Here is a 115,343-nt window from a genome sequence, read left to right on the forward strand (position 1 = left end):
TTCCGTTATGGCTTCTGATGCCTTCTTCCCAATGCCGGATACGGTTGAAGAAGCCGCAAAAGCTGGTGTGACCGCCATTATTCAGCCAGGTGGATCGATCAAAGACCAGCTGAGCATTGATGAATGCAACAAGAACGGCATTGCCATGGTCTTCACTGGCGTCCGTCACTTCAAACACTAATCAGGTACCTGCCATGAAAATTCTCGTAATTGGAAAAGGCGGACGCGAGCATGCCTTAGCGCTTGCCGCCTCTCAATCCACCTTATGCACTGAACTGTTTGCAGCCCCTGGCAATCCGGGTATGGCAGAAATTGCCACCCTGGTGCCGATTGATGACAATCAAATGACTGAATTGGCCGACTTTGCAGCCAGTAACGACATCGATTTAACGATTGTGGGCCCGGAAAATGCGCTGGCTGATGGCATCGTTGACGAATTTGCAGCCCGGGGGCTGAAAATCTTCGGTCCAACAAAAGCAGCGGCGCAAGTCGAAGCCTCCAAAGACTTCGCCAAAGGGCTGATGAAAAAACACAACATTCCAACCGCAGGCTACCAGACCTTTACCGACTATGATGCGGCCTGTTCCTATGTCAAAGAGCATGGAGCACCAATTGTCATCAAGGAAAACGGCCTGAAAGCCGGCAAGGGAGTAACGGTTGCGATGAACGAAGCCGATGCTCTCGAGGCTTTAAAAATTGCCTTTGACATTCCTGGCAACAGCGTTGTCATTGAAGACTACCTCGAAGGCTTTGAATTCTCGTTAATTGCTTTAGTCAACGGCGAAAATGTCTATCCATTAGAGTGTGCCCAGGACCACAAACGTGTCGGTGATGGTGATACCGGTCCAAATACAGGGGGGATGGGAAGCTATTCTCCAGTGAAGAAAATCACGCCGGAACTCGTTGAAGAAACAATGGAAACCATCATGAAACCGATGGCCAAAGCCCTCGTTGAAGAAGGCTGCCCATTTACCGGTTTTCTGTATGGCGGTTTGATGGTGACGGACAAAGGACCACAAGTCATTGAATTCAATGCCCGTTTTGGTGACCCGGAAGCTGAAGTGATTCTGTGCCGTCTGGAAAGCGATTTTGTCAAAGCCATTCTGGATGTCATGGAAAACAAGGAACCAGAACTTGTCTGGACCAACAAAACCAGTCATGGTGTTGTCCTGGCCAGTGAAGGCTATCCAGCCGGAGCGACCAAAGGGGCTGCGATTGAAGGTGTGAATGAGGTCGATGGCCTGGTTTACCACATGGGAACCAAGATGGATGAAGGCAGGCTGTTAACCAACGGCGGGCGCGTGCTGATGGTCGTAACCCTTGCAGACAAACTGGAAGACGCGATGGCCAATACGTATGAAGAAGTTAAGAAGGTAAACTGCGACAAGCTGTTCTACCGTACCGATATTGGAAGAAAGGATCTTGTAGATGGCGAAAACTGATTTAGAGATTGCTCAGGAGTGTGTCCTGGAGCCGATTGATGAAATTGCAAAAAAAGCAGGGATTGACCTGGCTGCCATTGAACCTTATGGCCGCAATAAAGCCAAAGTAGACCTCAATGTTCTGGACCTGGAAGATCGCAAAGATGGCAAACTGATTCTGGTGACTGCCATCAACCCCACCAAAGCCGGTGAAGGAAAATCCACGACAACCGTTGGTCTTGGGGATGCGCTTAACCTCTTAGGCAAAAATGCGATGATGGCTCTGCGTGAACCTTCTTTGGGTCCTGTGTTCGGTCTGAAGGGCGGGGCTGCCGGCGGCGGATATGCCCAGGTTGTTCCCATGGAAGATATTAACTTGCACTTTACGGGTGATATGCATGCGATCACCACAGCCAACAACCTGCTGAGTGCCATGATCGACAACCATCTCTACCAGGGCAATGCACTCAACCTCAACCCTGAAAAAATCAGCTTTAAGCGCTGTCTGGATATGAATGACCGCACGCTGCGTCAGGTTGAAATCGGCTGTGGCGCGAAAGTCAACGGGATTGAACGTACAGATGGTTTCAATATCACAGTCGCTTCCGAAATCATGGCTGCGCTATGCCTGGCTGATGACTTGATGGATCTGAAAAAACGCTTTGGCGATATGTTGATCGGCTACAACATGGACGATGAACCTGTTTATGTGCGCGATCTGAAATGCGAAGGCGCCATGGCCATGGTCATGAAAGATGCCATCAAACCAAACCTGGTTCAGACGCTCGAACACAATCCGGTTTTGATCCATGGCGGACCATTCGCCAATATCGCGCATGGCTGCAACTCTGTCATTGCTACGAAAACTGCTCTGAAACTGGCTGACTACGTTGTAACCGAAGCTGGGTTCGGTGCGGATCTGGGTGCTGAAAAGTTTTTGGATATTAAGTGCCGCATGGCAGACCTGCACCCAAATGCGGTGGTCATCGTGGCCACCATCCGCGCGCTCAAGCAGCATGGCGGTGTTGCCTTTGAAGACCTCAAGGAAGAAAACGTGGAGGCAATGTTAGAAGGCTGTGCCAACCTGGCCAAACACATCGATACAGTAAAACAGTTTGGTCTGCCTTACATCGTTGCGATCAACCAGTTTGACAGCGATACGGAAAACGAAATCAAGGCTCTCGAAGACTGGTGCGAAGCCAATGGCCACCCACTGTCCCTTTCCCAGGTTTGGGCAAAAGGCGGTAAAGGGGCTCTCGATCTGGCCGAAAAGGTGGTTGCATTGTGTGATGAAGAAAACAACTATGCTCCACTCTATGACACTGACGCTTCCATCGAAGACAAGATCACTGCCATTGCCCAGAAAGTTTATGGTGCTAAAGATGTTGTTTTAACGGATGAAGCCAAAGAACAGGTTGAACAGTTCAAAAAGGCCGGCTGGGACAAAATGCCAATCTGCATGGCCAAAACCCAGATGTCCTTAAGTGATGATCCAAAAGTCATGGGCGCACCAAAGGACTTCACGATTACCGTTCGTGAACTGCGTCCATCCTTAGGGGCCGGCTTTATCGTGGCGCTGACCGGTAAAGTTCTGACGATGCCAGGACTTCCTAAACATCCATCCGCTCTGGATATGGATATCGACGAAAACGGCAAGATCACGGGTCTGTTCTAAGCTACAGGCTTTTGGCCAGTCACAGCCCAAATGGTCAATCCCCAGTTTGATCTTAGCTGTTTATTTCTGATTTTATCTGCCCGTTGATCGGATGGCCTTCTTGTGGCGGTCATTCAAACATGAATGAAAGCAGAAGAACATTCCTTTGTTGACCTGGACTGCTGAACTCAGAAAACGATCAAGAACGACTCAGCCATACTTTTCTACAGAAAGACCCTGATTTTTGGATCGGTCTTCTGGATTGGAAAAGTATGGCTTTTTGGCGTTGTCAGACTTTTCAGGCGGTCTGGTCTTTACTTGGCTTGGACAAAAGTCTGGAAGGGCAGGATCTGTTTTGCAGGCAAAAAAGGGATCCAGCCAGGACGGGGATCCCTTTGAAGATTCAATTTGCATTGAGTTGTATGCAGGCAAGAAGACCGGATCTAAATTGCCAGGCAGTTTGAGGTGAAATTTCTGATTGGCTGTCGAGTGAACAAAAAGACAAGGCGTAATCATCCTGGAAGGCGATCGTCCAAAAGAGTCAGAGGGAAGGACGATGTTTATTCATATAATATTGCAGTTGATGTTCGAGATCCGCAAACAGAATTCGTTCATTGATTCCAAGCAGGTCGAGCTGGTCGAGAATTTCGCGCTTATATCTGGCTGGAATGATCAGTTTCTGGCACTGGAATCCCAGTTTGTCCAGATCATCGATGACAAGAGGTGTAAATGAGTATGTATTAAATGAGTATGTATTGTCATGGGTATTTGCAGCAGGATAGGCATTCATGCCAAACAGGAAAAAGGCGCCCTCTTGGGCAATCAGTCGATTGGTAATTTTGCGGGGAATGATCGCGATGACCGGCATGGTCAGGCAATCCAGAATGTCGCCTTCGTCATGAAGAATATGCAGATCGGGGCGGTTTTTCAGCCGCATGAGCATTTCGCTTAAATTCACGTTGTGCGGCGTATATTGAAAAATGTACTCCATGACCATATTGACATGGGGATGATCAGACCATCGAGCCTCAACATCTAAAAAAACATAAATGGCGCCATCATTGTCCATTTCTTTTTCTTTAAAGCAGGCAAAGTAGAGGGCGACCAGCGGGTTGGCCGTAATATCGAGCAGCCGGGTCGGAAAGCCATAATGCTGAAGTTTGGCCAGTATATCTACACGGTCTGCCAAGTTGAATTCATCGGGTAGTTCGTTGAGAATTTCTTTGATCATTGCGGCCTCTTTTTCAAAATAGCCATTCCGATAAAGTGTCGGAATGAGGGGCCAGTCCTTATTGGCCTGACCGCGAAAAAAGGTCTGGCGGACTGCAAAACGTTCTACCGACTCATTCGAGCGCAAAACTTTCAGGTGACTGATGTAGTCAGCGACTGATCTGATTGTATCCATATCTCTTTCTTTCTCCATCTGTACAAAATGCTTTCTTTGCATGAAGCAACTGTATGAAGCAAGGATCTGACATAGCCGGAATCAAGGCAGATGGTATCCGTTTTATGCTTGAAGAAAAGCAATTTTTCATTCTGATTTTAGTTCAAAATGAAAAGAAATGACGATGAATCCAGATTTTTAAGCAAAGATGGTGTTTTTGGCTGACACAAAAAAGGGCAGATCGACGCTTTGGGCAGATAAATCTTCTTTGAGAGTCTGGATAATGAATTTTTACAGGAACCGATACAATAAGAATAACTTGGCTCAGACAAGCAGGAAGCTGCTTTCAAGACAGAAGTGCGGTTAACCCATTCAGAAAGTCAGTCTGACCTTATTTTAGAGAAGAGAGAAAAGCGGAAGTTGGAGGAACAGTATGATCTCTTATTTCATTACAGGCAGTGATGGCCAGCTGGAGCCACTGGAAAAACCAGTGAAAGGCTGCTGGATCAGCGTGGTTTCTCCAAGTCAGGCAGAAGTTGAGCGCCTGCTTGATGAGTTTAAACTGGTTCCGGAGTTTATCAATGCGTCCCTGGATGAGCAGGAAAGTTCATATATCGACCGGGATGAAGAAGCGCATCAGACTCTGGCCATCGTCGACTACCCGGAAGAGGATGATGACTCAGACTGGTCGATTGACACTTTTATTACGCTGCCAATTGGCATCATTTTTACCAGAGACTACCTGTTTACAATCTGTACCCGGGAAAACAGCACCGTTGAGCGCATGGAGCAGGGCAAAGTCAAAAACCTGGACACTCGATACCGGACGCAGTTTTTACTCAATATTCTGCTGCTCATTTCACAGGAATATCTGGCCGATTTGCGGCAGATTGAACGGATTACGGAAGCCACTGAAAAGAAATTGTATGACAAGATGCGCAATAAAGAATTAATTGATATTCTGGTGCTTTCAAAATCACTGATTTACTTTTCTACTTCCTTAAAAGCAGAACAGATCACCCTGGAAAAGATCCTGCGTTCGCGGCAGATTCCGATGTATGAAGAAGACCGGGAACTGCTGGAGGATGTCATGATTGAAATCAGGCAGGCGATTGAGATGTGCAATATCTACTCAGATCTTTCTGCCAAAATGACTGACAGCTTTTCCAATGTCATCAATAACAATATGAATATCATTATGAAAAGACTGACTGTGATCACCCTGGTGATGTCCATTCCGAATATGGTTTACGGTTTTTATGGGATGAATGTCAGCGGACTGCCCTTTCCTTTTGCATGGTTTGCCTTTTTTATCTCCATTGCCCTGGTTGTTGCAGCCTGGCTTTATTTTAAACATAATTCAGGTTTTCGCTCCTGAAAAAATCAGGCAATGCACCGGACAGGAACTGGCTGTGATCGAAGAGGCTTGGATCAGCCGCTTAAAAATCAAGTGGGATTGCTGCGAAAATGATAGCTCTTTATTTGAACAAAACCTTCCGAACTTTCTGTAAATCCTGGGCTTTCTAAGCAGATTTCAGGCCATTTGAACTCTTGTTTTTGTCGATTTGGTAAGATGAATTGGATTCAGAAAAATCCAGACGTCAATCTTAAGAAGATAAAAGAGAAGAGGAGCCAGAAGCTTATGTTTGATGAACTTCATGAAGAGTGCGGGGTCTTTGGAGCCTATCACGTCGACGAAGCCGCGTTTTCTGTTTATTATGGACTGCATTCTTTGCAGCATCGTGGTCAGGAGGCAAGCGGAATTGCAGTGTACCAGGATGGCCGGATCGAAACCCGCAAGGGTAAAGGCCTGACGATTGATGTATTCAACCGTCCGGATCTTGAACAAATGAAAGGACGAACAGCGATTGGCCATGTCCGTTATTCTACAGCGGGCGGCCAGGAGGCTGAAAACATTCAGCCAATTGTCGCTCACGGTCATTCTGGATCGATCGCCATTGTCCACAATGGACAGATTGTCAACGACATGGAACTTCGCGTTGAACTTGAGCAGAAAGGCTGTATTTTTCAGGGAACCAGTGATTCCGAAATTATTCTGCACATGATCATGAAGGAACGGGGCAGTCTGCTTGAACGGGTTGAAAAAACTGCTCGTCAGCTTGAAGGAGCTTTCTCCTTTCTGGTTTTACAGGATGATGTCATCATTGCGGTACGGGACAAATATGGACTGCGTCCGTTAAGCTATGCCCGTAATGGAGAAGGATACATTATCTCGTCTGAAACTTGCGCCTTTGAAGTGCAGGGGATTTATGATCATGTTGATGTCAAGCCTGGTGAGGCTGTGAGCTTCAGCCGCGGCCTGGTCCGTCATCATTGTTATGTTGACCATCCAACTTCCCATATGTGTGCGATGGAGTATATCTATTTTGCCCGTCCAGATTCCGAAATCGAATCGATCAACGTCCATGCTTTCCGTAAGGAAACCGGCAAGATGCTGGCCAGAATGGATGAAGACCTTGATGCTGATCTGGTTATCGGGGTTCCTGATTCTTCGCTTTCGGCAGCCATTGGCTATGCCGAAGAAAGCGGCGTGATTATGGAAAGTGGCCTGGTTAAAAACCGCTTTGTTACCCGCACGTTCATCCAGCCGACGCAGTCTTTGCGGGACCGGGGGGTACGGATGAAACTGACACCAGTCCGGGATGTCGTCGAAGGCAAGTCAATTGTAATGATTGACGATTCGATTGTGCGTGGAACGACTTCCCGGCGCATCGTTTCTTTATTAAAAGAAGCCGGGGCGAAAGAAGTGCATGTCCGCATTGCTTCACCGATTATTACTTCCCCCTGCTTTTATGGGGTGGATACAAGTACCAAAAAAGAACTGATTGGTGCCAATAAGACTGTCGAAGAAATCCGTGAATATATTCAGGCTGACTCGTTGAAATTCATGAGCTGTGAAGACCTGAAAAAAGCGGCTGGTGAAGTCGGTCTATGTACCGCCTGTTTTGATGGCCGGTATTGTTCGCCACTGTTCAGCCACGAAAAAAGTGCCAGAGGGGAAGAGTAGCCTGAAAGCAGAATTCGTTCTTCCAGTTTCTGGCAGACTATGGAAAATGGAGGGGATTGTATGCATTTCATTGACTGGGGAGTGATCCTCATTGTGGTCATCCTCGTGATTGCGGCCATACGCTACAGCCGCAAAAACCGCTGCTCGGGCAACTGTGCAAACTGCCAAACCAGCTGTTCAAGACGAGAACCAGGCAGTGTGGCGCCCTTTGTCGAACGCTATCGCAAGGATCATCCCAAAGAAGTTTCAAAACAATAAATCGATTAAAAACGATAATCACAAATCAATAAGAACGATACAAGAAACAGGTCGGAAAAGTGAATCGTTTCAGGCCTGAAAAAACCTGAAGGGATCCCTCAGGTTTTTTCTTCTGTCAACCTTCGCTTCAAAAAACGCGAACCGATTTGGCAGTAAGAATGCGGATCAGAAATGAAGGAGTGTTTATGAACGAAAGCTACTTAGACAAATTTGCCCGGCTTACCATTGAGCTTGGAATCAATTTAAAGAAAGGCCAGCCTATTGTGATTCGCAGCTCGGCAGATCCCGAACTGGTCAAATTTGCCCGCAAATGTGCAAAAGCTGCCTGGAAAGCAGGAGCGAGTGATGTGTGGATGGACTGGCGCGACAGTGAGATCAGTGCTCTGGAGTATGCGAATAAAGATCTGGAGGCATTCAAAACCGCTCCCGGCTGGAAAGCGGATTTCTATGAAAGTGCCGCCAGAAACAATGCTGCTTTCTTATTCATTGACGGCGATGATCCAGAAGCTTTTGCAAATTCTGATCCAGCCAAAATGGTTACCGCCCGGATGGCGATGAATTCTGCGACCCCAGACTATCGCAGTGGAATCGATAATGGCAGCCTGGCCTGGTGTGTTGTCGCGGCTCCAAGTGCGGGCTGGGCAAAAAAAGTATATCCAGACCTGGACGAGGAAGATGCCGTTGAAACATTGTGGCAGGACATTTTCAGGATCAGCCGGATCAATGAAAACGATCCGATCGAAAACTGGATGCAGCATGGAGCCAGATTAAATGCCCAGATGGACAGGCTCAACCAGGCTGGTATCGTAAAATTCCACTACACCTCATCGAATGGAACCGATTTATGGGTGGATATGCCAGAGGGCGCGATCTTTGTAGGTGGCGCCAGCAAGCTTGCGGATGGCCGTGAAAACTTCTGCAATATTCCAACCGAAGAGTTATTTTCAGCTCCCGCTCTGGATGGCGTCAATGGCAGACTGGAGGCGGTTTTCCCTTTGAATGAAAACGGAAAACTCGTTGAGGGGTTTGGATTTACCTTCAAGGATGGTAAAGTAGTTGACTATCATGCAAGCAAAGGAAAAGAAGTTCTTGATGCCCTGCTCAAGGGTGGAGAAGGGGCAGACCGCCTGGGCGAAATTGCTCTCGTTGACAAGAGCTCTCCAATCCGGCAGGGCAGTCGAATTTATTACAATACATTGTATGATGAAAACGCCGCCTGTCATTTTGCGTTAGGTCAGTCCTATGCAGAATGCCTTCCAGGTGGGCAGACAATGTCCAAAGAAGATCTGAAACAGCACAAAATGAACCAGTCTGAAATCCATGTGGATTTCATGGTCGGTGCTGATGATCTGAACATTGATGGCTATACGAAAGAAGGAAAACTGATCCCAGTCTTTCGCAATGGCTCATTTACGGCTGAATTTGACCTCTAGTCGATAAGTATCTACAATAAGGGGCGAATCAGATTCGATACATAAGGAGAATATTATGGCTGACGATCAGAAAAAACCTTACGGAACCCCTATGGACGATACGATCTTTCAGGATCTTCTCAGTGATTCGAGAATTTCCTCACTGGATATTTCGGAACCTGAATTCGATTCCTTTGATGTGCAATCCGTAATTCAGGAAGCCAGAACGGTCTCGAATACGAAGAAATCCCCCGCAAATCCATTCGGAAAACGAAGCCGGCGCAATAAAGTGCGCAAAGACAACCCTGTCACCTTCAACGAACAGAGTTTCTTTGCCTCCAAGGCTGAGCGTCGTCAGGAGCAGGAAGAACCAACTCCTGCCACCAGCGCTTTTAAAGAATCCAGTCCGGCTGCGCAGCCTGAAGAAAAGACCCAGCAGGCTGATCTTGGTGAACCTTTACAGGGCAGCCAGGAGCCTGCGCAAGCATCGCAGACTTCTTCACAGACTGTTCCGGCTTTTATGCAGACAAGAGAAGAAAGCCAGATGCGCAAGCCCAGGACTTTCTCAGAAATCCTGCACAGCAGCAACTATCAGGAAAACCAGAAAGCACTCGAAAACCTCGATCTTTTTGATGAACCTGTCATCAAAACCCCGCTTTTTGCGCAGGCAGAAGAAGGCGCCCCGACATCTCCAACCCAGCCTTCCGTGGTAATTACCCGCAAAAGCCAGTCTGAACTGTTAAAACAGGCCCAAAACCAGGAAGAAGAACAGCCAGAAGAGGAAATTGCTGCCACGACGGCTGTTGTTGAAGAAGTCATTGAGCCGATAGCTGACAAGGAAGCAAAAAAAGAAGCCAGAAAGAAAAAGAAGGCTGCTGAAGAAGGACTCGAAGAAGATGGGGTTTATGATCCAGGTGCAAGCCTGGTCGATGACTACCACTATGATGAGTACGAAGACAAGAAGCGCTTTTCAACCACGGATTATCGTAAGATCGAAGACTACCTGAACCGTGAATCCGCACAGGGCTTCCACTTCGTTCGCAGTGATGGCAACAAGTACTACTTTAGTAAATCAAAACCTCATGACTACTATTACAAAGTCCTGTACTTTGGCAGAGAGCCAGAAGACAGTTACTGGAACGAGCTTGAAAAACAGGGCTGGAAGCGCATGGAACAGCTGCCGAGCCGTCATAAACGGGATGCTGGCTGGTATATCATGCGCAATGAGAAGAAACCGGGCGAACTGCCTAAAGATATTGAAAATGAAGAAGAAAAGTACCGTTACTTCTCCAAGCTTTCTTCTTCCTGCCGATCAACGATGTTCCTGTTGTTTATCGTTATGGTCTGCTCGGCGATTGCCGTTTTCTTACAGTATTACTTCAAAGGCTATGTGGTTGTGATGGCTGCCAGTGCACTGTTGTTTTTGATTGCTTTATGGATCTTCATTGTTTATGGCCGCATGTTAACCAAGGCTCGCAAACAGGCCTCACTGTTATCTGCCCGGATTCGCCTGGCCCAGAATGATCCGAACTATCTCGCTTTACGCCATGCTGGGGAAAGTGACGAACAGCTCGACGTCGACTGGGCAAAGATGGATGAAGAAGACGGAGCCAAAGAGGCCCGGGAAACTGCCAACAACCCATCCACAGACGAAGATGATGACTCTCTGGAAGAGCGTACGGATGAGGAAGACGAAGAGAGCCAGGACGAAGATGAAGACGAAGACTACGATGATGATGAGGAAGAAGACCGGAAACCTCGCCGTCGCTGGGGGCGCCGTCGCCGCTAGATTTTGATCCGGCAAAGAAATAGCATGGTCAGCTGCGAATACCAACTGTGAAAATCGCAGGCCTGGGGTATTTTGGCGGACGATATTGGTCCATTTTGCTGAAAACAGACCAGAAAATATAGAGAGTGAAAAAAGAGTGAAAGGCAGAAATTTTCTGTCTAACATCCGCTCCAGCGCCATTGCCTCTTCGCTTTGGTGCAGGTGCAAAGCGACTCATCGCATTGATGAAGCCCTGATCCAGAATCAGTCAACAGTCGATGCCCATTCTCACTCTTTAACGAACAAGGACAGCCGCATGTAATTTCGTACTATCCTTTTTTGGCATTCTAAAATTGTAAGTGGTTTTTAAATCGCTGGCTCTAAACCATTGTGTGGATTTTCGGTTCACATAATTGGTTTAGAGCTTTTTTTGATATGTGCTTTTTTAGGCTCTCCAACTCTATCGGGAGCAGCCAGATTACTTGGTCTTGGGATCCAGTGTAAATGTCAGATTCGGCTCGCCAGAGACAATAGTAACAGCTAGATGATTAAATTGCACAAACAGCAAAGAAATCCCCCCTACAGGCAGCCATGATTTCGGCGCTATATTCTGCGTTATATAAAGAGAACCAATTGCCTGTTTATTGGGGACTACTATCTAACTGATCCTTAGAGACTTTCTGGCTGGAGTGCGCCATTGAGTTTTTTCAGCCTTTCTTTTCTTTCTTCACTCCGACTTCGCCTGTTCATCCGTCATCCATTTTGAAAAATCGTATTCCTGTTTGAGCAGGCCCTCCTGCTGGAGCTGGTTCACGGTCTGGGTCATTGCTTGGGCGGCCAGAAGGCAGGTTGGCAGGCAGCGTTGTTCTTTGGTGTGATGAACGACCTTGAGTCGGGCACACTGGGTTTCGCCAAGCAGATTTCGAAAATTTCGAACCAGAAGGCGCTGAGCATAGGGCAGATATTCTGTATCGTGGGCACGCGTTTCCACCATCATCAACGACAGAGCAGATGTACAGCCCACCAGGGCGCCGCATACATTCCCTGTATACAACCCGCTTCCAAAGCCCGAAAGCATTCGATATGCGAAAGCAGGCAGATCTAACTTGAAGGTGTCATTGCACGCCTGGATCATTGTCTCAGCGCAGTTGTAGTTGTTTTCTAAGTAATGATGTTTTACATTTCTTTCTAATAAAGTTTCGGACATTTCATACATTCCTTTCAAAATTTGTCGGTCATCTTGGCAGTGAACCGAACTTCAATATTATAATGTGATTCAGTCCCTTACTTTCCAGAAAAATCGGCCTGGCATTGATCGACCGGTTTTTTTATGGTTTCTGCCAGAAAAAGTAAAATGGTGTTCCGGGTGAGACAATATTGTCAATAAGGCAGCTGTAACTGCTTTCGATACGAAATCGATAGAAGCGTGTAAAGCGATTTTGAGAAAGCGTTTTCGACTGGCTTTTTGTAAAAGTTTCAGACAGAATTTTGACATTGTTTTGAAAAATGGCAGACTACGGACAGGGACGAACCCTGAATGTGCTAAGGCATATATGCATTTAACAGAAAGGTATAGACAATTATGGAAGACCGAGATTTAAACAATGAAATTCTGATGATCCTTCCAAGACGGACTTTTTTTAAGGCCAGTTGTCTGCCAGGCAACTGGGAAATCGATCAGGATCCAGCTGGGCTTTCTGTGCTGGTCGACCAGCAGCCTGCCGCCTATGCTTCCTGGAAAGATGAAGATGATTTTGGAATGGACCGGCCTGCAATTCTCTTTGACGTTCGCAGATGTGATGCCAGAACGAAGCTGGATCTGTTTGAAGCCGTCATCAGCCGTCTGGCGATTGCTTATGACCAGATACCTGGTAAGTATCCTCTGTATATCCGGCTGAGCGAGACAGATCTGGATCTGATCGCTCAGGCCAGTCATCTGGGGTTTATTCCTTACTTTGGCAAGTGGGCCAAGAAAACCCCAGAACAGTCAGAAAAAAGCTGGCAGATGATTACGGATTCATTACGAAACCGTTATCCAGCAGGTCTGAATGCCTGAGATGTTTTTTAGACTTAAGATTTATTTCCTGCCTTGAGCAGGATTTTTTTTTCGAAAAAAAAAACCGGAATCTGGACAACAGGTTCCGGCAGGGATTGGGCGATGCTTTTTTGGGTATGGCGGGTAATTTCAACAAAAAGTCTGCCACAAAGAAAATCAGTTTTCTTCGGATAGACATTCTTTGGTTCTGGCATAAATATCCAGAATCAGCTTTTTGGTGTCTTCCCAGCCAAGACACGGATCAGTGATGGATTTGCCTTTGACATAATCTTCACAAATATCCTGACGGCCTTCCAGCAGGTAAGATTCAATCATGACCCCTTTGACCAGTTCGCGAATTTCCGGATGGTATTTGCGGTTATGCATGACATCCATACAGATCCGGATCTGTTCTTTGTATTTCTTATCCGAGTTGGAATGGTTGGCATCGACGATGACGGCTGGATTTTTCAGGCCGGCTTTTTTGTACAGGTCGCTGACAATTTTCAGGTCTTCATAGTGATAGTTTGGAATTGTCTTTCCATATTTATCTACGCCGCCGCGTAAGATGACATGAGCCAGCGGGTTGCCATCGGTCTGAACATCGTTGCTGCGATAAATGAAGCGATGCGGGTGCTGGGCAGCTGTGACGGAATTCATCATGACTGAAAAATCACCGGAGGTCGGGTTTTTCATGCCAACAGGAATGTCAATGCCGGAAGCGACCAGACGATGCTGCTGATTTTCAACAGAACGAGCCCCTACGGCCTCATAGGAAAGCACATCATCTAAAAAGGAACGGTTTTCTGTATATAACATTTCATCGGCTGTAGAGAGGCCGGTTTCTTCCAGAACGCGTAAATGCATTTTCCGGATTGATTTCAGCCCTTCAAGCAGATCTGGTTCAGCATTCGGATCTGGCTGGTGAAGCATCCCTTTGTAGCCATCCCCGGTGGTTCTTGGTTTATTGGTGTAAACACGGGGGATGATCATCAGCCGGTCCTTAACCACTTCATTCAGGTTGGCCAGCTTATGACAATACTCCAGTACGCTTTCTTCGTTATCAGCTGAGCAGGGCCCGACAATGACGATAAACCGGTTGTCTTTACCTTCAAAAATATCGCGGATTTCCTGATCGCGTTTCGTTTTAATCATCTTCGCGTGTTCAGACATTGGAATTTCCTGCTTGAGCACTTCTGGATCCGGCAGGGAATGATTAATATGAATTGACATAAAACTCTCACTTTCCGTTATTGAATAGACTGCCATTCAGTATACCATCGTCATTGCCGGATTGTGTGAACAGCGTCGCAAGAGACAGACAATGCGAAATCTGAAAACGCTTTCTTTGCAAAAATTTTCTGAAAACGTTTTTGATTGTTTTCAGATTCTCATCCCTCTCTTTGCTTTCATGCTGTTTACTCATTCTGAACAGATTCGTATTCAGGCTCCAGTTCGTCTGACAGAACAGATCGTGATCAAAAATGAGGAAAAAGAGCTAATTCTGTTCGTATAAATAGTGACGACAATAACAGACTGAAGTCTGAAGTTTTGGAAACTGCATTCATCGACCAGCAGGGATGGTCATCGTTTCTGTATTTATGGTAGAATCGTTGCGATGGACCTTTCAATCTGAAATCGTTTTTTGAACATTGCAGGTCCACTGCCCAGAAAATAGAAATGAATGTGAGGTTTTTTTAATGAAGTTTTATGAAATTCGCATCGGAGCTCCCGAGAGTGATTCGGTTGTTGTCTTCAACAATCGTAAATATACCAGCCTTAGTGATGCAGTCAATCAGCTCAACAGTCTGCTCGACACGATGGCTTCCAGCAAGGATCTTATCGATGAAGATCTGTATCTGTGGGTAGTCCGTACATCTGACGCTAAAAAATCCAAAAAGAAACAGGAAACAGAAATCATTCAGGTTGCAGCCGGCAATGAAGAAACAACTGGTGAATTCTGCTATGAAGGGGTTTCCTTTTTAAGCCGTGCCAGCGAATTTGAATCCATGACTCTTTCTGGCATGAAAGAAGCGGGTACCTTAGGCAATTATAGTGTGATCGTCACTAATGGATCAGTCAGTGAGCTGTGCTTCTTCTCTGATCTGGATATGATCCTCAATTCCATTCCTGAAGTTCGCAAAAGCGATATTCGTTTCCTGAATCAGAATCTGACGATTTTCCGTCGCGATGAAAAAGGGATGGCTGAAAAGATTGCCAGACTGGCGTACTTGAAACAAAATGGCAAATCTACCCTCTACTCCAAAGTCTACCTCGATGAAAATGAAGACGATGCAAAAGCCGTCGCAGCCTTCATTGATTCGGAAATTGCTGACTTAAATTCGAAGCAAATTCAAGTTGAAAAGACTCCTGCCAGTGTTGTCGAAGAAACAACTGAAACTGTAGAAGAATAATCCAGAACCAAAGGTCGCTGGATCAGACTTCCAAATCCTGATTTTCAACTCCATGAAGATACCTGTCCTGGTGATCCCTGATCTGGCGACTGGTATCTTTTTTTTTGCGTGGCTTGGTATGGGGCACTGAAAAAACCAGCTGCAAGACAGCTGGTTTGATGGAAACAAAAAGATTGGAAGGAAAAAGAGCAGAGCCTGAAATTGATGAGACATAAGACAGGTTTGAATTGAAAGACCGATCTGGAGGTGAGTCTGCTGTTCTGTATTGTCTGTGCAAGCTTATCTGGATTGAATGGAATACAATTCAGGTGCGCCACAAAGTCCGATGGGTTCACTTGGGATAAACTGCGAGAACAGTTCGCGCTGGCTGCGGGCAAGAGTTGTAATGACTTCAACTTGTACATGCGGATCTTTAATCTCTTTGAGGACAAAGTGATAAGGCGGGGCGATCCGGGTCTGCTCCTTTCCATCCACTGTTACCGTTACGGTTTCAAAAGCCTGTGGCAGATGGAGAATGCCGGATTTAAAGTCTTCAGGCAGGGTGAACTGATACAGGAGGGTGCCGGAAAATCTCGGATCTTCCAGGCTCAGATCCTGGAAATCAGTGACTGCTGCAGGACCAAAGGGATCTGTATTGAAAGGTTTCTTGCGCACAAGACCTTTTTCAATGACTGCGATCTTTTCGCCAGCTTCAATAGGTTCTTCATCCGGATCGTCCTCAACGAGAATCAGTGATTCGAAGGGTTCCAGATGAACAAGAATCTGGCCATCATCGGTGCGTGGCAGAGCTTTTACAGTATTGGTAAAGGCATCATAGCTGGCAAGCTTTTCGGCATTCTCGACTTCAATGGCTGTATCGATTGTGTCGATGATACTGGTATTCATCAGGAAATACACCTGTCCATCCTCTTTTTGGCAGGCCCAGACGTGCAGGGAAGGAACTTGATCGGCTGGAACAACTTCCTGATAGGGACGAACCAGTTTTCCAAGTTCGTCTAAGAAAACAACAGAACCACTTCCCAAATAATTCGCCGGTTTTTCGTCCACAAAAACCACGTTTGGAATCCGGGCAATTTGTTCATTGAGCCAGGCGGGCAAGTAGGAAGCTGCCGGGATGATCAGCAGGTCAAAGCGATTGTTTCCAATGACATACTGATCTCCTTCAACTCGGGCCTGTTTTAAGTAATCTTCACTGATCAGCGTACCATCCACCTGGTTTTGTTCCAGAACTTTAAGAATCGGAGTATCTTTTCCCTCATTGCCGCTCCATTCGCCAACCGCATGATAGAGAACACCAATCCGGCTTGGATGCGTACCGTCACTAAATAAATGAGCCAGACGGTCGGCATAGCGGCTCCAGACGCCAAAGTGTTTAAACTGTGGATTCATGCCATGAGCATAGAAATGCGGTGGGCAGTCCCAGTCGGGAAATTTTTTGGGGTCAAACGCGTGGGGAACAATGTAGTTGATCCCGTGACTGATCATGAAGTCAGTGATCCATTTCATCAACTTCAGCCCTTCACTCCAGCCATAGGCACCAAACGCTTCACACATCACGCGCCCTTTTTTTGCCGGATTGAGTTTGGCTTCGGAAGCGGCCAGACGCGGGAGTGTATAATGGAAAAAATCACCAGAGCTGCCGCCAGTCATATAGGCATCATGATGGAAATCCATGCCCGGAACAACCTGGCCGCCGATAATATCGATGCCGGCCATATCGAAGCCATTGATGGCTTTAAAGTAATGGCCAGGTCCATAGCCAAGGCGGGCATGGGCTTCATTGTCTTCAATCAGATGGCCGATATACAAAATGCCATGTGCTCTGCACCAGTCTCCTAGAACTTTTGAGAAGTGGCGGCCAAACAAATCGGAAACAATTCCCATATACAAGGCCCGGACATCCTTAGCCCGGTCGGTATTGCCTTTGAATAAGTACACCCACTCTTCGGGTGCAAGCTCTTGTTTTAAAGCCTGGCGGACGTATTCATTAAAGGGCAGCGGCATGTCGGAAACACCGATGACTTCATACGGACCTTTCACATTGCCAAATCGAGGTTCATCAGAAAACATTCCCTGAATGGTCTTTCCGTATTCGTCTTTATAACGGGCATAGTGGGGTTCATAAACAGTGTCAATTAAAACCTGAGTGGCTTGGGGATTCATCGGATCGAGATAGTCTCTGGTCGACTCCTCGGCTCCAGCTGCAGTCTGGTAGATTACAAACAGGGAATAATATCCTTTTTCAAGATCAAGCCGGAGCGTGCGATCGCTGACCTGGTCGGTGATCTCTTTCAGAGTAGACCAGTCAATTACGCCTGCAGTCAAATGCCTTGCCAGAATTACTTTTTCAATCTGATCGTTTCGGTGTCGGGGATCCTTGATAAATTCCATGACCCGAGCTGGAACGGACAGATCCTGTTCGATGGGAAAGCCCTGACTGAGCAGGTCGTACTGATGAATCTGGAGATAGCGCTTTTTCAGCGAATCCGGAACCTGGCCATTCGCATAGCCGGTTGGAAACTTGGCATCATCCAGAATCCAGAATTTCATTCCTCTTTTTCTGGCTTCCTCCACCAGAAAGTCCATCGTTTTCCACCAGCCTTCCTGGAGAAAATCGGGATGGGGACGGGATTCCACACAAAAGCAGGACAATCCCTGGGACTGCATAGCATTGAGATATTCTTCAAGAACTTTCGTATCTTCACCATGCTGCCAGAAAAAAGGCCACAGATGAGAAGCAAATCGATCCTGTTTCAGTTCGTCAAGTACGTTCATTTTTCTCTCCTCAGGATCAGCTGAACTGATCCATATCTTCTTTTAAAGCGATTGAAATCGTTGCAATCAGATAAAAATTCATCCGGAAACAAGATTTTTCTGCCTGCGACCGGTCGAGTTGATTTCTATCATCTTTTAAGACTGAAAACCAATATTGTGTCTTGCAGGCACAGACAGCCGCCAAAAACGCCTTGTTTTTTCCAGACCGGCAGATTTAGGCCAAAAGGCACTCAAACCGATAGAGTTTGTTGAACAAGCATCGCTTTTTTTTCTTTTCGTTTTGGCATTGACTAATTTATAAAATAAGGATACCAGCTGGCAACGCTTTCATCTATATCACCAATTACGAAGAAAACTGACTATTTTTAAGGAGGTAGTGCTATTCTTTAGGTATGAATGAACAACAATTGAAAGAAAGGCTGATGCGCCTGGATGAGCGCGATGAACGGCATAATCTGCCTGAGTATCGAGTTTCACTGATCGATTATCTGGAATATGACAAATTCAATTCCGATGAGTCCTTTGTGATCAGCCGCAATCCGCGATTTACCCCCACACCGGACCATTCTCATGATTTTGTTGAACTGAATTTTATGTTTGAAGGAGAATGCGATCAGGTGATTGACGGCAAGCCGCAGCGGCTGAAAAAGAACCAGATGACATTGATTGACACCAATACGACACATTCGATCGGTGTCCTTGGTGAAGATGATGTTCTCATCAACTTTACAATGTCCAGGGAGTTTGTCGAGAAGTATCTGATCAGTCTGCTCGATGAAGAAAATACGTTATCGTATTTCTTTGCCAATACCCTGAATCCGGGTAACACATCGATGAACTATATTGTTTTTGACGTCAGCGAAAACGAACGCATTCTCAATTTTTTGTATGAACTGCTCTGGGAACAGCTGTATCCCACTAGAAATTCAAGGAAAATTAAGGAGACGATGATGCAGCTGATTCTGATGGATCTGGTCGGATCGGGAAAGACTGTGGTTGAACAGACTTCACTGTCACCTTCTAACCAGATTATTCTGCGGGCTTTGCAGTATATGGAAAAGAATTTCCTCAACTGCTCCCTCAAACAGATGGCCATTGATCTGCATGTTCACCAGGTATATCTGACGAGTCTGCTCAAGGAACAGACAGGCCTTTCGTATTCGCAGCATATCTCCCGTCTCAAGCTGGAAAAAATCAAACGCATGCTGCTTGAGCGTCCGGATCTCTCGATCGAAGAGATTTCTACGCAATGCGGCTATTCCAACCAGACTTTCTTCTATTCGAAATTTAAGGAAGCTTATCACATGACGCCCCGGCAGTATCGTCAAGAGGCGCTCAAGCATTGGAAAAGCTGAAGAAAACTTCAATACCAGGCATGAAGCGCAAAATCCAGATCCAGACTATTCGTTTTTTTGAAGGCTCCCGACCAAACTGGTCTTTGGAGCCTTTTTATCCTTTTTATATAGACAGACGCATAGATCGATTACCGTCTAAAACGGTCTTTTGATCAAGAGAAAAGAAACAGAAAAGACAGAAAAGGCAGAAGGGAAAGATAGAAGGAAAAGACGGGGCAGATTTATCCAGCAAGGCTTGGATAGCAATGATCATACCGCCTTGCAAAAAAGGCCGGTTTGCGACGAAACCGGCCTGAAAATGGATGAATATCCAGGATTCGTTTTTGAATTCTGCCTTTTTTACGGCTTACAGAAGAAATTTATGGCAGTGTGGGTTTCAGGAGTTTGGTTCAAGTCGTCGATAGACCGTGAAATACATGGTGATAAAGCAGGCCAGGCCTCCGATCACATTTGAAATGGGTTCTGAAGCAAAAACTCCATAAACCGGCGGTGTCCAGATCAGGGGAAGAAGGTAGATCAAGGGCAGAACAATGACGACTTTACGGAACAGGGAAAAGAAGATGGCCTGCTTTTTCTTGTTCAACGCTTTAAAGACCGTCTGACCGCTGTATTGAAGGGCCTGGAAAATATAGGCGAAGAAGTAAATGTTCATGCCATGAACAGCTGCCTGCCGAAGCCCGGTTCCTGAATCAAACAGAGCGACAAAAGCATCGGGAATGACCAGAATGAAAATCCACATCAACAGCGTATATCCGCAAAGAAGGCCGGTCATAATCCGGATCAGTTTTTTCAGGCGGGAATAGAGGCCGGCTCCATAACAGTAGCTGAGTAAGGGGGACGTTCCATCCGCCAGGGCAAAGACAACGGTATCGGTAATCTGCCGGACTGAATTGACGATCGTCATGACGGTCACATACTCGTTGCCGCCAAGATTGATGAGCACCTGGTTCTGGGCAATCTGGACCAGGGAATTGGTCAGCTGCATGATAAACCCTGCCAGCCCCAGGGAAGTGATATCCGAAATGACAGACCAGGAGCAGAATTTTGTGGAAAAGGGTTCGATTTTCCAGAAGGAACGCTGGCTTCGCATCTGACAGAACGCAAATAGGGCAGCCAGAACCTGAGCCAGGACTGTGGCAATCGCAGCTCCGTTGATTCCAAGATTCAACACGAAAATAAAAACCGGATCGAGCAGGATGTTGCAGAAAGCACCGATCAGAATACTGGCCATTCCGGTAAAAAAGCGACCCTGGGCATTGAAAAAGGGATTAAGTCCCAGAGAGATAAATGAGAAAAGATTGCCGCACAGATAAATCCGTAAGTAGGGAAGTGAATACCGCAGCATGATCTCATCTGCGCCAAACAGCTGGAGCAGCCCTCTGGAAAACAGCAGTCCGAGTCCGCCAAGGACCAGAGAGCCAAAGACAAGCAGATAAAACGACGTATTCATGATTTTCTGAGACTTCTCGATTCGCTTCTGGCCCCAGGCAATGGCAGCCAGACTGGCGCCGCCTGAAGAAAACAGGTTGATAAAGGCGGTCATAATCGTGATCAAGGGAAAGCACAGCCCAAGACCGGCCAGTGATTCCTGTCCGCATTCCGGAATCCTGGCAATATAAATTCGGTCGACAATGTTGTAAAGCAAGTTAAGCAATTGGGCTGCAAGCAAGGGGAGTACTGAGCGCATCAGAAGCGAGCCGATCGGTCCCTTGCCAAAGTCCATTGCGGCTTTTTGATCTGCCATATAGTTTCCTTTCTTCTCTTATTCAGGTTTTCGTTTATTCAGGTTTTCTTTGTACGAGTCTCTTCTTCTACAGGTCACTGATTCAGGACCAGAGGATGACCTTGAATTATCTTAGTTCCTTATGTGCTTTATGTAAAGAATAATATAAATCTTTATGGATGAAATAAGAAGAATGCCGGCCAATTGAATCCCAGATCCAGGACAGGCTTTCGCCCCCTGAAAAAGCCGCCTGGCTATCCATAAACAGGAAAATAGAGGATTGCCGGATAAGCCATGCCAGGCGAAGTGGGCAGAAGGGAGCTTGGAATGAGTCACGATTTCTTGGAAAAAACGAGACAGAAAAATAAAAATATGAATCAAAAGATATCTGTTTTGTATTGGAAAAAATAGAAGTTGGCGAACTGCTTGCAAATGAATATCTGGCGGCCTATAGTTTTAGCAGTTAAAATGTTTAAGTGCTAATCAAGGAGGATTTTATGTCAGAACGAAAAAAATTCCAGGCTGAATCGGAACGATTGCTCGATTTAATGATTAACTCGATCTATACGCATAAAGAGATTTTCCTGCGTGAGCTGATCTCCAATGCATCCGATGCCATCGACAAATATTATCTGTATGCGCTGGAACATGGCCAGACTCCACAAGATCTGGCTATCCGGATTGATCTGGATCAGGAAAATCGAACCCTGACTTTAACGGATAACGGAATTGGAATGACGAAAGAAGAACTGGAAGAAAATCTCGGAACGATCGCCAAATCTGGTTCTTTAGCCTTTAAAGAACAGCTCAAAAAACAAGAAGAAGCCCAGAATGACGTAGATATTATCGGTCAGTTTGGTGTTGGATTCTACTCTGCTTTCATGGTCAGCGATGAAGTCACGGTTATTTCCCGCTCGGTTGAAAGCGATCAGGCATGGAAGTGGGTATCGGATGGAACCGAGGGATATACGCTGGATCCAGCAAAAAAAGAAGGCCATGGAACAACGATTATTCTGAAGCTGAAAGCAGACGATGATCTGGATTCGTATTCCCAGTACCTTGACTCTTATCAGATCCAGGATCTGGTGAAGAAATACTCCGACTATATCCGCTATCCAATTCAGATGGAAGTGGAAATCCAGAAACGGGTGGAAGGCGACGAAAACAATGAAACCCCTTCTTATGAGAGTGCAAAAGAATTGCGGACACTCAACTCTATGGTTCCATTGTGGAAACGCAATAAAGCAGACATCACGCAGGAAGATTTCGACCGCTTCTACCAGGATCATTTCTATGATTTCCAGAAACCGCTCGAAAAAATCTTCTTCAGTGTGGAAGGATCTGTCTCCTTTACCTCGCTGCTGTATATCCCAGCCCGCCGACCGGAAAACTTTTACAGCCGGCAATACAAACCAGGTCTGCAGCTGTACTCTCGCGGTGTGCTGATTGAAAACAACTGTGAGTCTTTGCTGCCAGATTATCTGCGCTTCGTAAAAGGTCTGGTGGACTCTCAGGATCTGTCCTTGAATATCAGCCGTGAAATGCTGCAGCATGACCATCAGCTGCGCGTGATCAAAAACCGAATTGAAAAGAAAGTTCTGGGCGAACTGAGTTCGATGCTGAAAAAGGATCCGGAAAAATACGAAGGATTCTGGAAGAATTTCGGTCTGGATTTGAAATTTGGTCTCTATAATTCCATGGGCCAGGACAAGGATAAACTTCAGGATCTGCTGATGTTCTACACCTCAAATGACGGAAAACTGGAAAGCCTGGCTGACTTTGTCAAGAGTCTGCCTGAAGAGGCCAAAGAAATCTACTATGTTTCCGGCACCAATCCAGCTGCTATGGCAAAACTGCCAACGGTAGTGAAGCTGAAATCCAAGAACATTCCAGTTCTGTTCTTAACCGATGAAATCGATGAATTTGTCCTGCAGACCCTTGGCACTTATGAAGACCACGCCTTTAAAAATGCGCAGCAGGGTGATCTGAATCTGGATTCCGATGAAGAAAAAGAAGCTTTAAAGAACCAGAACGAAGAAAACAAAGACTTGCTTGAATTCATGAAAGAAGCCTTGCCAGAAGTCAGTGAAGTCCGTCTGTCTAACCGGCTCGTGGACGACCCTGTTATGCTGGTAGCCGGTGATGGCATGTCCTTTGAAATGGAACGGATGTTCACTCTCATGGCCCAGCAGTCCGGTGAAGAACCTGTTCCTGGCATGAAAGCCCAGCGAATCCTGGAAATCAACCCGAACAACAAGATCTGGACAACCTTACGGGCTGATTATTCAACCGATAAGGAAAAAGTGAAAGCCATTGCGCAGGTTCTCTACGATCAGGCCTGCATGATTGAAGGCTTCCCAATTGCCGATCCAGTTGAATACGCCCGCAAAGTCACTGCCTTGCTTGCAGAATAATCGAGACTGGCATCAATCAGTCAGGAAAGACAAAAATGAATCAAGTCATGACCTCCAATAAAGGCCATGGCTTTTTTCATGGTGCTTCAGTCGACTGATCATCAGTCGACTGGTCAAGGCATAAGAGGCTTGGCTTTTCACAGCTTCCAGAGCGGATAAAACCAAGGATTGTTTTTCCATTTTTGAAGAATCTGGTATTTAACCCTTCGTTAAATGAGGTTGTTTTATCCCTGATAGGATAAAACGGTTACATCCCTGTCTGCGAACAGTGTTCGGCATTAGCCGGCGGGAGAAGGGTTAAGATACAAGATCCTTATCTAAGCCCCGCTTTGAGGACCAAAACTCCCCGAAGGGAATCCAAATCCAAATTTTATGGGATACAGCCCAGTATCGCAGTACTGGCATCTCGCATCCCCCTTACCGACGCAGGACCAGCCTTGAGACTTTGGCACAATCCGAAGATCGTTCCGCCGCCAGCTTCGGCAGGGGGAGTAAACAAATATGAGTTCAAAACTCATATGGGGATTTTCTATGGGTTCGTGCTTGATGTTCGCACTTGTTTTTGGTTCGTATTTTTTGTGCAGAAAAACTAATTACGCAGGGTTAGGCAGATTTTGCACTGCTTAACCCTTTTAATGATGCAATAAGGCTGCAGACAGTCTGGTTATAACATTCAGATCTTTTTTCATAAAACTGCTGGACTGTTTTTCTTGGAGTCCATTTGGTGACTTCAGGATGATTTTCATACATCCAGACGAGGTTATGGGCGGCGTTGATATCTGCATTGAACTGTCCATGCAGCTTACAACGCGCATTTTCATAATGAGATTTGTCTCTTTGGATTTTACTTCCGCAGATATGGCAGTATTGGGAACTGTAAGCCTGGTTGACATACGAAGTTTTAATTGACTTCAATCCAGCTTTGTATTCCACTCTTTCCTGCAAGAGGCCATAAATCCAGCCTGACAGCCTGCGGTTTAGTTTTGACCAGGTGCTTGCCTGTCCCCTGATGTCCAGGTTTTCCATGATGATGTGCCCAATATCCGAGTCTGCTTTGAGAACTAAGGCAATCTCTTCATTTGTGATTGTTTTTAAATGATCCTGGATTCTCTGGGACTGCCTGCGAAAGCGTTTGTTTCCTCTTCGGTTGTTTTCCTCAATCCGCTTAGCTTTGCGTCTAAGGACATAGATCTGGTCTTCCAGTTTCTTTTTCTCGTCTTCTGAGCATTTTGATTGTGGATCGTTAAGCAAAAACTGGATCTGGTCTGCTTCTTTTAAGGCATTTTTCCTGCGGTCTCGAATCCGGTTGCGCTGGATTCCCCGCTCGCTGAGAAAATCAGAAGCAGAATAGCTGAACTGTTTGAAGGTTGTATGGTCAAGCGTTTGAGCCGCCTTGCTCTTTTTCTCTTTCAGTTCTTTTTCCTTCTTGGCAAGCTTTTCTTCTTTTAAAGAAGCAGAAGCCATATCATGGGAAGTGCTGAGCAGTGACGTGATTCCCGCATCCATCCCAACCTTTGTCTCTGACTGGTTCGGGCGGTTTCTGACTTCAACCATTCTCTGGAAAACTAAGCATTTCCTGTCCCGGTCATAGACAACGGTAAGATTGCTTCTCGTCTTGCCTGTTTTGGCTGTATAAAAGATTCCTTTCAGTTCAACAGACGACTCTCATAAATTCGAAACACCTTTAGGTGTCATGGATTTTATATTCACCATTTTTCGTTTTTCCTACATTCAGAAGCGAAAGATGGTATTTTTTATTTGAACAAATATTAACTTTTTATTAAGTGTTGGATTGAGCGTTGAAAACTTAACACTTTTCTGCAGGCTCCTGCCGATCAGAAAAACGACTTTTAGAAAGGAGCAGTCGAGATGTTAACCGTTTCTAGTACTCACCAGGATTTTTTACAGGATCTGAATGGCCGGATAGCCATCATGCACTCTTCGCAAATTGACAGGCTTAACGATCTGTCATACGCCATGGCTTTAGGTAAGGTCACTCTGCTTAATCTGGATCCAGTTATAGATGTGATTTCTCACCTGTATTCCTCCAGAGGGCGACCTGCTGCCGATCCACGGATGCTTATTCGTTCTCTGATTCTTATGTATCACTTCCAGGAAACCAGTATTCAGTTATGGCATGACCGCCTTGAGTACGACTTTTTACTCCGGGTACTTTGCGGCATCAGTGGACGCAACCCAGCAGTCGGGACCTATTATTCCTTAATGGATCGACTTTATCTGTGGGATATTTCTGTGAACATCCTTCCCGCAGGAAAGAATAATAAGCCTAAGAAAGCTAAAAAGCCAAAAGGCAAGCCGGGACGAAAGCCAAAAAACTCTGCCAGTCCTCCAGATTCTGATATTGATCAGTCCGGGACACCAAATCCAACCAGAAAGGGAGAAAAAATGAACCTGAATCCTCCCGGGGCGACAACCTCCCTGGCGATTCAGGCTCAAATGGGCGAGATTGACCCAGAAAGGTCTATCAGGATTCTTCAAGCTCTCTTTAAAGAAATTGCGGTGGAACCATCTATCGCAATGGGCCTGATCGATCCGGGTAATCTCATTCTTTCGGGTGATGGAACCGCTGTCTATGTTCACGCAAACAACAGAGGTCATCATCTATTAGAATACACTGGAACCGAAAAATTTGATACCCTTCGTCGTTATTCTGATCCTGATGCCAGTATTGGTTTTGACAGTGATAAGGGAGATTACTATTTTGGCTTTACAGGCTATTTTAACGTTGTTCATAACTCCGATAAAAATATTGATCTGCCAATCCACTTTATGATCGAATCTGCCAGAGAACACGATTCAACCATTTCGATTAAAGCAATAAACCAGGTCAGGCACTTATATCCGAACATAAACATTACTCATCTCTGTCTGGACAGCGCCAGTGATAATGAAGCGACTTTTCAGCTGTGCGAAAACTGGTCTATCAATCCCGTTATCGACCTCAATAAAAGAAGAGGAAAAGGAACCGAAAAAGGCAGCGTAACCATTTCCTCTACCGGCAAGCCAATATGCAAATCAGGCGAAGAGATGTACTGTACTGGTTTTGACAAAACACATAATGCCTATAAATATCGCTGTCCGTATGTTATGAAGCGAATTCCGGAGTGCTCCCATCGTGACGAATGTTCAAAAGGTACCTATGGCCTCTCCGTCTACCTGAAGTGTAACAGTGCCAGAGAAAGGGCTATGCAGAAGCATGGAACCAAAGAGTGGAAGACAGTTTATAACAATCGGACAAGCTGTGAGCGAGTCAACAATCGTTGTCTGAATGATTACGGTCTCCACAAAACGAAAACACGTACTCAGCGCCGGATATCATTTGTAACCTTTCTTGTATGTGTAAACATTCATACAGATGCCTGGTTAAAAGAGGAAAAGGCAGCTAATAATTAGTGTGAAAAAACAAACTAGTATTCCTACTTTTTTTAATGCGGCCTTTTTTTCAGATCGACTGAAACTGACTTCTCAAAACTTTCTTTGAGAAAGACAGAACTAATAAAAGCCGCTTAGCTAATATTTTATTAATAATTAGTTAATAATTTATTCAGATTCCTCCTAGAATTTATGAGAGTGCTCCAACATTGAATTCTTTCTGGCTGCCTAAGCTGTGCATAGAAATAAAAGTCGTTCCATTTTTATGCTGGATGCCATATCCATTCTTATCGATCTTCATCCACGTATTTTTATTCGTATGAACTGGCCGAAGGTATTGTCTGTATCTTCTTGCTGCGTGGGCAATGAGTTTGTGGAGCCGCTTAGGATCGCATTGCTGCAGATGGCCATTGACCTCTTTGTTTGAAAATTTTTTGGGGACTTCAAACATTCTTTTTTGAAGGATCTTCTTGAAGACTTTGGGGGATTTAGCCACGTACATGACAACTGCTGCTTCATGGGCCGTCATCTTGTAATCTGCATACAGCTCTTCCTGAATCCGCCTGAAGATTTCTTCATCCATAGACTTGCGGTTCGTTACTGCAGAATGCAAAGCCATTGTCCATAGCCAGGATGGAAGCATTCCATCAGGAAAAGCGACCCCAGTTACTTTTGCAACATGAGTCGTGATGTCTTTTAACACCTGCTTTTGCTTGCGCAGATCGTCCCGGATCTTTTCTGCACTTCGTCCATAAGAATTGATGGAACAGGCAATAGGAGAGAGCAGGTTATAGGTTTCCATGTAAGCAGTAAACAAATTCTCGGCGAACATCTGCTGGTCATCATTCAATTTGATTGAAACCATCTGAATCGTTTTCTTCGATTTGCTCATCTGCTCCATCTCCTTTCAGCAGCCGTTTACTTTCCTCAATGATTTTTTTACTCTTGTTGCTTCTGGAGCCATACAGCCGTCCTGAAAATACAGTAATGATCGCAATCAAGTCATCTGTTAATTCCTGGGCGCTGTTTCTTTCTTTGCCCTGGTTAAGAACTACGATTTCTGTATCCATCTTTTTGGCAATGTATTCAATCAACTCAAAGCCAAAACGAAGAAGCCTGTCTTTGTGGGGAATGACAATATGGCTGATCTTTCGATCCAGTAAAAGGTCGATCAGTTTTAAAAGTCCCGGCTTTTTATAGTTCATCCCAGATCCAGTATCTTCAATGATTTGATATTTCCAGCCTTGCTTTTGCATATAGATTTCAACCACATCTGCTTGTCTTTAAGGTCATCTTTTCTCTTTTTGGTTGAAACCCGGCAATAGCCAACGGCCATTCGTTCCGGAAGAGCAGGAGCTTTGCCAATGTATTAATCCATTTCTTCCTGGTCAAACATGTAGTGTCCGCCAATAGAGCGATGGGCGGGCATTCCATCTTCAATCATTTTGTACAAGGCGTGCCTGGCAACCCCAAGGTATTTGCAGGCTTGTGACGTCTTCATTCTCATGGATTTATAATAACACATCTATATTCATTAAAAATTGTTTTTTCCTTAAAACCCAATATAACCAACTGTTAAAATCCGTTTGATCATTCAGGATCGTCTTAAAGCCGAAACAGCATCTGGAAATTGGTGTTTTTGGGAATTGGTTCGTTTGACAAAGAGAAATTTCAGAAAATACCGCGGATAGCGGATAATGGTATCCAGTCCATAAAATTGAAAGCGCTCCAGACAGGGAAGTAAGCAGAAATCTGTCTATACTAAAAGGTATGAACGACAGAAAATTAAAATTACTGATCTACTTTACGGCATTAAGTGCCGGAACACTGCTGATTTCCAATCTCAGTGCGATCAAGCTCTGGAATCTGGCGGGAATTGCGGTAGATGGCGGACTGGTTTTGTTTCCGCTGACCTATATTCTTGGCGACTTGATCATCGAGCTGTTTGGCAAGAAAATTGCAACTCGGGTGATCCTGTCAGGCTTTCTGGTCAATCTGATTGCGGTTGTGGTTTTTTATGCGGTTATTGCACTGCCCCCTTATCCGGGATGGGATCTGCAGGAAGCCTTTGCTTCCGTTCTTGGTTTTTCGCCAAGAATCATTCTGGGTTCTCTTTGCGGATATCTGCTGTCCAACCTGTTAAACAACTATCTGTTTATCAAGATGAAATCCTCCAACTCGATCTTTGCTCACAGCTTTATTGCCCGTGCCTTATGTTCAAGTGCATTTGCGCATATTCTGGATTCAGCAACGTTTGAAACCATCGCATTTATCGGGGTGCTTCCGTTTAACGAATTCCTTGCGCAGGCAGTTTTTGCTTATATACTAGGGATGGGCTTGGAACTGATTCTTTCCCCAGTTGAAGCCGTAATCCAGAAAAAACTGGCTGTCTATCTCAGCCATGATCCAAAAGAAGCAGCCAAGGCTTAGCCGGCCGCTTAATTTTCAGCCCTTTCCAGGTTGATTTGTCGGATCGAAGTAGTCAGCCTCAAAAAAATAGAACGAACCAGAAGACTGGATTTCTTTATCCAAACAAAGAGATCCAGTCTTTTGTTCAGAAAGGAGTTTTCTATGCAGGAAGAAATAAAAAGCACCGTCCAGACCGAAGCGTCTGACCATAATTCTGCTCCAGAATTAAAAGGATTAAGCTTTGATATCGAAGCCCGGATTCCCGGCCAGTTAGGACGGGCGGGCACCATTCATACACCGCATGGCGACATCAAAACACCAGCCTTTATGTGCGTTGGCACACATGGAGAAGTCCGCTTTTTAAGCATGGATGATCTGCACTCCATCTATGCGCAGGCCATGCTTTCCAATGGATATCACTTGCGAAACAAATCTTATGAGATTGCCAAAAATGGCGGCCTGGCCAAGTGGTCCGGCTGGAATGGACCGACCTTAACGGACTCCGGCGGTTTCCAGGTGATGTCACTTGGCAGCGGCATTGGAAAAGTGGTCTCGATGGAGCGTGAAAAAGAAGTGACCAATGCTCCGAAAAAAGACCGCCTGGCGATTGTGACGGAAGATGGCATCCATTTCCATGATCCGTTTACAGATCAGGATGACTTCATTGGCCCCAAAGAATCTATGGATATCCAGAACCGAATCGGTGCCGATATTCATATGGCATTCGATGAACTGACTTCACTGGCGGATTCATATGAGTACAATGTCGAAGCCCTGGCCAGAACAGAACGCTGGGCCCAGATTTCTTTGGAAGAACATAAAAAACATCGCGATGATCTGGGCTATCGCCAGTCTTTGTATGGGGTTCTGCAAGGAGGGCGCTGGGAAGATTTACGTCGTTCCACGGCCAGAAAACTGGGAGCCATGGACTTTGACGGTTATGGTCTTGGCGGCGCATTTCTGAAAAGTGACCTGCACAACATTTTGCGCTGGTGCAATGAAGAACTGCCAGAAGGCAAGCCTCGTCATCTGCTCGGTCTGTCCCGTCCAGATGACATTCTGATCGGATCGGAAAACGGTGCTGATACATTTGATTGTGTTGCCCCGACTCGTGAGGCCAGACACGGTCGAATTTACACGAAATACGGTTATATCAATATTGAAAAGTTTGCTAACAGTGATCAACTGCTTGATGAGGGCTGCGACTGTCCCGTCTGCAAAGCAGGCTGGACCCGTGGTCAGCTGCGGGATTGGTTAAAGAGCCAGGATCCGGAAGACAGAGCCCGCTACTTCAATCTGGCCAGCATTCACAACCTTCGTTTTACGCTTCGTTTAACGGAAGAAATCCGCCAGGCAATTCTCGATGGCCGATTTGAAGAATATAAAAAAGAATTTATGTCCAATTACTATGGACATTCCCCTAAAGGAGCCGCAAAGCCAGAATAGCTGCTCTTTTTTGTGAGAAGGACTTTTGGTCTGGAATCTTGACGACCTCACTTAAAAAATGCCCTGCGCAGCCAGAAAAAATTCTGGAATGCGCAGGGCTTGATTTTTGAAAAGAGAAATGGATTCCTTTCATTCCACAGATGGATATTTCAGTATGAATGCGGATTGAAGATCAGTTTTCTGAAGAAACAGTTGATGAATCTGCATTTTTGCTGGACCAGTAAGAATTATATTCATCCAGTTTCATCATGGATTCTTCTTCTGATTCCGGCTGGGAAGAAGAGCATCCGCCAATGAGCAAAGCAAAACCGCAAAGCGCAGCCAGCCCGAGTTTTCGAAATGTCATAGTTTTTTTCTCCTTTTGAGTTTTGTATTTATTTTACTATTTAAAAACTGCGGTGTAAATGTCAAATACATTGACTCTATTGTACTGTAGGTGGGCTTTCAGATCGAAAAAAGGGGGACGCCCTCTTTTTGTTACTGTTCACACCCTATACCAGGGCACGACGAAAAGCCGGGAGTTATATCCCTTTTTTCGAGGGATCAAATTCCGGTTTATTTTTTTCTGGAGGGTTTTCTAGAAGACTTCCTTAGCCTCTGTATACAGCTTTCTGCCATTGTATACAGCTTTCTGCCATGCCTCTTCCCAGCATGCAGAAGGCTTGCCATATTGCAGGAATCAGAAAGACTCTGATCGTTCTGGAAATGATCACAGGTTTTCGTTTTTCGCTTAACCTGTCTGGCAAGCATCTTTGAATGTTATCCGAAATTTCGGATAAATAGTAGTTTTCCAATCTCAATAAGTCTAATCACTTACTTTATGCATACGGAAATATGAAAAACATCCTCCTTCAGATTATTCCAGAGGGGTGTGAACAGTAACCCGGATCAGGAGCTTGCAAAACTATCGAGAGGGGGATAGCTTGACAACCGCATTTCGTGTTGATATCTTCAGGCTACTAATTGGGGTTGTCAACAGTTGTTGACGGGTCCCCCGAGCGGGGGGAGCTATTCCCCCTTTTTTTTATTAAGAGGGCTTATGAGTGGTGCAGATGAACTGAGCATTTTTATAGATAAATCTGGAGATATTGGCGCATCGGCAGCAAATTCTATTCCTATCATCCACTTTGTCTTTGATTTTTATACAAAGTTTGAGGTCATATTTTTCTAGCTAAATGACATTGAACTCAACCTAATAAAATGAAACGAAAAAAACTGAATCAGGCTTTTGGATAAGCCAGATTCAGTTTTTCTTGGAATAGAGACTGGGAAGGAATCCGAAATAAGAACTTACTTCTGGGATTCTTTCCAGGCACGGATTTCATTCAGGGAGACTTCGATTTCTTCACCATCCGATAAAGTGACTGGAATACTTCCTTCTTTGTAGGATTCGAAGAATTTACGGTCTTTAGGTTCAATGTTGACTGCCAGGTCGAGTTCATCGAGCTGAACTGGATCAACAAGGTTTGGCGCATCGGACATTGGATCGCGGGCCGAAGCGTTTTTCGGGAAGGCAATGACATCCCGGATGGAGTCAGTGCCGGCAAGGATCATCGCAACCCGGTCCAGACCGAAGGCTAAGCCGCCATGGGGAGGCGTTCCATACTGGAAGGCGTCAATGAAGAAGCCAAATTTCTGTTGAGTCTGTTCTGGTGTGAAGCCAAGAACTTCAAAAATCTTATCTTGCAGATCCTGTTCGTAAATACGCATGGATCCACCACCAAGTTCATAACCGTTCAGAACACAGTCGTAGGCATTTGTTTTGACTTTGCCTGGGTCAGTGTCGAGTAATGGGATATCTTCGCGTTTTGGCATCGTGAAAGGGTGATGCTGGGAAACCCAGCGGTTTTCGGTTTCAGACCATTCGAACATTGGAAAGTCAACCACCCATAAGAAGGAGAATTCGTCTTTCTTCTTCAGGCTTTTTTCAGCTGCAATATCGTTTCGCAAAGCACCTAAAGCAGTGCAGGTTTTCAGCCATGGATCAGAAACGATCAGTATGCTTCCGCCCTCTTGAACCTGGCTGGCACTGGCAAGTGCTTCGAGTTCTTCTGGTTTTAAAGATTTAACAGCAGAACCGGAGAACGTCCCGTCTTTGTATTTAAGAACAACCAGACCACTGGATCCGTTTTTGCGCGCATCAGCAGTGAGTTTCTTGATTTCCTTATTGGATGGAGCAAAGTCATCGACAACGATACCCTTGATCACACCGCCATTTTCAATGGCATGTTTGAAAGGAACAAATTCACTGTCTTTAAACAGATCCGTGAAGTCCTGCAGTTCCATACCAAAACGGTTATCTGGTTTATCAGAACCATAACGGTTCATAGCCTCTTCCCAACTCAGGCGTAAGAATGGGGTTGGGATATCAAGACCTTTAACGTCTTTCATCAGCTTTTTGAGCATATCTTCCATCATGGACAAAATCTGGTTTTCATCCAGGAAGGATGTTTCGATATCGAGCTGGGTAAAGTCGGTCTGACGGTCGGCCCGTAAATCCTCATCGCGAAAGCACCGGGCAAACTGATAGTAGCGTTCCATGCCGGCAATCATCAACAGCTGCTTGTAAAGCTGAGGAGACTGGGGCAGGGCATAGAAAGTACCGGGATGGACACGGCTTGGAACCAGGAAGTCACGGGCGCCTTCTGGTGTCGAACGGCCAAGAACCGGCGTTTCAACTTCGACAAAGTCATGGTTATCCAGGAATTCTCGTAAAGAACGGACAATGGCAGCCCGTTCCATGAGATTTTTCTGCATGATCGGGCGGCGCAAGTCGAGATAGCGATATTTCATCCGGGTATCTTCGAGCGCATCTGTTTCGTCTGCAATGATTAATGGAGTCACTTTTGCCGGGTTGACGATTTCGACATCATTGACAATGACTTCAATATCACCAGTTGGCAGCTGCGGATTCTTGTCTTTTCTTTCCTTGACAATGCCTTTGACGTGCAGCACATATTCCTGCCGGACGTCTTTCAGTTTGTCATTAAAGCTTTCGTCAAACACCAGCTGCACAAGACCAGAGCGGTCGCGCAGGTCGATAAAGTTCATTGCGCCAAAATTTCGTTTTTTCGAAACCCAGCCGACCAGTTCAACGGCCTGGCCTTCGTTTTCAAGACGCAGGGTTCCATTGTGATGGCTTCTATTCATAAATCTAAGTTCATTCCTTTCGGGCCTGATTCAATCATCAGGCAATCAGTGATGGCAGTTTATTTCTGTCTTCAGTTGAATCTAAAACAAGCCTGCCAAGGGCAGTGTGCAGGATCAGTTGTGATGGTAATGTTCTTCCTCTTCTTCGTCCACCAGGGCACGATCGAGGTAGTCGATCAGTTCATCGACAGGTATTGTGATCTGTTCTTTGGTTGCCTTGTTTTTAACAGTAACTGTACCGTCTTTGGCTTCGTCTTCACCAATTAACAGATTGAAACGGGCTTTTGCCCGATCAGCAGCCTTGAACTGGCCCTTAAAGGATTTCTGCATGAAATCCATGTCACTTCGAAATCCATTGCTGCGAAGAGCAGTCAGGATTTCAAAGGCGTAATCGCGGGCTTCCGGGTTGAGAACCATGACATATGCATCCAGAGCTGGCTTACCGCCAAGATCGATCCCTTCGGCTTCTAAGGCTAACAGAAGACGCTCTTCACCAAGAGCCCAGCCAATACCGGACTGTTCCGGTCCGCCAAAATACGGGATCAGGTTGTCGTAGCGTCCACCTGCCAACAAAGTGGCCTGTGCGCCCATATTCTTGTCTTCAGAGACGATTTCAAAAACAGTGTGGGTATAGTAATCCAGACCGCGAACCAGATTCGGGTCGATCCGGTATGGAATTTCCATTTCATCCAGAAGACTGGTGACGGTCTCAAAATACTCGCGGCTTTCCTCATTGAGGTAGTCAGCCATAATTGGAGCATTTTTCATGCATTCTTTATCGTGGTCGATTTTGCAGTCAAGCAGACGTAATGGGTTCTGTTCATAACGACGCTTGCAGTCGGCACAAAGATCGTCAACATACGGTGCAAAGTATTCTTTTAGCGCAGCCCGATAATCAGCTCTGGATTGGTCATCACCGAGCGTGTTGAGCAGAATGGTAATGTTCTGAAGACCTAAAGCCTTAAGAATAGAATACGCCATCACCATGACTTCTACGTCGGCATACGGACTTTTCAGACCGAGAGATTCAACTCCAAACTGGTTAAAAATGCGCAGTCTGCCTTTCTGCGGTCTTTCATGACGGTGCATTGGACCACAGTAATACAGTTTTACAGGCAGATCCGGGCTGGAATACATTTTATTTTCTACATATGAACGAACAACACCCGCTGTTCCTTCAGGACGAAGTGTAAGAGATGTATTCGAGTTGGCTGGCACGAAGGTATACATTTCCTTGTTGACCATGTCACTGGAATCGTTCTCGCGCTTGAAAACGTTGGTATGCTCAAAGATCGGAGTCCGGATTTCATCAAAGTCGTACAGATAACAGAAGTGGCGAAGCAGTTTTTCGAGCTGCTGCCATCTGTATCCATCATCGCCATAGATATCCTGGGTTCCTCTTGGAATCTGATAACTCATATTTTCCCCTCCAAACCAAAAGCAGGACTCCCATCAAAGGATTCCTGTTTGAGTCACTACGCAAAATCTTACTATACTTTTGGGAAGTTTTATAAAGATGAGGCTTGTTTATCGCTTTTACGATCATTCTTTCCAAAATGGAAAGGATACAAAGACCCTGTCAGGCCCGGTACAGACCAAAAAGCAGAAAATGAGCAGTCAAACAAAGGATGATCAGTACATCTAGATTCGGTATATAGATTCAGTATATAGATAAGGAAAAGAAATAAGCCGGACTGATAAACGACAAGTGTGGCGAAGGTCGAGGAATAAGCAGAAAGAAATCAGTTTTCGTATGCATATCCCTCTGCCTGGATCGAGAAGGCAGGTTGAGTAGAAATTCAAGTTTAAAATGGTTGGAAAAAACAGGCAGATTTCATTTGGCTGCCCCAATTTGTCGATTTTTCGTTAATATAAAATCATCAGACAGATTTGTTTGACATTGTTTCAATTCGTGCAGACAAACTGTCTTTTGCAGATCGAATCAAACAATTCTGGGCAGTCAAAAAAGACCGGAAAGGTCGTTTCATAACCAGAATTTGCAGTCCAGACGAAAGAAGATGGAAAGAATGGAGAACAAACAGACTAAATATGACAGACGTCCGCTGACCAGGCAGATTGAAGAAGAACTCATGAATTACATTCAGAATGAAGAACTGGCCGTGGGCATGAAAATTCCCAATGAATTTGAACTGGCAGAACGATTTAAAGTCGGCCGCAGCACGGTTCGGGAAGCGATTCGTTCACTGGCCGCCCAGGGAATTCTGGAGGTGCGCCGTGGTTCTGGCACCTATGTGAAAAGCCGGGAGCCGATTCAGGATGATCCACTTGGCCTCAACCAGATTGAAGATGAATATGCCAAAGCAATGGATATTTTAGAAGTGCGCCTGATGCTTGAACCGGAAATTGCCGCAAATGCAGCTAAGAATGCGACCGAAGAAGATAAGCAGAAGCTCAAACAGCTATGCGATGAAACCGAAGCGCTCTATGTATTGAAGGAGGATCATACCCATAAAGACAGTGAATTTCATTCCCAGATTGCCAAATGCTCCAAAAATCAGGTGGTTGAAAATCTGATCCCGATCATTACCGCCGGAATTCAGAAGTTCATTGTCCTGACTGGGCGCAAGCTTCAAAACGAGACGATTGAGACCCATCGGGCGATTACAAATGCCATTTTAAACGGGGACCCCAATGGAGCCAGATATGCCATGATCATGCACCTCAATTACAATCGCCTGGCTTTACAGGAAAGAATCAACAATAACCCGCAGAATAATCAGACATCTAATCACTGATCTTTTGATGAAAACCCAAATTAACCCATGAATCCTCAAAAAGATTCGAAGAACATGGCCTGATCTTGTGATCAGGTCTTTTTATTTTGGGAATAAAATGTGATTTTCGGAAATATTTGTCTGATGATTGACTCTAGAATCCGCTTTCAATAAACTGATGATGTACAAAAGATATGACGTCATACAAATGGAAGAAAGATGAAGGAGATAAATGATGACCTTAGATCCTACGCGCTTAGTGATTGCGGCTCTGGTCGGGCTGGCAATTCTGCTGCTGCTGATTATCAAGTTTAAAGTTCAGGCGATGATCTCGATTCTAATTGGTGCTTTATCGATCGGTCTGATCGCCGGAATGCCCCTGGAAGAAATTATTCGCTCTGTCGATGATGGAATTGGAAATACATTGAAAGGAATTGCCTTGCTCGTGGGACTCGGATCCATGTTTGGCGCAATACTGGAAGTTTCTGGCGGAGCTCAGTCGATTGCGGTCAATCTGGTGAAATGGTTTGGCGATAAAAAAGCGGCCTGGGCGTTAGGCATTACTGGTCTTGTGATTGCCATGCCGGTATTCTTTGATGCAGGGCTGATCATTCTGATTCCGCTGGCTTTCTCGCTGGCTAAGAAAACGCATCGTTCGTCTTTGTATTACGTAATTCCTTTGTTAGCCGGTCTGGCTGTCGGCCACGCCTTTATTCCCCCAACCCCTGGACCTGTTCTGGTTTCAACGATGCTTGGCGTCGATTTAGGCTGGGTGATCCTGGTTGGACTTGCCTGTGGAACCGTTGCGATGATTGTCGCCGGACCGATCTGGGGATCGATCTGCGGAAAGAAATACTTTGTCCCAGTTCCCGAGCATGTACAGAATGCGAAAGACTTTGATGAATCCAAGCTGCCAAAATTTGGCACAATTGTAACGATTATCTTAATTCCGCTGGTTTTGATCATTATGAGCTCAGTCACCGGTATTGTTGAACCACTGAAATTCTTGAATCCGATTTTCAACTTTCTGGGAACACCATTTGTCGCGCTGCTGATCGCAACGGTTGTGGCGATGTTTTTACTGGGTGTCCGCCACGGTTATTCCATGGAAGAATTAGAAAAAGTCATGACCAAATCCCTGGAACCTACTGGTCTGATTTTGCTGGTGACTGCCTGCGGCGGGGTGCTCCGCTATATTTTGCAGTATTCTGGCATGGGGGATCTGATTGGAAATGCAGTGGCAAGCATGAATCTGCCATTGGTCATTCTGGCTTTCATCATCGCTGCCCTGGTTCGAATCTGTGTTGGATCTTCAACAGTTGCGATGACCATGGCTGCTGGAATTGTTGCCGCTTTACCTGGAATTTCTGAACTCTCTCCGCTGTATCTTGCCTGCGTTACCGCAGCCGTTGCAGGGGGAAGCACAGTCTGCTCTCATTTCAATGACTCTGGATTCTGGCTGGTGAAATCGCTGGTTGGCATGGATGAGAAGACGACCCTGAAAACCTGGACAGTGATGGAAACCCTGGTTGGAACCACTGGCTTTCTGGTGGCTCTGGTGATTTCTTTCTTTGCCTGAGTGCTGTCTGAATCGAATGCAAATTTTGAAGGTTTTATAAGCAGCTGGCCCATTCTGGTTCAGTCTGAATACACTAGAGAAGAGAAGATAAAGCAAGATTGGACTTTGTCTGTCTCTTGTCTCCTGTCTGTGGAATGCAAGGTTCAGAAATTAAGAAAACGGATCAAGTAAACAGAAAAGATCGGTCAATGCATAACGAATTCAAAAAGAAAAGATAAACAGAAATAACATAGAGAATAAACACAATAAATACATAGAAAAGAGGAATATTATGAAAAAGTTAATCAGTCAGGAAATGCGCAAACTCGCTCCTGAACTTGATCCCCTTCGTATTGGAACGGGATGGACACCAGAAGAACTCTCAAAACCACAGATTTTCATCGAGAGCACCTTCGGTGATTCTCATCCGGGCAGTGGTCATCTGGATAAACTGGTCAACAGAGTCCGGATGGGTGTCGCAAAAGCGGGTGGTCATGGAGCACGTTATTTCGTAACGGATATGTGTGATGGAGAAAGCCAGGGAACAGATGGCATCAACTACTCGCTGGCGTCTCGTGAAATGATCGCAAACATGATCGAGATCCAGGCCAATGCCACTCCGTTTGATGCCGGCGTGTATCTGGCGTCCTGCGATAAAGGTCTGCCCGGTAATTTAATGGGCCTTTGCCGGGTGAATATTCCTTCCATTGTCGTTTCCGGTGGAACAATGAATGCCGGTCCGGAAATGTTAACGCTTGAACAGCTGGGCATGTACTCAGCCCAATATGAGCGCGGCGAAATTGATGAAGAAAAACTGAACTGGGCCAAACAGAATGCCTGCCCAAGCTGCGGCGCCTGCTCCTTTATCGGAACGGCTTCAACGATGCAGATCATGGCAGAAGCGTTAGGCTTGTCTTTACCGGGATCCGCTCTGATGCCGGCAACCAGTCCGGATTTGCTTGACTATGCGCAAAAAGCCGGCGAAAGAGCTGTGGAAATGGCTCATGAAGAGGGCATGCGTCCTTCAGAGATTGTGACCATGGACAGTTTTGAAAATGCGATCCTGGTTCATGCAGCCATTTCCGGATCAACCAACTCGCTGCTGCATATCCCGGCGATTGCTCATGAACTGGGAATTGAAATTACCGGAGATACATTCGATCGTCTCCACCGCAATGCCCGATATCTGTTAGACATTCGTCCAGCCGGTAAATGGCCTGCAGAAGTGTTCTATTATGCAGGCGGTGTGCCAGCCATCATGGAAGAAATCAAGGATCATCTTCACCTGGATGCGATGACTGTGACCGGAAAGACGGTGGGTGAAAACCTGGAAGACCTGAAAAAAGACGGTTTCTATGAACGTTGCGAAAAATGGCTCGAGGATTTCAACAAACGCTACAACGTTCATGTGACCCGTTCGGATATCATTCGTCCATACGATCATCCAATTGGAACGGATGGATCGATTGCCGTCCTGAAAGGCAACCTGGCTCCAGAAGGTGCAGTGATCAAACATACAGCCTGCCCAAAAGAAATGTTTAAAGCCATTCTTCGCGCCCGTCCTTTTGACAGTGAAGAAGAATGTCTGGATGCTGTATTGAACCACAAAGTCCAGAAAGGCGATGCAGTCTTTATCCGTTATGAAGGACCAAAAGGGTCCGGCATGCCGGAAATGTTCTACACCTCAGAAGCAATCAGCTCTGATCAAGAACTCGGCCGCTCGATTGCCCTGATCACAGATGGTCGTTTCTCTGGAGCATCAACGGGTCCAGTCATTGGTCATGTTTCGCCAGAAGCCGCTACCGGCGGTCCAATTGCGCTGGTTGAAGAAAACGACCTGATTGAAGTCGATGTCATGGGCCGCAAGCTCAATATCGTCGGCATCAACGGTGAGCGCAAAACACCAGAAGAAGTCGCACAAGTTCTTGAAGAACGAAAAAAGAACTGGAAACCAAGACCGATGAAATACAAGAATGGAACTCTCAGACTGTTTGCCGCTCATGCGGCCAGCCCGATGAAGGGTGCTTATATGGACTTTGATCAAGACTGAATCTCTCTGGTTAAGTTCTGTTGAGAGTCTTCAGTCTGAAAGTACAGATGAACGCCATTCGGCACCTTTGATTAGCGAACAATTCAGACACTCTGGAATCTGTCCATTTTCCAGGCTCAGCTAAGGCTCCGTTTCGAACGGGGCCTTTTTGATGTTTCGCTGAGTTGTTTCGCAGAGTATAAGAACTGCAGCCTGTCCTTCAGGAAAAAAACAGATGAAGGGATCCTGCCAAAGCTGGGTGGAATTGTCTTTGGCTGCTCCAGACACTAAGAATTATCACAAACGCAAAGCAAGAAAACAAGAAACTCATTTCCCGCCAGAGGGCAGGCAGCCGTGGCAGGCAGACATCACAAATCACGCGGCTAACAGTTTGCCAAATAAAAAAGATATTAATATGACATAAAATAGATGATTTATGTAATCTTTTGCCTGGATATTCAATCGAGTATGGACATTTTCATATAACTAGTAAAATATAGTTAAGCGCGTTCATTGAGACGTATGAAAGAAGGGATTCACATGCGCACTATCACAAATATCAATGAAAACTGGCAGTTCCTCAAAGATCACAAAGCTGGCGAAGCTTTTGAAAATGCTGAAACTGTAAACGTTCCTCATACTTGGAATAACATCGATGGCCAGGATGGCGGAAACGACTACTGGCGTGGTACAAGCACATACCGTAAAACGCTGAAAAATCCAGGACTGGCTGCAGACGAAGAGCTCTGGCTGGAAATCAACGGTGCTAACTCCACAAGCCGTGTTCTGTTCAATGGAAAAGAACTGGCAAAACACGATGGTGGTTATTCGACCTATCGTGTCAATCTGACTGACGAACTTATCGATGGCGATAATGTTCTGGAAGTAGAAGTAGACAACTCCCCCAATGATCACGTCTATCCGCAGCAGGCAGACTTCACATTCTATGGTGGTCTGTACCGTGATGTAAACCTGATCAAAGCCAACAAAGCACACTTCTCTTTAGGCTACTATGGCGGCCTGGGTCTGAAAGTGACTCCAACTGTCTTAGAAGACGGCAAGGGCTCTGTAAGAGTGGAAGCCTTTACAGAAAATGTAAAAGATGGCGACATTGTAGCGGTAACTCTGAAAAACAGACTTGGTGACGTTGTTGCCACAAAAGAAGCTGAAGTCAAAGACAACAAAGCAGATATGAGCTTTGATGTTGACAATATCCACCTGTGGGATGGTGTTGATGATCCATATCTGTACACCATCATTGCCCGACTGAAACAGAATGGCGAAGCGATTGATGAAGTTTCGACTAGAATCGGTTTCCGTACATTTGAAATCGACCCACAGAAAGGCTTCTTTTTGAACAGCCGTCCTTACCAGCTGGTTGGTACTGCCCGTCATCAGGACTGGCAGGGTCTTGGCAACGCCTTAACAAAGGAAAACCACGAAATCGATATGCAGAACCTGGTCGACATGGGTGCCAACACCATCCGTGGTGCTCATTACCAGCATGACCAGTACTGGTATGATTTATCTGACGAAAACGGTATGATCATGTGGGCTGAAATTCCATATATTTCCAAACACATGGCAAATCCTGCCGCAAACGAAAATACCAAAGAACAGATGCGTGAACTGGTTGTTCAGAACTACAACCACCCATCTATCGCTTTATGGAGCCTTTCCAATGAAATCTCCATTGGTGGTGAAAGCGAAGATCTGATTAGAAACCACAGAGAACTGAACGACCTCGTTCACTCTATGGACTCCACGCGTAAGACTGTAATGGCTCACGTCAACACCCTGGATCCAAACTCTGAACTCGTTCAGATTCCAGATGTTTCCAGCTACAACCTGTACTTCGGATGGTACTTAGGAAAACTGGATGACAACGATGAATTCTTCGATGAATTCCACGAACGTTTCCCGAACGTTGCAATCGGTCTTTCCGAATTCGGTGCAGACTGCAACCCTGCTTACCACTCTGAAAAACCAGGACGCGGCGACTACACAGAAGACTACCAGGCTCTTTACCATGAACATATCCTGAAAATGATCAAGGCCCGTCCATGGATCTGGGGAACTCACGTATGGAACGGCTTCGACTTCGCAGCCGATGCCCGCAACGAAGGCGGCAAACCAGGCCAGAACCAGAAAGGTCTGACTACATTCGATCGTAAGACCAAAAAAGATGGCTGGTACATCTATAAAGCTTACATGTCCAAAGATCCATTTGTTCATCTGACAAAGAAGAGATATGTAAACCGTGAAAACCCAATGACTGAAGTTAAGGTTTACTCCAATGAACCCGAAGTCACTCTGTATGTGGACGGCAAAAAATTAGAAACCAAGACTGGCGAATATGTCTTCACTTGGGAAGTGCCAATCTCTGGCCGCCACGAAATTAAGGCGGTTGGCACCAAACCAGAAATCTGCGACGAAATGGTGATCCAGAAAGTCGACGAAAAAGATCCTGACTACATCGTAGAAGGCGGAAGTGTCCACAACTGGTTCACTGACGGTATCGAAAAAGAAGGCTTCCTGTCCATCATGGATACATTTGGCGATGTGCTCAAGAGCAAAGAAGCAGCAGCAATCCTGATGCCAGTTCTCGAAGGCATGGGCAGCCTGTTAGGTCCAAGAGATGAAGATTCCGGCAAGACTCCAGAAGAGCTGGCAGAAGAAAAACAGAAAATGGCTCAGATGATGATGAAATTCCCTGTTGAAACGGCTCTGCGCATGTCTGGCGCCATGAAACCAGAAGAAATTGTTGAACTGAACAAAATGCTCAACAAGATCCCTAGATAATTCTGGAGATAATTCTGGCTTTTCCAAAGATTTCTGAAACTTAAGCAAAATATTCCAGTTAGAGGCTATATCTTATTTAAATAAAGTAGATATAGCCTCTTTTTGTATTGGTTGAATACTGTTTTTACTTTTGCAGACCTCATTTTTCTCTTTATGATTTTAAAAACTGGCAAAACCTGTTTGATCAATGACTTGTTCAGGACAAGCCATTCAAAGAAGACAAACAGGGAAAAATACTTGTCATATTCTGTACAATGGAACTTACAGACTGATCCCAGATCTTGATCTGAAAGCTGTCATCGGCCGATCGATGTATATCCATCTCTATGAAGCCGATTTACAGAGAGATATGCAGAGAGCAGATAAATATCAGGCAGTAGATAAATATATGGAAAGGCAAACTGAGATTCAGAATCGAGCAGCAGCAGGAGTGATGCGATTTTCTTTGCCTGTTTTTGTTGAATCAGAAACTTCCGATCTATCCTGAAGAAGACAATCCTGAGCTTAGAGATCACTTCGGGATCAGTTGAGTTGAAAAAGAAAAGAAAGGGTGGGATTCATTTTGAAATCATCTGTACTGGAGCAGGGCAAAGGCCTGCGAAAGTATTTTATCTGGGCTTTGGTCTTCATCACGATCGAGACCAGTTTTGAGGTCATTATTCCATATTTAATGTCGGACATTATTGATGTGGGTATTGTCAATCGGGATACGTCGGTCTTTATCAACCGGGGACTATGGATGGTGGCTTGTGCGATTGGATCATTTGTATTCGGTCTGCTGTATGCCAAGTTTGCAGCCAAGGCTAGTGCGCGCTTTGCGCAGAAAATCCGGCGCGCTCAGTTTGAGAAGATTGAAGGGTTTTCATTTGAAAATATCGACCACTTTGAATCTTCAGGTCTCATTACCCGGATGACCAGTGATGTCATCGTTTTGCAAAACACAATCACCAATGGCATAAGGCCGCTGGCCCGTGGCCCGTTAATGCTGGTGCTGGGCATCATTATGTGTATTGCGATTAACCCGACGCTTTCTTTGATCTTCTTTTGCGTTTTTCCGGTTGTGATTCTGGTCATGGTCTGGATCGTTTCAAAAGTTGCCCCACAATATCGGTTGATTCAGAAAACTGTCGATACGTTGAATGGTGTCGTGGAAGAGAACCTGGTCGCCATCCGGCTGGTGAAGTCGTTTGTGCGCAAGGACTATGAAGTCAATCGGTTTGACGAGGTCAATGAACAACTGGCCGCATTAAATGAGAAGACCAACCACTATGCTTTTTTGAACCTGCCGGTTTTCCAGGGATCAATGTATACGGTCATTGTTTTACTGCTGATGATTGGTTCGCAGATGATCGTCCAGAATACGATTCAGGTTGGCCAGCTGACCGGGATTTTGTCCTATGTGTTGCAGATCATGAACTCCTTTATCATGATGTCCAATGTTTTTCTGCTTCTGACGCGTTCGATCGCTTCAGTCAACCGAATTGAAGAAGTCTTTGATGAAAAGCCGACCATGGTTCTGCCAAGACATGGCAAGGAAGTCAAAGACGGATCCATTGTATTCGATCATGTTTCCATGAAGTATTCCAAGGAAGCCAAGGAAGATGTCCTCAGTGATATCTGTCTTGAAATTCCATCTGGCACAAGGGTAGGGATTCTCGGAGCCACCGGCTCCGCAAAATCATCGCTCGCAATGCTGATTCCAAGACTGTATGATCTTTCGTCCGGCAATCTGATCGTCGGCGGCGAAAACATCAAGGATCTGGATCTGGTCAAACTGCGGGATGCGATCGGGATGGTTTTACAGAAAAATGTCCTGTTTTCTGGAACTGTACGGGATAACCTGAAATGGGGGAATCCTCAAGCTTCCGATGAAGAAATTCTCAAAGCCATTGATATGGCAGGCGCAAGAGAACTGATTGAACGCCTGCCTGGTGGTCTGGATATGGAACTGGGCCAGCAGGGGGTCAATGTTTCAGGTGGTCAGAAACAGCGCTTATGTATTGCCAGGGCCCTGCTGAAAAAACCAAAAATCTTGATTTTTGATGACTCGACTTCAGCAGTCGATACCAAAACAGATGCCAGAATCCGCAATAACCTCGCTTCGATTGAAGATCTGACTCAGATCATCATTGCTCAGCGCATCTCCTCAATCCGGCACTGTGATCTGATTGTTGTGATGGATCAGGGCAAGGTTCTCCAGACCGGAACGCATGAAGAACTGCTCAAGACCAGTCCGATTTATCAGGAGATTTATGAATCCCAGCAGGGAGGTGGCAGCAATGACAACTAAAGCGGACCAGCCAAAGAATAAAGCAGTCAGCCAGAGCCGCCGTAAGACCTTTGGAAAACTGCTTTCCTACATGGGCAACCATAAGTTTGAATTTTTGTTCGTTGGCATTCTGGTTACGATCTCGGGTCTTGCCAATCTGATTGGCACCTATATGATCCGCCCTGTCGTCAATGCGGCAGATGCCAGACAGATGCATACGCTGTCAGTTTTGTTGATTGTTACGGCTGTCATTTATGTTTGTGGTGTTCTCAGTGCCTGGGGATATACCCAGATCATGGCCAGAGGGGCCCAGCAGGTGACCAGAGAAATCCGGCATGATCTGTTCGAGAAAATGGAAGGCCTGCCGCTGCAGATCTTTGATACGACCAAGTTTGGCGATTTGATGGCACGCTTTACCAGTGACGTCGATACGGTCAGTGATGCGTTGAATAACTCGTTTGCTTCTGTCATTCAAAACTTTATTCAGGCAGCGGGCACGTTAGTCGTATTGTTTATCCTCAACTGGCAGCTGACACTCATTGTGGCTGCTTTCTATCTGATGATGATTGCCTATGTCCTGATTGCCTCGAAAATCAGCCGCCGCTATTTCAGGGACCAGCAGCATTTCATTGGAGCGCTGAATGGATTTGTGGAGGAGGCCATTTCGGGTCTTCGCGTCATCAAAGTTTTTAACCATGAAAAAGCTAGCATGAAAGAATTTGAAGCTTACGATGAACGCCTCGAACACGCCTCAGAGCGGGCGCTGTCGTATTCGCAGACCATGGTTCCGGTGATCGTTTCCTTTTCATATACCAACTATGCGATCGTGGCGGTTGTCGGCGGCTATATGGTTTTAAATGGGCTGAGTGATGTGGGTTCGCTGGCAAGCTATCTGGTCTTCGTCCGACAGGCGGCTGCCCCGATTAACCAGTTTGTCCAGCAGGCTACTATGCTTCTGTCTGCTTTGTCGGGGGCTGAGCGAATCTTCAGTTTCATGGAAAATCCAGATGAAACCGATGAAGGGAAAGTTACACTGGCTTATGGCGTTAAAGATCCAGAAACCGGTAAATGGACGGAAAGTTCCATTCCAGCTGATGGCTGGGTGTGGAAACATCCAAGATCAGATGGAACCTGCGAATACGTTCCACTTGAAGGGGATGTTCGTTTTGAAGATGTCAATTTCAGTTATGTCCCGGATAAACAGATCCTTTACGATTTGAATCTGTACGCCAAACCAGGGCAGACCATTGCCCTGGTCGGCAGCACGGGAGCGGGCAAAACAACAATTACCAATCTGCTCAACCGGTTTTATGAACTGGATTCCGGAAGCATTCTATATGATGGCATTGATATCAAGCTGATTTCCAAAGACGACCTGCGCCGCTCTCTGGCGATGGTTTTGCAAGATACGCATCTGTTTGCGGGAACGATCATTGATAACATCCGGTATGGAAACCTCAATGCCAGTGATGAGGAATGTATCGCTGCAGCCAAACTGGCCAATGCGGATTCTTTTATCCGTCGTCTGCCGGAAGGCTATCAGACCCAGATTTCATCCGATGGAGCCAGTCTTTCCCAGGGGCAGCGCCAGCTTTTATCCATTGCCCGGGCAGCGGTAGCCAATCCGCCGGTTCTGGTTCTCGATGAAGCCACATCCAGCATCGATACCCGAACGGAAAAACTGATCGAAAGCGGCATGAAGAAGCTGATGAATGATCGCACAACCTTTGTCATTGCACATCGGCTTTCCACGGTACGTAATGCTGACTGCATTATTGTTCTCGATCAGGGCCGTATTGTAGAGCGGGGAAGCCATGATGAACTACTGAAGAAAAACGGCTTCTATGCGCAGTTGTATAACGGAATGTTCGAGCTGAGCTGACAAGATTTCCATTAGGCTCAGCCAGGCGAAGGTTTATGGCAAATCCCTATCCCAAACGTAGATCCGATGATTTGGCACTCAGAAAAATGAGTGCCTTTTTTGCGTTCAGACCAAATCTTTGCAGGGTAATTCCAGCTACAGAAGGTTCTGGATGATCAGAAAACGAGTGTCAGCGAGAACCAGGAGCAAGGCGATTCAGCCAAAGAAAAAGGCTTCGCCACGATGACGAAACCTTTTCAGTTCATGAACTTGAATTCAGAAAGCCAATGGATTAAATCCAGGTGACCTTGCTTTCCTGGTTGTTGCGCACCTTTTCAATGTTGGAACGATGACGATAGATAATCAGAATCGTCAGTGCCCAGGAGCAGAGAATCAGCATATAATTCTCCCAGTTTCCGCCCCAGTTCATCGACAGGATCTGGAGAGAACTGAACACAGCAGCACAGATGGAGGCCACTGAAACCATCTTATACAGATACAGGACAATAAAAAACATCAGCACGGGAGCAATGAAATAAAACGGATTGGCGAATACAAAAATCGACATTCCCAATAAAAAACCGTACATGCTGGCAACCGCTTTGCCGCCTTTGAAATGGGCAAAGATTGGATAACAATGGCCCAGACAACAAAGAAAGCCAGAAAGCATGCCGCAAAGCGGAGAGACAAGCGAGCCAAACCAGATTGCCAGCACGACCTTTAAAGCATCCAGGACAATGACACTGACGCCAGCTTTTTTTCCAAGAACTCTTCCGGCATTGGTTCCGCCTGGATTTCCAGAACCATACTGCCGCAGATCTTTTTTATAGAAAACTCTGGCAATGACTAGCGCAAACGGAATCGATCCTAAAAGATATCCGGTGATACAGGATAAGATAAACCATAAACTATTCATTCGATAGGCAAGGATACCCCATCCAAATTGCTATGCAGTCTGGGTGGGGAGGAATTGCCGCACCTCCGTTTCTTTGATGTATCCATCTGCTCTTTCCAGAAGAGTCAGTTTCCTCATTGATGCAGATTTATGGATTGTTTCTCCAAAAATGGTTTTCAGGACAAAATATCCAGTGGCTCTGCTTCCAGTAATGAAACACTTCTGTCCCTAGTACAGAACCTTATCAAAAAGACAGAAGCCGTCAACCAGATGCGGGGCCTGGTTGCTTTTACGTACATGTCCTTTACTGAAATTGAATTTATGAATCTGTCTGTTATGTCTTCGGATCTTTTTAAGATACAGGCATTGTTCTAATGGTTTAGCGTTCAAGTTGCCTGCGATGCAATAAGCATCGTTATAGTGTTCTTTAGCCAGCCCAAGCTCGATCCTTTTATTCTTTGTCAGATAGCCATAGGTATTGACTACTTCAATCTTGGTATTGGCTTTTTTTAACCGTTCTAACAGTGTGTTGTGCATAATGCCCATAAAGGCGGCATCCCGATACGACTCAGCTCGCTCAGGAAGCTTAAAATCCTTTGGTCCTTGAATCTCTCCAGCCTTGATTTTTGCATGGTATTCCTTATGGCAGGTTTCACATAACGTAATCAGGTTGGAAGGTGAGTTTCCGCCAGTCTTTCGGCTTTCAGTGTGATGAACATTCAGGATTGGATCTTTCTTTTTGCCATGACAGTGCTGGCATTCGTGATTATCGCGACACAGGACGTATTCACGAACATTCCAGAAACCGGTCTGTTCCCCCTGCTGGTATTCAATACCGCTGATGTCAGGGTTTTTCAGCTTCTGCGTATCAAAGGAGGCTGTTTCCACCACGATCTTTGTTACGGGCAGAATTTTCTGAACTGCCGCAATCCGATTAAGATGCGTGTCAATTTTATGCTCAACAGAGGGAGCGAGCCATCCTTTTTGTTTAGACTGAACCTGGTTTTGTTGAGATCTGGCCCGGTTTTTAAATCTGGGGGCTCTGTATCTTGTCTTCCGGTGTCTTCTTGCTTGGCGGGCTTCTTTTCTTGTGGAGATCAGCTCAGGAATATCTGTTCTGCACTCGACATCCCAGGCAAGAAGTTCTTTTGTCTCACTCGAAGCACTAAGACCAATGTGTTTGGAACCAGCGTCCACTCCAAGAGTGACAGTAAGAGGTATATCTTGTTGAATCATATAAAAGCTGGATGGTAAAGGGAGTTTTCTTTACCACTCTGGCTTTCTTTTCTTTTAAAAGGCGGCGAACCTTGCCATGCCTTTCGGTTGGCATTAAGGGTTTACCATCGATATCTAATACATAAACCATCGTTTTACCCCCAGGGTAATAAATCTTCTCTGGACAAAAAAGCATCCTTTGAAGTGTATGAAGCATCAGCCTTCGCCAATGTTATAAGAGGTTTGTTGATATGCACACTGCGCCTGACCTTAGCGCTGTTTAATGCAGATCCACAGAATCCGGAATTAGGCTGAACGTTCCGGAGTGCCTGTTTAGACCTGTGAAAGGTCGATTCTCAAATAACGTAGTCAGTTAAGACCAAGGCTAGCCAATCGGCTTGAATAAAGGCATTTTAAAGCCTTGTTTTCAAGCCCCATCCAAATTGTTTACAGTTTGGGTGGGGTCATTGACACAAGCACATCCTCTTAACGAATCTATTTTATCAGGGAATCCAGATTCACGTTCAGTTACTCTGGACAAATACAGTCAGCTGACCAATTCTGAAAGCGATTACCAAAGATCTCATTCATCTGGATTTGCGAAAAGAAAGCTGGAAGCCAAAACAGTCCTGATTCAGGGAATACTTTCCATCCAAAAGACGGATCGATCACATTCTGGTACTACTGGCGCTGCCCGCTTAAAATTCAGGTTCTGCTTCATGCGTAATTTTCTTATAATGAAAGAAAACACTCATAAAAAACATTCAAATTGATGCCGGATATCCGCATCCGTGAAAGGTCGAGGCTCTGCATCTGCCGGCTGGTGGGTCCGCTTCGCAACGAAACAGGCACGGACCAGCGGATTTTGAAATTTGAAGTTTGAAAGGAGAAGAGAATGCCAGAAGCCATTTTTGTTCGTCATGGACACACCGAATCAACAATTGAGGGAATCAAAGGTCGAAGCGATGTCAGTTTGTCTGAGGAAGGCATGAAAGAAATGTTAATGACTGGCCTTTTATTATCAACCCAGCCCCCGCTTCCAGACCGGATTGTGGCCAGTCCGCTGATCCGGGCCAGACAGAGTGCACAGATCATCAACAGTGTTTACAAAAATTCGCTGCCTATGGAGGTTTCTGAAGATGTGAACGAGCTGGATGTGGGAGACTGGACAGGAAAAGCTAAAGCGCTGGCGTTTCAGGAATATGAAGAAAACTGGCAGGCCATGCATGCCGAATCTTTTGAATCTGCTCAAAAACGAATTGTTCGGGAACTTGAACGACTGGCCCAAACCGGCAGCCAAAAAAACATTGTCCTTTCCCATTCCATCCTGATGACTTTGCTTTATGCCATGCTACCCAAAGCGGAAGGGCTGCCGGAAATGATTCCGATGATGAATGGTTGCGGTTTTGTGGTCAGCCTTGAACCTGTCTTTCAGGTGACAGCCCTTTTTCCGGATGGAATTCTGGAAGAGATGAAGGAAATGGATCTTGTCTGAACGTTTTGCAGCGCAATTTGGTTTTATATTTGGTTTTATATTTGGTTTTATATTTGGTTTTATATTTGGTTTTATATTTGGTTTTATATTTGGTTTTATATTTGGTTTTATATTTGGTTTTATATTTGGTTTTATATTTGGTTTTATATTTGGTTTTATATTTGGTTTTATATTTGGTTTTATATTTGGTTTTATATTTGGTTTTATATTTGGTTTTATATTTGGTTTTATATTTGGTTTTATATTTGGTTTTATATTTGGTTTTATATTTGGTTTTATATTGCCAGGCATACATTTGTAAATCTGGAACAGTCTGAAACAGTCTGGAGCTCTTGCAAGATCAAGAATGAACAGGTAACAGAAACGAGTATAGGCATCAAGCCTTTGAATTTTTGCCAGCTTCTTCTTTGGAGACAAAAGAAGAAGCTTGAATACCACCGGCAATCCCGGTCTGTTCGGTTTTCAGCTGTTTTGAAAATCAGACAGAAAACGAATTTCAGCCCAATCAAAACAATAAAGACCGATCTGAACCAGACAGATCGGTCTTTGCTTTATTGGCTGTCAAAATGGAGTCAGGATGGTAATGGCTTCTACAGTAAGGAGAAACCAAAAACAGTCAGTCCGGACAGGGCCAGCGTGCAAAGTCTGGCGAGAATCATACGTTTTGCCATTGTCTTGTGTTCCTTTCCAAATCCTGCTTTTAAATCAGGCGGGTGTATTTCATTTATGCGAATTGATCTGACTTGTCTGTTCTTTGTTTTGATTGCATGTCAGGATCAATGGATTGTCATAATACAGACAGAGATATGAATCGAAGAGAAGAAACAACCGGTCGGTGAACTTCGAAAGGCCAGAAAATTGAAAGGAGTACTGCGAGACCATCACCAGAAAAAAGGTGCTGGTATCAAGAATGCAGGAAGAAAACAAAGAGACTGGTTGTCTTTATGCGATTCTGAATGGATCTCTGTCTGATTGAATGTCTGTATTATAGTTAGTTTAAACTAACTTAGCAAGTGGAAGGAGCAATTTTTTTAAAAAAGGAAACGGCCTTTTCCTGGCAAAGTCTGAAGCTGAAGACTACAAAGCAAAGCCATGAAAAAACCAGTGGGAAATCCACTGGTACAGTGTGAGACGACATTGGGTTTGGAACCCTCAGTTGTCAGAAGAATTCTGGGAAGATTTAGAATTGGAATCGTTTTTGGGCTTAAAGAGCGCATTGCCCGTTTTGGTGACGATATTGTTGATGGTGCAGACCAGGCCGGATCCCCAGTCGGTTTCCGGAAGCTTGGTAGAAGCCTGGTCAATTTCAGTCAGCTGCTCCGCAAGCTCTTTTGGGAAAGGAAGCCGTTCATTGTGTCTGAGAATTTCATTGTCCCGATGCTGGGATTCCAGGGCCTCATCAATAGACTGCAGATTTAAGGCAAGATCTTTTAAAGCGGCTTTCTTGGTATTGATGGTGCTGATGGTGTGCTGAATCTGAAAATAGCGCAGCCATTTCTGGAAAAAAGATCTTTCCTGATCGAGATTATGGCGGTATTCTTTCAGTTTTTTTTCGTTCTTTTCAATGGCTTTACTGGTTCCTTCAATCGCATTGATAGTATCTGTTCGTGCGTATTCCAGCATCAGCCCACCTTCTTTCTGACAACATATATACGAATCAAATCGTACGAACTGTTCGAAATCTATACTCAGTCCATTTTCAGTGTACATCATCTGGCTGATCAGACGGTTTGAAAATAACCCAAAAGCAGGCAGGATCTTCGAAAAGCGGATACAAAACATAAAAGCGGGCCAGAATTTGAACACAATGAAAAGAATGACCAGAAAAATGGATACCAAAGATAATTCTTTGCTTTCTGGTTCGAAAACGATCTGCCTTCTGGCTGGCATTGAGTCCATCATGGATTCGTTTCTGCCTTTGATTGATCAGGTTGTCAGGTGTCTGCTTTTGGTGAAGCCAAAAAGATATGTCAAAATAAAACCAAGATCTGGAGGCGTTTTTATGAATTGTCCTGTAGCAAAGCTTTGTGGAGGATGCGAACTGCTCAAAGTATCGTATGCAAAGCAAGGTGAAATGAAACAGCAGCAAGTACAGAAACTGGTCGATGAGGCCAAACTGAAAATTGAAGTCCAGCCAGTCCATATGGCTCAGAGCGCAATTGGATACCGCAATAAAGTCATTTATGGATTTGCCAAAGATAAAGATAAAAAAGTATACAGCGGCCTGTATGCACCAAAATCTCACCGCGTTATCAATACGAAAGGCTGCAAAATGCAGCCTGATCTGGTTAATGAAATTCTTGAATACATTACCCATCTGGTAGACTCCATGAAGATCCAGCTTTATTCTCCGAAAACTGGAACCGGACTTCTTCGTCATGTTCTGATCCGGTACGCGAAAGCAACAGATCAGGTCATGGTTGTCTTTGTCACTTCAACCCGTGAATTTCCATCCCGCAAAAACCTGGTCAATGCGTTACGTGAAAAGTTCCCGCAGATCAAAACCATTCTTCAGAATATTAATCCAAGAGATACTTCGATTGTTTTGCAGGATCAGACTCTGGTTTTATACGGCAATGGCACGATTACCGATAAACTTGCCGGACTGGATATCACCTTTACCGCTTCTTCGTTCTATCAGATTCATCATGACCAGTGCGAAGAACTGTACAGTCTGGCAAAATCCATGCTGGATTTAAAACCAGAGGATGAAGTCCTCGATACCTATTGCGGTGTCGGTACGATTGGTCTTTCCCTGGCCGACTCCTGTCGTATGGTTACTGGCGTTGAAATCAATAAAGAAGCTGTTGAAAACGCGCGCTTCAATGCAAAGCAGAACCATATTGATAACGTCCGGTTTGTCGCAATGGATTCCACCCGGTTTATGAAGGATGTGGCAAGAAACCATAAATCATACAATGCCATCATCCTGGACCCGCCCCGGGCAGGAACCACCCAGGAATTCATCACTTCGGCCTGCTCCTTGCATCCTGAAAAGATCCTGTACATCTCCTGCGATCCGACAACTCAGGTACGCGACCTGCGTCAGTTTGCCAGAGCCGGATATGAGACCAAGACAATGGAACTTGTCGACATGTTCCCCAATACAAGCCATGTTGAGAGTCTGTGTCTGCTGACACCAGCCAAAGGAAAACCGAAGACGTTTGAGAAGAAGAGTTCGTCAAAAGGCGTTCAGAAACCGAAAAAGGAACTGAATCCGTACGAAAAAGCCCTTCTGGAGCTGAAACAATCCAAGAAGAATAAGAAAAAGTAGCCAAAAGCAATCGCCCAGAGAAATCAAAATCTCTGGGCGATACTTTTTGATGATGTTCAATCCATACTGTTCAATAATCGAAAGCAGAAGGATTGGTTTGCTCCATAACTGGTTTACTCTTGTTTCGTAGGTCACCTTTCAAAATAGGATGCTATAAGCAACGGCATTGATCTTAATTAAATGATATAAGTAAAATTTGATTTGATTATTTAACTTCATCCCGGTAGAGTAAAGTCAAATATTGGCTTATGCTTGCTTTAAGTCATTCTGGATAAAGGAGGGCTTTATGAAGAATTCAGGCCATTGGCTGAAGATGTCACTTGTTGCTATTATTGCTTTTTCATGTATCGGTATTTGCTCAATTTTTGCCGCCGAAGCTCCCCAAACTGAGGGACAGTCCGAAAGTATGAACCAAGTAACTCAAATGGATGCTGAGAGTATCGATAGTGAGAATATCGATAGTGAGAATATCGATAGTGAGAATATCGATAGTGAGAATATCGATAGTGAGAATATCGATAGTGAGAATATCGATAGTGAGAATATCGATAGTGAAAATATCGATAGTGAAAATATCGATAGTGACAATCCTTTTGAGAACTTGAAGGCAACTGATAGTATTCTCCCTTTAGAAGATGGAGGATTTCTTATCGGCTCAGGTGAAGTACAAATATTTTCACTTGATGACCTGAATACGCCTATCGAAACGATTAACTTAGATTCAAATCCCAATATCGTCACGAAAGAAAAGGCTTATTCTCTTTTTATGGCTGAAAACGAAGAAGCAGCAGCTAGTTCTCAATAAGACATCATCGTACTAAGTTCTTCTAACTTCAAGGTCCAAAAGTCTGTAACGGAGAAATGATCAAAGAAGCAGAGTTTCATCAGGCGGTGATAGATGCCATCAACCGGTCAATCGGAAACAGGATAAAGTTTGAGGCTATTGCACTTCCGGTGGGCAAAACTGAACAGACTTGTTTTCGAAAACAGAGTATCCAAAATGACAAACTTCCTGTACTTTCGAGCTATGTCGAGAGTCTATGTCTTCTGATACCGGCAAAAGGAAAACCAAAGACTTTTGAGAAGAAGAGCCCATCCAAGGACATTCAGAAGCAGAAAAGGAACTGAATCCTTACGAAAAAGCCCTTCTGGAACTGAAACAGTCCAAAAAGAATAAGAAGAAGCAGAAGAAACAGCCACTCAGGACGACCAGCGTCCAGAGTGGCTGTTTGAGTTATGTGAGCGATGCCACGCTGGAAAGAAGCGGATGTACATAGATGTATGTATATACTGGTAGAGGTCAGGCTGTTCTGACTTTATTGCGGCCAAGAGGGAGTGGGGGCGCCTATGTGGTGTCTCATGGATGAAATAGACGATAAAACAGGAGGCGAACTTATGGAACTCAGTCCTTATAATCAAACTGCGATTTTTTACAATGCATTGAAGTTAAAGAATGCAAAGATTCTGGAAGAAGACGAAACAGGAATCATGATCCAGATTCATGACAGTCAAACAGCTCTGGTTCTGCAATCCAATCTGGAAACAGCGAAAATCTGGTTGGACAAACATCCGCCCTGCTCGTTTGATCTGATTTCTCTTTATGGAGATGCGCTTTGTGATCTGTTTTATAGGATTTATGTGATGCAAAGAAATCGCGGCCACAATGAGGAAAAAGAACCTGACGAGTTGGATCGATTAGAACCGAGAGATCAACTGGATCCTGTAAATAAAAGGGATCACGGCACAAACCAGATTGACTTGATGAGCCAGAAGATAACAAGGCTCTTTGGCAAAAGCAAGCTTTTTGTCTGGCCTGAAAATCAAAAAGCAGAATTTGGTGACTTTTCTTTGACATTCAAAACGGCAGGTCTTTCAGATTTTTCATGGATTCGAAGTCATTATGATCTGGTCAGTGACGATGAATTGAAAGAAGATCTTGAAGATGGCCGGCTTTTCATTGGATATTGGAATGGCCAGCCCATAGGATTTGCGGGAATGCATCCGGAAGGAAGTATGGGACTTCTGGAGATCCTGCCAAAATATCGAAAACAGGGTTTTGGCAAGCAGATGGAAGAATATCTGATTCGACAACTGGTCGAACATCATCTGGCCGCCTGTTGTGAAGTCTTCTGTGATAATTTTATTTCGATTGCTCTGCAAAAGAAACTTGGATTAAAAGAAGCGTCAGAAAACTGTTACTGGATTGAGCTCGAATCTGAGTCATAAACCATAGGATCAAGTTGTATTTTCCAGGTCCGGATTTAAATAAAATGGCAGATTTCTATGAAAAAAGCTGCATTTCAGAGCCGCTAAATCCTTGAAGTGTGAAGAGCCGTATATCTGCTTGTCTTTTAGAAAAACGGCTTTTCCGAAAAGAATGATGATTTGCCAGCCCCGGTTTAGGCAACAGATGGTTGCTTGCGGGGCAGGAAGATCTTTGCGAAACTTTTGTTGAGAAACGAGGGAGTGCAATGAGTACTGGAAAAATTATAAAAGCGCTGCGTGAAGCGTGCTTGATGACGCAAAGTGAGCTGGCTGATCAGCTTCATGTAACAAGGCAGGCTGTTTCGAGATGGGAAAACGGTGAAACTACACCTGGAAGTGATCTTCTGCTTGCGATGTCGGAAACGTTTGGAGTATCGGTCGATCAGATTCTCGACTCAAAACAGATTCGATATTGTGAGTGCTGCGGAATGCCGATTGAAACTTCGATCATGGGCAAGGATAAAAAAGGGAAGATTGATCCGCGCTACTGTAAATGGTGTCTTGAAGACGGAAAATTTATTTATACCGATAAGGAGCAGATGCTCGATTTCCTGGTTGCAAATGTTCCTCATCCAGACCTGAATGATGAAGAGGCAAGACGTTTTTTCCAGTCTGAGCTTCAAAAACTGCCATATTGGCAAAATAAGATGGCCTGACCAGCATGGCTCCAGTTTTGAATGCTTGCAGAAATAGATACAGGAATTCAAGATTATCCGGTTTCACTTCATGAAATTTCCTGGACCCAGACGCAAAGGATCGAAACGCCAAAACAAAACCGCCGCATTCCAGGCTGACTGGAGGATGCGGCGGTTTTTGAATGCTGAATTTTGATTCCTGGATCAGGAGATATGGAGAATCTGGATCAGAAAGATCCAGGCAAGTCCATAGTAAGTAATGACGCCCACCATATCATTGACGGTTGTAATCAATGGTCCAGAGGCAACGGCCGGGTCAACGCCGATTCGTTTGAAGAACAGCGGGATAGCTGTACCGGTCAGCGAAGAGATAATCATCGACAGCCACAAAGCGATACCAATGCAAAGCGAAATCGCATAAGATTCACTCCAGCCGTACGGTTTGACCAGATGAATATAGAGGCCTAAGAACGCAAAGGCTAACAGGCCGATCAAAAGACCGTTCACAAAACCGACACGGACTTCTTTCCAGACCAGATACAGCTTCTGTTTGCGGGTTAAAGAATCATCCATTAACACGCGGATGGCAACGGCAAGGGATTGGGTACCGGCGTTACCAGCCATACCTAAAATCAGAGACTGGAAAGCCATGACGATGGTCAGTTTGGCAACTACACCTTCAAACAGGGAAACAACCGTGGATACCAGCAGGCCTAAAACCAGCAAGACTAAAAGCCAGGGCAGACGTTTTTTCAAAGACTGGAACAGCGTTTCTTCCAGATCTTCTTCGGCAACCAGACCGGCGAGTTTCGCATAGTCTTCACCCATTTCTTCATCCATAACTTCCAGCAGGTCCTGAGAAGTGATGACACCTAGCAGAAGGTTATCGTTGTTCAGGACAGGAATGGAGTCTTCGTTATAGTCTTTTAACTCTTCGACGACTTTGTCGATGGGCTCGTTGGCATAAACATAAGGATAGCTGGTGGCAATGATCTCTTCTAAAGCTGTATCCGCTCTGGAGATGATCAGATCTTTTAAATTGACAGCACCATAATACATTCCATTTTCGTCATGGACATAGATGGTTGTGATGTTGTCATTTTCCGGCGCCTGTGCGATCAGGTCTTTCATGGCCTGTCGCACGGTGACTCCTTTTGGAACTTCAATATAATTGGTCGTCATCTTCGAACCGATTTCATCTTCATCATAGGAGAAGATGACCGCAATCTGTTTGCGGACTTCAGGTTCAAGCAGTTCGAGGATGATTTCCCGTTTTTCTTTATCAAATTCTTTTAGAAGATCAGCTGCTTTATCGGTTTCCATCTCGTTGAGGATCGCGATGATCTTGCGGATGTTCATCTCGTTTAAAAAGCGGGCCTGGTCTTCTTCGTCCATATATTCAATGATTTCTGTCAGGCGTTCGGTATCAAGCATTTTATACAGCTTTTCCCGCTCAAAGGGAGTCAGGCTTTCAAAGGCATCGGCGATATCGTTGGCATGATAGTCATCAAGCTTTTCACGCAGAAGCTTTGGGGAATTAATCGAACGGATCAGTTTTAGAATCTGGTCTTCGTAATGAGGACGGGAATGAACGATTTCTTCCTGGACCACTTCTGTTTCCTGGACAGGGTTTGTGTTGTTTTCATCCATACAGACATCCTCCTTTTCAGATATGCAGCATCTGGATCAGAAACAGCCAGATCATCGAATAATAGGTGGTTGCACCAATCAAGTCGTTAAGCGTTGTGATTAATGGTCCGGAGGCAGCAGCCGGGTCAATTTTCATTGCGGACAGGGCGATTGGGATGGCGGTACCGGTAAATGAAGAAATAATCATTGCAGTGACCATCGCCAGACCGATACATAACGCAATCGCAGCGGCCTGCACCCAGTCATAACCGGAAAAGAAGCGGATGAAAAAGGTCAGCACCACAGCAGATCCCGTGCCAATGATCAGACCATTGACAAGACCCGCACGTACTTCTTTGATCATCAGTTTCAGGCGCTGCTTGTGCGTGACATCTGGATCGGCAAGAACGCGGATCGAAACGGCAAGGGACTGGGTACCGACGTTACCGGACATATCCAGAATCAAGGACTGGAAAACAACCGCAACAGTCAGCTTGGCCACAACGCTTTCAAACATGGAAATGACGGCGGAAACGAGTAAAGATAAAAACAACAGCAAAACCAGCCATGGCGTTCGTTTCATAATCGAACGGAAGACGGTCTCTTTTAAATCTTCTTCGGCAGAAAGACCCGCAAATTTGACGTAGTCTTCGGCCATTTCCTTATCAAACAACTGGAGCAGCCGCGGCTTGGTAATAATGCCTTCAATCTGGTTATCGTTGTTCAAAACAGGAATGGAATCTTCATCGTAATCTTTGAGGTCTTCCATCAAAGAATCGATGGTTTCATTGGCATACACAATCGGAAAGTTAATCTGGATGATCTCTTCCAGATCAGTATCCGCGCGGGCCGCAAATAGATCCTGAATATGGATCGCACCATAATACAGGCTGTTTTCATCGACCACATACAAAACTGAGATGTTATCGGTGTCACTTTCTCTGGCCTGATCGCGCAGCGAGCGCATAGTTTCTTTAATATTGTAGGAACGAGGGATTTCAATGAAATCCGTAGACATCTTCGAACCGATTTCTTCATCGCTGTAGGCATAGATGCGTTTCAGGTTTCGTCTTGTTTCCGCATCGAGCAGTTCGAAAATAACTTCGCGGCGGGTTTTGCTGATTCGCTTCAAAATCCGCCCAGCATCCTGGGGTTCCATTTCGGCCAGGATGGACAGTGTCTTTTTAATATTGATGGAGTTCAGGTAGCCGGCCTGTTCTTCTTCATCTAAGTAGGGAATGATTTCAGCCAGCCGGTCCGCATCGAGCAGCTTGAACAGCTTTTCTCGAGCAGCCGGATCCAGTCTGGTAAACGCATCCGCTATATCGTTTGCATGATAGTCTTCGAGTTCATCGCGCAGCGCTTTTGGGGAAAGAGCTTTGCTGATGAGCTCAAGAATCTGATTCTCGTAATCCGGGCGCTGCTGGTTTCCATTTGGCATTGGGCTGGAAACAGCAGTGTTTTGAATCTCGCTCATTTCTTCCTCCTTTGGGGCAGAAGAAAAGAATCATGAGAAGTAAGTCATGAAGTCTGCCCCGTCTGTTCAATCACGTCCGGAGCCGGGTCATCATTTGTCATTCGGGGTCACCTCACATTCTGTATCATTATAATCCTGAAATCTGGTCAGTTGTCTGCTTTTGCCGAGGTCGACAAGATATGTAACAATGGAGCAAAGTTCTGAAGGGATTGTCGTGAATTATCCAGTCGCAACACGCTGCAAAAAAAGGCGAACTGCAAAAGTTTTCCTATGTCCATCAAGACGAACAGAAGCAAAAAACGTCCAGAAACTGATCGATAATCCAACCTGGGCAATTATGAGCAACGATAAATGAGAAAAACCTCATACTTCGTTCGAAACAGCCGCTTCCGTGTTTTATGGCTTTGATTCCCTAATACTTCCGGATCGTGATCAATCCACTTTGGTAGAAGAGTGTTTTTCATCAGGAGAAGAGCTTTCAAAACAGGGAATATTCGATATATCATGGATTACATAAAGGATGTAATGCAGAATACTGTGAACTCTGATGGCAGGTTCTATGAGAGCAGCATCTCAGAGAAAAAAACCAAGCTGGCCTGCTGGCATAGTAGAATGGCTGGCAGCTGACTATTGGAATTTCGTGGAAGAGATTTCTCTGCCAGCGATTGTGGAGGAATCGATTATTTCATCCCGATGCAGATTTCGGGTTTCACCTTGCAATTAAAAAAGCGGATTGCCAAAAGGAGACTTCATTATGATCAAGGCAGCAATTTTTGATTTTGATGGTTTGCTCGTCGATACAGAGATACTTTCTTTAAAAATCTACCAAAACATCCTGGCAGAATACCAGATTCCATTTTCCAGGCAAGAGTATTCACAAAATTACAGCGGATGTACGGAAGTGCAGAATATCAGGCGCCTGCTTCAGACTTATGCCCTGCCGCTGAGTTCTGAAGAGTGCCTTGATCGAGTTCTCTTCGAAGAAAAAACTCTGATCGGACAGGGCGTCAAACTGAAAGAAGGCGCAAAAGAATTGCTCTCTTGGCTGAAAAAACACGACGTGAAAATTGCCCTGGCCACTTCGAGCACCAGAGAGCGTGCTCTTTCAATTCTCGAAAGACACGGCATTCTTGATTATTTTGACGCTTTTGTCTTCAGTGAAGATGTCACCCATGGAAAGCCCAATCCAGAAGTATTTCTGGCCGCCTGCACAAAGCTTGCCGTAAAGCCGGAAGATGCCCTTGTATTTGAGGACAGTGAAAATGGAATTCAGGCAGCTTTAAATGCAGGTATTCCTGTTGTATGCGTGCCTGATATGAAAATGCCTTCCAATCTTCATCTGTCCAAGTGTGAGGCTGTCCTTTCTACGCTCAACGAAGCCATTGAAATTCTTGAATCTCCCGCATTGAAGAAACTGGATGCCCTTGACTGTAAATAGCAGGATTCATCATTTTGATTGTTTCTGCTTTTCAGCACTTTTTGAAATCAGAAGTCTTTCCTCTTTCAAAAGCTTTCTGTCAAACAACCAGGATTCCTTTTCCTTCTTTTCTGGGGCGCAGACCCTGAACAAATGCAGCATCAAATGCAGCATCAATTCCATCAGCGGCTTTTCGTAAAAAGTATCTGAATCCGGCTTTGGAACAGGGAGTGATTGAGAGGATAATTTCTGACAAGTAAAAAGCCTTATGGATTCTCATCAGCCTGAATAGATCCTTGTCTGAGACCAGCTGCTGTAACCGGGCAGAAACTGCAAGGAATACTCAATTCCTGCTGCTCTTTTTTAATCCCTCTCTATCTTGCACAACAAAGTCATCTGTTTCATTCAATCCTATCTGGCCAAATAGGAGACTTAACAAAATATAAATAGCCGATCATTTGATCTTTTCTGTTCAAAATGTGCGCTGTAAAGGGATTTTCTGATCGATTCATAGAAAGGATTTCTAAAGTGGTGTGCATAATATCCGTATCAATAGTAGAATAAGTGCATAAAACTAACTGTTATGGTTAGGTTTTTATGCGCTTTTTCTTTTCCTGAACCCACAGCAAATCTTTGTTTTCTGGCCATGTGTTTTGAATACATTCTGGCGTAGATCCGGCAGGGAACCGACAGAAAATAAGGAGACCATAGCCGGCCAAGCTGGATACGCCAGACAAAAGTGAGAAAAAGGTGAGAAAAAGGCGCAGGGGAGAAATGAATATGATGAGTAAAACGCATTTATGCATTGGTGCACTCAGTGCCCTGGTGCTTGCGCCCAATACCCCGGTCGGCTGTGCAGCGGCTGTTGCGGCCGGCGCGTTTGGGGGAGTTGCACCAGATGTAGATATTCTGAGCCTGGATCAGAAAAATGATGTTCTGGTCAGCCAGCTAACCGGACTGATTGCGGTGGCCTGTCTGCTGTATGCTTCGACTCTTTTCCATTTTGGGATTGGCCTGAACCCGGATGAAGAACAGCTCTGGATGGGAGCGGTCGGTTTTATGGCCCTGTATATTTTTGGAGCCTGGACCAGCCATCGATCTTTTACCCATTCCATTCTGGCTCTGTTTCTGTTTACGGTCTGCGTGCAGATGATCAGCCCAATGTTAGCTGTTTATTTTGCGATGGGCTATCTTTCCCATCTGCTGCTGGATCTTCTGAATCGAAAAGGGATGAGGTTGTTCTATCCGCTTCGTTCGCGGGTCTGCTTTCATCTTTGTTATGCCAAAGGATTTGCAAATTCTGCATTTCTGTATGCTGGAATGCTTCTGACACCCGTATTGATGCTGGTGAAAATTTTTGTCTGGTAAGTCTTTGGATTGGCAATAGAAAAGGAGAGAAGGAAAACGGAGAGAAAGAAAAAAGAGAGAAAGGAAAAGTCCCTGGAAGAACTTTGGAGGGATCAGCAGTCTCCATAGTGAAATCAGACAGAAAACCGGAAAAAACGATCTGATTTTTTGGATGGATCCTTTCATCGAAACTGTCTTATTCCAGGCAGCCTTCGATCCAAACCAGTCTTTCTGAGTTGTGTCCATGATCTTTGGCCAGATGCAGTGAAAAAAGGAAAGTCATGTCAGCAAGCGATCTTTTGCTGGCGCTCTAAAATAGAAGGGCAAGGAGGATTTTTATATGGAAGATACTCGCAGTGAACTTCATCGTTTATTAACCACAGAAAAACTCGAAGAGATCATTTCAATGACTGATCAGGTCATGGAAGCAAATTACAAAGCCATCAGTGAAAAAGCATCGGGTATGCCTGATGTTGAGACGTATCAAAGACTGCTCGACTACTGCTATCAGCAGGTAGGCCTGTATGTCGATAATCCTGACAATATGATGAAACTGCTCCAGCAGTCCACCAATATTCAGCCTGTCTACAATTCCATTGTCGAGACTGAAGAATTCAAGGAAATCTGCACCGAAGAATATAAAGGTTTCCCAAGAGTCATTGCCATGACCGTTCTGGCTGGCACAGAAGCAGCCGCGGCTCATGCCGCTTACCAGGTTTTGAAAGATGAATCTGAACCTGTTGCGGATTATCTGGATCACCTTGTCGATGTCTATCAGGGCTATGTGCGCGATGCCATTTCCTACGGCAAAGGCGAAAACAAGAACGTTGTCATGACTGGTCATAAACAGTAATTCTGTTTTTGATCCTCAAAAGCTGAATCTTGCCTGCGGTCTTGAGGCAGGTAAAATGTCTGTATTGAAAACAATTGATTGATATTCCTTATGGTCTGTGAAAAAGCAGGCCATTTTTTCTTGTGTCAATCAAGCGATTTGTGATCTGAAGCAAATCCGAAAGGGAAAGAAGAAAACGTAAAAAGCGGGTTAAAGGAGAGGCGACTTTCTTTCAATTGTTTCATTTCACTTCTTTTATACTGTTTTTATTTATGAGAATAGAAAATTTATGTCAGGGAACAAAGACAGTATAAAGGGGGTCTTCTATCGGCATACTGTTTTGCATAAAGCACTATTCGAAAGAAAGTAAAAAATATTGTTAGTGCGGTCTATGCAGACAAAGGAGAAAACGTTTAGAAAATAACTCTCAGTACAAAAAAAGTAATCAAAGATGACCGGCTGGACGGAACCGGAAGATGAGGATCAGCCTGGAAAAGAAGAACTTTGATTTTCAATGTAAAGAAGACTGGATTCATTTGTTTCGGCTGCTGTACGTCACACAGAGTCAGAAAGAAAGAAAATCGGGGACTATTCTTGTCGGTTTTGAATGTTTATATTCTATTTAAAACGCTGACTTATGTTCTTAAGGACTTAAAAATTGAAAATAAGATTCATATTTAATCATAATTGTTTGATAAAAGAGTGTCGGGCGGCTTAGCTCTCAGATTTGTCAAAAAAATCAAGTAGCAACTTTGACTGGGAAAGATTATCATGGAGTTAAAGAACGAATAAAAGAAAAAAGGCAGTCCGCTTCTGGACTGGGTTAAGGAAGAATAAGTATGTTTAATGGTGAAAAATACCAACAACTGAAGGATTGGGCATTAACGTTCTCTGTCTGTATCCTTTGCGTTGTGATTACCGAAGCTTTAAGGATGTTTCATGCCCCGGACGAGCTGTTGTCCTGTCTGTATATTTTAGGTGTTGTTCTGATTTCTTATTGGGTGCAGGGCTATATTTATGGCGCGGCCGCCTCTCTTTTACTGGCGATTTCTTATTTCTATTTTATTTCTGCTCCTGCCATGTCTCTTGCCAAGCTCAATCCTTACCATCTGCTCACAACCGCTGTGATGCTGGTCATTTCGCTTCTGATCTCTTCAGTGACAAGCAGGCTCAAAACAGCAGAAATGCAGGCACGGCGGCGTGAAGAAAAAAGCCAGGTTCTCTATCATCTGACGAAAGATCTGGCTGGTGTTTCCTCTTTAGATGAAGTTGTTAACCTTACACTGGTCAATATCAGCAAGACCTTTCGCACAGACTGCCGGCTGCTTTTCTTTGATGAAGAAGGAATCCCTGAAAAACAGTTTGTACTTTATGAAAAAGGCGTTTTCAACCGGACCGTCCCAACAGACATGAATCGTACATTTGAAGAATACCAAGGGCAAAAACCTGAAGCGGGTTATTTTATTACACCGACTCAATATGAATGGCCATTCTATACTCCGCAGGGAAGAGTCTTTGGGGCAATTGCCATCCCGGCAACCAATGCCCAGAACTTTTTAAGTCAGGATTTTCGAACCATCAATACAATGATCGAAACAGCCGCAATTGTTATCGATAAAATTATCCTGGAAAACAGACAGGAAGAAAGCCGGATCGTTCTTTCTCAGGAACGCTACAAGACCAATCTGCTGCGTTCGATTTCTCATGATCTGCGTACACCTTTAGCCGGCATTACCGGTACTTGTGAAATCCTGATGGAGATGCTTCCTGACAATTCGAAAGAATATGAGCTGGCTTCAAGCATTGCAAAAGAAACCAACTGGCTGTTTACCATGGTTCAAAACGTCCTGTCCCTGACCCGCCTGCAAAATGGTCAGGTTGATATGAAAAAAGAAGTCATGGTTGTCGAAGATGTCGTCAATTCGGCCGTAGAGACAATGCAGCTGCGGCTTCCGGATCGGCCATTGGAAGTTATTGTTCCAGATGAGGTTCTGGCAGCCCAGATGGATTCGGCTTTGATTAAGCAGGTGCTGATCAATTTGATTGATAATGCCAATAAGTATTCCAAAGGGCACACGCCAATCGAACTGAAAGTCAAAGAAGCTGAAGATGGCCAGTTTGTTGAAATCAGTGTCGCTGACCATGGTGTTGGTCTGAGTGATGCCGCCATTGAAAAAGTCTTCAACATGTTCTATACGACCAAATCCAATGCACCGGGTGCTCTTCGTGGCTTTGGACTTGGACTGCCAATCTGCCAGTCCATCATGAAAGCCCATGGCGGCTCGATTCATGCTGCCAATCGCAGTGATGGAACAAACGGAGCCGTCTTTACGATCAGCCTTCCAAAGTACAAATTACCTGCTGCACTTTAAAGATAGAGAAATCATTTAACTGTCCATTGGACTGCGAACACTGGACACCAAGCCTGAAAAACCATCTGCTTCGTATCGGGGATGTTTTCTGAATCCCAGATGGATGTGCAGATGTTTTTTTTGTTGGATGAGAAAACTGTCAAAATAGATGAAGAAAACATACAGAGGTGAGGTTGAAGTATGGATAAAACATTAGAAGCCAAATTGGCCGAAATCAAAGATCAGGCTGAAAAGATCAACGCCTACAATGAAAGCATTGCAGACAAAGAACAGATGCTCAATGCTCTCAAAACTGTTTCTGGTAAACTGAATGGTCTGCCAACCGCTGCTGAATACACAACACAGGCCATTGCACTTCTTGAAGAAGAAATCAAAATCGAAAAATTAGAGCTCAAAGCTCTGAAAGAATCTGAATAGTCGCTGCTTTCACTTACCATCCTATTCGTGCATATTCTTGAAAAATGAGCTTGATTCATTCATTAGGACCAAAAAACGTCTCTGCATCCCGCAAAGACGTTTTTTGGTCTCCGCATTTTGGTCTCCGCATTTTGGTCTTCCATATTTGCTGGTTCTTGAATGGGAATCATTTTTGGTTCATTAACAGGAGGAATGGCCATGAAAAGAAGCCTTTTCCTTTTTCTCGATTGACTGCACATTCCTCAAACTGAGTTTGAATAGGATTCAAGTCAGGGCATGAAAAAAGCAGGGAACAATGCCCTGCTTTCAGTCAAAGGGGAAGGAATTAGTCGTTCTTTTCGTCGACTTTCTTGTCTTCTTTTAATGCATCCAGTACCGATTCTGCATCTTCAATTGCATGATCGAGTTCATCATAGACGCTGACCATGGAGTTCAGTTCAGATGCAAGATCAAGAGTGTTATCTTTGTTTTTGCCTTCGATGGAGTTTGCGATAACATCGACCAGAGACTGTGCTTTGATCAGGTGTTCTTTAATTTCTTCTACTGTGCTGATCTGATCTGTTGTCAGTTCAGATTGTGCTTCTAAAACGATACCTTTTTTAGCCATAATAAATAAAGCCTCGCTTTCTTACTTCAAGACTATTTTAAACGTCCTTGGAAAGAGTACGGATTCATTTGACTGACCATTCCGTTTTTGTCAGCCAATGCTTTCTGGATCCTGGAGAGTAACATGGAAACAAATCAACCAGGTACGGGTGAAAAATCAGCTTTTTGTTAAAGTTCGACTTGTTAGTGATGATAAGACATGTCATCAAGGATGATTCTATCTGACTTGAATTTGGAAAGATCCGGCAGATTCTGTGCTCCAGGAAAGACGATTTTATGCTTTTAAAGCAGAACCTGACAGGCTGTCTTAGAAAAAGTTCAGCATTTGCTAGAATATGGATTACAGTCTGTTCTGAGCACTCTCATAAATTCTAGGAGAAATCTGAATAAATTATTAACTAATTATTAATAAAATATTAGCTAAGCGGCTTTTATTAGTTTTGCCTTTCTCAAAGAAAGTTTTGAGAAGCCAGTTTCAGTCGATCTGAAAAAAAGGCCGCACTAAAAAAAGTAGGAATACTAGTTTGTTTTTTTACACTAATTATTAGCTGCCTTTTCCTCTTTTAACCAGGCATCTGTATGAATGTTTACACATACAAGAAAGGTTACAAATGATATCCGGCGCTGAGTACGTGTTTTCGTTTTATGGAGACCGTAATCATTCAGACAACGATTGTTGACTCGCTCACAGCTTGTCCGATTGTTATAAACTGTCTTCCACTCTTTGGTTCCATGCTTCTGCATAGCCCTTTCTCTGGCACTGTTACACTTCAGGTAGACGGAGAGGCCATAGGTACCTTTTGAACATTCGTCACGATGGGAGCACTCCGGAATTCGCTTCATAACATACGGACAGCGATATTTATAGGCATTATGTGTTTTGTCAAAACCAGTACAGTACATCTCTTCGCCTGATTTGCATATTGGCTTGCCGGTAGAGGAAATGGTTACGCTGCCTTTTTCGGTTCCTTTTCCTCTTCTTTTATTGAGGTCGATAACGGGATTGATAGACCAGTTTTCGCACAGCTGAAAAGTCGCTTCATTATCACTGGCGCTGTCCAGACAGAGATGAGTAATGTTTATGTTCGGATATAAGTGCCTGACCTGGTTTATTGCTTTAATCGAAATGGTTGAATCGTGTTCTCTGGCAGATTCGATCATAAAGTGGATTGGCAGATCAATATTTTTATCGGAGTTATGAACAACGTTAAAATAGCCTGTAAAGCCAAAATAGTAATCTCCCTTATCACTGTCAAAACCAATACTGGCATCAGGATCAGAATAACGACGAAGGGTATCAAATTTTTCGGTTCCAGTGTATTCTAATAGATGATGACCTCTGTTGTTTGCGTGAACATAGACAGCGGTTCCATCACCCGAAAGAATGAGATTACCCGGATCGATCAGGCCCATTGCGATAGATGGTTCCACCGCAATTTCTTTAAATAGAGCTTGAAGAATCCTGATAGACCTTTCTGGGTCAATCTCACCCATTTGAGCCTGAATCGCCAGGGAGGTTGTCGCCCCGGGAGGATTCAGGTTCATTTTTTCTCCCTTTCTGGTTGGATTTGGTGTCCCGGACTGATCAATATCAGAATCTGGAGGACTGACAGAGTTTTTTGGCTTTCGTCCCGGCCTGCCTTTTGGCTTTTTAGCTTTCTTAGGCTTATTATTCTTTCCTGCGGGAAGGATGTTCACAGAAATATCCCACAGATAAAGTCGATCCATTAAGGAATAATAGGTCCCGACTGCTGGGTTGCGTCCACTGATGCCGCAAAGTACCCGGAGTAAAAAGTCGTACTCAAGGCGGTCATGCCATAACTGAATACTGGTTTCCTGGAAGTGATACATAAGAACCAGAGAACGAATAAGCATCCGTGGATCGGCAGCAGGTCGCCCTCTGGAGGAATACAGGTGAGAAATCACATCTATAACTGGATCCAGATTAAGCAGAGCGACCTTACCTAAAGCCATGGCGTATGACAGATCGTTAAGCCTGTCAATTTGCGAAGAGTGCATGATGGCTATCCGGCCATTCAGATCCTGTAAAAAATCCTGGTGAGTACTAGAAACGGTTAACATCTCGACTGCTCCTTTCTAAAAGTCATTTTTCTGATCGGCATGAGGCCGCAGAAAGGTGTTAAGTTTTCAACGCTCAATCCAATGCTTAATAAAAAGTTAATATTTATTCAAATAAAAAATACCATTTTTCGCTTCTGAATGTAGGAAAAACGAAAAATGGTGAATATAAAATCCATGACACCTAAAGGTGTTTCGAATTTATGAGAGTCGTCTGTTCTGATTGAAAGGACAACCAAAATCAGAAATCATCGATTGCTTTGAACAGAGTCAATGACCCCACCCAAACTGCATAGCAATTTGGATGGGGTATCCTTGCCTATCATATGAAAATAGTGATTTAAAAATCCATGTCGAAATTTTTATAGAGATTCGATCGGTCCAATAGGACCTTTGCGAAGACTTAAACATGAAAGGAAGTAATTCTATGCATTGTGAACAGTGTAAGACTCGGATTGCGGGCGGTATGTCCTTAACGTGCTGTCCAGTCTGCGGGTCTTTGATCAACGAAAAAACAAGAAAGCCTTCATTCGAACGGACATGGGCGATGATGTCAGAGGATTCGCTCAAACGTAAAGTTGATCCAAAAATACTCAATGAAGCCTGGAACTGGTACGAAAAAGCCATCCTCAACGATCCTTCGGAAACAGGATTTGTGGTCCGCTTTCTCCAGGCTTATCCTTCGTTCCAGCCAGACCTGAATGCTTTGAAAAGCAAAGTTCAGGGAAAAGTTTCACCCGAAGAATTTGATTGTCTCTGGCAGGCTGGTCAGCCTATCTGGAAGCAGGTGCTCGTTTATGGTCTGCTGCTGGAAGATCCAGCCAGCACCATTCAGCTGATCAATGCCAGACCTGAACTGGGAGCAGAGATTCTCGCTTTACTTGAAACGCAGAATCACAAGGGGCATGAACTCTTGCCAGAACTTCCTGAAGAAGCAGATCTGCAAAGCCGCCTGGCACAGGTTCATCTGCCTGTGGAAGTGCAGCCCGTCTACTTCTGGCTTAAAGGGGAGTATTCACTGGCGCTGGCGGCCTTTAAGACAGCCACGCATGTCGATTTAAAAGATGCGGTGCTGCTCGAAAGTCCAACGGCTTTCGAAAGGTTGTTGAACCTGGCCAATGACTCTGCAAAGCGCGTTGAGCAGATGGAAAAAGCCACGACAGACAATCAGATGGATCATCTGCTGGATCTGCTTTACAGGCCGCTGCTGGACAATGAAAATGCGTTTGCCCATCTTTACCAGCTTCCAGCCTCGCTGCCTGGATATCTGATGGAACACAAACAAGAATGGCAGGATCGGACACTTGACACAATCGAGAAGGATCAGGCCCTGCGAGGCATTCATCTGGCTTTGCAGACACTTCGAAATCAGAATCCAAATCTGGCTTCTGAATGTGATCATCTGCTTGAAAAGCAATATGAAAAAGCCTATCTGCGTCCATTCAAAGAGATTGAAAAGACAGATTTCCGGTTTGTCTGATCTCTTTGATCGGGGCTGATATTTTGTTTATGTCGGTCTGGACAGGCTCAAGGCAGTCTTCATAGGAATGGGGATTGTCTTTTTTCTTTTTTTGAGGTCGTTTTCCATCGGAAATCAATTGCAGCAAAGCGTAGAACGGTTTTATTTAAGGGGAAAATTCATCTTGCAATATTTGTTTCATTCCGTGAAAGCCATTGCATAAAAGTGAACAGCTATAAGATTTTGAACGTTTTTTTGGAACGGCTTTGCTTTCCTTCCGACCAGATTTTTCACTGCTATCATGAACATGTATAAGTAAAAAAACTTGCCCAAAATGATGATGAAAAGATGAGAATGGATAAAGAATGGAGGATATTCATGAAATCAATCGTATTTCTGGATCTGGATGGAACGTTCTGGGATCGGGAACAAGTTCCTGAATCGGCATTAAAAGCTGTCTGTAAAGCTGAAGAAAATGGTCATTTGGTTTTGTCTAATACTGGACGCAGCCGCAGCAGTGCGGAAAGTGTTCTTGAAGGACTTCCCTTATCGGGACAGGTTTATTCCTCGGGATCGGAAATCTGGCTTGATGGCAAACAGATTTTCTGCAGCCCGCTGGGGGCAGATAGAACACACCGTCTGCTTGATGAGATCAGTAAATGGGATGTAGCCATTACCCTTGAAGGCTCGAACACCCTTTTTCATAACCAGAAAGCCCGTGACCATATGTATGAAAAGATGAAAGACGGAGTGATCGTCTCGGCTTTCATGGAGGCGAAAGATATTTCGGAAATTGAAGAAGAAGAGTATGCAGATATCATGAAAATCTCGCTTCATGGTCTGAAACCAGGCCAGATTGACGATCTGCTTGCCCGGGAAAATATGGTCATTACGGAATTCAGCATTATTAAAGAGGACAGTGGCGTCAATGGTGAAATTACTGATCGTAATCTGACCAAAGGAACAGCTTTCCAGCCAATCCTGGAAAGTCTTGGCCCGGAGGCAAAGAACTATCAGACAATCGCGCTGGGAGATTCTGAAAACGACCTGCCGATGTTTGAGGCCGCTGAAATTGCGGTGGCCATGGGCAATGCCGACCCAGCCATTCAGGCAAGAGCAGATTATGTAACCAAATCAATTCATGAAGATGGTTTGTATCATGCCTTCGAAAGACTGGGGCTGCTCGATGACAACGCTGCTCCTGAATGGACAAAGAAATAGTCGTCGGAGAGATAAAATCGCTCAAAAGAGAATCGATAATCGCTGAATCTGTTAACACAGGATTATAAATAAGTTGTATACAGTCAAATCTTAGCGATCACCCTGCGATTGCGCTGATTTTCTTTTCTAATGAATTCAAAGTTCTGCCAGTCCTGACATAGGAGTTATCAACATTTTAAAGAATTAGAAAGACCTTTCAGAAAGGATTGACGATCAGCTCTTGAGCAGATATAAACAGAAGTAGACAGAAAACAGATCCAGCTGGACACTGCACGTTTCAAGTGTTCTGGCAGGATCTTTTTGTATGTTACTGAGAAGAAAAGAGGATTTTAATGAAATACGATTTTACATCCATTATGGACCGAAAAGGTCAGGATGCCATTGCGGCAGATCTGGTTCCATTTCCTGATGATGATGGCCGTTTTGTGATGATGCTTGAAGAACAAGTTAAAACAGTTGATCACCTGGATAAAATTCCAATGTGGGTTGCAGATATGAACTTTCCGACTCTGCCATCCATTACCGAGGCAATTGCCAGACGGTTAAGCCACCCAGCATTTGGCTATTTCAGCCCCCGTCCTGAATACTTTGATGAGATCATTGACTGGCAGAGCAGTCGTCATGATTTCCGGGGTCTGAAACCCGAATATATTGGTTATGAAAATGGTGTATTGGGCGGCGTCCTGAGTGCTTTGAATGTGCTTTGCTCCAAGGGAGATTCGGTTCTTCTGCATTCGCCAACCTATATCGGCTTTACCAGCTCTTTAAAAAACAATGGCTACAACATGATTCTCTCTCCGTTGAAAAAAGACGAAAACAACATCTGGCGCATGGATTTTGAAGATATGGAAAAACAGATCATTGAAAATAATATTCATGCAATGGTTTTCTGCTCTCCCCATAACCCATGCGGCCGCGTCTGGGAGAAATGGGAACTGGAAAAAATGTCGAAGCTTTGCGAAAAGTACGACGTGAAAGTTGTTTCTGATGAAATCTGGTCAGATCTGATCCGTCCGGGCTTCAAACATACTCCAACTCTGATGGCTACCGACTGGCTCAGAGAAAATACGTTTGCCTTCTACGCTCCATCCAAGACATTCAACCTGGCTGGTCTGGTTGGTTCTTACCACATTATTTACAACAAGACGCTGCGTGACCGTCTCAATAAGGAATCCTCTTTGAGTCACTACAATGAGATGAATGTCTTAAGCATGTACGCCCTGCTGGGTGCCTATCAGCCTGAAGGCCATGAATGGGTGGATGAGCTCAATGAAGTCATCAAAGGCAACGTCGATTATGCCTGTGACTATATTGACCAGCATTTTAGCGGTGTTCATGTAAGCAGGCCACAGGGCACCTATATGTTGTTTATTGACTGTGAAGACTGGTGTAAAGCCACCCAGAAACCCATGGACGAACTGTTAAAGGCTGGTCTGGACTGTGGCGTATGCTGGCAGGATGGCCGAATGTTCCATGGTCCCTATGCGATCCGCCTGAATTTGGCTCTGCCGCTTTCCAGAGTCAAAGAAGCCTTTGACCGACTGGACCATTACGTTTTTAATGCTGACGCAAACAAATAAAAACAATGAAGTGCAGCGTACTGAACTTTGAATTGGAATGCTGATGGAATGAAGATGTCCCTGCGGGGGCAGCTTTTTAAGTATCTGCTTTCAAACTGGACCTATTCGATTCATTCGATCAATAATGACAATTCTCAATATGACGATTTTCAATGATTTTTGTTTAAGCAGAAGGTTCTGGCAGAAGTGAGGAAGGAAATCTTGACCGGTAGTTACCATCGGTTTGTACAATGCGCATAGACTCTGAAAAAAGTTCCTGTCAGATTGGGTCGGGCCACTGCTTTTTCTGAGTATTGAGATTAAAGAACATTGAGAATCAGTGTCCATAGCGGCAGAGTAACCATGGATGCAGCCGTGGAAAGAAAGATCATTTTCCCTGAAAACGGGGCATTGACGCCATATTTTTGGGAAAGCATGGCCATCGTAACCGGAGCTGGCATCGCACTTTCAATTACACAGATCTTCAAAGGCATTCCGTCAATGTGAAAAAGCATCAGTCCGCCCAGTACCAGACAGGGAATGATGACCAGGCGAAGAATGGTATAGAAAATCACATTTTTATCGAATAGATCCCTCAAGGGGATCTCAGAAAGAATGACACCGATAATGATCATGATCAAGACGGTATTACATCCACCAAGTGAAGACACGGTCTGGGTGACCAGAGATGGCAGTTCATACCCCATGCTTTGCAGGATCAGGGTGATGATTCCCAGAAAGATCGCAATCATACAAGGATGAGTAATGACTTTGATGACCAGATCTTTCAGATGCAGCACATGATCACGGTTGTATAGGGCGACCCCATAACTCCACATAACAATCCGAAGCGGAATGGCGTAAATCGAAGTGTACAGCACACCTTCCTGACCAAAGGCAGCCTGGCCAATGACCATCCCCAGCGTTCCGGCGTTGTTCGAGACCGTTCCATATTCCAGATTGGTTCTCTCACTTTTCTCTGGAACAAACTTCCAGATCCAGCCTGAGATCGCAATGAAGATGGCCTGAAGCAAAATGGCCAGAACCAGAATAGAGAAGGTCGAATTCAAAATCTCTGACGTCAGTTTAGTCTGAAAAGCATGAAAAATTGAGCAGGGCAGAATCAAGTTCATGACCAGACCATTGAGCTGATCAGCGCTCTCTTTATTGATCCATTTCTTTTTGCCAAACAATAAACCGATCGCCAGAAAGATCAGAATCTGAACCTGCAGACGAATCATTTCCATATCTATTCCTTCTTTCTCAATTTTCTCAATATCCAGAAGATTCTCCTTAAAGGTGCGTGCTCTTCCGGAATGGTCTTAATTATAGCCAGATGATGTTTTTTTGAAGAGAAATCGAGGTCGTGACAGAAAAGAGCGACAAAATCGGCTTTGAAGTGAACAGTTTTTTGGTTGAGGGCCTGTCTTACAGACTCTTAGCATGGGCTGACGATGTGAAAAAGCGGGAAGGTATGGTAAATGAAAAAAAGTTCTCTATAATCTAATGGGCAGACGATTTCTATTTAAATTAAAAGATGGACCCAGGGAGGAATATATGAGAATTTTCAGAACTTTATTGATCAGCGGCCTTTGTCTTCTGACTTTTACGGGCTGTTCGAAAAAAAATAATGATGCCTCCCTTGCTTCTTCGACGGATTCTACGTCCGTGAGCGTAGTGAAAAATGTCCGCAAGGAATTCAAAGCAGCTGACCAGATTCAGCAAGACCTTTCCGCTCAGGGCTGGAATGTTAAGTTTACAGATCCGGGAACCATCGGTCTTTTTGATGCCTCTCAGGTGGTCTACACCTTTGCGGCCAAAAATCAGGACGCCATGATTATGTTTGGAACCTGGTTCCATTCCGCCCAGGAAGCACAGAGCGCCTACCAGACCGTTGTTCCATCGCCTACAGCAGAGGGAATCCAGGATGAAAGCGGCGATAACTACCAGCAGGCTTTTGTTACGATGCCAGATGCGGGAGGCTACTGGCTGATCCGGCAGATCGGCGGCTGCGTTTTTGGGGTATGGTCGGACAGCCAGGTTTCTGAGCCAGCCATGGCTGCCATTCTGGATTCCTTTCAGAGTGCCTGAGCCAGAAAGTTGGCTTGATCGACAAACCGAAACATAAACAATCCGAATCTGAAAGCATGGGTGCAAAAACGTAGGAAAATGGGAACCTTTAATGCAGTGACTTGTCACTGCATTAAAGAAGTGCTAAAATCATTTTCGCACCACAGGATGTAGCTTAGTTTGGTAAAGTGCTTGGTTCGGGACCAAGAGAGCGCGGGTTCAAATCCCGCCATCCTGACCATAGAAAATAAACTCCCTTATCTAAGGGAGTTTTTTATTTGTAAAAATCTCAATGCACTAAAAATGCACTGTTATATAGTGTTTACTTGTTTTTCATGGCCTCCAAAATGTCATCATCGTCATCGTTAAGCAGGTGGCCATAAATGTCTTGCGTCATGGTTACAGATGAGTGCCCGAGACGTTCTGAAATCTTAATCATTGGTACACTGGATATCGGTCAGAATCTTGGATATTCGCAAGATGGCGTCCGCAAAAGATTGACCGATGCCTGGAAGATGTTCCAGCTTCGGTAGCGGAGGTTATCGAACTCCTTTAACGTTTTTTAAGGAAAAAAAGGCGGACATTGGTTCGCCTTTTTGTTTAAACATGTTTATGCTTTAAGAGACCGTAGGTCATTCAGGAGGAAAATATTATGTCGACCGCTGAAAAGCTTATTAAGCTTGGAAAATGGGGGAGCGGAATGGGAGTACTTATTCCCGCTGCGCTCGCCAACCAACTAAAGGTTTCTCCTGGAGATCAGATGCGGCTTGTCCTTGATGGACAAAGTATTCTGATTACTCCAGTGAAAAAAAAGAAGTCACTGGCAGAAAGGTTCGCCGAGTACGACGGACCTCTCCGGCTGACTGAAGAATGGGACTTCGAACCAGAAGGGAATGAGTTGGACTGGTAAGAAACTCAGGGAGGTAATCTAAATTAAAACTTATGAACAGGGCGACATTGTCCTGATTGATTTTGGACGTCCGAACCCTGGACATGAGCAGGAAGGACGAAGACCAGCACTTGTTGTCTCAAATAAATATTTGAATCAGACTGGGCTTTGCTGGGTGGTTCCGATTACGAACACAAGCAAACCGTAGCCTATTTTTAGCTAATCCAGCTATACGGATAAAATGAAGCTGCCCTAGAATCCCTACGGCTGGTTCCTCTGCCGGGTTGAAAAAAGCTCTTTCACCTTCAGAGCAAGGCTAATGATCCGCTGGCCATTAACCGGGATGAAGGATAAACTTTTCCGTGCCCAACAAACTTGCGTTTGTACAGAGTTGGACTCGCTTCATATATAGCGGACTGCAGATTAAATGCATTTCAAAAATACATTGCAAGACACCTTGGGCTTTCGCCCATGCCGCAATAAAAACAAGTGAGGCCTCTTCAATCAAGTGGACTAAGAGGCTGAATTTTCAAAGCAGAATGGACTTACATCATTGCTGAATGCCAGTTACGCACATGGTTTTGATGCCTTTGTTTCAGACTTCCTTGTTTCAGTTTTCTTTGCTTTGGACTTTCCTTTTTTTTTCTGTAACCCCTGCACCCATTATTCCTAAAAAAGCGCAAAACGCCCCTATCAAACAAATTAAATATCATTTATAGCTATTTATGCATCTAATATAGCTAGCTGATCTGGTGTCAAAGTTACCCCTAAATGCTGAAGTTTCTTCTTGAGTGAAGTGATCTTTCCTTCTCGTTCTTTCTTTTCAAAGTAATCTGCTCCCAAATCATGATATTTCTCGCCCTTCTTTAGAAGATGCCAAATGGTTTTCAGCATGGCATGGGCTACTGCAACTATTGCTTTCTTATTCGTTCGACGCTTAGAAATCCGTTTGTACATCTCTCCAAAGTAGGAATCCTTTTTCTTAACGGCAGAATGAGCACAGACAACCAAGGTGGTTCGCAATACCTTGTTGCCTTTGTTTGTTCTGCCTGTTTTTCTTTTTCCTGCGCTTTCATGGTTTCCTGGACATAGTCCAGCCCAGGAACATAACTGGCCATCCGTTGGGAATTGATTCATGTCAGTTCCGATTATAGAAATAATCGTTTGGGCGCTCGTATCTGAGATTCCTGGAATTTCTTTGATCAATTCACAGGCTTCCTTCTCTTCCTTGTTCAGCTGATCATCAATATCATCGGTGAGCTCTTGAATATGAGTTTCTAACTCCTGGATATGAGTTCTCAGAATGTTGATCATTTTAACCTGCAAAGGTGTTAGACAGCCATGCATATCTCTGATCAAATCTCCTTTTGTGGCCTTAAGTCTTTTAGATATCTTCTTTTCTTTAATAAGACGGTCATAAGCTTTTTCATCAAACACTTCTCCGGTCAGGACAAAATCCATCAATGCTTTTCCGCTCATCCCGTTAATATCTGAAATGGTTCCAGAAAGCTTGATATTGCCTCCTTCAAGCATTTTCTGCAGTCGATTCTTTTCGGCACCAAGATCAGCAATTAAGGATTTTCGGTAAGTGCATAATTCCCTCAGTTCGCGCTGGCGCTTTGTAGGAATGAAGCTGGCCTTAAGCAAGCCGTGCATAAGAAGATCGGAAATCCATTCGGCATCTTTGACATCTGTTTTTTTTCCAGGAACATTTCTCATGTGCTGGGCATTGACTACCATTGGATTCAGACCATGTGATTCGAGAATGTTATAAACAGGTTTCCAGTATGAAGCTGTACTCTCCATAGCTACAGCTTCGCAGTGATTGGAGGTAAGCCAATCAGCAAGATCAAGGAGATCCTGCGTTGAAGTACCATAAGAACGGACTGTAGTTGTCTCTTTTGTTCTTAAACAGGCAACTAAAAGCTTCTTATGGACATCGATACCACAACAAACCGCATATTGTTTTTCCATATTGATTTTCTCCTGAAAATAGCAGCGGCCGATCTTCTGAAATCTTCATTTTTTTCTTCGTTCTCGGACGGAATCCAATAAAACACAATTCCGTTTGGAAACAGTCAGTGGTGCGCACAGAAGATCTTCTATCAATTTTTTTTGCGAGATCTGTGCCTCAAAAAGAAGTCGATCTCTTCCGCTAAATTCAGTATATAGAATGCTCGATGAAAAAATAATAATTCTCAACACCCCCAGTTACATGGGGAGTGGCAGCGCCCGAGCTATGGGAATTTTTTTTGGGAGGAATATAGAATTCGCTGTAATTCTGAGCCCGCCGGGCAATCACATAGGCTGCCGCCTGATGACGGCTGATCCCCAGCTTTTCAGAGTACTTCTCGTCTCCAAGAACGGATGACCAGTAAGGGGAGACGTAATAAAGGGGAACACCGCTTTTAAGTGATAATGCTTCACAGTTGTCCATATATCTTAAGTATGGGAAATTTGAAATCATTCGGTTATATTTTCTTTCCCATCTCTTTTGAATCTTTGTTTTCTTCTTCGTAAGATTGATTGTCTCGATGGCAACCCCATAATGGAGCTTCTCTGCTCTGGTAAAAATTTCAGACAGCTTCTGAGCCATAACGGTGGCATTTACCGCTTTGGAGTCTGAATTTGAATAGGTGATATCCTGGGAAGAAACAAATTTTCCCTGGCCGTCACTTTCAGTAACCGAGAAGAATCCATCATTAATATCGATTCCAAGCATTCCCTGTGGTTCATAGGTTTCTTTTTTCTGTAACCCCTGCACCCATTATTCCTAAAAAAGCGCAAAACGCCCCTATCAAACAAATTAAATATCATTTATAGCTATTTATGCATCTAATATAGCTAGCTGATCTGGTGTCAAAGTTACCCCTAAACGCTGAAGTTTCTTCTTGAGTGAAGTGATCTTTCCTTCTCGTTCTTTCTTTTCAAAGTAATCTGCTCCCAAATCATGATATTTCTCGCCCTTCTTTAGAAGATGCCAAATGGTTTTCAGCATGGCATGGGCTACTGCAACTATTGCTTTCTTATTCGTTCGACGCTTAGAAATCCGTTTGTACATCTCTCCAAAGTAGGAATCCTTTTTCTTAACGGCAGAATGAGCACAGACAACCAAGGTGGTTCGCAATACCTTGTTGCCTTTGTTTGTTCTGCCTGTTTTTCTTTTTCCTGCGCTTTGATGGTTTCCTGGACATAGTCCAGCCCAGGAACATAACTGGCCATCCGTCGGGAATTGATTCATGTCAGTTCCGATTATAGAAATAATCGTTTGGGCGCTCGTATCTGAGATTCCTGGAATTTCTTTGATCAATTCACAGGCTCCTTCTCTTCCTTGTTCAGCTGATCATCAATATCATCGGTGAGCTCTTGAATATGAGTTTCTAACTCCTGGATATGAGTTCTCAGAATGTTGATCATTTTAACCTGCAAAGGTGTTAGACAGCCATGCATATCTCTGATCAGATCTCCTTTTGTGGCCTTAAGTCTTTTAGATATCTTCTTTTCTTTAATAAGACGATCATAAGCTTTTTCATCAAACACTTCTCCGGTCAGGACAAAATCCATCAATGCTTTTCCGCTCATCCCGTTAATATCTGAAATGGTTCCAGAAAGCTTGATATTGCCTCCTTCAAGCATTTTCTGCAGTCGATTCTTTTCGGCACCAAGATCAGCAATTAAGGATTTTCGGTAAGTGCATAATTCCCTCAGTTCGCGCTGGCGCTTTGTAGGAATGAAGCTGGCCTTAAGCAAGCCGTGCATAAGAAGATCGGAAATCCGTTCGGCATCTTTGACATCTGTTTTTTTTCCAGGAACATTTCTCATGTGCTGGGCATTGACTACCATTGGATTCAGACCATGTGATTCGAGAATGTTATAAACAGGTTTCCAGTATGAAGCTGTACTCTCCATAGCTACAGCTTCGCAGTGATTGGAGGTAAGCCAATCAGCAAGATCAAGGAGATCCTGCGTTGAAGTACCATAAGAACGGACTGTAGTTGTCTCTTTTGTTCTTAAACAGGCAACTAAAAGCTTCTTATGGACATCGATACCACAACAAACCGCATATTGTTTTTCCATATTGATTTTCTCCTGAAAATAGCAGCGGCCGATCTTCTGAAATCTTCATTTTTTTCTTCGTTCTCGGACGGAATCCAATAAAACACAATTCCGTTTGGAAACAGTCAGTGGTGCGCACAGAAGATCTTCTATCAATTTTTTCTGCGAGATCTGTGCCTCAAAAAGAAGTCGATCTCTTCCGCTAAATTCAGTATATAGAATGCTCGATGAAAAAATAATAATTCTCAACACCCCCAGTTACATGGGGAGTGGCAGCGCCCGAGCTATGGGAATTTTTTCTCTTTTCTTCATTATAGGCAGGTTTGATCAGCGAAAAAATGCTTTGGGTGCGGATGTACCTTTTCTGTCAAAATTGGAGAAATAGAAATGAGAATAAAATAGCCCCAAATTGTTTCCAATACCTGAAAGTCTGTTTGGTCAGAACCAGAAAAACAGGATTAACAAGACCAAGACCGAAAAAAACACCTGCAGGCGGTTTCTGTACAGGTGTTCTTCAAAATTGCTATTGTAAATTGTGATGATGATATCTTTTAGCTGCTTATTTATCCAGTGCCTTCTTGTTATTTCTTTTTGCCGTAGAAGGTTTCACCGTTGGCAATCATCTTATCGAGCTGCTTTTCAATGAGTTTGTAATGGAAGGGGGCTGCTTCATCCGGGATGTTGACGAACTGGTGGTTGATATTGCGGGCAGTTGGCAGGCCAACGATATCCAGAATTTCAAATGGCCCGCGTGGAGCGCCGGTTCCTTTTTTCCAGGCCTTATCAATATCTTCCAAAGAGGCAGTCTCGGTGACGTACAGATCCTGCGCAGCCAGAAGGAATGGAATCAGCATGGAGTTGAGAAGATAGCCGGCTTTTTCCTTATGAAGTTCAACCGGATCCATACCGATGGAATGGGCATAGGCCACTGCTTGTTCAAATGCTTCTTTGGACGTTTCTGGCTGTGACATGATTTCAACCAGATTCTCTTTCCAGATGTGGTTTACAAAGTGCATGGCCAGATAGCGGGCGGGATCACCAGTATATTTGGCGAAAATGGATGGAAGCATGGAGGACGAGTTCGTCAGCAGCAGTGTTTTTTCTTTCAGACTTGGCCTGAGTCTGTTGTAGAACTCGATCTTGTCCTGTGGATCTTCAGAGACAGCTTCAATCAGAACATCCGCATCTTTAGCAGCTTCATCAAGATCCAGCGTGATTTTAATGGCTTTGAATGCTTCTTCTGCTTTTTCAATGGCCTGATCTGCATCGAATGGTTCATCTGTTTTAAAACCTGCCGGAACCAGAGCCGGATTCCTTCTGGCTGCTTCAAGATCAGCTATGACTGCGTCCTGAACCCATTTTATTTTTGGTTTCATTCGGGCGATACTTCCCTCAGAACGAAGCCAGATGGTTGTGTCGTTGCCATTGTAGGCATTCATGAAGGCAATCTGCGTACCGAGCACACCTCCACCAGCAATTGTAACTTTTTGCATTGAAATCACCTCTACTCTTTCTTTATCCTATTAGTTTATCCTGAATGGAAATAGAAAAGCGCTTAAGATGATTTACAGATAGGCATTTGACTGGATCTGTTGAAGAAAGCAAAAATCAGTTTATAGAACTATCAGGAACGATTGAGGTGGTTCAAGGCCAGGAAGTGATGGACACTGGACTTTATGGGCGGGTCAGCTATCCACTGTACAATGAAAAAATTTTGTTATGTTTATCGCGATCGCTGGGGCTTGGCTATGGACTTTCAACAATGTTTTTCTTTTCTGTCTATCCATTATCGTCAAACGGATTGACAGGGAAGAAAGCCTGCCGGAAAAGAGCTGGATGGATATCCAGATCAGGATAAAGAAAAATATCGGCTTTTGACCTTTGTCTGGCTGTTTTTTTGTTGCCTGTGATTTCGTTTTGGGGCTGATTTGCGGGCAGGGTTTTGATTTGAGCAGGTGGAAGCAAGAGAAAATCAATGACCCCTCCACCCAAACTGCATAGCGGTTTGGATAGGGCCTTGTCTATTTTATGAAAGTCCTCTGGCGAAAAGACTGGATGAATAAAGAGCGCGTTTTGCGACAGATGAATTCAAAATACAGAATGAAAACGGCAGCCGGAAAGCGAAATATGTTTTCATGAGTTTTCATTGAGTGGGGTTTTCGTTAAAATGGACGCATGCAATCAATTAGAAACCGAGTACAGCAGGCACAACGGATCGTCATCAAAGTCGGATCCTCCTCGCTGACCTATCCCGAAACCGGGAAACTGGATTTAACCAGAATGGAACTGCTCTGCCGGGAATTGAGCTCCTTGCACAATGCCGGCAAGGATGTGGTTCTTGTTTCCTCTGGCGCCATTATGGTCGGACTGCAGGCGTTAGGCCTTCATCGCCGTCCCCATGTGCTTTCCAGAGTTCAGGCATGCGCGGCCATCGGCCAGGCGCGTCTGATGATGCTTTATCAGAAATTTTTTTCAGAATACAATCAGAACTGCGGTCAGATCCTGCTGACCAAGTACTCTTTGATCCGCCCGGATGCCTGCATGAATGCCCATAACACCTTTGAAGAACTGCTGGATCTGGGTGTGATTCCAATTGTGAACGAAAATGATACGATTGCCACCGATGAAATCGAATTTGGTGATAACGATTCGCTTTCAGCACTGGTTGCCAGCCTGATTCATGCCGATCTGCTGATTTTGTTATCGGACATCGATGGCCTGTATGACGATGATCCCCATACCAATCCCGATGCCCATTTCATTGAAGAAGTCTATGAAATCAATGAAGCTTTGATGGAAGGAGCAAAAGGAGCTTCCAGCCGGGTTGGAACCGGGGGAATGGCCACCAAGCTGAATGCCGCCCGCATTGCCTGTGCAAGCAATTGCGACATGATTATTGCCAATGCAAGAGATTTTCACATCATCGGACGATTAATAGCAGGTGCAAGAGAAGGAACTTTCTTTGCGGCAAAACCGGACCCGAATTTTTCTTTTGAGACGTGCGTGGAGAAGATATGATGAGCGAATGGATGAATGAACTGGGACGAAATGCCAAAGCAGCCAGCCGCCAGATGGCAAGACTGGATACCCAGACCAAAAATGATCTGTTAAACCGGGCAGCCGACCTGCTTGAAGCCAGATCTGCACAGATTTTAGCCGCTAACAATCAGGACTTAAAAGCAGCCCGTGAAAATGGGATGCCCAAACCTTTACAGGACAGGCTGATGTTAACTGAAGATCGGATTCATGCAATTGCCCAGGGAATGCGCGAAGTCGCCGCCCTGCCGGATCCGGTTGGAGAAGTTCTGGAAATGAAGAAAAGACCTAACGGCCTTTTGATTGGGCGCCAGCGCGTTCCATTAGGCGTTGTGGCAGTCATTTATGAAGCCAGACCCAATGTGACTGCGGACGTTTTTGCGCTTTGTACGAAAGCTGGCAATGCGGTGATTTTAAAAGGTGGAAGAGATGCTGCCCGTTCCAATGAAGCCATTGTGGACGTGCTCAAAGACGCTTTAAAAGAATTGAATCTGGATGACAATGCGGTTTCGATTCTGACCGATAACAGCCGCGAAGCATCACGTGAGCTGATGCGCTGCAATGAATATGTTGATGTTCTCATCCCGCGCGGCGGGGCAGGATTGATCCGCTCGGTGGTTGAAAATGCGACGGTTCCTGTCATTGAAACCGGAACTGGAAACTGTCATTGTTACGTGGATGAAAGTGCAGATCTGGATATGGCTGTTGGGATCATCCTCAATGGCAAGACCCAGCGCGTTGGGGTTTGCAATGCACTCGAATCGCTGCTGGTTCACAGATCCCGGGTGAAAGAAGTAATGGAGAAGCTGGATGGTGAATTTGCCAGGTTCCCGGTACTGATTCATGCGAAACCAGAAGTTCTGGAACTGGTCGAACTCTCTCCGAAAAAAGAAGCTTCCCAGGCCGACTGGGGAACAGAATACCTCGATTATGAGATCTCCATCAAAGTGGTCGATTCGGTAGAGGAAGCTATTGACCATATCAATACGTATAACACCGGACATTCCGAGACAATTGTGACCAACAATTATGCAAACGCGCAGAAATTCCTCAACGAAGTGGATGCGGCTGCGGTTTATGTCAATGCCTCGACCCGCTTTACGGATGGCAATGAATTTGGTCTGGGAGCAGAAATTGGCATCTCGACGCAAAAACTGCATGCCCGCGGCCCGATGGGCCTGGAAGCTTTAACCAGCACCAAGTTTATTATTTATGGCAATGGCCAGGTAAGACCTTAGTTTCAAATGAGATGCTTTCCAGAAACGATCAGACAATCCAGGTCTGCTTCTCTGGTCAGCTTCTTTTTTCTTTTCAGCCAGCTGTGGCGTTGCGAAACCTTCTTTCCATTTCGTAACAGTCGGGGCATCCGGGAAATATTTTGATTGTCCGAAACCTATAATGAATGAAGAATGAAAGGTTTACAGGAGGAAAGAGCATGAAAAAAATTGTGATTATCAATTCATCTCCCCGGACTGAAGGAAACTGTGATCTGCTTTGTGCCCAGTTCTACAAAGGCGCCTCACAAAACCCTGACAATCAGATTGTCCGGATTAACCTGAAAGATAAAGATTTTGATTTTTTCCGTGAAGAACAGGATAAAGATGATGCGGATCTGGCGGCTCAGGAGTTAATGGATTCCAACATCATCGTTCTGGCTACGCCAGTTTATTTCTATAACATGTCAGGAATGATGAAAACATTCATCGACCGGATGACTCCCTACTTCAGTCAGCTGGGCGGTAAAGATTTCTATTTTATTCTGACGGCTGCCATTAACCGTTCTGAAATGCAGCAGACGGTAGATTCCCTGTATGGCTTTACCGACTCTGTCCCTGACAGCAACGTCGCCGGCATCATTTACGGCTCCAATGTTTCGCGTAAAGGCGATATTCTGAATCATCCTGCTTATCAGGAAGTCTTTGAGATTGCTTCAAAAATTTTCTAGAGAACTTTGCTTCTGTCGGATGGCAGAAGCTTTTTTGACGGATTTCTTTTCAATTATGCCAGCAGGGCATTAAACTGGCACTATGAATACAGCCAATCCACTTTTTAAATCCAAAATTGATCTTTCGTCCATACGGGCTGTCTGGCTGGATGTCGACCAGACTTTGCTTGATTTTGACCAGTCTGCCCGTTATGCCTTGATCAAAACGTTTGAACGCTACCATCTGGACTGGAAAGATGAATACTTTGAAATCTTTCTTCGCGAGAATGGCAAGCTCTGGGACCAGATCGAAGACGGCCATCTGACCCGGCCACAGCTGCGCAGGATCCGCTTCCAGGTGATGTTTAAAGCCTGGCATATCCCCTTTGATCCACCTGTTGAATTTGAACAGCATTTTTCCTATGACCTTCACCATTGTGCGTTTGCCATGGCAGGGGCAAACAAAGCCCTCGATTACTTTGAATCCCTGCATCTTCCTTTATTTATCATCTCTAACGGACCCATGGAAGGGCAGTGCAACCGGCTGGAGATGGCGGGCATGCTTGCACGTTTTACCAGAGTCTTCACTTCCGAAAGCCTGGGTGTGGCCAAGCCGGATCCTGCATTTTTTAAACAGGCCCTTGCTCAGAGCAGCCTTGATTTGAACACCGAACTGAGTCCAAATCAGATTCTGGTCATCGGTGATTCCTGGAAAGCCGATATCTGTGGGGCGCTGGCTTGCGGCATGCCGGCCTTATGGCTGCGAACCAATCGCCGGCATGATCCTTTTCAAGTCATCCCCCATCCAGAAGTTGTCAGTGCTGAGGACTGGAAACAAGCGCTTGAAGCATTGAGCCATCGCCAGAACTGATCGAAGAGAATCGGCAGGATCTGACCAAAGGGCAAAGAGGGAAAGCCAAAAGGACCGACAGTCATCACAAAGTTAAAGACAAGCCGGGATGACAAGAGAATAAGAGAAACAAGAAGACAACAAAACAACAAGAAGAAGACAACAAGAAAGAGCCTGCAGCTGCTTTCCCAATGTGATAGAGGGAAAGGCTGCAGGCTCTGTCTGGTTTTGACCATCCAATCGGATGTTGTCTGCAAATTCTGTCTGTTTTAAAGCTCCGGCTGTCGGTTGAAGTCTATGATGTCCAGATCGTCGAAATGATCTCCATCCACCATGGAATCAGACGCATCTGTCTGGGGGCTGTCCTGAACAGGGGAAGAGAAAGACTCGGTTTCTGGTCGGTTTTCTTCGTCAGTCATGCTGGCCGTTTCAGCAGGACTGGGGCTGGCATCGGACCAGGATTCACTCACGTTTGCCCCTTGTGAAGAGACGGAATCAAAACTGGATGAGGCTGTCGCAAAACCGGAATCAGCCGGGGCAGCTGGAGCCGAAGAAACATGGGATGCTGTTTGTTCGGGTGCTGCATGAATCACATTTACTGATTTTTTCGGACTCTGTAAGTTGGATGGAAGACCTGAAATTTCCAGGCCTTCATCCATTTCAATCACCAGGCAGCGCTTGCCATTGATGGTTTCTGTACGGATCTGTTCGAGGGCATCATCTTTTACACTGATTGAAATTGATGGCGCTTTGAGGGAGATCTTGCCTTTTTCCATCAGGTTGACGGCCGCAACTTCCTGGTCTTCGAGGATTTTTGAATACGCAGAGTCGAAGTGCTGCATGTTTTCGGAATTGGCACCCGAAGCAAGCAAAAGATCTTTAATGCGCGGCTTATCGAGCATGACGACCGAATCTTCCTGAGAGTTTTCGCTGACATAGTCGCTGATGTTTTCATGGAATTTCATGGCGGTGCTGGCTTCCATGCCCTGTGGGAAGACTTCACCGATAACTTTCGCAAATCCTTCGCTCTGTTCTGGGGCAGAAGAGACGAATGGAATATGGAAGAATTCTTCGATCAGCTCAATGTTTGGACTTTTGGCAGCTTTGCAGTGATAGAGAAAATGATTGACATCACTGGCGCGGCTGGAAAAGGATGGATAGAAGATGGCATCAAGCGGCGCGGGGATGATCTGCATTTCATCATTGACTTTACGGGCGACTTCATTGGTGGCCGTGGAATAGTAGAGACCAATATCGGTCAGTCTTGCTTCCGTTATGGCAACAATCATGAAACGGAAAATTGAGTTTTCTTCCAGCACCTCATTGTTCGCGTTGAGTCCTGGGGCTGCATATTCAAAGATTCCCGCTGTGATGTAGACGTTATTGCGGTAGTCGCCTTTTTTGAGCAATTCCACAGCCAGAGCTTTGAATTCGTCTTCTTTTAATAAGGAGCCGTTTTTGTAGTCATAAAAGCGCTTCTGAAGATCTTTGGCCTGGGGATCGGAAGCATCAAAGCCGTATTCAAGCAGGTTTTTGCCTGGCGTGCCCCCAAGACTCTTTTTGAAAATATCGAAATACAGTTCGCCTTCTTCTTTTTCCAGGGTGTCAGGATTGATCAGCCGGGTAAACTGAATCGAAGCTTCACCATCCCGGTTTTTTCCATAGGCTTCCTGAATGCCTTTGAGCAGCAGCTTATCGTTATCAAACTTGAGCTGCTTCTTGATTTCACCAAGTTCTTTTTTATTCATCTGTATGGCGCAATCTATCCTTGCCGGAACAAAGATGGATTGTGCATACCTCCTTTCCAGTGTAAAAACCTGTCACCAGGCTTGTCGTTCTCTTTGATTTCTTTGATTTCTTTGTCGGTCTGGATTTTTCTTCAGAGGTTCAATTTTGTCTTGTGGCCATCGAAAAAAACGGAAGACTGGATCTGTCCAGAGACAAGTATACGAAAAGATCTCTTTAAATGCAGGCTCGACATCGATTCCATCCGGTCAGATCAAGATTCTGCTTTCGAATCTGATCCTGCTTCAATCTGTCCGGATCGGAAAAGAAGGATCCAGAAAAAAGTGAGTGGCCATCACTTGGATGACTTTGCCCAAAACAGAAAAGAGTCCAGTTACAGGCATTCAGGCTTTAAGACAATTTAACCTGAAAACTGGGCTCTTTTGGACAGAGGTTTATTCGCGTTCTATTGCTGTTTCTGCTCTTTATTGCGCAAGAAAAGACGCTGGAACCAGTTTTTCTTTTCTGGTTCTGGGGCCGCCGCTGGAGCAGGGATTGGAGTCGGGGCCGGGATGAAGCGGTTTTCCTTGGCCAGTTCAATAAAGCGCTCTTGCGAGTCGATCATTTCTTCATTGTCCTGATCGACTTTGGTATAAAAGCCGCTTGGCAGCAGCTTTCGGCCTTTGAGGTTATCTCTGAATTCGAGATCAAAGTAATCCACCAGTTCTTTTTTCAGTTCGGGATCCAGAATTTGCACACCGACTTCAACCCGGCGTTCGGTGTTGCGGGTCATAAAGTCAGCCGAAGAAATATAGACTTTCTCGTTTTCTCCTTCACCGAAGATGTAAATCCGTCCATGTTCGAGAAAACGACCGACAATAGAATGAATTTCAACATGATCGGTATAACCGGGAAGGCCAGGAAGCAGACAGCAGATCCCCCGCACGATCATCCGGATTTCGACGCCTGCCTGGCTGGCTTGGGCAATCTTGACGATCAGATCCAGATCCGTGACGGAGTTCATCTTAAACCAGGCTCTTGCCGCTTTTCCTTCTTCAGCCAGTGCAATCTGCTCATCGAGCATGCGGATGACAGCTTCCTTAAGCTTAAAGGGGGAAACGATGAGATTCTGGTATTCCCCCGCAAGGTTGGAGACATTCATGTTCTTGAAAAATTCAGTGGCATCGGATCCGATCTGCGAATTGGAAGTAATCAAGGAAAGATCCGTATACTGATGGCTGGTTTTTTCGTTGTAGTTTCCGGTTCCAATCTGGGTGATCGTCTGAATCTTGTCATCGGACTTCAGAGTGATCAGCATCAGTTTGGAATGGACTTTGTAGTCTTCAAAGCCATAGAAGACATTGACGCCAGATTCTTCCAGACGTTCAGCAGCCTGAATGTTGTTCTGCTCGTCAAAACGGGCGCGAAGCTCCATCAGAACGGTTACGTTCTTGCCATTTTCAGCAGCCCGGCACAGATATTTGACGATCTGGGAGTTCTTGGCCAGACGATAGATTGTAATGGAAATCGACAGGACCCTCTCATCCGAAGCGGCTTCTTTGAGCAGCTGGATAAACAGGCCAATATCCTGATATGGATAGGCCAGCAGGACATCATGGTCCAGAATCTGGTCAATAATCGAAGCGTCAGGATTGAGCCGGCGATCAGTGGCTGGCACCAATGGCTTGTAGGTCAGAGCGCGGCGGATATCGTTGGGGACATCATCAATCAGCTGGAACAGATAAGAAGGATCCAGGGAAGAATGCTTCGAGATGAAAACCTGGGATTTATGCAGATGGAGCTGCTTGCACAGATACTCGAGCGCTTCCGGATCAATGTTCTTGAAAATTTCCAGACGGATCGGGGACAGGCGCAGACGCTTTTTCAGGATGGTTTTCATGTAAGAGCGATAGTCTTCGTCATCTTCGATATCGGCCGCATTCAGGTTGATATCCGCATTGCGGGTGACACGGATGATGGTCTTAAACGGAATCTTGGACTTGGAAAACAGTTTATCGAGCAGAGCGAGAATCACGTTTTCAGCCAGAATAAACTGCGTTTTTTCTTCGTTGAGGTAAATAATGCGCGGCAGATAGCTTGGAATCGGCACAATGCCATATCTTGTTTTTCCATCTTCCAGAATGCGGAAGAAAATATACTGTTCCTTATTGATCAGAAAGGGGAACGGGTGATGGACATCAATAATCTGCGGCGCTAAAAGCGGGGCAAGTTCTTTTTCAAAATAGGTGGTGATGAACTTGTTCTGCTTCTTGTTGAGGCTTTTGAAGGTGAGCGGTTCGATTTGAACTTCGCGCAGGGTTTTGCCTAAATTGCGAGAGATGTTATCGCGCATCTTATACAGGCGCTCAGCCTCCTTGCAGATGGCCTCCAGCTGTTCACTTGGGGACATACCGGATTTGGAGTCGATCTGCTTGTTGTCGACTAAGGACATATCCAGAATACTTCCAGCCCGGACCATGAAAAATTCGTCGAGGTTGGAGGTAAAGATCGCCAGAAACTTCAGGCGTTCGAGCAGCTCAACGCGCGGGTCCGCTGCTTCTTCCAGCACACGCTGGTTAAATTTGAGCCAGGAGATTTCCCGGTTCTGGGTAAAAGGGTATTTTTTGTTTTTCATAATAGGATCACGAGATAAGAATAAAGACGTTCTGTCTTTGGAAGGTTGTTTTGCGGTCGGCTTTGACTGGCTGTATCAGAGCACAGGCTGCCTGGTGGCGAATATGGTCAAGAGGGGTTTCATCTTGACAGATGATGTTTCTTACGCATTGAGCAGGACAATGCTTTTCAATCCAGCAGCCTCGGCCAGGGTATTTAAAAGCAGAACCTGATCAAACAACTGTTCAGTCTGCTGCAAGGTTCGCTGAATGATCGACTCAATATTGATTTTGCGGCTGCTTTCGAGCAGGTGGGCAAGATCACGCAGCAGATGCAGGTTGATTGTATTTTCGGTCGGCTTTATCCAGCCAATTTCCAGAAGAAGTTTTCGAATAGAATTGGATGGATCTTCGATCAGATAGAGCAGAAAACTGGAATCAAACTCTGTCGGCTCCAGCTGACGATGAAAGGATTTGTACAACTTTTTCTGGACGGCATTGAGTTTGTTTTCACTCAAAGAAAAAAGATTGTCTCCTTGAGATTTTCCAAGAATCGCTTCTGCTTCCAGGCACTCACTGAAAGTAAGTTTTCCTTTTGTCAGTCCGAAGAGAAATAGAGATCGCCCGCAAAGAAAACAAATCACTCTTGGATCTTTTTCAGCAGGAATCCGGCTTTCATCAGGATTCTGTTCATCCTGACTCATTCTGGCAACGATCGGACAAACGCCTGGCGTTTTTTGAAGAATTTGAACAATGAATTCAAAATTAGCCAGGAACTGAAAAGCAGGATCGAAAAACAGCCAGAGCCGGTCTGTCTCATACAGACTGACAACGGCCTGCAGCTTGCGGACCATCAACGTGAGTTTTTCCGTTCCAGATTTATCAAGAGCACCATCGCACAGAAAATCAGTCCAGCAGACTTTCTGCCGGATCGTCATCACAGAGAAAACCTGATTGGATCTCACTTCAAAAAGATTCACTTTTATCGCCTTAAGGGACAGAAAACAAAATGCACAAGGATCAGATTGCATGACGGAATCCTCCAATATGAGTATACCGAATTGTGGGAAAAGGAATGGAATATTGCCATGAATTTTGATTTGCAGACGGAAAGAACGGCTTTATTTTTCCCGCTTTGTGAAAAATTCTCCATTCTAGTCATATTCTGTTCCTTCATTTCAAAGAAAGCTGGATCTAAAATCTGTATTCTTGATGGATTGTAAGTTTTCTTTTGACACCAGTCCAGTACAATTGGAACTGAGCCGCTTCATTTTCAAAGAAAATCGCCCTTGCTTTATGCCCTCATAACAGGACAGCTCAGGGGGAGGATGTCCGAATTATACAGGGAGGACAAAAGAAGCCGTTGAAAGCTTTGAACAGGAATCCGGATTCGATAAAGAATCCATCTGGACAGAGATGAAAAACTCTGTCAGGATATTTTGATACGATTTGCCTGTAATCTGCCGTCAGTCTAAAAGATCTTTTGAGTCACGATGACCCAGGGTCCTGGAAAGCTTTGGGCATGCGGCGTTTATAGAGAAGAGGAAGGAGTGGGAATTTGAAATTATTCAAAAAGATTCTGAAATCAAAGGCTCTGTACCTGGGCACTGCTCTGGTGATTCAGCTGCTGATTCTGGTTCTTTTGATGACCTACTTCTCGCACGAGTTTTTACCGATTTACTATTTTATGTTGATTCTGAGTATCATCGTTTCATTTTTCGTCATGAATCGTGACTCAGACTCATCTTCAAAACTTCTGTGGGTATTTATTATCATGGCCCTGCCAATCTTTGGGGGCATGATGTATCTGCTGTTTGGAAACCGCAAGATTCCAAAAGCACTGATGATTCAGGACCGCCAGGCGTATGCCGATTATGCCGCCTATGCCGAACAGAATCTGCAGACACTGGCTAATTCGGGAATTCAGGATCCGACTCTGGCCCGTATGACCTGTATGGCCTGGAATAATGGCTTTTTTCCGGTGTATCCAAGTGAGGGCTGCCATTACTATTCGACAGGTGAAGAACAGTTCCAGGCTTTGATGGATGCCGTCCGAAAAGCCGAGCGCTATATTTTTATTGAAACTTACATTATCGATGAGGGCAGTGTTCTCAATGAACTGCTGGAAGTTCTCGAAGAAAAAGCCCGCAATGGAGTGGATGTCCGCCTGATGTATGACGACTTTGGCTGTATTCTCAATCTGCCGGAAGATTTTGATCAGCAGCTGATGGCTAAGGGGATTAAAGTGCATCGTTTCAATCCGATTCATCCGCAGCTGGCCATCCAGATGAACAATCGTGACCACCGTAAGACGGTCATCATCGATGGCAAAACTGCCTTTACTGGCGGAAGCAACCTGGCTGATGAATACGTCAACCGCATTGAGCGCTTTGGCTACTGGAAAGATATGGGTGTCAGAGTCGATGGGGCAGCTGTTGAACCGTTTATCATTGCATTTTTGCAGATCTGGAACTATTCATCCGATATCAATACGCCTTATGAGCCTTATGTGCAGGACGTTCAGGATCATCCAGCCGACCAGCATGATGGAAGCAATGGCTATGTCCTGCCGTTTTTTGACTCCCCAACCGATGACAAAAACGTGGGGCGCCGGTTTCATCAGAATCTGATCTCCATTGCCAACCATTCCTGCTGGATCACGACACCCTATCTGATTCTCGATACCGAGATGGTTTCCCAGCTTGAGCTGGCGGTTCAGAATGGGGTAGATGTCCGGATTGTTGTACCGGCCATTCCAGATAAGAAGATTGTCTATGAGGTGACCAAAGCCAATGAGGAAATCCTCACTTCCAAGGGGATCAAGGTTTATGAATACACGCCAGGCTTCATCCATGGCAAAGTGACCCTGGTCGATCACAAGCATGCCCTTTGCGGGACAGTGAATATGGATTTCAGGTCCTACTATTCCAACTATGAATGCGGCATGTGGATGTACGATACGAGCTGTATCGACGATATCACCAAGGATTTTGAAAACATCTTTGAAGAGTCTAAACTGGTAACCAATGAAGATTTTGCGAAAACCAATTTCTTTGTTCGCCAGTACCGCCTGTTTTTAAAGGTGTTCTCTCCATTGTTGTAATGATCAGACTGAATCAATCCGTAAAACAATCTGTAAAAATAGAAAAATGGTCCACAAAGCTGAACAAAAAGCTTTGTGGACCATTTATTCTCTATGGGCCTATTCTAATGAACCATATTTGATCAATCCATCAAAGGGCAGCTGGCTCAGAGGGCGCCAGATTCAGGCCTCAGGATCTTGGCTGAACCATTTTTTCTGGACGAACGAGCTCGTCAAACCGCTCTTCAGCAAGCAGATTCAACGCCAGCACTGCTTCTTTTAAAGACAGATTGTGTTCAAAGGCATAGCGGGCTGCTCTGCCGGCATTTTCATAGCCGATGACCGGGTTGAGGCAGGTGACAAGCATTAAGGAATTCTCGAGGTTTTCTTTAGTTTTCTGCTGGTTGACTTTCAGGCCGGCCAGGCAGTTTTTTGTAAAGGATACCAGGGCATCCGCTAACAGGCGAATCGACTGGTTGAGATTGTAGGCAATGACCGGCATAAAGACATTCAGCTCAAAGTTGCCCTGGCTGGCCGCAAAACCGATGGCTGCATCGTTACCCATCACCTGAACGGCGACCATGGTCAGGGCTTCACACTGGGTCGGGTTGATTTTGCCCGGCATGATGGAAGAACCAGGCTCGTTGGCCGGAATTTCCATTTCACCAATGCCGCAGCGCGGGCCGCTGACAAGCCATCGGATGTCGTTGGCCATCTTCATGGCGTTGGCCGCCAGGCCTTTTAAGGCACCGGAAAAGAAGACACAGGCATCTTTGGAAGTCAGGGCATGGAAGAAGTTTGGATCTGATTTGAAATGGATGCCGGTCATGTTATCGAGAATCGCACAGACATCTCCTCCAAAGTTTTTTGGGGCATTCAGGCCGGTGCCAACCGCGGTAGCACCGATGGCCAGTTCATGAAGGGCTGGCAGGGCGGCTTCGATATGAAGCTTGGAATGCTCCATCATTGAACGCCAGCCGCTGATTTCATCACTGACATATAAGGGTGTTGCATCCTGTAAGTGGGTGCGGCCGATTTTAATGATGCCTTCGTTGGCTTTTTCAAGGTCTTTGAGAACGTCAATGATCTGCTCTAAAGCGGGCATAAGCAGATTGCGCACTTCGAGTGAAGCCATAATATGAAGCGCCGAAGGGAAGGTATCGTTAGAAGACTGCGAGCAGTTGACGATATCATTGGGATGTAAAAGGTCTGCACCCGCTTCCTGGTTGCCAACGTGGGTGATGACTTCATTGACATTCATATTGGTCTGGGTGCCGGATCCAGTTTGCCAGATGGCAAGCGGGAACTGATCATACAGATCCCCATTTAAAATCTGACGGCAGACCGAAACGATGGCTTCTTTCTGAAACGGCGAGATTTTCTTCTGTCGTTCATTGACGATGGCACAGGCCATTTTCAGATAGGCAAACGCGTCAATCAGCGTATGGGGCATCTTTTCGGTTCCAATCTTGAAGTTTTCAAAAGAACGCTGGGTCTGGGACATCCAGCAGGCATCAGCAGGAACTTTGACTTCTCCAAGTACATCGTGTTCAATTCTGTATTCCATAGAATCCATAAATTTCCTTTCCACAATCCGCATCAATTGAGCGGGTTTGATTTCATAAAGTATCACTTTTGATTGTATCGACTTTTTTTCAAAGAACCACTGATGCAAAGAAGATTGGGATTTTGCAGGCAGGTTAAAAGCCGGATTGTTTCCTGCCAATCTTTCAGATGCAGTCTGAGCTGTCATTGTCGTCTCTGTTTCTGTTTTATTTTTTTTGCTTTGGAATGTGTCTTTCTGTTCCATCTGGCTTCGTTTTAAAGGCTGCCCAGATTTGAAAATGCGGTTTTTGGCTGTGATCTTTTCCTTTTGCGGATTGCAGAAGTTGCAAAATTCGTTTTTCTTTTTGCAGCGCTCGTGAATTTGATGGAGAAATGGGCGGGAGAGTGAGCCTGGATGCGGACCATGGTGAAAAAATTGCCCGACAATAAAGATGCTGCCTGTAAATTACGATGGACTAAAACGGAACAGGATCGAATTGTTTTTGTTTTTTTGACTGTTCTTTGTACAGCGACAGGGTCGGGCAGGGCTTTGGAAGGACCAATTCAATTTCTGTTTTGGAAGTGAACATTTCACGGGAATCTGTATAAAAATAGATTGCCATAATCAGACAACGGGCGTTCAATTTTTACGAAAAAGGTGAAGATCAAAGTTTGCACGCAAAATTTCCACCTGAAAATTACGGCTTCGCAAGCGGATACAAAAGTCATCTTTTCCAACAGGCGTCAGCAGGGATAACGGCCAGAAAAAGGGGGATAATAAATCTCAGAGTTGTTTCCTGGATCAGGAAAACAAATCAATGTTCTGCTGCTCAAAAAGAAAGAGAATTGAATCAGAAGGAATGGGCATCAGAATGGAAAATGAATGCAACAGACAGAAACCAGCCATGCATATTGCCGCACATACAGGAAAATTTTCATCTAAGTGACAAATCCTCTGACAATTTGTGCAAACCGATTTCACCTGGATCGTTTACATTAAAAACGGACTGGCCTTTTCATTTGTTCACTGTTCTCTTTTTTCTTTCAAGCAGATCAGACGGAATTTTAAAAGCCGACAAGGCCGTCCTTTCTTTGAAAAGAGAGCAATTTTCCATAATTAAAGAACAGAATCCACGCCGCATGGATTCGCAGATTTTTTAACTTTCTTGCTTTGGACAAAAAATGAGGATAGTATTTTCTTCTGTTTTGAGTACCTGTAAGGACAGGAAAGAGCGGATTGCTGAAATTGCACAATTTGCAATCGTCAACATTTTCAAAGACCTGTCTGCTCAAATCAGGAAAAAGGCTGAATACGCTTATAATCAAAGTAAAGAGACTGAACTCTTTCTATAAACAAACTGAATAACAAATACGGACTATCAAATCAGAATTCAATGAAAATCAATCAAAATCAAAACGATGCTGGCGGCCCAAAGGCTGCTTATGGCACTTTAAGGAGTTGGACAAATGAGGATGAAAGATCGGCTGGAATGCTACATTGACGGCTATTCCACAGTGAATATCTATATGATTAATGATTTTTATCAGGGACAGTCCAAAACCTTCCATCTTAAAGATCAAGAGGGAAATCTGGTGCCGCTGACAATCAAAACAAAAGAAGACGAGGGCGATTACGTTCATTACACATGCGCCGTGGATGGCGAAATCGAAGTGGGAAAAGACTATCTCATGTACGAAGAACATGCCCAATACTGCCCCGCGCAGTTTTCGCATATCGTCAAGACTCCGGAATTCAACGCCAAATATATTCCTGACGAAAGCGTAAAACCCGGAATTGTATATACCCCTGAAAAGACAACCTTCACCGTATGGGCTCCAACAGCCAACTGGGTTTCGGTTGTTCTGCATTTTCCTGACGGGGATCGCATTGAAGCGATGAAACGGGAAAGCCATGGCATCTGGAGCACAGAAGTCAAGGGAGACTTACGCAAAGTTCTGTACACCTATCGGCTCAAGGTGAATGGCACCATTCAGGAGTGCCTCGATCCATGGAACCCGTTTACTGGCATCAATACCACCGTCAGCCAGGTCAATGATCTGTCGCTGCTAAATCTGGCCAAAAAAGTTCCCACCCCACCCATGGAACAGGATACCGATGCGATTGTTTATGAAACATCGATCCGCGATATGACCTCGCAAAAACACAATGGCTTTACCCACCCGCGCACCTTTGAAGCGTTTACGGAAGAAAATGAAACCACAAAGCGTCTGATGACTGGCTTTTCCTATTTAAAGACACTTGGTGTCAGTCACATTCAGATTATGCCGGTCAATGATTTTGGCAGTGTAGATGAAGAATACCCAGGCCTCTATTACAACTGGGGCTATGATCCAATGCACTACCGCTCGTTTGAAGGATCCTTCTCAACCGATCCATATGGTCCTGAAAAACGGATTGTCGAGTTTGCCAGACTCGTTTCGGATCTGCATGCGGCCGGCCTGAAAGTGAATCTTGACCTGGTGTATAACCATGTCTGGAAGCGGGAAGAGTTTGCGCTCGACCAGCTTGTGCCGGATTACTTTTTCCTGATGGATTCCAATGGCAACTATTCCAATGGATCCTTCTGCGGAAATGACATTGATACGCGTCCGGAAATGAGCCGCCGCTATTTTCTGGATACCATCAAAATGTTAGTGGATGTCTTTGATATTGATGGCATTCGTTTTGATTTGATGGGTGTCCTTGACTACAACCTGGTCAATGAAATCGCCGAATACGCGAAATCGAAAAAACCAGACTTCATGATTTATGGCGAAGGCTGGGATATGCCAAGCTTTGTACCGCCAGAATTGCGGGCTTCCCAGAACAACCAGGCCAAAATGCCAAATGTCGGCCAGTTTTCAGATCGTTTCCGGGAAGTAATCCGGGGCAGCAATGACCAGCTCGATCAGGCGGGTTATTCCAATGGCAATCTTGCCCGGATCCACGATGCCAAGCAGGTGATGCGTGCCAGTTTGTTTGAAAATCGTTTTGATCAGCCATTTAAAGCGATCAACTACGTCGAATGCCATGATAACCATACGATGTGGGATAAAAACCGGGCCGTCTGCAATGGCCAGCCCCGCTCAATCCGCATGAAACGCCAGACGCTGGCAACCGCCATGGTTTTACTGGCCCAGGGAACCCCGTTTATCCACTGTGGCCAGGAGTTTGGCCGGACCAAGCAGGGCCTTGGCAATACGTATAACTGCTCCGATCATTACAATATGATCGACTACCATCGCCGCAATGAATTTGAGAATGTGGTGGACCAGTTCAAGGCTCTTGTCAAACTGCGCAAGGAACATCCATCGTTCCGTCTCAACACCAAAGAAAAAATTGAAGCCTGCGTGCAGACTGAAACCATCGACGACAAGGTTCTGGTCTACAAAACCTCGGATGGCACGGAAAGACTGATTACGTTCTTTAACCCGGCAAATGAATCGTTTGAATATCGTCTGCCCAACCAGGGCAGAGTTCTCTTTGACAGTGAGAACCTCAACCCGGATCAGACCGATTTCATCCGGATCCCGCCTCTTTCGGTCATCAGCGTTCAGCTGGCCTGATCGGATTTTTGATCGCGGTACGAATGAAAATGAAACCCTGCAAAGATTCTGTTTCTGAAATGGATCTTTCATAGATTTTTTGAGTCGATTTTTTTCAAGATCCAGCCTTCGAAAACGGCGTTTTTGAGGCTGGATTTTTTATGCGTTTTGATGACAGTTCAGACAGATCGATCAAAAAGATGCAGAAAACCAACCGAAAAGGATACTGCCAGGAAGAGGAGGTCTGCGCGAAGAAAAGATTGCCTGACAATGGGCACGCTTTCAGGGCGCAACTCAATCCAGCTCAACGTGCACTGAAAGTGAAAGAGCCTGAAATTTCGGCTTTTTCAAAGACGGCCGGCTGGTCAGCTCGCTGTTTGACAGCTGGCACAAGATGACTAAAATAAGGAAAATACATTTTTCAGATTCTGTTGAAAACGATAGGGAGGAAACAAATCCATGGCAAAATTTTTCAAGGAACCATCCAGAACGTTTGCGGAATACCTGCTTGTCCCAGGGTATACCGGACCTGAAGACACACCCGATAAAGTCAGCCTGAAAACACCGCTGGTCAAATTCAGACGCGGTGAAACACCAGCACTGTCGTTAAATATTCCTTTAACCTCTGCGGTGATGCAGTCCGTTTCCGGACCGGAACTGGCTGTTGCACTGGCACGTGAAGGCGGCATTTCGTTCATCTTTGGCAGCCAGTCTATCGAAAGCCAGGCCAACATGATCCGCCAGGTCAAAGCCACCAAAGCCGGCTTTACCGGATCTGACTCCAACATCTCTCCAGATGCAACTCTGCGTGACGTCATCCGTCTGCGCCAGGAAACTGGCCACTCCACAATGGCTGTTACCGACAATGGTAAAAAAGATGGTGTGCTCGTCGGCATCCTGACTTCCCGTGACTTCCGTGAATCCAGAATCGATCTGGACAATACCCTCGTTAAAGAAGTGATGACTCCGTACGACAAGCTGATCGTCGGCAAAGATGGCATCACACTGTCCGAAGCCAATGATATGATCTGGGATCATAAACTGAACCAGCTGCCAATTGTCGATGACGAAAGACACTTAAAAGCATTCGTTTTCCGTAAAGACTATGAACAACACAAAGAGAACCCAAATGAAGTTCTCGATAACGACAAGCGCTATCTGGTCGGTGCGGGCATCAACTCTCGTGACTATAAAGAAAGAATCCCGGCTCTGATTGAAGCGGGTGCTGATATCCTGGTCATCGACTCTTCTGAAGGATATTCCTGCTGGCAGGCTGAAACCATCAAATGGGTTCGGGATACTTACGGTGACACCGTTAAAATCGGTGCGGGCAACGTTGTTGATGCCGATGGCTTCCGCTTCCTTGCCGATGCTGGCGCAGATTTCGTTAAAATTGGAATCGGCGGCGGCTCCATCTGTATCACCCGTGAACAGAAGGGAATTGGCCGTGGTCAGGCCACTGCAACCATCGAAGTCGCTAAAGCCCGTGATGAATACTTCGAAGAAACTGGCGTATACGTTCCCATCTGCTCTGATGGCGGTATCGTTCAGGACTACCATATGACGCTGGCTTTAGCATTTGGTGCTGACTTCTGTATGCTGGGCCGCTACTTTGCCCGCTTCAAAGAATCGCCCAGCAAGATCGTTACGATCAACGGCAGCTATATGAAAGAGTACTGGGGCGAAGGTTCTGCCCGAGCCAGAAACTGGCAGCGTTATGATGTCGGCGGGGATGGCGGAAAAATGTCCTTTGTTGAGGGTGTTGATTCCTATGTTCCATATGCCGGCGCATTGGCTGATAACGTAGGTCTGACGATCTCCAAGATCAAGCACACCATGTGCAACTGTGGATTCACCAATCTGCGTGATTTCCAGAAAAATGCCAAAGTGACTCTGGTTTCTGCGGCTTCTATTTCTGAAGGCGGTGCGCATGACGTTCTCGTTCATGACGACAAGCTTGATGCTTCTCAGCACTGATCGATAATGTCCATCAGCAGATCAACGGATTCTCTTTACATCCGCTGCAACCCTATTTCTTTTTCCATCCAAGGTTTCCTGACTCCAGGAAACCTTTTTTTGGTGTGCCCGGCATGGCACACATCTAGGTGGTGAAAGTCCACTATGGGAGCGTATCATCGCAACCGCTAACCATTAGCCTGAGGCAAGGGGTCAACTGGCAACAGAACTTTGAAAGAAGCTAAAGGCAAACTTCCGGCCCGAGGAACACGAATCGTATAAGGCCAACAGACGAAGACGAGCGTGCCGAACAGCGCAAATCTTAATAGTTGCGGAGAACTGTCTGGGGTAAATGCGGCGGGTATATGGAAGAAAAGATGTGTGACCTTACCCGGGGAGATCCTGTCAGCGAAGAAGTCCGCCAAGCCACCGCGGCATTCTTGGTAGTAACAACGAATGGCAGGAAGTCAGCAGAGGCCATAGTAGCGAGGAAGTCCCGTAATGGGGACGGAGCGAAGGGCCGAACGTACTAATCAGCTGTAACAATCAATAATGCATTTCGTGCGTACAAGTCCGCAGGAAGGACAAACCCAGAAGCCTGAAAATGAGTAGGGGAGGGCAGCACGGAATCACGTCAGAGAAAGGAGCAGCCATGGAACAATTATCACTATTCGGTACCGAGCTTCTGACAATGCAGGAAATATTCTCCATGGAGAATATGACCAGAGCATGGAAGCAGGTTCGAAAGAATGGAGGGGCCGCAGGTATAGATGGCATCAGAGCCAGACAGCTGCCGCCCTGCCCGTCAGAATATTGGGAAGAGCTGAGAAGCGATATTCTCAACGGCACCTATCAACCTGCACCGGCCAAAAGAGTAGATATTCCCAAGCCGGACGGAACGAAGAGGGGGCTGAATATTCCCACAGCCAGAGACAGAGTCGTACAGGCCTGCCTTGCCAACTATTTTGACTATGCCAAAGACTTCGATATGAGCGCAGGCTCATTCGGGTTCAGAAAACACAAAAGATGCGAACAGGCAATCCTTAGAGGCCTTGAGTTCATGAACGACGGGTATGACTGGATTGTCGATATCGACCTGAGAAAATTCTTCGATACAGTAGACCAAGATAGACTAATCCGACTGATTGACAACACCTTCAAAAACAGTGCCGTAACAGCACTGACAAGAAAATTCATTACCGCCGGGGTAAAGATCAAGGGAGAAGTGGTCAAAACGGAAGTCGGAATTCCACAGGGCGGCCCGTTGTCACCGGTACTGGCAAATTTATTCCTCGACCAAGCTGATAAAGAACTTGAGAAAAGAGGGTTAAACTTCACAAGATATGCGGATGATATGCTCATCTATGTCAGATCAGAAGCTGCAGCGAACAGAGTTATGAAATCATATAGTAACTTCCTGGAAAAGAAGCTGAAACTGATTGTTAATACAACGAAATCTAAAGTCGCCAGACCTAATGAAATCAAATATCTGGGCTTTGGATTCAAGGTAAACAAGGGTAAATGGACAGCGACAGCCCACCTGAAGTCCCTGGAGAGTCTTAATGAGAAAATCATCGAGCTAACAAAGAGAAACTGGAGCATCGCCCTGAACGACCGAATTACGAAGGTCAACCAGGCCATCCAAGGATGGTGTAACTACTTCAGATCAGCGTATATTCCCAAAAGCCAGATGAGAAAACTGGACCAGAGACTAAGACGCAGGATCAGAAGCATCATATGGAAGCAGTGGAAGAGCATCAAAAAGAAGGAATGGGGCTTGATCAAGTTGGGATGTCCCAAAGACAAAGCCCATTCCTATGCGTGTGCCAGACAGGGATACGTGCGATGCTCAAGAACATTCTTGAATAGGTATATCAAAAACGAGCATCTGAAAAGAAAGGGCCTCCAAGCCATTGAGGACTACTTCACACAGATCTCAACACAGTTTCATGAGGCATTAGAACGAACCGCCCGGTGCCGATCGGCATGCCGTGGTGGTGTGAGAGGGGCTTAGATGCTACCTACTCGATTCAGAGCGCAAAGAGAAAATATATGAAAGAAAATATATGAAGTCTGAAAAGAATATGACAAGAATTCAAAAAACAGGCTCTTACGCAAATATTGTGTTTAGCTATCATCATTATTATCGACGATAGCAATTGCCGCTAAGCCCAATAACCCAAGATGCGATAGGCCAACTCATCTCGAATTAGGTATTGATTATTTAATCAACAATATGAATGATGCAAGCTTATTCATTCGCTAGGATTACTCGTGTTAAAAACTACATTTGCGTAAGATCCAAAAAACAAGGATGGAAAATATGCCCGGATCTGTTTAAAAAGATGAAGAAACGAAAAACTCACCATCCCAAAACAGCAGGGAATCCTCTCTCAAATCGGTGGTGAGTTGCCATGAATGCTAAAGAAAAAAGAAATTCGTCAAAAACACGTGTCGCTCAGAGAATTTATGGATACCATAGAGAGGTACACCGCTGAAAGCGGTTAGAAAGGTTTGACCTATGGAAACATATGTTGGAGAAATTAAGGTCAGCAGTAAGAACGGGTATTATGTCAATTTTTATCCCGGCTACCGGCTGGTTGGAGACGAATTTGTATATCTGTCCCAGTCGGACATTCGCAGGCTTTTACCAGAATCACAGTATTTAAACATTAACCTGGTTTCCACCTCACCCAGCTTTTCTTTAGAAGATCTGTTTCAGGATGGAGACGATATTTTGCTTGATTTTTCTTTTGATGATTTACAGCCCAATTTAAAAGCGGACGGCTTTCGCTATCCGACAGCGTGGAAGCTGGATGTTTCCCGCAACTTTGGTTCAACCGTAAGACGGATGGAAGATTTAGGCCTGTATTACGTTTTGGACAGAGAAGCCATTGAAGGGGACTGGAAAACCGATCGCTGTCTTTGGATTGATTCTCCCAATGTCAATGAAGGCATGGAAATTCTCATTCCGATTGAAGAGTCCAATGTTCTGATCGGACCGTATAAAGTTCGTTATGACGAGGACCGGGACCTGTTTTTTGTCTGGCCAAATCCGGAAAAAACCAATCATCTGATTCACGGCTATGAATATGCAAACGGCATTCCCAGCCACTATGTTGTACTGGACCAGGAAGATGTCACTAGAAGCTATGCCCCGATTGCCGGCGATGACATCACTCCTTACGCTTATGATCTGATTTCACTGGAGGATCTGATTGACAACTTTAAAGAGACAATGAAACGACGCATGTCCAATAAATACCGCTTTGATGAGCAGGCAGCGTCCTCCATGATCAGTGTGTATACCAACAGTCTGCTTTCAGGCGGAACAGTCTCCAAAGAAGTCGCAAAGGCAAGAGCTCGGAAACTGGAAGATGTTCTCAGTTCGACCGAGCGCTTTGATGCCACTCTTGACCAGATCGGAAAACTCGTCGGCAGTCTGCTTTTGAACTTTCAGGATCAGCAGGTTTATGCCTCTGTGATCCGGGCACTGAGTGAAGATGAAGATTTCTTAGACCAGATTGGAACCTTCCGTGAATTCGCTGCGCTTGAAACCAAATACAAAAGTGAACTGAATACTCTGTCCAGACAGAAAGCTGCACTGACTGAGCAGGTGGCTGAACTGGAGCGGCTCAACCCGGCAAGGCGTCTGGAAGAATACAACAACCAGATTGCCCACCTTGAACAGGTCCGCCAGTCTTCAGAACAGCGGCTGCAGGAAATTTTGCGCACGACTGGTCTTGCCAGCAATCTGGCCGATCTCGAACGGCAAAGCGAATATCTCGAGGCTGAAAATTCCCGCAAGCTTCAACAAAGCAACCAGTTAAGCATGCGGCTGGAAGGCCTGCAGGAACAGTTAGATTCCATCCTGGCCAATTCCGCCAGTAAAGTGCTGGAAATGACCTTCGATAATCTAATTTCCGAACGCTTCCTCGAACAGACAGCCAGAAGCCAGCAGCGGCAGATGAAAGAAGAATATGCCATGGCCGCCAAAGCCATTGCGACTCTTCCGGTTTCCACACTGGATGCCGCCCAAACCATTTTGCAGCTTAAGCACAGCTTCCGCCAGCGGCGCCCGGAATATACGGATAATGAAATCCTTAACGTACTGATCTGTCTGAGCCAGTCATTTCTGACGATTTTTACCGGCCGGCCAGGATCTGGCAAAACTTCACTCAACGAAATCACTGCCGATGTGCTCAGTCTGTGCCAGCCGGAGGCACTGCGTCTCAATCATCCGGATTTTCCCTACTGCGGCCGGTTTGTTTCGATCAGTGTGGAGCGCGGGTGGACCAGCCGGCGCGATCTGATCGGATTCTATAACTCGCTGACTCGAACGTTTGATAAAGCCAGTCCAGAGCTGTTTGATCTGCTTTCGATTCTGGATATGGAATCTCGAAGTCCACACCAGGAAAAAATGCTTCCAGCCCTTGTTTTGCTGGATGATGCCAACTTATCGAGCATGGAATACTATTGGGCCGACTTCATGGCGATGGATCAGGATGATCCAGGCCTCGTGCGCGGCACGCTCAATCTGGGTGAGGGCTATCGGCTTGCAATTCCACAGGCTCTTCATTTTGCAGCCACGATTCAAAACGATCACACCACCGAGCCGATTTCTTCCAGACTGTTAGACCGGGCCTTTGTCATCTCTATGCCTGAACATAACATCACTCTGGATGCCGGCCTGATCCAGGCGGCTGCAGGCAGTGTTCTGGAGGAGCAGTTATTTACTTTCGATCAGCTCCAGGAGGCTTTTGAACCTCTCGAAACCACTCTGGACTTGCCAGAATCTCTTGAAGCTTTGTTCAGACAGGCTCAGACTCTCTTTACTCAAGCCGGTGTTCCTGTTTCCATCCGTTCACAGCTGGCGATGCGCCGCTATATTCTGAGTGGGGCGCGCTGGTTTGAAGCGGAAAGTGAACTGCGTCCGGGCGCCCTGGTTGCATTAGACTATGCGATTTTACAGAGAATGATGCCATCACTCAACGGCACCTCGGAGCGCTTTCGTCAGCTGCTCGCCGAGATGCTGGACTTCTTCAAAGAAAACAATCTGTCCCTTTGCCAAGCTAAGCTGGAAGAAATCATGGAGAAAGGGGACGACTCCATGCAGTATTACCAGTTCTTCTGATGCGCGAGTACAAATTAAGGCTGTCCAGTGAAGAAAGCCAGGAGTTGATCGAACTGCAGTTGCATCCCGCTTCTGTTCATCAGCCGCTGGCTGAGCTGACCCGGATTCCGGATATTAAGGTTTTTGCCAACCGCCCTTATTCGGCTCAGCTTCTGACTGCCAATACCACCGATATCCGCTCGCTGGAGATTCTGATCAACGGGTATCCAGCGCCCCACACTTTTCATGCGCATTCTGGCAACATCAATTTTCATCTGCCAGGAAATGGCGAGCGGATTTTTGCGGACAGTTTTGGCCTTTCCAGTATTGCGCTGATCTTCAAAACCAGTGAAGGTCCGGTCCGCCTGAAATCAGAATATTTCCAGATCATGGTCCGTCCGGATGACGAAAACTTTTCTGTCAATACAATGGGCAGTTATGCCGCCCGCAACAACCGGATGCTTTTATATGGAACTCAAAAAGACTATATCAATCTGACCAATCATTATGGCTATGGCCAGTATTCCATGGAAGACAAGATCCGTCTGCTCAAGCAGACTGGTATCCTGCTTGAAAAAGCCTGGCGGATGATCCGGATTAACCCCAAAACCAGCTCCACAGCCCGTCTGGACAATCGTCAGCCTCTGAATGGCCGCACGCTCCAGCAGCTCAACCGCCATCCGGAATCCTTGCAGCAAACGGCCATGGCCAGCGGAGTGCGCATTGGTCATCGACTTTATGTGCCGGATCTGGCCCGTCTTGGTTCGCAAGTCAGGGAAAAAAATACGGATGTTTATGAAAACCAGATCATTCTTTCCTTTTTGCAGGCCATCATTAAAGAGACAAACAATATGATCCCGTCGATCAAAGCCTATATCGACAAGCTTCCCATACGGTTCCACTCCAGCGGCCCCTTTGTGACCTCATCGACCTATATGGCCAGGGCGACTTCCTTAACGTTGCAGGATATGATGAGCGATTTGAAGTCATTGCAAAAAGAATTCTCAAGACTTTATGAAATCTATGCCTCGATTATTCCGGCAAGCTCTTTTGAACTGACCAGCCTGCCCAAGATGACGCCCACGTTTAGCCAGATTCCTGGCTATCGCCAGATTTTTGGCTCGATCGGCCAGTGGTTTGCGATGCGCAATGTCGGTGCGGCGGATATCCGCTTTGCGACGACGTTTTTACAGATCACGACCCTTTACGAGGTGTATGTTCTCAGCAAGCTTGGCCGGTTCTTTCTGGACTGGGATTTCCAGCTTGTTTCTGCCCGGCGGATTCTGGCAAACCGCCAGGACGAAACCTTTTATGAGCCGCCAAGCATCAACAATGTCTTCGTTTACCAGCGCGAAGACGTCCGGATTACACTTTTTTATCAGCCAGTCATCTACAACCAGAAACGGGCGATGAAAAGTTCCTGCAACCTGGTCCGCAATACATCCCTCTCCTTTCCGCGCGGCTGGGGGGAACCGACAAGCGGCCGTTACTATACACCAGACTATGTCATCAAAATCGAGAGTGAGCGCTGGAAGGGAGCCAGGTATATTCTTGGGGATGCCAAATATACGACCTATCGCAATGTCCGGGATTATAAGGTCATTCCATTGGTGTATAAGTATCTGTTTTCTTTGTCAACGATGGATCCGGACGATGAAATCACGGGACTGTATATTTTTCATGGCAAGCAGACTGATGCTCTCGGCCGTTCCTCCATTTCCTCGTCGATTTATGATCTGATCCAGTCCGGTCATCAGGAATTTCCACAGGTGGAAATTATTGGTCTGAGCGAGTCGATCTGCACTGATCAGCGGGAACAGTTTATGGCCCTTCGCAGCCTGTTCTCCATTCAGTTTGAACATGCGGCTGGCAAACCCTTATTCGAAGACCAGCCTGACGTTTCCAGTCTTCCGGTTAAGGCCTGGCAGGTTGCTGAAGCAGTCGAAACCGATGGTCTGCCTGAAGCTTTGCTGGATTCAGCAATCGAATCGGAAGATCAGAAACCAGAGTCGTTGCGTACGGCTTGCCAGCCCCAGAACTTTGCTTCCTTATCTTCCAGTCTGCCAGAAGAAGAGGAAGAGAAACTGGAGGGAAGATCGTTCGAAAGGATCCAAAGAGAAGCAGAAGAAAAAGCAAAAGAATACCTCAGACAGGAATACGGACTTGAAGACTTGGATTTGTCTCTTGATCGATTCCAGAAACCCTTTGATCAGATGTCATTTCCTGATCAGCAGGTCAATCCTGCAAGAAAGAGTGGCGAAATTCATTTTGAAGCTGCTCTGCCCAGGATGGAGCGCATGGAAATCAAGGTCAGTTCAGAAATGCCTGCCCAGCCCGATCCACAACAGGACTTTGATTTCGATCAGGAACTGGATTTTGATCTGTTTGAAGGTGAAATTGATTTTGATCCAGAATAGATTTCCGATTCATCAAATCAAAATGAGCAGGAAAGTGACTGAAGAGCAGGTCGTATCCAATAAAGCGCAGGCAATCCCAGAAGACTCTCAGTCCCGGGGTTCCGATCTTTTGATCTGACGTCCTCATCAACAATAGAATCAAAATGAGCAGAAACGGGCCGCAGCCAGCAAAATGGTTACGGCCCTTTCTTGATGTCCTCTGCAAGCTGGAACGGATACCAGAACAGAAAACCCAAAGGGGAATAAAACAGAAAAAAGGAGCAGGAATGATTCGCGAAAATCATTGCTGCTCCTTGTTGTTTCTATAAAAATGGTGCCCGAGGCCGGACTCGAACCGGCACAGTATCGCTACCGGTGGATTTTGAGTCCACTGCGTCTACCAGTTTCACCACTCGGGCACGTGAAGATATCTTACCTGATTTTCAGTTGGCAATCAAATCTTTTTTCTGTCTGTTTCATTCTTTTTGTGCGGGGAACGGATAAACGAGGACCAAAGCCAGCACAAACATTCTTTTTAACATCTCTAAAGATGGGGAGAATAAGCATCAGATCTATCTTTTAAGCTTTCTGTCTGGCCCAAAGACCTGCCGACCTAAAAAAATGACCCATTATGAAAAAAGAGTCTATCCAAATCCGAAAATAAAAACCCATTTCCAAAAAATACCTGAATTTTGTAAAGGCTTACGGATTGGTATTCTTCAGATGGTTATAGGAAAGGCAGATGCGCGCACCTTCCATTTTCACAAGGAGATAGAAGAAATGATGAAAGACAAGAATCAAGAAACTGGCAAGCTCTCCTGGAGTACCCGGATTTCCTATGCGGGGGGAGATGTTGCGTGTAATGTTGTATTTGGTATGGTCGGCACCCTGCTGACATTGTTCTATACGGATTATGCCGGTGTAAATCCCGCAACGGTCGGTCTGATAATGCTGATCAGCCGTATCTTTGATGGAGTATCGGATTTGATTATGGGCATGATCGTCGATCGGACCAAATCAAAATTCGGTCAGTCACGGCCATGGATTTTATGGATGGCCATCCCGTATGCCATTTCGGCGGTGCTGTTGTTTACGGTGCCCAGATCCACGGCCATGGTTCAGGCAATTTATATTTTTGTCACCTACAACTTCTGCTGCACAGTTTGTTATACAGCCATCAATTTACCGTATGGAAGCCTGTCAGCCATGATGACTCGTTCATCGGATGAACGCAATATGCTCAGTGTTGTCCGGATGGGACTATCACCGCTGGGCCGGATTCTGGCCGTAACCTGCACTTTTCCACTGGTCAAGCTGATGGGCGACGATCAGGCAGCCTGGATTAAGACCATGTCGATCTGGGCAGTCATCGCTCTGGTTCTGCTGGTTAACTGCTTTATTCATTCCAAAGAAACCGTGGTGATCAAAGGACGCCAGGAAGCGGGCAATGTTCCGTTCCGTCAAGGATTTAAAGCTTTGCTTACAAATCGCTATTTCTGGCTGGTTCTGGTTCTGTGGATGCTGCAGAGTGTATCGTTTGGGATTTCAGGCACGATCCTGCCGTATTACTGCAAGTATATTTTCCATAACGATACCTGGATGTATTCTACGCTGTATCTGACTGAAACACTGGTTCTGGTAGGCTGCATCTTTGCGTGTACACCATTGATCAGGAAGTTCGGAAAACGGAATGCCGCCCTGATGGGAGCTTTGGTTGCCCTGTTTGGCCAGATGCTGTTCTTCTTTGCTCCCTACAATTTTTATATGCTCCTGTTTAGCTGCATTATCCGCGGCATTGGCCTGGCGCCGCTCAACGCCGTTGTCTTTGGCATGATTGGGGATGTCGTTGAATATGGCCAGTGGAAAAACCATATCCGTCAGGAAAGTCTGATTTTTGCAGGCGGTTCAATCGGAACAAAGGTTGGCTCCGGGGTGGCCTCAGCCATGATGACGGGTCTGCTGGCAATGGCCGGATATATTTCTTCTTCAGCGGTCGCTGTAAGCCAGCCGCAGAGTGCATTGAATATGATTGTTTCGATCTATAAATTTGGACCGCTGATCATTGCCGCCTGTGCTGTTGTCACTTTGCTGATGTATCAGCTCGATAAGCAGTATGACGATATTATGGATGAACTGACCGAACGTGAAGCCTACGGAATTCTGTAATTCATTCAAAAAGTACGCACATAAACGGCGTGCTTTTTTGGCGTTGTCAGAACAAATAGATTTGAAGAGAATAAACTGTAGTTCCCGAAACTTTTCTACCCAGGAAATCCTGACAAAAATTAGTAAACCTAAATTTCACTTTATTTATGGGGATTCAGAAGTATATGCCACTCTTAAAAGTCTCAAATAGAGTTACTTCATGGTTAGAATTAATTCCAACCATGAAGTAACTCTATTTGAGACTTACCAGATAATTAAATATTCTGAATATACTTTAATTAAAGTAATATACAGATAAATCGCTTGTTAAATATAGTGCCCTGGTTAGAAAAAACGCGGGAACTACAGATAAAGAATGAGTTATAGAAGATCCGGCTTTTCTGGAAAAAGCGTACGTCAAAATGGGTCCAAGAAACCAGATCATAAAGCCGGTAAGAGCCGCCAGCAGAGGAAGAGCCAGCAGAGGAAGGAAAAGGAAATAGTGAAAGAAAATGAAAATAGAAAGCAAGCAGGCAAAGGAAGGAGGGTTGGGAGATGAATCGATCTTTTCAGAAGAAAATCTGGGGGATTGCCTTTGGAATTGCGGTTGTCAGCCTGATTTTGACAGCCGTTGCTGCAACCGTCCAGCCGCAACAGACCAGTTCCCATAGTCCATGGCTGCGCATTGGCGTTATTACAAAGTCGAGCGGCAGTGAGTACTGGCTGTCGGTCGAATCCGGAATCGACGAGGCAGCCCGCAAAAGCAATGTCAGCGTGACGCTGCTTTCACCGGATCTTGAAACCAATACCCCGATGCAAAACCGGCTGATTGAGGACTGTCTGCAGGAAGACTTTGATGTTCTTCTGGTCTCTCCGCTGCAGTCAACGGATGCCGCTTATATAGAAACAGCCCGGAAGAAGGGAATTCCAATTGTGGCTTTTGATACCCGACTGTGCCAGGAGAACATTCCCTATATCGGAATTGACAGCTATGAGGCGGGAAGACAGCTGGCAAAAGAAATGGTCAGTCAGCTTGGCGGATCTGGTTGTGTCGGATTAATTACCGGAAACCTGGAACAGGAATCCAATCAAAGCCGGCTGGAGGGCATGGTCAGCGAACTGATGGCCAATGGAATTGAAATTGCCTTCGCTCAAAGCGGCTATTCCAATTTGCAGTTATCTGAGCAGGCGATTGATGAGCTGATGGAAACCTATCCCCAGCTAGACGGAATTCTTGCAACTTCTGCCGTCACGGCTTTGGGACTCCGAGATTCCCTGAAAGATACTTCAATTATCCTGATGACCTTTGATGCCCAGCAGGATGCCTTGGACGCATTAGAAGATGGCAGTCTTGGAGCGGTTGCTGCCCAGTCCGGCTACCTGATTGGCAAGGAGGCAATTGAAGCAATCTGCCAGATTCAGGCTCAGGGAGGCAGGATCAGTGAAATGGAAGATCTGATCATTCCTGCACCGATTTTAACCCAGGATACAGTTGAAGCCTGGCGTGCCGATCATCCTGAACAGGAGGAATCTGATGTTTCATAAAATGCAGACAAAAGTCCTGACAGCAGTCTCCATCCTGCTGATCCTGCTTGCCACAACGATTACCATCCTGTTTTACAATCGTTCCGCTACGATGATTGAAGACAATTATATCGAAAGTCAATCCAGCCAGATCGTCCAGAAAGCGCAGACGCTGGACAATACCTTCGAAAAGATTTACGTCCAGGTGGTTCAGGCTGCCGTCTCTTCCGAACTGGTTGACCTGACCCAAAACGTGCTGCAGGAAGGTGACAGTGAGCAGGCAGCGTCCAGACTGGCTGCCAGTCTGAGAGAACTGAGAGCAACCATTCCGGATGCCAGTTCGCTTTTTCTGCTTTTTCCGGCGCAAAAAATGCTGATCACTTCAAAAGACTATCCGGCTGTACGCTCAGATCTTTCAGAAAATACGGTTGAAACCATTGTTGCGGCAGCCAGTCAGCCAATGACTCCGGTTTTACTGACAGATCCTTCGCTGTCAACTTCTTCCATTCTTGCTTTAATCAGTCCTGTCCAGTCGGATGGCAAAACGATTGGATATCTGATGGGCAATCTGGATGAGCGAAAGCTGTACTACGACTACTTAAGCTCGTTCAACAAGGACCAGATTCAGGCTGTCCTGGTAGACGATCACAGTCAGGTGGTTTCTTCACCCAACCGCCGGACTGTCGGCGAGCTTTTTAAAAACGGGACTCTGTCGACAGTCAACGGAACAACGGCATCCCACAATCAGGATGGACAGTCCATTTCGATTACCCATCGAGCTCCCTTTTCCGGTCTGCGATTTTTTGTGGAAACGCCCAAAAAAGAAATTCTCCAGGATTTGCATGAACTGCGGCTGTTTCTGGTGGCTATTTTACTGGCAGTCTTGATGATGGCGGGAGCAGCGGTGGTTCTGGTATTGCGGCGGATGTATAAACCGATGGAGCAGCTGGCTGACACCATGCGGCAGGTGAGTGACGGTGAGCTGGAAATTCGATCGGCAGTCACCAGCCAGGATGAAATAGGGGAACTGTCCGCTGCCCTCAATCACATGCTGGACCAGATCCAGGATCTTATCGAACAGGTTCTGAAAGAAGAACTGCTCAAAAAAGATGCGGAACTCAATGCTCTGCAGTATCAGATCACGCCGCATTTTATGTACAACACACTGAATTCAATTAAATACAAAGCCCTTTTAAAGGGAGAGAATGAGATTGCAGCCTTGATTGACGACTTTATTGAGCTGCTGCAGGCCAGCATCAACCGCAAAGGAGCCTTTGTCACACTCGCCGAAGAAATTCACTTTATCCAAAGCTATATGGCATTACAGCAGATGCGCTATGAAGACCCAATTGAGACGAAATACTCAATTCCTTTACAGGCTGAAAAGTGTTATGTTCCGCGCCTGCTGCTCCAGCCCTTTATTGAAAATGCAATCCTGCATGGACTCGACTTCAAAAACCATCTCAATCACATTGATGTGAAGGCGTGGATTGAAGAAGACCGCCTGTGGCTGTTGATTCACAATACCGGAAGACCCATTACGGAAGAACAGATTCAGAAAATGATGGCGGCCGATTTGAAGAAAACCCATGGCTTGTCCGGGATTGGCATCCGAAATGTCATGGAACGTCTGGAACTTTACTATGGCCGCCATGCAGGCATCTATTTTGAAAGTGATGAGATTTCTACCACTGTAAAAATCAGCCTGCCCATTACGTATGACCCGGAACGCTATGCCCTGGGTCATCAAGAGACAAGGAGAAAAAAAGCATGATTCGAACGCTGATTGCAGATGATGACTTTCTGGTCCGCACCTATCTTAAATCTCTGAAAGCCTGGAAACGGGCTGGTTTCGAAATCATCGGAGATACCCGCGATGGGGAAGAGACGCTCAGAGTGCTGGATGAACTCCAGCCTGAATTGCTGGTGACGGATGTTTCAATGCCCTTGATGAATGGGATCGATCTCATTCGAAAAGTACGGGAACATAATCGCTCGCTGTATATCATTGTATTGAGCTGCCATGATGACTTTGAATATGTCAAGGAAGCCATGCGCCTTGGCGCGGATGAATATGTTTTGAAAAACAGCCTGAATGAAGACTCTCTCTATGAGCTGCTTGGAAAGACTGCCAATGCGCTGAACAGACGCAAAGAAAAGTATCAGGAAGCAGACAGTGCGCAGTCTTTGATTGAAGAAGGTCTGCAGCTGCGCAAGTCCGGGTATTTCAGCGCGCGGCTGTTTGGGGAGTACTCGCAAGAAGAATTGGAAGCCAAACGGATCAACGCAAAGATTTTCCGTCGCTATGATACCACTGGGGTAATTTTGATGAGCAATCCGGACTGGCCATGGCTTCGCTATCAATTTTCGCCGGAAGAAATGTCGGAAAAAGCCCGCCAGTTTTTAACCCATCTGTCGTATCGACTCCAGGACAGGCAGGAAAGCCAGAACACTGAGTGCGTCTATCTTGGAGATGGACTGTTTGCATGTTTTGTCGATTTAAGCCGTCTGCTCAAGCAGTCTTTGATGCAGCAAAATCTCACCCGGCTGGCGGCCATTTGTTTTTCGGCTTGTCAGGAGCAGGAATATGATCTGGAAACATCTGTTTCTTCGATCTGTTTTGGCCCGGACAGCCTCAAAGAAGCCTACCAACAAGCCAGGGCAATGAGCAAGCTGGCTTTTTACCAGCAGGGCAAGATTTTGTACTATGACGAAAACCATCCTTGCACCCGCACTCTTCCTCCTGCGGCCAGACAGTTTTTAAAAGAGGTCAAAGACCTGGTTTTCCATCAGGACCAGGAAGGATTTGACCAGAGTTATCAGGCCGTGATGGCTGCTGTAGAGCTGGAAAGAACTGAACCAGAACTGGTTCAGCTCTGGCTGAAGGATCTTGATGAGCAGCTGGTTATTAAACGCTCCAGAGACGAGTATGCCAGACTGGTCCGGCTTGAGAAGGTGGAAAGTCTGCTGGAAAGTCTGCTGGACAGTCTTCATGTTCACTGTTTTGAATTGCGCGGTCTGGATCTTTCTGATGATGTTTCGCCATCGGTCCGACAGGTTGTGGAGTATATCCGCATCCATTTCAGAGAACCGATCGGACTGGCAGATGCAGCTGAATATGCCGGGCTGAACGCTGCCTATCTCTCCTATTTGTTCAAAAAAGAGATGGGAATCGGATTTGCAGCTTACGTTCTGGAGATGCGGATTGATTTTGCCAAAGGTCTGCTCATGCGTACCAACCTGAAAATCAAGGAAGTCGTCGAACGATCCGGTTTCAACGACTATCATTATTTCTCAAAAACATTTAAGAAGATGACGGGCCAGAGTCCGGCTTCTTTTCGAAAAACAGCACAATCGCAGGACCCGGGAGCATCAATCCAAAAATAA

Annotated in this window: 89 protein-coding genes and 2 tRNA genes (1 of these 91 only partly in view); 60 read left to right on the top strand and 31 right to left on the bottom strand. The window is 45.3% G+C overall.

Annotated features, from left to right (window positions below; genetic code table 11):
- The 3 genes in view from purH to U4956_RS13255 are tightly spaced (at most 13 nt apart) and all read left to right on the top strand, a layout consistent with a single transcriptional unit that may run on beyond the window.
- Positions 1-181, top strand: the 3' end of a protein-coding gene (gene purH / locus U4956_RS13245) for a bifunctional phosphoribosylaminoimidazolecarboxamide formyltransferase/IMP cyclohydrolase (RefSeq protein ID WP_323091157.1). 1,352 nt of this gene lie to the left of the window's left edge; only the last 181 of its 1,533 coding nucleotides appear in the window; its start codon lies beyond the left edge, outside the window; its stop codon occupies positions 179-181.
- Between the two features lie 13 nt (positions 182-194).
- A complete protein-coding gene (gene purD, locus U4956_RS13250) occupies positions 195-1,442 on the top strand; it encodes a phosphoribosylamine--glycine ligase (protein WP_323091159.1) in 1,248 nt (415 codons plus the stop codon).
- Positions 1,429-3,096: a formate--tetrahydrofolate ligase gene (locus U4956_RS13255; RefSeq protein ID WP_323091160.1), complete on the top strand. Its 1,668-nt coding sequence runs from the start codon at positions 1,429-1,431 to the stop codon at positions 3,094-3,096. The genes purD and U4956_RS13255 overlap by 14 nt, the downstream gene beginning before the upstream one ends.
- 520 nt (positions 3,097-3,616) lie before the next feature.
- On the opposite strand, the gene U4956_RS13260 is transcribed toward U4956_RS13255, so the two are convergent.
- Entirely contained in the window at positions 3,617-4,480 is an 864-nt protein-coding gene (locus U4956_RS13260) for an FRG domain-containing protein (protein WP_323091161.1), read from the bottom strand.
- A 412-nt stretch (positions 4,481-4,892) separates the two neighbouring features.
- On the opposite strand from U4956_RS13260, the gene U4956_RS13265 reads away from it, so the two are divergent.
- From U4956_RS13265 to U4956_RS13290, 6 genes are all read left to right on the top strand, one after another.
- Positions 4,893-5,837, top strand: coding sequence for a magnesium transporter CorA family protein (locus U4956_RS13265; protein ID WP_323091163.1), 945 nt, complete (start codon positions 4,893-4,895; stop codon positions 5,835-5,837).
- Between the two features lie 264 nt (positions 5,838-6,101).
- Positions 6,102-7,487: an amidophosphoribosyltransferase gene (gene purF / locus U4956_RS13270; protein ID WP_323091164.1), complete on the top strand. Its 1,386-nt coding sequence runs from the start codon at positions 6,102-6,104 to the stop codon at positions 7,485-7,487.
- A 60-nt stretch (positions 7,488-7,547) separates the two neighbouring features.
- Positions 7,548-7,745 carry a FeoB-associated Cys-rich membrane protein gene (locus U4956_RS13275; protein ID WP_323091165.1) on the top strand — a complete coding sequence of 66 codons (198 nt, stop codon included), beginning with the start codon at positions 7,548-7,550 and terminating at the stop codon, positions 7,743-7,745.
- Between the two features lie 185 nt (positions 7,746-7,930).
- Positions 7,931-9,178, top strand: coding sequence for an aminopeptidase (locus U4956_RS13280; RefSeq protein ID WP_323091166.1), 1,248 nt, complete (start codon positions 7,931-7,933; stop codon positions 9,176-9,178).
- 55 nt (positions 9,179-9,233) lie between these two features.
- Positions 9,234-10,946 (top strand): DUF2812 domain-containing protein, encoded by a 1,713-nt coding sequence (locus tag U4956_RS13285; protein WP_323091168.1) that lies wholly within the window; start codon positions 9,234-9,236, stop codon positions 10,944-10,946.
- Positions 10,947-11,082: 136 nt separating this feature from the next.
- Entirely contained in the window at positions 11,083-11,247 is a 165-nt protein-coding gene (locus U4956_RS13290; RefSeq protein WP_323091169.1) for a hypothetical protein, read from the top strand.
- A 405-nt stretch (positions 11,248-11,652) separates the two neighbouring features.
- Here U4956_RS13290 and U4956_RS13295 read toward each other — a convergent pair whose 3' ends face one another.
- On the bottom strand, positions 11,653-12,132 hold the full coding sequence (locus U4956_RS13295) for a C-GCAxxG-C-C family (seleno)protein (protein ID WP_323091170.1): 480 nt from the start codon (positions 12,130-12,132) through the stop codon (positions 11,653-11,655).
- Between the two features lie 375 nt (positions 12,133-12,507).
- Between U4956_RS13295 and U4956_RS13300 the strand changes: the two genes are divergently transcribed.
- Positions 12,508-12,981 carry a hypothetical protein gene (locus U4956_RS13300; protein ID WP_323091171.1) on the top strand — a complete coding sequence of 158 codons (474 nt, stop codon included), beginning with the start codon at positions 12,508-12,510 and terminating at the stop codon, positions 12,979-12,981.
- A 156-nt stretch (positions 12,982-13,137) separates the two neighbouring features.
- Here U4956_RS13300 and U4956_RS13305 read toward each other — a convergent pair whose 3' ends face one another.
- A complete protein-coding gene (locus U4956_RS13305; protein WP_323091172.1) occupies positions 13,138-14,193 on the bottom strand; it encodes a 3-deoxy-7-phosphoheptulonate synthase in 1,056 nt (351 codons plus the stop codon).
- A 91-nt stretch (positions 14,194-14,284) separates the two neighbouring features.
- Between U4956_RS13305 and U4956_RS13310 the strand changes: the two genes are divergently transcribed.
- Together U4956_RS13310 and U4956_RS13315 are read left to right on the top strand one after the other, a co-directional pair.
- Positions 14,285-14,476 carry a hypothetical protein gene (locus U4956_RS13310; protein WP_323091174.1) on the top strand — a complete coding sequence of 64 codons (192 nt, stop codon included), beginning with the start codon at positions 14,285-14,287 and terminating at the stop codon, positions 14,474-14,476.
- A 184-nt stretch (positions 14,477-14,660) separates the two neighbouring features.
- Positions 14,661-15,374 carry a hypothetical protein gene (locus U4956_RS13315; protein WP_323091175.1) on the top strand — a complete coding sequence of 238 codons (714 nt, stop codon included), beginning with the start codon at positions 14,661-14,663 and terminating at the stop codon, positions 15,372-15,374.
- Positions 15,375-15,653: 279 nt separating this feature from the next.
- Here the strand turns inward: U4956_RS13315 and U4956_RS13320 are convergent, their stop codons facing one another.
- Entirely contained in the window at positions 15,654-18,149 is a 2,496-nt protein-coding gene (locus tag U4956_RS13320; protein ID WP_323091177.1) for a hypothetical protein, read from the bottom strand.
- 392 nt (positions 18,150-18,541) lie between these two features.
- Here U4956_RS13320 and U4956_RS13325 point away from each other — a divergent pair, with 392 nt between their 5' ends.
- Positions 18,542-19,504: an AraC family transcriptional regulator gene (locus tag U4956_RS13325; RefSeq protein ID WP_323091178.1), complete on the top strand. Its 963-nt coding sequence runs from the start codon at positions 18,542-18,544 to the stop codon at positions 19,502-19,504.
- A gap of 376 nt (positions 19,505-19,880) precedes the next feature.
- Here the strand turns inward: U4956_RS13325 and U4956_RS13330 are convergent, their stop codons facing one another.
- Entirely contained in the window at positions 19,881-21,248 is a 1,368-nt protein-coding gene (locus U4956_RS13330) for an MATE family efflux transporter (RefSeq protein WP_323091179.1), read from the bottom strand.
- A 476-nt stretch (positions 21,249-21,724) separates the two neighbouring features.
- Here U4956_RS13330 and htpG point away from each other — a divergent pair, with 476 nt between their 5' ends.
- Complete coding sequence (gene htpG / locus U4956_RS13335) at positions 21,725-23,641, top strand: molecular chaperone HtpG (RefSeq protein ID WP_323091180.1); 1,917 nt, start codon at positions 21,725-21,727, stop codon at positions 23,639-23,641.
- Positions 23,642-24,244: 603 nt separating this feature from the next.
- Here the strand turns inward: htpG and U4956_RS13340 are convergent.
- Positions 24,245-25,195: a transposase gene (locus tag U4956_RS13340; protein WP_323091181.1), complete on the bottom strand. Its 951-nt coding sequence runs from the start codon at positions 25,193-25,195 to the stop codon at positions 24,245-24,247.
- 315 nt (positions 25,196-25,510) lie between these two features.
- Here U4956_RS13340 and U4956_RS13345 point away from each other — a divergent pair, with 315 nt between their 5' ends.
- Positions 25,511-27,055 carry a transposase gene (locus U4956_RS13345; RefSeq protein ID WP_323088323.1) on the top strand — a complete coding sequence of 515 codons (1,545 nt, stop codon included), beginning with the start codon at positions 25,511-25,513 and terminating at the stop codon, positions 27,053-27,055.
- Between the two features lie 169 nt (positions 27,056-27,224).
- On the opposite strand, the gene U4956_RS13350 is transcribed toward U4956_RS13345, so the two are convergent.
- The 3 genes from U4956_RS13350 to U4956_RS13360 all read right to left on the bottom strand — a co-directional run bounded on the left by U4956_RS13350 (position 27,225) and on the right by U4956_RS13360 (position 28,535).
- On the bottom strand, positions 27,225-27,926 hold the full coding sequence (locus tag U4956_RS13350; protein ID WP_323091182.1) for a hypothetical protein: 702 nt from the start codon (positions 27,924-27,926) through the stop codon (positions 27,225-27,227).
- Positions 27,877-28,305 (bottom strand): IS607 family transposase, encoded by a 429-nt coding sequence (locus U4956_RS13355; protein WP_323091183.1) that lies wholly within the window; start codon positions 28,303-28,305, stop codon positions 27,877-27,879. The genes U4956_RS13350 and U4956_RS13355 overlap by 50 nt, the downstream gene beginning before the upstream one ends.
- Positions 28,306-28,403: 98 nt before the next feature.
- Positions 28,404-28,535 (bottom strand): helix-turn-helix domain-containing protein, encoded by a 132-nt coding sequence (locus U4956_RS13360; protein ID WP_323091185.1) that lies wholly within the window; start codon positions 28,533-28,535, stop codon positions 28,404-28,406.
- A 269-nt stretch (positions 28,536-28,804) separates the two neighbouring features.
- On the opposite strand from U4956_RS13360, the gene U4956_RS13365 reads away from it, so the two are divergent.
- Together U4956_RS13365 and tgt are read left to right on the top strand one after the other, a co-directional pair.
- Positions 28,805-29,464, top strand: coding sequence for a queuosine precursor transporter (locus U4956_RS13365; RefSeq protein ID WP_323091186.1), 660 nt, complete (start codon positions 28,805-28,807; stop codon positions 29,462-29,464).
- Positions 29,465-29,605: 141 nt separating this feature from the next.
- Entirely contained in the window at positions 29,606-30,889 is a 1,284-nt protein-coding gene (gene tgt / locus U4956_RS13370; RefSeq protein WP_323091188.1) for a tRNA guanosine(34) transglycosylase Tgt, read from the top strand.
- Between the two features lie 172 nt (positions 30,890-31,061).
- Here the strand turns inward: tgt and U4956_RS13375 are convergent, their stop codons facing one another.
- A complete protein-coding gene (locus U4956_RS13375; RefSeq protein WP_323091190.1) occupies positions 31,062-31,235 on the bottom strand; it encodes a hypothetical protein in 174 nt (57 codons plus the stop codon).
- A gap of 693 nt (positions 31,236-31,928) precedes the next feature.
- Here U4956_RS13375 and U4956_RS13380 point away from each other — a divergent pair.
- Positions 31,929-32,060, top strand: a complete 132-nt coding sequence (locus tag U4956_RS13380; protein WP_323091192.1) for a hypothetical protein — start codon at positions 31,929-31,931, stop codon at positions 32,058-32,060.
- A gap of 119 nt (positions 32,061-32,179) precedes the next feature.
- Here the strand turns inward: U4956_RS13380 and aspS are convergent, their stop codons facing one another.
- Complete coding sequence (gene aspS, locus U4956_RS13385; RefSeq protein ID WP_323091194.1) at positions 32,180-34,039, bottom strand: aspartate--tRNA ligase; 1,860 nt, start codon at positions 34,037-34,039, stop codon at positions 32,180-32,182.
- A gap of 114 nt (positions 34,040-34,153) precedes the next feature.
- Complete coding sequence (gene hisS / locus U4956_RS13390; RefSeq protein ID WP_323091195.1) at positions 34,154-35,458, bottom strand: histidine--tRNA ligase; 1,305 nt, start codon at positions 35,456-35,458, stop codon at positions 34,154-34,156.
- A 608-nt stretch (positions 35,459-36,066) separates the two neighbouring features.
- On the opposite strand from hisS, the gene U4956_RS13395 reads away from it, so the two are divergent.
- From U4956_RS13395 to U4956_RS13425, 7 genes are all read left to right on the top strand, one after another.
- Complete coding sequence (locus U4956_RS13395) at positions 36,067-36,795, top strand: FadR/GntR family transcriptional regulator (RefSeq protein ID WP_323091196.1); 729 nt, start codon at positions 36,067-36,069, stop codon at positions 36,793-36,795.
- Positions 36,796-37,009: 214 nt separating this feature from the next.
- Positions 37,010-38,353, top strand: coding sequence for a gluconate:H+ symporter (locus U4956_RS13400; RefSeq protein ID WP_323091198.1), 1,344 nt, complete (start codon positions 37,010-37,012; stop codon positions 38,351-38,353).
- Between the two features lie 271 nt (positions 38,354-38,624).
- Positions 38,625-40,382, top strand: a complete 1,758-nt coding sequence (gene ilvD, locus U4956_RS13405; protein WP_323091200.1) for a dihydroxy-acid dehydratase — start codon at positions 38,625-38,627, stop codon at positions 40,380-40,382.
- A 214-nt stretch (positions 40,383-40,596) separates the two neighbouring features.
- Entirely contained in the window at positions 40,597-40,785 is a 189-nt protein-coding gene (locus tag U4956_RS13410) for a hypothetical protein (RefSeq protein ID WP_323091203.1), read from the top strand.
- Between the two features lie 116 nt (positions 40,786-40,901).
- The gene (locus U4956_RS13415; RefSeq protein ID WP_323091205.1) at positions 40,902-43,163 is read left to right on the top strand and encodes a glycoside hydrolase family 2 protein; all 2,262 of its coding nucleotides are present in this window, start codon (positions 40,902-40,904) and stop codon (positions 43,161-43,163) included.
- A gap of 562 nt (positions 43,164-43,725) precedes the next feature.
- Positions 43,726-45,453, top strand: a complete 1,728-nt coding sequence (locus tag U4956_RS13420) for an ABC transporter ATP-binding protein (RefSeq protein ID WP_323091208.1) — start codon at positions 43,726-43,728, stop codon at positions 45,451-45,453.
- Positions 45,443-47,314 (top strand): ABC transporter ATP-binding protein, encoded by a 1,872-nt coding sequence (locus tag U4956_RS13425; protein ID WP_323091210.1) that lies wholly within the window; start codon positions 45,443-45,445, stop codon positions 47,312-47,314. The genes U4956_RS13420 and U4956_RS13425 overlap by 11 nt, the downstream gene beginning before the upstream one ends.
- 271 nt (positions 47,315-47,585) lie before the next feature.
- Here U4956_RS13425 and plsY read toward each other — a convergent pair whose 3' ends face one another.
- From plsY to U4956_RS14475, 3 genes are all read right to left on the bottom strand, one after another.
- Positions 47,586-48,209: a glycerol-3-phosphate 1-O-acyltransferase PlsY gene (gene plsY / locus U4956_RS13430; RefSeq protein ID WP_323091212.1), complete on the bottom strand. Its 624-nt coding sequence runs from the start codon at positions 48,207-48,209 to the stop codon at positions 47,586-47,588.
- A 207-nt stretch (positions 48,210-48,416) separates the two neighbouring features.
- A complete protein-coding gene (iscB, locus tag U4956_RS13435; protein ID WP_323091213.1) occupies positions 48,417-49,424 on the bottom strand; it encodes an RNA-guided endonuclease IscB in 1,008 nt (335 codons plus the stop codon).
- Positions 49,354-49,620 carry an RRXRR domain-containing protein gene (locus U4956_RS14475; RefSeq protein ID WP_416347415.1) on the bottom strand — a complete coding sequence of 89 codons (267 nt, stop codon included), beginning with the start codon at positions 49,618-49,620 and terminating at the stop codon, positions 49,354-49,356. Before U4956_RS14475 ends, iscB begins: the two co-directional genes overlap by 71 nt.
- Positions 49,621-50,298: 678 nt before the next feature.
- Between U4956_RS14475 and U4956_RS13440 the strand changes: the two genes are divergently transcribed.
- Both U4956_RS13440 and U4956_RS13445 read left to right on the top strand, forming a co-directional pair.
- Positions 50,299-50,898 (top strand): histidine phosphatase family protein, encoded by a 600-nt coding sequence (locus U4956_RS13440; protein WP_323091214.1) that lies wholly within the window; start codon positions 50,299-50,301, stop codon positions 50,896-50,898.
- A complete protein-coding gene (locus U4956_RS13445; RefSeq protein WP_323091215.1) occupies positions 50,891-51,199 on the top strand; it encodes a hypothetical protein in 309 nt (102 codons plus the stop codon). Before U4956_RS13440 ends, U4956_RS13445 begins: the two co-directional genes overlap by 8 nt.
- An 851-nt stretch (positions 51,200-52,050) precedes the next feature.
- Here U4956_RS13445 and U4956_RS13450 read toward each other — a convergent pair.
- On the bottom strand, positions 52,051-52,521 hold the full coding sequence (locus U4956_RS13450; RefSeq protein ID WP_323091216.1) for a hypothetical protein: 471 nt from the start codon (positions 52,519-52,521) through the stop codon (positions 52,051-52,053).
- A 379-nt stretch (positions 52,522-52,900) separates the two neighbouring features.
- Between U4956_RS13450 and rlmD the strand changes: the two genes are divergently transcribed.
- The 4 genes from rlmD (at position 52,901) to U4956_RS13470 (ending at position 57,093) form a co-directional block, all read left to right on the top strand.
- Complete coding sequence (gene rlmD, locus U4956_RS13455) at positions 52,901-54,172, top strand: 23S rRNA (uracil(1939)-C(5))-methyltransferase RlmD (protein ID WP_323091217.1); 1,272 nt, start codon at positions 52,901-52,903, stop codon at positions 54,170-54,172.
- 286 nt (positions 54,173-54,458) lie between these two features.
- Positions 54,459-54,977 (top strand): hypothetical protein, encoded by a 519-nt coding sequence (locus U4956_RS13460; protein ID WP_323091218.1) that lies wholly within the window; start codon positions 54,459-54,461, stop codon positions 54,975-54,977.
- A 590-nt stretch (positions 54,978-55,567) separates the two neighbouring features.
- Entirely contained in the window at positions 55,568-56,398 is an 831-nt protein-coding gene (locus U4956_RS13465; protein WP_323091219.1) for a GNAT family N-acetyltransferase, read from the top strand.
- A 245-nt stretch (positions 56,399-56,643) separates the two neighbouring features.
- On the top strand, positions 56,644-57,093 hold the full coding sequence (locus U4956_RS13470) for a zinc ribbon domain-containing protein (RefSeq protein WP_323091220.1): 450 nt from the start codon (positions 56,644-56,646) through the stop codon (positions 57,091-57,093).
- 183 nt (positions 57,094-57,276) lie between these two features.
- Here U4956_RS13470 and mgtE (U4956_RS13475) read toward each other — a convergent pair whose 3' ends face one another.
- Positions 57,277-58,722, bottom strand: a complete 1,446-nt coding sequence (mgtE, locus tag U4956_RS13475) for a magnesium transporter (RefSeq protein ID WP_323091221.1) — start codon at positions 58,720-58,722, stop codon at positions 57,277-57,279.
- 16 nt (positions 58,723-58,738) lie between these two features.
- On the bottom strand, positions 58,739-60,178 hold the full coding sequence (gene mgtE, locus U4956_RS13480) for a magnesium transporter (RefSeq protein ID WP_323091222.1): 1,440 nt from the start codon (positions 60,176-60,178) through the stop codon (positions 58,739-58,741).
- 754 nt (positions 60,179-60,932) lie between these two features.
- On the opposite strand from mgtE (U4956_RS13480), the gene U4956_RS13485 reads away from it, so the two are divergent.
- The 6 genes from U4956_RS13485 (at position 60,933) to U4956_RS13505 (ending at position 66,563) form a co-directional block, all read left to right on the top strand.
- Positions 60,933-61,616, top strand: a complete 684-nt coding sequence (locus tag U4956_RS13485; protein ID WP_323091223.1) for an HAD family phosphatase — start codon at positions 60,933-60,935, stop codon at positions 61,614-61,616.
- A gap of 155 nt (positions 61,617-61,771) precedes the next feature.
- Positions 61,772-61,855: a Fic family protein gene (locus U4956_RS14480; RefSeq protein WP_416347426.1), complete on the top strand. Its 84-nt coding sequence runs from the start codon at positions 61,772-61,774 to the stop codon at positions 61,853-61,855.
- Between the two features lie 520 nt (positions 61,856-62,375).
- Positions 62,376-62,963 carry a metal-dependent hydrolase gene (locus tag U4956_RS13490; protein WP_323091225.1) on the top strand — a complete coding sequence of 196 codons (588 nt, stop codon included), beginning with the start codon at positions 62,376-62,378 and terminating at the stop codon, positions 62,961-62,963.
- A 319-nt stretch (positions 62,964-63,282) separates the two neighbouring features.
- Positions 63,283-63,795 (top strand): hypothetical protein, encoded by a 513-nt coding sequence (locus U4956_RS13495; protein ID WP_323091227.1) that lies wholly within the window; start codon positions 63,283-63,285, stop codon positions 63,793-63,795.
- A gap of 818 nt (positions 63,796-64,613) precedes the next feature.
- Complete coding sequence (locus U4956_RS13500) at positions 64,614-66,146, top strand: ATP-binding protein (protein ID WP_323091228.1); 1,533 nt, start codon at positions 64,614-64,616, stop codon at positions 66,144-66,146.
- 180 nt (positions 66,147-66,326) lie between these two features.
- Positions 66,327-66,563: a hypothetical protein gene (locus tag U4956_RS13505; protein ID WP_323091230.1), complete on the top strand. Its 237-nt coding sequence runs from the start codon at positions 66,327-66,329 to the stop codon at positions 66,561-66,563.
- Between the two features lie 325 nt (positions 66,564-66,888).
- On the opposite strand, the gene U4956_RS13510 is transcribed toward U4956_RS13505, so the two are convergent.
- Both U4956_RS13510 and U4956_RS13515 read right to left on the bottom strand, forming a co-directional pair.
- Complete coding sequence (locus tag U4956_RS13510) at positions 66,889-67,170, bottom strand: hypothetical protein (RefSeq protein ID WP_323091231.1); 282 nt, start codon at positions 67,168-67,170, stop codon at positions 66,889-66,891.
- Positions 67,171-67,706: 536 nt separating this feature from the next.
- On the bottom strand, positions 67,707-69,251 hold the full coding sequence (locus U4956_RS13515) for a transposase (RefSeq protein WP_323090404.1): 1,545 nt from the start codon (positions 69,249-69,251) through the stop codon (positions 67,707-67,709).
- A 424-nt stretch (positions 69,252-69,675) separates the two neighbouring features.
- Here U4956_RS13515 and U4956_RS13520 point away from each other — a divergent pair, with 424 nt between their 5' ends.
- The 3 genes from U4956_RS13520 (at position 69,676) to U4956_RS13530 (ending at position 73,508) form a co-directional block, all read left to right on the top strand.
- The gene (locus U4956_RS13520) at positions 69,676-70,728 is read left to right on the top strand and encodes a hypothetical protein (protein WP_323091232.1); all 1,053 of its coding nucleotides are present in this window, start codon (positions 69,676-69,678) and stop codon (positions 70,726-70,728) included.
- Positions 70,729-71,085: 357 nt separating this feature from the next.
- Positions 71,086-71,928 (top strand): HAD-IIB family hydrolase, encoded by an 843-nt coding sequence (locus U4956_RS13525; RefSeq protein ID WP_323091233.1) that lies wholly within the window; start codon positions 71,086-71,088, stop codon positions 71,926-71,928.
- A gap of 332 nt (positions 71,929-72,260) precedes the next feature.
- Positions 72,261-73,508: a MalY/PatB family protein gene (locus U4956_RS13530; RefSeq protein ID WP_323091234.1), complete on the top strand. Its 1,248-nt coding sequence runs from the start codon at positions 72,261-72,263 to the stop codon at positions 73,506-73,508.
- Between the two features lie 299 nt (positions 73,509-73,807).
- On the opposite strand, the gene U4956_RS13535 is transcribed toward U4956_RS13530, so the two are convergent.
- Entirely contained in the window at positions 73,808-74,734 is a 927-nt protein-coding gene (locus tag U4956_RS13535; protein ID WP_323091235.1) for an AEC family transporter, read from the bottom strand.
- Positions 74,735-75,044: 310 nt separating this feature from the next.
- Here U4956_RS13535 and U4956_RS13540 point away from each other — a divergent pair, with 310 nt between their 5' ends.
- The 4 genes from U4956_RS13540 to U4956_RS14485 all read left to right on the top strand — a co-directional run bounded on the left by U4956_RS13540 (position 75,045) and on the right by U4956_RS14485 (position 76,654).
- A complete protein-coding gene (locus U4956_RS13540; RefSeq protein WP_323091236.1) occupies positions 75,045-75,578 on the top strand; it encodes a hypothetical protein in 534 nt (177 codons plus the stop codon).
- 143 nt (positions 75,579-75,721) lie between these two features.
- Positions 75,722-75,798 (top strand) — tRNA-Pro (locus tag U4956_RS13545).
- A gap of 411 nt (positions 75,799-76,209) precedes the next feature.
- Positions 76,210-76,467, top strand: a complete 258-nt coding sequence (locus tag U4956_RS13550; protein WP_323091237.1) for an AbrB/MazE/SpoVT family DNA-binding domain-containing protein — start codon at positions 76,210-76,212, stop codon at positions 76,465-76,467.
- 46 nt (positions 76,468-76,513) lie between these two features.
- Positions 76,514-76,654 (top strand): type II toxin-antitoxin system PemK/MazF family toxin, encoded by a 141-nt coding sequence (locus U4956_RS14485; protein WP_416347427.1) that lies wholly within the window; start codon positions 76,514-76,516, stop codon positions 76,652-76,654.
- A gap of 515 nt (positions 76,655-77,169) precedes the next feature.
- Here the strand turns inward: U4956_RS14485 and U4956_RS13555 are convergent.
- From U4956_RS13555 to U4956_RS13575, 5 genes are all read right to left on the bottom strand, one after another.
- Positions 77,170-78,420 (bottom strand): IS110 family transposase, encoded by a 1,251-nt coding sequence (locus U4956_RS13555; protein ID WP_323091238.1) that lies wholly within the window; start codon positions 78,418-78,420, stop codon positions 77,170-77,172.
- A gap of 187 nt (positions 78,421-78,607) precedes the next feature.
- Positions 78,608-79,210: a hypothetical protein gene (locus tag U4956_RS13560; protein ID WP_323091241.1), complete on the bottom strand. Its 603-nt coding sequence runs from the start codon at positions 79,208-79,210 to the stop codon at positions 78,608-78,610.
- 63 nt (positions 79,211-79,273) lie between these two features.
- Positions 79,274-79,756, bottom strand: a complete 483-nt coding sequence (locus U4956_RS13565; protein WP_323091243.1) for a transposase — start codon at positions 79,754-79,756, stop codon at positions 79,274-79,276.
- On the bottom strand, positions 79,753-80,523 hold the full coding sequence (locus tag U4956_RS13570) for an IS110 family transposase (RefSeq protein WP_323091244.1): 771 nt from the start codon (positions 80,521-80,523) through the stop codon (positions 79,753-79,755). The genes U4956_RS13565 and U4956_RS13570 overlap by 4 nt, the downstream gene beginning before the upstream one ends.
- Before the next feature lie 560 nt (positions 80,524-81,083).
- On the bottom strand, positions 81,084-81,995 hold the full coding sequence (locus U4956_RS13575) for a 3-hydroxyacyl-CoA dehydrogenase (RefSeq protein ID WP_323091245.1): 912 nt from the start codon (positions 81,993-81,995) through the stop codon (positions 81,084-81,086).
- A 682-nt stretch (positions 81,996-82,677) separates the two neighbouring features.
- Between U4956_RS13575 and proB the strand changes: the two genes are divergently transcribed.
- The 4 genes from proB (at position 82,678) to U4956_RS13595 (ending at position 86,333) form a co-directional block, all read left to right on the top strand.
- Positions 82,678-83,520 (top strand): glutamate 5-kinase, encoded by an 843-nt coding sequence (proB, locus tag U4956_RS13580; RefSeq protein WP_323091246.1) that lies wholly within the window; start codon positions 82,678-82,680, stop codon positions 83,518-83,520.
- Entirely contained in the window at positions 83,520-84,776 is a 1,257-nt protein-coding gene (locus U4956_RS13585; protein ID WP_323091248.1) for a glutamate-5-semialdehyde dehydrogenase, read from the top strand. Before proB ends, U4956_RS13585 begins: the two co-directional genes overlap by 1 nt.
- A gap of 197 nt (positions 84,777-84,973) precedes the next feature.
- Entirely contained in the window at positions 84,974-85,483 is a 510-nt protein-coding gene (locus U4956_RS13590; RefSeq protein ID WP_323091250.1) for a flavodoxin family protein, read from the top strand.
- 82 nt (positions 85,484-85,565) lie between these two features.
- Entirely contained in the window at positions 85,566-86,333 is a 768-nt protein-coding gene (locus U4956_RS13595; protein WP_323091251.1) for an HAD family hydrolase, read from the top strand.
- A gap of 248 nt (positions 86,334-86,581) precedes the next feature.
- Here U4956_RS13595 and U4956_RS13600 read toward each other — a convergent pair whose 3' ends face one another.
- The 3 genes from U4956_RS13600 to U4956_RS13610 all read right to left on the bottom strand — a co-directional run bounded on the left by U4956_RS13600 (position 86,582) and on the right by U4956_RS13610 (position 91,680).
- A complete protein-coding gene (locus U4956_RS13600; protein WP_323091252.1) occupies positions 86,582-88,060 on the bottom strand; it encodes a DUF4317 family protein in 1,479 nt (492 codons plus the stop codon).
- 443 nt (positions 88,061-88,503) lie between these two features.
- Entirely contained in the window at positions 88,504-90,672 is a 2,169-nt protein-coding gene (gene ppk1 / locus U4956_RS13605) for a polyphosphate kinase 1 (RefSeq protein WP_323091253.1), read from the bottom strand.
- A gap of 141 nt (positions 90,673-90,813) precedes the next feature.
- Positions 90,814-91,680, bottom strand: coding sequence for a hypothetical protein (locus U4956_RS13610; protein ID WP_323091254.1), 867 nt, complete (start codon positions 91,678-91,680; stop codon positions 90,814-90,816).
- A gap of 527 nt (positions 91,681-92,207) precedes the next feature.
- On the opposite strand from U4956_RS13610, the gene cls reads away from it, so the two are divergent.
- Positions 92,208-93,752 carry a cardiolipin synthase gene (gene cls / locus U4956_RS13615; RefSeq protein WP_323091255.1) on the top strand — a complete coding sequence of 515 codons (1,545 nt, stop codon included), beginning with the start codon at positions 92,208-92,210 and terminating at the stop codon, positions 93,750-93,752.
- Positions 93,753-93,921: 169 nt separating this feature from the next.
- Here the strand turns inward: cls and U4956_RS13620 are convergent, their stop codons facing one another.
- Positions 93,922-95,298 carry a class II fumarate hydratase gene (locus U4956_RS13620; protein ID WP_323091256.1) on the bottom strand — a complete coding sequence of 459 codons (1,377 nt, stop codon included), beginning with the start codon at positions 95,296-95,298 and terminating at the stop codon, positions 93,922-93,924.
- A 650-nt stretch (positions 95,299-95,948) separates the two neighbouring features.
- On the opposite strand from U4956_RS13620, the gene U4956_RS13625 reads away from it, so the two are divergent.
- From U4956_RS13625 to U4956_RS13655, 7 genes are all read left to right on the top strand, one after another.
- Positions 95,949-96,437, top strand: coding sequence for a hypothetical protein (locus U4956_RS13625; protein ID WP_323091257.1), 489 nt, complete (start codon positions 95,949-95,951; stop codon positions 96,435-96,437).
- Positions 96,438-96,743: 306 nt separating this feature from the next.
- Positions 96,744-98,843, top strand: a complete 2,100-nt coding sequence (pulA, locus tag U4956_RS13630) for a type I pullulanase (RefSeq protein WP_323091259.1) — start codon at positions 96,744-96,746, stop codon at positions 98,841-98,843.
- A 140-nt stretch (positions 98,844-98,983) separates the two neighbouring features.
- Positions 98,984-99,220, top strand: a complete 237-nt coding sequence (locus U4956_RS13635) for a hypothetical protein (protein ID WP_323091260.1) — start codon at positions 98,984-98,986, stop codon at positions 99,218-99,220.
- 61 nt (positions 99,221-99,281) lie between these two features.
- On the top strand, positions 99,282-100,799 hold the full coding sequence (locus tag U4956_RS13640; RefSeq protein WP_323091261.1) for an IMP dehydrogenase: 1,518 nt from the start codon (positions 99,282-99,284) through the stop codon (positions 100,797-100,799).
- Between the two features lie 631 nt (positions 100,800-101,430).
- Entirely contained in the window at positions 101,431-102,792 is a 1,362-nt protein-coding gene (ltrA, locus tag U4956_RS13645) for a group II intron reverse transcriptase/maturase (protein WP_323091262.1), read from the top strand.
- Between the two features lie 507 nt (positions 102,793-103,299).
- Positions 103,300-105,912 (top strand): hypothetical protein, encoded by a 2,613-nt coding sequence (locus tag U4956_RS13650; protein ID WP_323091263.1) that lies wholly within the window; start codon positions 103,300-103,302, stop codon positions 105,910-105,912.
- Positions 105,913-105,956: 44 nt separating this feature from the next.
- The gene (locus U4956_RS13655; protein ID WP_323091264.1) at positions 105,957-108,308 is read left to right on the top strand and encodes a nuclease domain-containing protein; all 2,352 of its coding nucleotides are present in this window, start codon (positions 105,957-105,959) and stop codon (positions 108,306-108,308) included.
- 311 nt (positions 108,309-108,619) lie between these two features.
- Here U4956_RS13655 and U4956_RS13660 read toward each other — a convergent pair.
- Positions 108,620-108,706, bottom strand: a tRNA-Leu gene (locus tag U4956_RS13660).
- Between the two features lie 361 nt (positions 108,707-109,067).
- On the opposite strand from U4956_RS13660, the gene U4956_RS13665 reads away from it, so the two are divergent.
- The 4 genes from U4956_RS13665 (at position 109,068) to U4956_RS13680 (ending at position 115,343) form a co-directional block, all read left to right on the top strand.
- Positions 109,068-110,453, top strand: a complete 1,386-nt coding sequence (locus U4956_RS13665; RefSeq protein ID WP_323091265.1) for an MFS transporter — start codon at positions 109,068-109,070, stop codon at positions 110,451-110,453.
- A 534-nt stretch (positions 110,454-110,987) separates the two neighbouring features.
- A complete protein-coding gene (locus U4956_RS13670; protein WP_323091266.1) occupies positions 110,988-111,977 on the top strand; it encodes a substrate-binding domain-containing protein in 990 nt (329 codons plus the stop codon).
- Positions 111,967-113,730, top strand: a complete 1,764-nt coding sequence (locus U4956_RS13675) for a sensor histidine kinase (RefSeq protein ID WP_323091267.1) — start codon at positions 111,967-111,969, stop codon at positions 113,728-113,730. The genes U4956_RS13670 and U4956_RS13675 overlap by 11 nt, the downstream gene beginning before the upstream one ends.
- Positions 113,727-115,343, top strand: coding sequence for a response regulator transcription factor (locus U4956_RS13680; protein ID WP_323091268.1), 1,617 nt, complete (start codon positions 113,727-113,729; stop codon positions 115,341-115,343). Before U4956_RS13675 ends, U4956_RS13680 begins: the two co-directional genes overlap by 4 nt.

The organism is Allobaculum sp. JKK-2023 (assembly GCF_034745455.1).
Lineage (GTDB): Bacteria > Bacillota_I > Bacilli_A > Erysipelotrichales > Erysipelotrichaceae > Allobaculum.

Excerpts from the sequence above, each read along its gene's own strand:
- purD (WP_323091159.1), top strand. The coding sequence starts at position 195 with ATGAAAATTCTCGTAATTGGAAAAGGCGGACGCGAGCATGCCTTAGCG.
- U4956_RS13255 (WP_323091160.1), top strand. The coding sequence starts at position 1,429 with ATGGCGAAAACTGATTTAGAGATTGCTCAGGAGTGTGTCCTGGAGCCG.
- U4956_RS13260 (WP_323091161.1), bottom strand. The coding sequence starts at position 4,480 with ATGGATACAATCAGATCAGTCGCTGACTACATCAGTCACCTGAAAGTT.
- U4956_RS13265 (WP_323091163.1), top strand. The coding sequence starts at position 4,893 with ATGATCTCTTATTTCATTACAGGCAGTGATGGCCAGCTGGAGCCACTG.
- purF (WP_323091164.1), top strand. The coding sequence starts at position 6,102 with ATGTTTGATGAACTTCATGAAGAGTGCGGGGTCTTTGGAGCCTATCAC.
- U4956_RS13275 (WP_323091165.1), top strand. The coding sequence starts at position 7,548 with ATGCATTTCATTGACTGGGGAGTGATCCTCATTGTGGTCATCCTCGTG.
- U4956_RS13280 (WP_323091166.1), top strand. The coding sequence starts at position 7,931 with ATGAACGAAAGCTACTTAGACAAATTTGCCCGGCTTACCATTGAGCTT.
- U4956_RS13285 (WP_323091168.1), top strand. The coding sequence starts at position 9,234 with ATGGCTGACGATCAGAAAAAACCTTACGGAACCCCTATGGACGATACG.
- U4956_RS13295 (WP_323091170.1), bottom strand. The coding sequence starts at position 12,132 with ATGTCCGAAACTTTATTAGAAAGAAATGTAAAACATCATTACTTAGAA.
- U4956_RS13300 (WP_323091171.1), top strand. The coding sequence starts at position 12,508 with ATGGAAGACCGAGATTTAAACAATGAAATTCTGATGATCCTTCCAAGA.
- U4956_RS13305 (WP_323091172.1), bottom strand. The coding sequence starts at position 14,193 with ATGTCAATTCATATTAATCATTCCCTGCCGGATCCAGAAGTGCTCAAG.
- U4956_RS13310 (WP_323091174.1), top strand. The coding sequence starts at position 14,285 with ATGCGAAATCTGAAAACGCTTTCTTTGCAAAAATTTTCTGAAAACGTT.
- U4956_RS13315 (WP_323091175.1), top strand. The coding sequence starts at position 14,661 with ATGAAGTTTTATGAAATTCGCATCGGAGCTCCCGAGAGTGATTCGGTT.
- U4956_RS13320 (WP_323091177.1), bottom strand. The coding sequence starts at position 18,149 with ATGAACGTACTTGACGAACTGAAACAGGATCGATTTGCTTCTCATCTG.
- U4956_RS13325 (WP_323091178.1), top strand. The coding sequence starts at position 18,542 with ATGAATGAACAACAATTGAAAGAAAGGCTGATGCGCCTGGATGAGCGC.
- U4956_RS13330 (WP_323091179.1), bottom strand. The coding sequence starts at position 21,248 with ATGGCAGATCAAAAAGCCGCAATGGACTTTGGCAAGGGACCGATCGGC.
- htpG (WP_323091180.1), top strand. The coding sequence starts at position 21,725 with ATGTCAGAACGAAAAAAATTCCAGGCTGAATCGGAACGATTGCTCGAT.
- U4956_RS13340 (WP_323091181.1), bottom strand. The coding sequence starts at position 25,195 with ATGGTTGAAGTCAGAAACCGCCCGAACCAGTCAGAGACAAAGGTTGGG.
- U4956_RS13345 (WP_323088323.1), top strand. The coding sequence starts at position 25,511 with ATGTTAACCGTTTCTAGTACTCACCAGGATTTTTTACAGGATCTGAAT.
- U4956_RS13350 (WP_323091182.1), bottom strand. The coding sequence starts at position 27,926 with ATGAGCAAATCGAAGAAAACGATTCAGATGGTTTCAATCAAATTGAAT.
- U4956_RS13360 (WP_323091185.1), bottom strand. The coding sequence starts at position 28,535 with ATGAAGACGTCACAAGCCTGCAAATACCTTGGGGTTGCCAGGCACGCC.
- U4956_RS13365 (WP_323091186.1), top strand. The coding sequence starts at position 28,805 with ATGAACGACAGAAAATTAAAATTACTGATCTACTTTACGGCATTAAGT.
- tgt (WP_323091188.1), top strand. The coding sequence starts at position 29,606 with ATGCAGGAAGAAATAAAAAGCACCGTCCAGACCGAAGCGTCTGACCAT.
- U4956_RS13375 (WP_323091190.1), bottom strand. The coding sequence starts at position 31,235 with ATGACATTTCGAAAACTCGGGCTGGCTGCGCTTTGCGGTTTTGCTTTG.
- U4956_RS13380 (WP_323091192.1), top strand. The coding sequence starts at position 31,929 with ATGAGTGGTGCAGATGAACTGAGCATTTTTATAGATAAATCTGGAGAT.
- aspS (WP_323091194.1), bottom strand. The coding sequence starts at position 34,039 with ATGAATAGAAGCCATCACAATGGAACCCTGCGTCTTGAAAACGAAGGC.
- hisS (WP_323091195.1), bottom strand. The coding sequence starts at position 35,458 with ATGAGTTATCAGATTCCAAGAGGAACCCAGGATATCTATGGCGATGAT.
- U4956_RS13395 (WP_323091196.1), top strand. The coding sequence starts at position 36,067 with ATGGAGAACAAACAGACTAAATATGACAGACGTCCGCTGACCAGGCAG.
- U4956_RS13400 (WP_323091198.1), top strand. The coding sequence starts at position 37,010 with ATGACCTTAGATCCTACGCGCTTAGTGATTGCGGCTCTGGTCGGGCTG.
- ilvD (WP_323091200.1), top strand. The coding sequence starts at position 38,625 with ATGAAAAAGTTAATCAGTCAGGAAATGCGCAAACTCGCTCCTGAACTT.
- U4956_RS13410 (WP_323091203.1), top strand. The coding sequence starts at position 40,597 with ATGAAGGGATCCTGCCAAAGCTGGGTGGAATTGTCTTTGGCTGCTCCA.
- U4956_RS13415 (WP_323091205.1), top strand. The coding sequence starts at position 40,902 with ATGCGCACTATCACAAATATCAATGAAAACTGGCAGTTCCTCAAAGAT.
- U4956_RS13425 (WP_323091210.1), top strand. The coding sequence starts at position 45,443 with ATGACAACTAAAGCGGACCAGCCAAAGAATAAAGCAGTCAGCCAGAGC.
- plsY (WP_323091212.1), bottom strand. The coding sequence starts at position 48,209 with ATGAATAGTTTATGGTTTATCTTATCCTGTATCACCGGATATCTTTTA.
- iscB (WP_323091213.1), bottom strand. The coding sequence starts at position 49,424 with ATGATTCAACAAGATATACCTCTTACTGTCACTCTTGGAGTGGACGCT.
- U4956_RS14475 (WP_416347415.1), bottom strand. The coding sequence starts at position 49,620 with ATGCTTCATACACTTCAAAGGATGCTTTTTTGTCCAGAGAAGATTTAT.
- U4956_RS13440 (WP_323091214.1), top strand. The coding sequence starts at position 50,299 with ATGCCAGAAGCCATTTTTGTTCGTCATGGACACACCGAATCAACAATT.
- U4956_RS13450 (WP_323091216.1), bottom strand. The coding sequence starts at position 52,521 with ATGCTGGAATACGCACGAACAGATACTATCAATGCGATTGAAGGAACC.
- rlmD (WP_323091217.1), top strand. The coding sequence starts at position 52,901 with ATGAATTGTCCTGTAGCAAAGCTTTGTGGAGGATGCGAACTGCTCAAA.
- U4956_RS13460 (WP_323091218.1), top strand. The coding sequence starts at position 54,459 with ATGAAGAATTCAGGCCATTGGCTGAAGATGTCACTTGTTGCTATTATT.
- U4956_RS13465 (WP_323091219.1), top strand. The coding sequence starts at position 55,568 with ATGGAACTCAGTCCTTATAATCAAACTGCGATTTTTTACAATGCATTG.
- U4956_RS13470 (WP_323091220.1), top strand. The coding sequence starts at position 56,644 with ATGAGTACTGGAAAAATTATAAAAGCGCTGCGTGAAGCGTGCTTGATG.
- mgtE (WP_323091221.1), bottom strand. The coding sequence starts at position 58,722 with ATGGATGAAAACAACACAAACCCTGTCCAGGAAACAGAAGTGGTCCAG.
- mgtE (WP_323091222.1), bottom strand. The coding sequence starts at position 60,178 with ATGAGCGAGATTCAAAACACTGCTGTTTCCAGCCCAATGCCAAATGGA.
- U4956_RS13485 (WP_323091223.1), top strand. The coding sequence starts at position 60,933 with ATGATCAAGGCAGCAATTTTTGATTTTGATGGTTTGCTCGTCGATACA.
- U4956_RS13490 (WP_323091225.1), top strand. The coding sequence starts at position 62,376 with ATGATGAGTAAAACGCATTTATGCATTGGTGCACTCAGTGCCCTGGTG.
- U4956_RS13495 (WP_323091227.1), top strand. The coding sequence starts at position 63,283 with ATGGAAGATACTCGCAGTGAACTTCATCGTTTATTAACCACAGAAAAA.
- U4956_RS13500 (WP_323091228.1), top strand. The coding sequence starts at position 64,614 with ATGTTTAATGGTGAAAAATACCAACAACTGAAGGATTGGGCATTAACG.
- U4956_RS13505 (WP_323091230.1), top strand. The coding sequence starts at position 66,327 with ATGGATAAAACATTAGAAGCCAAATTGGCCGAAATCAAAGATCAGGCT.
- U4956_RS13510 (WP_323091231.1), bottom strand. The coding sequence starts at position 67,170 with ATGGCTAAAAAAGGTATCGTTTTAGAAGCACAATCTGAACTGACAACA.
- U4956_RS13515 (WP_323090404.1), bottom strand. The coding sequence starts at position 69,251 with ATGTTAACCGTTTCTAGTACTCACCAGGATTTTTTACAGGATCTGAAT.
- U4956_RS13520 (WP_323091232.1), top strand. The coding sequence starts at position 69,676 with ATGCATTGTGAACAGTGTAAGACTCGGATTGCGGGCGGTATGTCCTTA.
- U4956_RS13525 (WP_323091233.1), top strand. The coding sequence starts at position 71,086 with ATGAAATCAATCGTATTTCTGGATCTGGATGGAACGTTCTGGGATCGG.
- U4956_RS13530 (WP_323091234.1), top strand. The coding sequence starts at position 72,261 with ATGAAATACGATTTTACATCCATTATGGACCGAAAAGGTCAGGATGCC.
- U4956_RS13535 (WP_323091235.1), bottom strand. The coding sequence starts at position 74,734 with ATGGAAATGATTCGTCTGCAGGTTCAGATTCTGATCTTTCTGGCGATC.
- U4956_RS13540 (WP_323091236.1), top strand. The coding sequence starts at position 75,045 with ATGAGAATTTTCAGAACTTTATTGATCAGCGGCCTTTGTCTTCTGACT.
- U4956_RS13550 (WP_323091237.1), top strand. The coding sequence starts at position 76,210 with ATGTCGACCGCTGAAAAGCTTATTAAGCTTGGAAAATGGGGGAGCGGA.
- U4956_RS13555 (WP_323091238.1), bottom strand. The coding sequence starts at position 78,420 with ATGGAAAAACAATATGCGGTTTGTTGTGGTATCGATGTCCATAAGAAG.
- U4956_RS13570 (WP_323091244.1), bottom strand. The coding sequence starts at position 80,523 with ATGGAAAAACAATATGCGGTTTGTTGTGGTATCGATGTCCATAAGAAG.
- U4956_RS13575 (WP_323091245.1), bottom strand. The coding sequence starts at position 81,995 with ATGCAAAAAGTTACAATTGCTGGTGGAGGTGTGCTCGGTACGCAGATT.
- proB (WP_323091246.1), top strand. The coding sequence starts at position 82,678 with ATGCAATCAATTAGAAACCGAGTACAGCAGGCACAACGGATCGTCATC.
- U4956_RS13585 (WP_323091248.1), top strand. The coding sequence starts at position 83,520 with ATGAGCGAATGGATGAATGAACTGGGACGAAATGCCAAAGCAGCCAGC.
- U4956_RS13590 (WP_323091250.1), top strand. The coding sequence starts at position 84,974 with ATGAAAAAAATTGTGATTATCAATTCATCTCCCCGGACTGAAGGAAAC.
- U4956_RS13595 (WP_323091251.1), top strand. The coding sequence starts at position 85,566 with ATGAATACAGCCAATCCACTTTTTAAATCCAAAATTGATCTTTCGTCC.
- U4956_RS13600 (WP_323091252.1), bottom strand. The coding sequence starts at position 88,060 with ATGAATAAAAAAGAACTTGGTGAAATCAAGAAGCAGCTCAAGTTTGAT.
- ppk1 (WP_323091253.1), bottom strand. The coding sequence starts at position 90,672 with ATGAAAAACAAAAAATACCCTTTTACCCAGAACCGGGAAATCTCCTGG.
- U4956_RS13610 (WP_323091254.1), bottom strand. The coding sequence starts at position 91,680 with ATGCAATCTGATCCTTGTGCATTTTGTTTTCTGTCCCTTAAGGCGATA.
- U4956_RS13620 (WP_323091256.1), bottom strand. The coding sequence starts at position 95,298 with ATGGAATACAGAATTGAACACGATGTACTTGGAGAAGTCAAAGTTCCT.
- pulA (WP_323091259.1), top strand. The coding sequence starts at position 96,744 with ATGAGGATGAAAGATCGGCTGGAATGCTACATTGACGGCTATTCCACA.
- U4956_RS13635 (WP_323091260.1), top strand. The coding sequence starts at position 98,984 with ATGCGTTTTGATGACAGTTCAGACAGATCGATCAAAAAGATGCAGAAA.
- U4956_RS13640 (WP_323091261.1), top strand. The coding sequence starts at position 99,282 with ATGGCAAAATTTTTCAAGGAACCATCCAGAACGTTTGCGGAATACCTG.
- ltrA (WP_323091262.1), top strand. The coding sequence starts at position 101,431 with ATGGAACAATTATCACTATTCGGTACCGAGCTTCTGACAATGCAGGAA.
- U4956_RS13650 (WP_323091263.1), top strand. The coding sequence starts at position 103,300 with ATGGAAACATATGTTGGAGAAATTAAGGTCAGCAGTAAGAACGGGTAT.
- U4956_RS13665 (WP_323091265.1), top strand. The coding sequence starts at position 109,068 with ATGATGAAAGACAAGAATCAAGAAACTGGCAAGCTCTCCTGGAGTACC.
- U4956_RS13670 (WP_323091266.1), top strand. The coding sequence starts at position 110,988 with ATGAATCGATCTTTTCAGAAGAAAATCTGGGGGATTGCCTTTGGAATT.
- U4956_RS13675 (WP_323091267.1), top strand. The coding sequence starts at position 111,967 with ATGTTTCATAAAATGCAGACAAAAGTCCTGACAGCAGTCTCCATCCTG.
- U4956_RS13680 (WP_323091268.1), top strand. The coding sequence starts at position 113,727 with ATGATTCGAACGCTGATTGCAGATGATGACTTTCTGGTCCGCACCTAT.